This is a genomic window from Nonomuraea guangzhouensis, from assembly GCF_019396345.1.
GTDB lineage: Bacteria > Actinomycetota > Actinomycetes > Streptosporangiales > Streptosporangiaceae > Nonomuraea > Nonomuraea guangzhouensis.
This window is the reverse complement of record NZ_JAHKRM010000048.1, coordinates 1-83,631: the sequence shown is the minus strand read 5'-3', so window position 1 is coordinate 83,631 and position 83,631 is coordinate 1. Positions and strand designations below refer to the sequence as shown.

The 83,631-nt window shown below is 70.4% G+C and carries 76 protein-coding genes and 1 pseudogene; 18 read left to right on the top strand and 59 right to left on the bottom strand.

All coding sequences use genetic code 11. The features are described 5' to 3' along the window. Positions 1–1,581: 1,581 nt before the first annotated feature. Positions 1,582–2,025 carry a MarR family winged helix-turn-helix transcriptional regulator gene (locus KME78_RS57485; protein WP_219538545.1) on the bottom strand — a complete coding sequence of 148 codons (444 nt, stop codon included), beginning with the start codon at positions 2,023–2,025 and terminating at the stop codon, positions 1,582–1,584. A gap of 91 nt (positions 2,026–2,116) precedes the next feature. Between KME78_RS57485 and KME78_RS57480 the strand changes: the two genes are divergently transcribed. Continuing rightward, positions 2,117–2,500: a PPOX class F420-dependent oxidoreductase gene (locus tag KME78_RS57480; RefSeq protein ID WP_308127542.1), complete on the top strand. Its 384-nt coding sequence runs from the start codon at positions 2,117–2,119 to the stop codon at positions 2,498–2,500. Positions 2,501–2,988: 488 nt separating this feature from the next. On the opposite strand, the gene KME78_RS57475 is transcribed toward KME78_RS57480, so the two are convergent. Further along, positions 2,989–3,576, bottom strand: a complete 588-nt coding sequence (locus tag KME78_RS57475) for an HAD family hydrolase (RefSeq protein WP_219538542.1) — start codon at positions 3,574–3,576, stop codon at positions 2,989–2,991. A 31-nt stretch (positions 3,577–3,607) separates the two neighbouring features. On the opposite strand from KME78_RS57475, the gene KME78_RS57470 reads away from it, so the two are divergent. Then, a complete protein-coding gene (locus KME78_RS57470; protein WP_308127541.1) occupies positions 3,608–5,050 on the top strand; it encodes a glycosyltransferase family 39 protein in 1,443 nt (480 codons plus the stop codon). A 50-nt stretch (positions 5,051–5,100) separates the two neighbouring features. On the opposite strand, the gene tyrS is transcribed toward KME78_RS57470, so the two are convergent. Next, positions 5,101–6,366, bottom strand: a complete 1,266-nt coding sequence (tyrS, locus tag KME78_RS57465) for a tyrosine--tRNA ligase (protein ID WP_219538540.1) — start codon at positions 6,364–6,366, stop codon at positions 5,101–5,103. An 84-nt stretch (positions 6,367–6,450) separates the two neighbouring features. Between tyrS and KME78_RS57460 the strand changes: the two genes are divergently transcribed. Continuing rightward, positions 6,451–6,852, top strand: coding sequence for a PH domain-containing protein (locus tag KME78_RS57460; protein WP_219538538.1), 402 nt, complete (start codon positions 6,451–6,453; stop codon positions 6,850–6,852). On the opposite strand, the gene KME78_RS57455 is transcribed toward KME78_RS57460, so the two are convergent. From KME78_RS57455 to argC, 9 genes are read right to left on the bottom strand one after another with little or no spacing between them, the layout of a single operon-like run. Continuing rightward, positions 6,792–7,712, bottom strand: a complete 921-nt coding sequence (locus KME78_RS57455) for a DNA-3-methyladenine glycosylase (RefSeq protein ID WP_219538536.1) — start codon at positions 7,710–7,712, stop codon at positions 6,792–6,794. The two genes, KME78_RS57460 and KME78_RS57455, sit on opposite strands and share 61 nt — an antisense overlap. Before the next feature lie 8 nt (positions 7,713–7,720). Next, positions 7,721–9,142 (bottom strand): argininosuccinate lyase, encoded by a 1,422-nt coding sequence (gene argH / locus KME78_RS57450; RefSeq protein WP_219538534.1) that lies wholly within the window; start codon positions 9,140–9,142, stop codon positions 7,721–7,723. Between the two features lie 32 nt (positions 9,143–9,174). Then, positions 9,175–10,374: an argininosuccinate synthase gene (locus KME78_RS57445; RefSeq protein WP_219538532.1), complete on the bottom strand. Its 1,200-nt coding sequence runs from the start codon at positions 10,372–10,374 to the stop codon at positions 9,175–9,177. Between the two features lie 28 nt (positions 10,375–10,402). Beyond that, positions 10,403–10,909 (bottom strand): arginine repressor, encoded by a 507-nt coding sequence (locus KME78_RS57440; protein ID WP_219538530.1) that lies wholly within the window; start codon positions 10,907–10,909, stop codon positions 10,403–10,405. Next, positions 10,906–11,880 (bottom strand): ornithine carbamoyltransferase, encoded by a 975-nt coding sequence (gene argF / locus KME78_RS57435; protein WP_219538529.1) that lies wholly within the window; start codon positions 11,878–11,880, stop codon positions 10,906–10,908. The genes KME78_RS57440 and argF overlap by 4 nt, the downstream gene beginning before the upstream one ends. After that, complete coding sequence (locus KME78_RS57430; RefSeq protein ID WP_219538527.1) at positions 11,877–13,043, bottom strand: acetylornithine transaminase; 1,167 nt, start codon at positions 13,041–13,043, stop codon at positions 11,877–11,879. Before KME78_RS57430 ends, argF begins: the two co-directional genes overlap by 4 nt. Next, positions 13,043–13,915 (bottom strand): acetylglutamate kinase, encoded by an 873-nt coding sequence (gene argB, locus KME78_RS57425; protein WP_219538526.1) that lies wholly within the window; start codon positions 13,913–13,915, stop codon positions 13,043–13,045. Before argB ends, KME78_RS57430 begins: the two co-directional genes overlap by 1 nt. After that, the gene (gene argJ, locus KME78_RS57420) at positions 13,912–15,063 is read right to left on the bottom strand and encodes a bifunctional glutamate N-acetyltransferase/amino-acid acetyltransferase ArgJ (protein ID WP_219538525.1); all 1,152 of its coding nucleotides are present in this window, start codon (positions 15,061–15,063) and stop codon (positions 13,912–13,914) included. The genes argB and argJ overlap by 4 nt, the downstream gene beginning before the upstream one ends. Positions 15,064–15,121: 58 nt before the next feature. Further along, positions 15,122–16,144, bottom strand: a complete 1,023-nt coding sequence (argC, locus tag KME78_RS57415) for an N-acetyl-gamma-glutamyl-phosphate reductase (protein ID WP_219538524.1) — start codon at positions 16,142–16,144, stop codon at positions 15,122–15,124. A 217-nt stretch (positions 16,145–16,361) separates the two neighbouring features. Between argC and KME78_RS57410 the strand changes: the two genes are divergently transcribed. Beyond that, the gene (locus KME78_RS57410) at positions 16,362–18,023 is read left to right on the top strand and encodes a class I adenylate-forming enzyme family protein (protein WP_219538522.1); all 1,662 of its coding nucleotides are present in this window, start codon (positions 16,362–16,364) and stop codon (positions 18,021–18,023) included. On the opposite strand, the gene KME78_RS57405 is transcribed toward KME78_RS57410, so the two are convergent. From KME78_RS57405 to KME78_RS57380, 6 genes are read right to left on the bottom strand one after another with little or no spacing between them, the layout of a single operon-like run. Next, entirely contained in the window at positions 18,020–19,492 is a 1,473-nt protein-coding gene (locus KME78_RS57405; protein WP_219538521.1) for a hydrogenase large subunit, read from the bottom strand. The two genes, KME78_RS57410 and KME78_RS57405, sit on opposite strands and share 4 nt — an antisense overlap. After that, entirely contained in the window at positions 19,489–20,973 is a 1,485-nt protein-coding gene (locus KME78_RS57400) for a proton-conducting transporter transmembrane domain-containing protein (protein ID WP_219538519.1), read from the bottom strand. Before KME78_RS57400 ends, KME78_RS57405 begins: the two co-directional genes overlap by 4 nt. Further along, positions 20,973–21,632: a hypothetical protein gene (locus KME78_RS57395; protein ID WP_219538517.1), complete on the bottom strand. Its 660-nt coding sequence runs from the start codon at positions 21,630–21,632 to the stop codon at positions 20,973–20,975. The genes KME78_RS57400 and KME78_RS57395 overlap by 1 nt, the downstream gene beginning before the upstream one ends. Positions 21,633–21,637: 5 nt before the next feature. Further along, entirely contained in the window at positions 21,638–22,564 is a 927-nt protein-coding gene (locus tag KME78_RS57390; RefSeq protein WP_219538561.1) for a respiratory chain complex I subunit 1 family protein, read from the bottom strand. 5 nt (positions 22,565–22,569) lie between these two features. Then, positions 22,570–24,552 (bottom strand): proton-conducting transporter transmembrane domain-containing protein, encoded by a 1,983-nt coding sequence (locus KME78_RS57385; protein ID WP_219538516.1) that lies wholly within the window; start codon positions 24,550–24,552, stop codon positions 22,570–22,572. Next, a complete protein-coding gene (locus KME78_RS57380) occupies positions 24,549–24,971 on the bottom strand; it encodes an NADH-quinone oxidoreductase subunit B family protein (protein WP_246654780.1) in 423 nt (140 codons plus the stop codon). Before KME78_RS57380 ends, KME78_RS57385 begins: the two co-directional genes overlap by 4 nt. A gap of 239 nt (positions 24,972–25,210) precedes the next feature. On the opposite strand from KME78_RS57380, the gene KME78_RS57375 reads away from it, so the two are divergent. From KME78_RS57375 to KME78_RS57360, 4 genes are all read left to right on the top strand, one after another. Next, positions 25,211–26,653, top strand: a complete 1,443-nt coding sequence (locus KME78_RS57375; protein ID WP_308127540.1) for an MFS transporter — start codon at positions 25,211–25,213, stop codon at positions 26,651–26,653. A gap of 168 nt (positions 26,654–26,821) precedes the next feature. Continuing rightward, on the top strand, positions 26,822–27,220 hold the full coding sequence (locus KME78_RS57370) for a hypothetical protein (RefSeq protein ID WP_219538514.1): 399 nt from the start codon (positions 26,822–26,824) through the stop codon (positions 27,218–27,220). Between the two features lie 44 nt (positions 27,221–27,264). Continuing rightward, on the top strand, positions 27,265–27,624 hold the full coding sequence (locus KME78_RS57365) for a nuclear transport factor 2 family protein (RefSeq protein ID WP_219538513.1): 360 nt from the start codon (positions 27,265–27,267) through the stop codon (positions 27,622–27,624). Positions 27,625–27,734: 110 nt separating this feature from the next. Continuing rightward, positions 27,735–29,027, top strand: a complete 1,293-nt coding sequence (locus KME78_RS57360; protein ID WP_308127539.1) for an MFS transporter — start codon at positions 27,735–27,737, stop codon at positions 29,025–29,027. A 49-nt stretch (positions 29,028–29,076) separates the two neighbouring features. Here KME78_RS57360 and KME78_RS57355 read toward each other — a convergent pair whose 3' ends face one another. The 8 genes from KME78_RS57355 to infC all read right to left on the bottom strand — a co-directional run bounded on the left by KME78_RS57355 (position 29,077) and on the right by infC (position 36,625). Beyond that, positions 29,077–29,310, bottom strand: coding sequence for a hypothetical protein (locus KME78_RS57355; protein WP_219538511.1), 234 nt, complete (start codon positions 29,308–29,310; stop codon positions 29,077–29,079). Between the two features lie 72 nt (positions 29,311–29,382). Then, positions 29,383–31,938: a phenylalanine--tRNA ligase subunit beta gene (locus KME78_RS57350; protein ID WP_219538510.1), complete on the bottom strand. Its 2,556-nt coding sequence runs from the start codon at positions 31,936–31,938 to the stop codon at positions 29,383–29,385. After that, positions 31,938–32,978, bottom strand: coding sequence for a phenylalanine--tRNA ligase subunit alpha (gene pheS, locus KME78_RS57345; protein WP_246654791.1), 1,041 nt, complete (start codon positions 32,976–32,978; stop codon positions 31,938–31,940). The genes KME78_RS57350 and pheS overlap by 1 nt, the downstream gene beginning before the upstream one ends. Before the next feature lie 144 nt (positions 32,979–33,122). Next, positions 33,123–34,211 (bottom strand): sensor histidine kinase, encoded by a 1,089-nt coding sequence (locus tag KME78_RS57340; RefSeq protein ID WP_308127538.1) that lies wholly within the window; start codon positions 34,209–34,211, stop codon positions 33,123–33,125. A 50-nt stretch (positions 34,212–34,261) separates the two neighbouring features. Next, positions 34,262–35,065 (bottom strand): TrmH family RNA methyltransferase, encoded by an 804-nt coding sequence (locus tag KME78_RS57335; RefSeq protein ID WP_219538507.1) that lies wholly within the window; start codon positions 35,063–35,065, stop codon positions 34,262–34,264. 112 nt (positions 35,066–35,177) lie between these two features. After that, complete coding sequence (gene rplT, locus KME78_RS57330) at positions 35,178–35,561, bottom strand: 50S ribosomal protein L20 (RefSeq protein WP_219538506.1); 384 nt, start codon at positions 35,559–35,561, stop codon at positions 35,178–35,180. 23 nt (positions 35,562–35,584) lie between these two features. Beyond that, the gene (gene rpmI / locus KME78_RS57325; RefSeq protein WP_219538505.1) at positions 35,585–35,779 is read right to left on the bottom strand and encodes a 50S ribosomal protein L35; all 195 of its coding nucleotides are present in this window, start codon (positions 35,777–35,779) and stop codon (positions 35,585–35,587) included. Between the two features lie 126 nt (positions 35,780–35,905). Next, on the bottom strand, positions 35,906–36,625 hold the full coding sequence (gene infC / locus KME78_RS57320; RefSeq protein ID WP_219538503.1) for a translation initiation factor IF-3: 720 nt from the start codon (positions 36,623–36,625) through the stop codon (positions 35,906–35,908). 204 nt (positions 36,626–36,829) lie between these two features. Between infC and KME78_RS57315 the strand changes: the two genes are divergently transcribed. Together KME78_RS57315 and KME78_RS57310 are read left to right on the top strand one after the other, a co-directional pair. Beyond that, complete coding sequence (locus KME78_RS57315; protein WP_219538501.1) at positions 36,830–37,111, top strand: type II toxin-antitoxin system Phd/YefM family antitoxin; 282 nt, start codon at positions 36,830–36,832, stop codon at positions 37,109–37,111. A gap of 211 nt (positions 37,112–37,322) precedes the next feature. Then, entirely contained in the window at positions 37,323–37,514 is a 192-nt protein-coding gene (locus KME78_RS57310) for a PIN domain-containing protein (RefSeq protein WP_219538499.1), read from the top strand. On the opposite strand, the gene KME78_RS57305 is transcribed toward KME78_RS57310, so the two are convergent. The 9 genes from KME78_RS57305 to KME78_RS57265 all read right to left on the bottom strand — a co-directional run bounded on the left by KME78_RS57305 (position 37,486) and on the right by KME78_RS57265 (position 47,731). Continuing rightward, positions 37,486–38,343, bottom strand: a complete 858-nt coding sequence (locus tag KME78_RS57305) for a shikimate dehydrogenase (RefSeq protein ID WP_219538497.1) — start codon at positions 38,341–38,343, stop codon at positions 37,486–37,488. The two genes, KME78_RS57310 and KME78_RS57305, sit on opposite strands and share 29 nt — an antisense overlap. A 209-nt stretch (positions 38,344–38,552) precedes the next feature. After that, complete coding sequence (gene mltG, locus KME78_RS57300; RefSeq protein ID WP_219538495.1) at positions 38,553–39,707, bottom strand: endolytic transglycosylase MltG; 1,155 nt, start codon at positions 39,705–39,707, stop codon at positions 38,553–38,555. A gap of 226 nt (positions 39,708–39,933) precedes the next feature. Further along, on the bottom strand, positions 39,934–41,709 hold the full coding sequence (mltG, locus tag KME78_RS57295) for an endolytic transglycosylase MltG (RefSeq protein ID WP_246654779.1): 1,776 nt from the start codon (positions 41,707–41,709) through the stop codon (positions 39,934–39,936). 46 nt (positions 41,710–41,755) lie between these two features. Further along, positions 41,756–42,238, bottom strand: coding sequence for a Holliday junction resolvase RuvX (ruvX, locus tag KME78_RS57290; RefSeq protein WP_219538493.1), 483 nt, complete (start codon positions 42,236–42,238; stop codon positions 41,756–41,758). Between the two features lies 1 nt (position 42,239). Next, positions 42,240–44,912 carry an alanine--tRNA ligase gene (gene alaS / locus KME78_RS57285; protein WP_219538491.1) on the bottom strand — a complete coding sequence of 891 codons (2,673 nt, stop codon included), beginning with the start codon at positions 44,910–44,912 and terminating at the stop codon, positions 42,240–42,242. Positions 44,913–44,929: 17 nt separating this feature from the next. Continuing rightward, a complete protein-coding gene (locus tag KME78_RS57280) occupies positions 44,930–45,160 on the bottom strand; it encodes a hypothetical protein (protein ID WP_219538489.1) in 231 nt (76 codons plus the stop codon). Then, on the bottom strand, positions 45,157–45,531 hold the full coding sequence (locus KME78_RS57275) for a DUF948 domain-containing protein (protein ID WP_219538487.1): 375 nt from the start codon (positions 45,529–45,531) through the stop codon (positions 45,157–45,159). Before KME78_RS57275 ends, KME78_RS57280 begins: the two co-directional genes overlap by 4 nt. Positions 45,532–45,897: 366 nt before the next feature. After that, positions 45,898–47,199, bottom strand: coding sequence for a replication-associated recombination protein A (locus KME78_RS57270; RefSeq protein WP_219538486.1), 1,302 nt, complete (start codon positions 47,197–47,199; stop codon positions 45,898–45,900). Positions 47,200–47,251: 52 nt separating this feature from the next. Continuing rightward, positions 47,252–47,731 (bottom strand): DUF2231 domain-containing protein, encoded by a 480-nt coding sequence (locus tag KME78_RS57265; protein WP_219538484.1) that lies wholly within the window; start codon positions 47,729–47,731, stop codon positions 47,252–47,254. Between the two features lie 166 nt (positions 47,732–47,897). Here KME78_RS57265 and KME78_RS57260 point away from each other — a divergent pair, with 166 nt between their 5' ends. Further along, entirely contained in the window at positions 47,898–48,791 is an 894-nt protein-coding gene (locus KME78_RS57260) for a peptidylprolyl isomerase (protein WP_219538482.1), read from the top strand. Positions 48,792–48,847: 56 nt separating this feature from the next. Here KME78_RS57260 and aspS read toward each other — a convergent pair whose 3' ends face one another. Genes aspS through KME78_RS57245 form a run of 3 tightly spaced genes read right to left on the bottom strand, consistent with a single transcriptional unit; the run spans position 48,848 to position 52,531 of the window. After that, entirely contained in the window at positions 48,848–50,584 is a 1,737-nt protein-coding gene (gene aspS / locus KME78_RS57255; protein WP_219538480.1) for an aspartate--tRNA ligase, read from the bottom strand. Beyond that, positions 50,581–51,840, bottom strand: coding sequence for a histidine--tRNA ligase (hisS, locus tag KME78_RS57250; protein WP_219538478.1), 1,260 nt, complete (start codon positions 51,838–51,840; stop codon positions 50,581–50,583). Before hisS ends, aspS begins: the two co-directional genes overlap by 4 nt. A gap of 10 nt (positions 51,841–51,850) precedes the next feature. Further along, positions 51,851–52,531 (bottom strand): MBL fold metallo-hydrolase, encoded by a 681-nt coding sequence (locus KME78_RS57245; RefSeq protein WP_219538477.1) that lies wholly within the window; start codon positions 52,529–52,531, stop codon positions 51,851–51,853. 139 nt (positions 52,532–52,670) lie between these two features. Here KME78_RS57245 and KME78_RS57240 point away from each other — a divergent pair, with 139 nt between their 5' ends. The 3 genes from KME78_RS57240 (at position 52,671) to KME78_RS65640 (ending at position 56,044) form a co-directional block, all read left to right on the top strand. Continuing rightward, a complete protein-coding gene (locus KME78_RS57240) occupies positions 52,671–53,555 on the top strand; it encodes a peptidylprolyl isomerase (RefSeq protein ID WP_308127537.1) in 885 nt (294 codons plus the stop codon). 60 nt (positions 53,556–53,615) lie between these two features. Next, positions 53,616–54,845, top strand: a complete 1,230-nt coding sequence (locus tag KME78_RS57235) for a DUF349 domain-containing protein (RefSeq protein WP_219538475.1) — start codon at positions 53,616–53,618, stop codon at positions 54,843–54,845. Positions 54,846–54,940: 95 nt separating this feature from the next. Beyond that, complete coding sequence (locus tag KME78_RS65640; RefSeq protein WP_246654777.1) at positions 54,941–56,044, top strand: cupin domain-containing protein; 1,104 nt, start codon at positions 54,941–54,943, stop codon at positions 56,042–56,044. On the opposite strand, the gene KME78_RS57225 is transcribed toward KME78_RS65640, so the two are convergent. The 14 genes from KME78_RS57225 to KME78_RS57160 form a co-directional block, all read right to left on the bottom strand. Continuing rightward, positions 56,025–58,217 carry a RelA/SpoT family protein gene (locus KME78_RS57225; protein ID WP_219538474.1) on the bottom strand — a complete coding sequence of 731 codons (2,193 nt, stop codon included), beginning with the start codon at positions 58,215–58,217 and terminating at the stop codon, positions 56,025–56,027. The two genes, KME78_RS65640 and KME78_RS57225, sit on opposite strands and share 20 nt — an antisense overlap. Before the next feature lie 175 nt (positions 58,218–58,392). Continuing rightward, on the bottom strand, positions 58,393–58,911 hold the full coding sequence (locus KME78_RS57220) for an adenine phosphoribosyltransferase (RefSeq protein WP_219538473.1): 519 nt from the start codon (positions 58,909–58,911) through the stop codon (positions 58,393–58,395). Positions 58,912–59,127: 216 nt separating this feature from the next. Further along, positions 59,128–60,120: a protein translocase subunit SecF gene (gene secF, locus KME78_RS57215; protein ID WP_219538472.1), complete on the bottom strand. Its 993-nt coding sequence runs from the start codon at positions 60,118–60,120 to the stop codon at positions 59,128–59,130. Position 60,121: 1 nt separating this feature from the next. Then, positions 60,122–61,936 (bottom strand): protein translocase subunit SecD, encoded by a 1,815-nt coding sequence (secD, locus tag KME78_RS57210; protein WP_308127536.1) that lies wholly within the window; start codon positions 61,934–61,936, stop codon positions 60,122–60,124. Between the two features lie 42 nt (positions 61,937–61,978). Continuing rightward, positions 61,979–62,410 carry a preprotein translocase subunit YajC gene (gene yajC / locus KME78_RS57205; protein ID WP_246654776.1) on the bottom strand — a complete coding sequence of 144 codons (432 nt, stop codon included), beginning with the start codon at positions 62,408–62,410 and terminating at the stop codon, positions 61,979–61,981. 218 nt (positions 62,411–62,628) lie between these two features. Continuing rightward, complete coding sequence (gene ruvB / locus KME78_RS57200; RefSeq protein ID WP_219538469.1) at positions 62,629–63,660, bottom strand: Holliday junction branch migration DNA helicase RuvB; 1,032 nt, start codon at positions 63,658–63,660, stop codon at positions 62,629–62,631. A gap of 37 nt (positions 63,661–63,697) precedes the next feature. After that, positions 63,698–64,303, bottom strand: coding sequence for a Holliday junction branch migration protein RuvA (gene ruvA, locus KME78_RS57195; protein ID WP_219538467.1), 606 nt, complete (start codon positions 64,301–64,303; stop codon positions 63,698–63,700). Continuing rightward, positions 64,300–64,902 carry a crossover junction endodeoxyribonuclease RuvC gene (ruvC, locus tag KME78_RS57190; RefSeq protein WP_308127535.1) on the bottom strand — a complete coding sequence of 201 codons (603 nt, stop codon included), beginning with the start codon at positions 64,900–64,902 and terminating at the stop codon, positions 64,300–64,302. Before ruvC ends, ruvA begins: the two co-directional genes overlap by 4 nt. Before the next feature lie 148 nt (positions 64,903–65,050). Further along, positions 65,051–66,208, bottom strand: a complete 1,158-nt coding sequence (locus KME78_RS57185) for a GNAT family N-acetyltransferase (RefSeq protein WP_308127534.1) — start codon at positions 66,206–66,208, stop codon at positions 65,051–65,053. Positions 66,209–66,219: 11 nt separating this feature from the next. Further along, on the bottom strand, positions 66,220–67,860 hold the full coding sequence (locus KME78_RS57180) for a hypothetical protein (protein WP_219538466.1): 1,641 nt from the start codon (positions 67,858–67,860) through the stop codon (positions 66,220–66,222). 41 nt (positions 67,861–67,901) lie between these two features. Next, a complete protein-coding gene (locus KME78_RS57175) occupies positions 67,902–68,654 on the bottom strand; it encodes a YebC/PmpR family DNA-binding transcriptional regulator (protein WP_219538464.1) in 753 nt (250 codons plus the stop codon). 3 nt (positions 68,655–68,657) lie between these two features. Beyond that, entirely contained in the window at positions 68,658–69,236 is a 579-nt protein-coding gene (gene pdxT / locus KME78_RS57170; RefSeq protein WP_219538462.1) for a pyridoxal 5'-phosphate synthase glutaminase subunit PdxT, read from the bottom strand. Positions 69,237–69,313: 77 nt separating this feature from the next. Continuing rightward, a complete protein-coding gene (locus KME78_RS57165) occupies positions 69,314–69,577 on the bottom strand; it encodes a hypothetical protein (protein WP_219538460.1) in 264 nt (87 codons plus the stop codon). Further along, a complete protein-coding gene (locus KME78_RS57160; RefSeq protein ID WP_308127533.1) occupies positions 69,574–70,842 on the bottom strand; it encodes an RNA-guided endonuclease InsQ/TnpB family protein in 1,269 nt (422 codons plus the stop codon). The genes KME78_RS57165 and KME78_RS57160 overlap by 4 nt, the downstream gene beginning before the upstream one ends. Positions 70,843–70,865: 23 nt before the next feature. Between KME78_RS57160 and tnpA the strand changes: the two genes are divergently transcribed. Then, positions 70,866–71,294: an IS200/IS605 family transposase gene (tnpA, locus tag KME78_RS57155; protein ID WP_219538458.1), complete on the top strand. Its 429-nt coding sequence runs from the start codon at positions 70,866–70,868 to the stop codon at positions 71,292–71,294. A gap of 209 nt (positions 71,295–71,503) precedes the next feature. On the opposite strand, the gene KME78_RS57150 is transcribed toward tnpA, so the two are convergent. The 7 genes from KME78_RS57150 to pgsA form a co-directional block, all read right to left on the bottom strand. After that, positions 71,504–73,186, bottom strand: coding sequence for an alkaline phosphatase D family protein (locus KME78_RS57150; protein WP_219538457.1), 1,683 nt, complete (start codon positions 73,184–73,186; stop codon positions 71,504–71,506). Between the two features lie 554 nt (positions 73,187–73,740). Beyond that, the gene (gene pdxS / locus KME78_RS57145) at positions 73,741–74,661 is read right to left on the bottom strand and encodes a pyridoxal 5'-phosphate synthase lyase subunit PdxS (protein ID WP_308127532.1); all 921 of its coding nucleotides are present in this window, start codon (positions 74,659–74,661) and stop codon (positions 73,741–73,743) included. A 108-nt stretch (positions 74,662–74,769) separates the two neighbouring features. Next, on the bottom strand, positions 74,770–75,777 hold the full coding sequence (locus tag KME78_RS57140; RefSeq protein WP_219538455.1) for a DUF3048 domain-containing protein: 1,008 nt from the start codon (positions 75,775–75,777) through the stop codon (positions 74,770–74,772). A gap of 77 nt (positions 75,778–75,854) precedes the next feature. Continuing rightward, positions 75,855–76,397, bottom strand: coding sequence for a LemA family protein (locus KME78_RS57135; RefSeq protein ID WP_308127531.1), 543 nt, complete (start codon positions 76,395–76,397; stop codon positions 75,855–75,857). Next, positions 76,394–77,524, bottom strand: coding sequence for a glycosyltransferase family 4 protein (locus KME78_RS57130; RefSeq protein ID WP_219538453.1), 1,131 nt, complete (start codon positions 77,522–77,524; stop codon positions 76,394–76,396). The genes KME78_RS57135 and KME78_RS57130 overlap by 4 nt, the downstream gene beginning before the upstream one ends. Next, the gene (locus KME78_RS57125; protein WP_219538451.1) at positions 77,521–78,429 is read right to left on the bottom strand and encodes a phosphatidylinositol mannoside acyltransferase; all 909 of its coding nucleotides are present in this window, start codon (positions 78,427–78,429) and stop codon (positions 77,521–77,523) included. Before KME78_RS57125 ends, KME78_RS57130 begins: the two co-directional genes overlap by 4 nt. Next, positions 78,426–79,037 carry a phosphatidylinositol phosphate synthase gene (gene pgsA / locus KME78_RS57120; protein WP_219538450.1) on the bottom strand — a complete coding sequence of 204 codons (612 nt, stop codon included), beginning with the start codon at positions 79,035–79,037 and terminating at the stop codon, positions 78,426–78,428. The genes KME78_RS57125 and pgsA overlap by 4 nt, the downstream gene beginning before the upstream one ends. Before the next feature lie 166 nt (positions 79,038–79,203). On the opposite strand from pgsA, the gene KME78_RS57115 reads away from it, so the two are divergent. The 3 genes and pseudogenes from KME78_RS57115 to KME78_RS57105 form a co-directional block, all read left to right on the top strand. Next, positions 79,204–81,342 (top strand): elongation factor G-like protein EF-G2, encoded by a 2,139-nt coding sequence (locus KME78_RS57115; RefSeq protein ID WP_219538449.1) that lies wholly within the window; start codon positions 79,204–79,206, stop codon positions 81,340–81,342. Positions 81,343–81,470: 128 nt separating this feature from the next. Then, complete coding sequence (locus KME78_RS57110; protein WP_219538448.1) at positions 81,471–83,072, top strand: glycoside hydrolase family 10-like protein; 1,602 nt, start codon at positions 81,471–81,473, stop codon at positions 83,070–83,072. Between the two features lie 95 nt (positions 83,073–83,167). Then, positions 83,168–83,631, top strand: a pseudogene (locus KME78_RS57105) (hypothetical protein); the annotation flags it as partial.

Sequence of the window (83,631 nt, the reverse complement as noted above, 5' to 3'; positions counted from 1 at the left end):
AAGGGAAAGAAATCCCAACCATATAAAGGAATCCGTCATCCACACCCGAAAGCATGGACATGACGGGGTTGTGCATCATGCACTGGCTTTTAACACACTGTTGAGTTCTCAAGAAACGGACGCGTACATCCTCGCTCAGGTCCATTCAGACCCTCACTTGGAGGCGTACTGTTCGCCTCTCCATTCTATCAGATTTGCTCACTTCGTGTCAAATCGTAGATTTGTTTGAAGTCGATCAAATCTGGGTAGAATGGTGCGCCCCGTCTCCGGGGCAACCCTCGTAACTTACCGTGCCATCCTGGGCTTGTCGAATCAACCGATTTTCCGGTGATCTGAGCGCGCCCGAGACGACTCGTACCAAAGTGCGCGTTGAAGCGACCTGGCCGAGTGGCTCGTTATCTCAAGGGGCTTGCCCTGGGGCCCGTCCGCCTGATCGGCGTCCGGCTCACTCCCGGGGCGAAGTGAAAGATTAGGTCGCCGTTGGCCCTACGTCAAATCGGGGTTCACCGCGCCTCTGCAGGTTCCTGGGCTGTCTCGGGTCAATGTCGCACGCCACCTGCGGAAACGTAGGACGAGAGCCAGTTGACCGGGACCGCAAAGCATCGAGGGCGTGGATGAGAGGGACCCCACGGGGCATGCCTCGGCTCAGAGGCCACCGGGCATCCGGACCGAAGCAACGCCTCCGGCCTGGCGACTCTGAGGGGGCGACTCCGCACCCAAGCCGAGCAACCCCTCGGGGTGGGCGCCTCTGGGTCCCAAGCCGGTGAGAGCCGGAGCGCTGAGTGGATGTACTGCGGCGTGCCAGCCGAGGAGGTGGGCAGCCGAATGCGGGCGTTCGGGAGTTGGACGTGGAGGCCAGGTAGCGGGTGCTGGAGGCCCCGTTTATGTCGGGCGCGGGGCCAGGCAGCCGGGTGGTAGAGGCTCCGGCATGTCAGGCGTGAAGACCAGCCTGGCAGCCGGGTTTTGTGGCACTACCGGAACCCGGACGTGAAGGTCGGACGCCGAGTGCGGATGCACGGGGGATGCCCGACGCGAGCTGGGCCGAGCAACCAGGCGTGGGAAACAGAGACCTGGTCCCTGCGTCGGCGACAGTGATGGACTGGTTTGGTGCGCGCTGGCCAGGGCACGGGCTGGCGAGGTAGCGATCGAGGAGAGGCGTGGGTGCAGCGGACCGGCGTGGGTGCGCGCTGGCCGATTGGTCGGCTGGCGAGGTAGCGGCTGAGGACTGGCGCGAGCGTAGCGGGCTGCCTGTGGGCTCAGGGACAAGGCCGGCGCGGGCGTAGCGCGCGCTGGCCGACTGGCAAGGCAGCGGCTCAAGGCTGGCGCGAGCGTAGCCGGGCTGGCCAGGGGCAGGACTGGTCGAAGGCAGGCCTGGCCCGATGACGGACGCCGGGTGTACGGGGGCCGAGCGCCAGGGCATCTGGCGAGGGCCATCTGGCCGAGCACAAGGACATCAGTTGAGGGCCAGGCACACAGGGTCCGGCAGGCGCCAAGGCATCCGTCGGGATCAAGTTGTCGGGGTCTGGCCAGGACGCCATGCCACCAGGCGCGACGACCAAGCCCGGCGGGTGAGCACGGCTTTCACAGTTGCGTGGATGCCCGTTCGATCGCCGCGCCGCACCGGCTGAGGAGGGAGCGCAGGGTGTCCCGTTCCTCAGTGGTGAGTTCGTCCGCGATCGCCTGCTCTATCCGTACCGCCCGCTCGTCCGCCGCTTCCAGTGCGATGCGGCCGGCGTCCGTGAGCTGGGTTTCCAGGACGTTGCGGTGCCATGGGTGTGGCGTACGCTTCACCAGCCCGCGCACGTCGAGGTTCTTCAGCACCACCGTCATCGCCTGTGGGGTCACCAGGCAGGCTCGGGCGAGGGCGGCGGCTGAGATGCCGGGGTTGGCGGCCAACACGTAGAGCGTCGCGTACTGCGGAACCGTCAGCCCGGCGGGCCTGACCGCGATCTGCTTGGCGGCGATCAGTTCCTGTTCGGCCCGCTTGATGTCGAGGCCGAGGCGTTCCTCCGCGGGCATTCCCATGCAAGAGATGGTACAAGCAAACCAACATTGACTGTTATAAAAGCTTTGATAGTGTGCCGGAGCCGTACCAACAGGAATGAGGAGACGGAAAGTGATCCCTGAGAGCCACCTGGACCTGCTGACCCGGCCGCTGTTCGCGCACCTGGCCACCATCGGGCCTGGCGGGAAGCCACACGTGAACCCCGTCTGGACGGTGTGGGACGGCGAGTACCTGCGCTTCACGACCACCACAAACCGCCAGAAGTACCTAAATGTCGTGGAAAATGGTGACCTGGCGGTCTCCATCAACGATCCCGACAAGCCGTACCGATACCTGGAGATCCGCGCCGTGGTGGAGCGGATCGACCCGGACCCGTCGGGTGACTTCTTCGATGTGCTCGCCACCCGCTACGGACTGTCGTACGACCGGCCGGTAGGAGACGCGGAGCGGCGGGTGGTCATCGTCGCCCGGCCGACACGTACGACCAGCCAGTGAAGCCCTGAGGTGACCCGCCACGGGCCCGGGTGGCTCTCTGAGTGCGGTGCTCATCCGAGCTCACCGGCGACCTGGCGGCACCTCGGCTGCTGGTCCGTGACCGGATCGCTCTGCCCGGCGCTCTGACGCGGACCGACCGGTCCTCCTGCGCCGCCGCTGGACTCCAGTTGGCCACCCAACCGTTGTGCGCGTGTAGCGGTCAGCTCGTACGACCGCACGCGACCGCCCTGGGTCGAGCGGTAGGCCCACCTGCGCGGGCGTGCCTGTCGATGCCGGCGGGGTGTCCGTCCATCCCGGCCCGGCGAGGGCGACCGAGTGGCTGCCGTCCACCGCCCGAGGACGGCGAAGGAGCAGCTGTTGATCTCCGCGTGGTGGGTGTGCTGGGTGAGGTACTGAGCGAGCAGCTCACCCAGCTGCGCAGGCAGCGGGCGAGCACTGTCACCAGGTGCACGCCGAGATCTCGGACCAGTGGCAGGGCACCTGGGTCCTCAGAGCGTGAGCGCGCGTACCTGGGCCGGAGAGGTGAACAGCTCCGCCGCCATCCCGGCCTCCCTCGCCGCGACCACATTGACCTCGTTGTCGTCGAAGAACAGCACCTCCCCCGGCTCCACTCCCAGCCGCTGCGCGCAGATCTCGTAAGCGCGCCGGTCCGGCTTCGCGACCCCGATCTGGCACGAGTACGTCAGCGACGCGAACCGCCCCAGCCAGTCACCATGCCGTGCCTCCCACACCGGCACCAGGTCGGGCACGATGTTCGACAGCAGCCCCAGCGTCCGTCCCCGGTCGGCCAGTTCGTGCACCACGGCGACCATCTCGGCGTCCACGTGGCACCAGCTCTCCAGGTCGGCCGCCATCAGCGCGCTCACGTCGGCGAACCGTGTGTCCAGCCGTCCGGCGACCGCGGCCCAGTACGCCTTGGCGTCCTGGCCGGCGTCATACTCGGGCCGGCACGCCCAGTACGCCTCCCAGAACCTCTCCCCCGGGACCCCGGAGAGGTCGACGAGGCCCTGCTTGGCCTCACGCGTCTGAACACGGGCGATGACCCCGTACAGGTCGAAAACGATCACTTCAGGCATGAATCCGAGCCTATGCGCGTATCCTGCCCCGGTGACCACCGCCTCCACCCTCGCCCCTCCAGTCCGGCCGGCCCTACGTCAGCGCAGGTCAAGCCCGTGGTGGATGGCCGGAATCGCCGGAATCGTGGCGTTCACCGGCTCGGGCTCCGCCTCGCTGAACGGTGACGAGCTGGCCACGATCAGCGCCGCGTCCCGGTCGTTGCCGGGGCTGTGGGAGCTGGCCCGGCACATCGATGGTCATTTCCTGCCGTACTACCTGTTCATGCAGCTCTGGGTGAACGGCGGGACGGGGGAGCTGTGGCTGCGGCTGCCGTCGGCGCTGGCGATCGGGGTCGCCGCGTGGTTCCTGGTGGACCTGGGGCGGCGGCTGCACGGCACGTGGGCGGGGGTGACGGCCGGCGCGCTGTTCGCGGCTCTGCCGTCGGTGTCGTACTACGGTGCTTTCGCCCGCTCGTACGCGCCCGCGGCCGCCGCGGTGGTCTTCTCGTTCTGGGCTCTCCACCGTGCCACCCGCGCGCAGGAGACGGAACGCGCTCCCTGGGTGCTCTATGGGGCGGCGGTGGGGCTGGTGTGCTGCACGCATCTGTTCGCGGTGCTCGTGCTGCCCGCCCAGTTGGTCGCCGCCGTCGCGCTGCTGCCCCGCCGTACCGTGCTTCTGAGGTGGTTGCCGGCGATCGCCGCCGGGTGCCTGCCCGCGCTCGTTCTCGGTCTGATCGGGTACGGCGAGCGGCACGCGATCAGCTGGATCCCGCAGCGGGGGGCGGAGGTGCTGCTGAAGTTCCCGAAGATGGTGGCGGGGGGCACCGAGGTGGGGGTGCTGCTGTTCGTGGTGGCGCTGGCCGGGGTGGTGCTGCTCCGCAACCGGGCGTGGGCGGGGACGCTGCTGGGCTGGCTGGTGCTGCCGCCCCTCCTCCTGCTGACCGTGTCGCACCTGGTGACACCGGTCTATGTGGATCGGTACCTGTTCGTCGCCGCGCCCGCTCTGGCGCTGCTGGCGGGGATCGCGGTGGCGAGTGTTCCGCGGGCGACGGTGGTGGCCTGCTGCGGACTGGTGGTGGTCACCGTGGTGGTGGGCTTTCCGCAGCGTGTGGAGATTCGGGAGGCCAACGGGCGGTTCGAGGACTTTCCGTGGGCGGTGCGGAAGGTGGACGCCCAGTCGCAGGACGCGATCGTGTTCGGGCAGAGCTCGGTGCGGGCGGGGTTCGACTACTACGACGACGGGGCCATGCCGGCCGACGTGCTGCGGCTGGGGCCCGACCCGGAGGCGGACGGGTTCGGCTTTCCGGAGCGCGATGACGTCGCCGCCGCGCTGGCCGATTGGGAGCGGGTCTGGGTCGTGTGGCGCGGCGTCAAGTCCGCGGGGCAGAAGCTGCCACGGGTGAAGGCGGTTCAGGAGGCGGGGTACGAGCAGGCCGGGTCCTGGCACTCGGCGGATACGCCCGGCCTCACTGTCGCCCTGTTCACCCGCAAGTAAGCGGGCCTTCCCCCTCCGGGAAAGGCCCGCTGCACTCGGGGTAAGACGGGTCAGCCGACCTCGACGCCGCCGACCGACTTCTTGCCGCGCCGCAGCACCATGAACCGCCCGTGGAGCAGGTCCGATGCCTCCGGTACGTACGACTCGTCAGTGATCTTGACGTTGTTCAGGTAGGCGCCACCCTCCTTGACCGCCCGCCTGGCCGCCGACTTCGACTCCACCAGGCCGCTGTCCGCCAGCAGGTCCACGAACGGCGCCCCGAGAGCCGGAACCGTCGCCTTCGGCACCTCGGCCAGCGCCGCCGCAAGCGTCGCCCCGGGCAACTCCTCGAGGGACCCCTGGCCGAACAGCGCCTTGGACGCCGCCACGACCGCCGCGAGCTCGTCCGCGCCGTGCACGAGCGTGGTCAGGTCCTCCGCCAGCGTCCGCTGCGCCTCGCGGGCGAACGGGCGATCGGCGACCGCCTTCTCCAGCGCCTCGATCTCCTCGCGCTCGCGGAAGGTGAACACCTTCAGGAAGCGCACCACGTCGCGGTCGTCGGCGTTGAGGAAGTACTGGTAGAAGGCGTAGGGAGAGGTCAGTGCCCCGTCGAGCCAGATCGACCCGCCCGCGGTCTTGCCGAACTTGGTGCCGTCGGCCTTGGTGATCAGCTTGCCAGTGAGGGCGTGCACGTGGCCGCCCTCGACGCGCCTGATCAGGTCGACGCCGGCCGTGATGTTGCCCCACTGGTCGCTGCCGCCGATCTGGAGCGTGCAGCCGTGGCGCCGGTAGAGCTCCAGGTAGTCGTTGGCCTGCAGGATCTGGTAGCTGAACTCGGTGTAGCTGAGCCCGTCACCGCCGAGCCGGGCCGCTACCGACTCGCGGGCGAGCATCCGGTTGACGGGGAAATGCTTGCCGATGTCGCGCATGAAGTCGATGGCCGACATCTCGGCGGTCCAGTCGAGGTTGCTGACCAGTTCGGCCGAAACGGGGCCCTCGTCGAAGGTCAGGAACTTCTCCACCTGCACCCGGATCCGGGAGACCCACTCCTCGACGACCTCGGTGGTGTTGAGGACGCGTTCGGTGCTGCGCCCGCTGGGGTCGCCGATCAGGCCGGTGGCGCCGCCGACCAGGCCGATCGGCTTGTGGCCGGCCCGCTGGAAGCGGGTCAGGATCAGCAGCGTGGCCAGGTTGCCCATGTGCAGGGACGGCGCGGTCGGGTCGAAGCCCGCATAGACCGTGATCGGACCCTTCGACAGCGCCCCGCGCAGGGCGTCGATGTCGGTGGTCTGCGCGAGGACGTCGCGCCATTCGAGCTCATCGAGAATGTCGGTCACGGTGCTGGCTTTCCAGGAGACGTCGAGTGGTTACAGAGTGCCGGATCGCGCCGGATGTTCGCCACTTGGATACTCTCTGTCGCCATGTGGAAGGTCCGTCGCGAGCTGGCTGTTTTCAAGATCCTAGGGGCTGTGGCGTGTGCCGGACTCGCCCTGTTCTGGTACTTCCAGGATGACGTGCGGGGGGTGATCCTGGCCATTCCGGCGGCCGTGCTGGTGGGTGCCATGGGGCTGCGTGACGTGCTGGTCCCGGTACGGCTGGCGGCCGACGAGAGCGGCATCACCGTGGTGCACGGCTTCGCGGGCCGGCGGCACGTGCCGTGGGAGGCGATCGAGGACATCAAGGTGGACGTGCGCAGGAGATATGGGTTGCGCAGTGAGATGCTGGAGATCGACACCGGTGACTACCTGCACATCTTCAGCGCTCACGAGCTGGGGACCTCCCCGACCGAGGTGGCCGCGGCGTTGCGGCGGCGCGGGGTGTGAAGCCGGTACGGCGAGACGGTCGGGTCGTCGTCGATCCAGAACCGCCAGGGAGTGTCCTTGGCGGTCGAGATCCCGGTACGCGGCCCCGACCTGATCGCGTCCGCCTCGGGCGGCCACCCTTCGAGCACGGCCGCGGTCCCCTTGGGGAGACCCGTGAGCCAGGCCGCGTGTTCCGGCGGTCCGGTAAGCGCGTGGCCGGGGTGACCCTCGGGCCCAGTCGCGTGGTCGAGCCGGTCGCTGTGCGGGGCTGGGCTCGGGCCGGGGAAGCGGGGCAGCCCGACCGGCGAGCCTTCCCAGACAGCGTCGAGCCCGTTGTGCTCGCGCGCCAGCCCGAGCGCGACCGCCAGCCGGGCGGGCCCGCGAGCGAGGTCGCGGTCCGCGATCGGCTTACGCCGAGGAGCACCCAAGCCTCCGCCACCCGGCCCGGCGCCGTCCGAACCGCCTCCGTCCGGGCCACCGCCGCCCGAGCCACCGCCCGAGCCACCGCCCGAGCCACCGCCCGAGCGGCGCCACCGGGCCAGGTCGGCCCGTGCCACCACCTCACCGGCCCGCAGCAGCACCGCCGACCCGAAGTCCTCGGGCAGGCAGACCAGGTTCGCGCAGAAGTGCATGCCATAGGTGAAGTACACGTACAGGTGGCCGGGTGGCCCGAACATGACCGCGTTCCTGGCGGTCCGTCCCCGGTAGGTGTGGGCCGCCGGATCCTCGCCGGGCCCGCCGTACGCCTCGACCTCGGTGAGCCGGACCGCGACCGGACCGTGCACGAGCACGCGCCCGAGCAGGTCGGGCGCGACCTCGTGCGACGGCCGGTCGAAGAAGCGCCGCGGCAGTGGCGCCGAGCACAGGATCCCGGAGGACATGCCGGAGTCTAGGCGCCCGCGGCCCACGCCGCCTGGGCGTCGACCGCTTCGCGCAGCGCGACGAGCTGGTCGCGGACCCGGTCGGGCGCGGTGCCGCCGTGGGACTTGCGGGCGGCGAGGGCGCCGGGCACGCTCAGCACGTCGCGGACGTCGGGCGTCAGATGCGGTGACACCTTGGCCATCTCGTCGTCGGTCAGCTCGCCCAGGTCCTTGTCGTGGACCTGGCACCAGACCACCAGGTGGCCGACCGCCTCGTGCGCGTCGCGGAACGGCACGCCGCGGCGGACGAGCAGCTCGGCGAGGTCGGTGGCGAGCGCGAAGCCTTCGGGAGCCGACGCCTCCATGCGCGCGGTGTTGACCCGCATGGTGGCGACCAGGCCGGCCATCGCGGGCAGGACGAGCAGCAGCGTGTCGACCGAGTCGAACACCGGCTCCTTGTCCTCCTGCAGGTCGCGGTTGTAGGTGAGTGGCAGGCCCTTGAGCGTCGTGAGCATCGCCATGAGGTTGCCGATGAGCCGCCCCGACTTGCCGCGCGCGAGCTCGGCGACGTCGGGGTTCTTCTTCTGCGGCATGATCGACGAGCCGGTGGAGTAGGCGTCGTCCATCTCGATCCAGCGGAACTCCTGCGAGGCCCAGAGCACGATCTCCTCGCCGAGCCGCGACAGGTGCACGCCGATCAGGGCCGCGTCGAACAGGAACTCCGCCGCGAAGTCACGGTCGGCCACCGCGTCCATGGAGTTGGGCGCCGCGGAGGAGAAGCCCAGCTCGGCGGCCACGGCCTGCGGGTCGAGCGGCAGCGACGAGCCCGCGAGCGCGCCGGCGCCGAGCGGCGAGACGCCCGCCCGCCGGTCCCAGTCGGTGAGCCGGTCGATGTCGCGGGCGAAGGCGTGCACGTGCGCGAGCAACTGGTGACCGAACGAGACCGGCTGCGCGTGCTGCAGATGGGTCATGCCGGGCGCCGCCGTGTCGGCGTGCTGCTCGGCCTGGGCCATCAGCGCCGTCTCCAGCTCGACCAGCCGGGAGACGATCGTGCGGGCATGATCACGAAGGTAGAGGCGCAGGTCGGTGGCGATCTGGTCGTTGCGGCTCCGGCCGGCGCGCAGCTTGCCGCCGAGCGAGCCGAGCCGCTCCAGCAGGCCGCGTTCGAGCGCGGTGTGCACGTCCTCGTCGGCGACCGTCGGCCGGAACTCGCCCGCCTTGCAGGCGTGCTCCAGGTCGTCGATCGCGCCGATCATCCGATCGAGCTCGTCGTCGCTCAGCAACCCCGCCTTGTGCAGCACCCGGGCGTGCGCCCTGGACGCCGCCAGGTCGTACGGCACGAGCCGCCAGTCGAAGTGCACGCTCACCGACAGCCGGGTCAGCGCGTCAGCGGGACCGCCTTCGAAGCGCCCGCCCCACAGCCGCATCGGCTTGCCATCACTCACCGTCATCTCCTTATCGTCCCCCGCGACCATAGTGCACATCAGCCCTGCTTCGCGTCTCGCGCGGCGGCGATCTTGGAGGGCAGGCTGAAGAGCTGGACGAAGCCCTTGGCCAGCGACTGGTCGAAAGTGTCGCCGGTGTCGTAGGTGGCCAGCGAGAAGTCGTACAGCGACTGCTCCGAGCGGCGGCCGGTGACGGTCGCCTTGCCGCCGTGCAGGGTCATCCGGATGTCGCCGCTGACGTGCCTCTGGGCCTCGGCGATGAGCGCGTCCAGGGCGGTCTTGAGCGGCGAGAACCACAGGCCGTCGTAGACGAGCTCGCTCCACCGCTGGTCGACGCCGCGCTTGAAGCGGGCCAGGTCACGTTCGACGGTGACGTTCTCCAGCTCCATGTGCGCGGTGATCAGCGCGATCGCGCCGGGCGCCTCGTACACCTCGCGTGACTTGATGCCGACGAGCCGGTCCTCGACCATGTCGATCCGGCCGACGCCCTGCGCGCCGGCGCGGGTGTTCAGCTCGTCGATCACCTGGTACGGCGTCAGCGACCGCCCGTCGAGCTTGACCGGGACGCCCTGCTCGAAGGTGATGACGACCTCGTCGGCGTCGCGGGCGACGGCCGGGTCGGCGGTGTAGGCGTAGACGTTCTCGGTGGGGCCGTTCCAGATGTCCTCCAGGAAGCCGGTCTCGACGGCCCTGCCCCACAGGTTCTGGTCGATGGAGAACGGGTTCTTCTTGGAGGTCTCGATCGGCAGGCCCTTCTGCTCGGCGAACTCGATCGCCTTGTCGCGGGTCCAGGCGAAGTCGCGGGCCGGGGCGACGACCTTCAGGTCGGGCGCGAGCGCGGCCAGGCCGGCCTCGAACCGTACCTGGTCGTTGCCCTTGCCGGTGCAGCCGTGGGAGACGATCGTGCCGCCGAACTGCTTGGCCGCGGTCACCAGGTGCTTGACGATGAGCGGCCGCGACAGCGACGACAGGAGCGGATAGCGGTCCATGTAGAGGGCGTTGGCCTGCAGCGCGGGCACGCAGAAGTCGGCCGCGAACTCCTCCTTGGCGTCCACCACGACGGATTCGACCGCGCCGCAGTCCATCGCCCTCTTCTGGATCACCTCCATGTCCTCGCCGCCTTGTCCCAGGTCCACGGCGACGGCGATGACCTCGGCGTCCATCTTCTCGGCCAGGAACGGAATGGCCACGGAGGTGTCGAGACCTCCGGAGAACGCGAGTACCACTCTCTGTGTCATGTGTTTCTCCAACTTCTTCAGGAACGGGCTAAGCGCGTCGGGCCGCGACTCTCAGCAGCGCCTCGGCCACGTGGTGCCCGCCCTGGGGATCGCGGCTGATGACGAGGATCGTGTCGTCTCCCGCGACCGTGCCGAGGATGGACTCCCAGTCGGCGTGGTCGATGGCGGAGGCCATGAACTGGGCGGCGCCCGGCGGGGTTCTGACGATGACCAGGTTGGCCGAGGCCTCGGCGGAGACCAGCAGTTCCTCGGCGATCCGGTGCAGCCGGGCGGCCGGGGACTCTCCGGTGCCCAGCCTGGCCACCCGGATCCGGCCGCCGCCCTCGCCGGGCAGCGCGTACACCAGCGAGCCGTCCTCGGCGCGCAGCTTGAGCGCGCCGAGTTCGTCCAGATCGCGGGAGAGCGTGGCCTGGGTGACCTCCACGCCGCTCTCGGCGAGCAGTTTGGCCAGGTCCGGCTGGGAGCGTACGGCCTGCCGCTGCAGCAGCTCGGTGATCTTCGCCTGCCGCGCGACCTTGGTCATCGGGATCGTCATGGGTTGCTCACCAGCCAGTGGAGCAGCGCCTTCTGGGCGTGCAGCCGGTTCTCCGCCTGGTCCCACACCGCGCTGCGCGGGTCGTCGAGCACGGCGGCGGTGATCTCGTAGCCGCGGTAGGCGGGCAGGCAGTGCAGCACGATCGCGTCGTGCGCGGCGTGCTCCATGAGCTCGGAGTTGACCTGGTACGGCATGAGCGCGTGGACCCGCTCGTCCTTGCCGTCCTGGCCCATCGACACCCAGGTGTCGGTGGCGACGACGTGGGCGCCCTGGGTGGCGGCGGCCGGGTCGGTCAGCGAGATCACCGAGCCGCCGGTCGTCGCGGCGATGGCGGCGGCGCGGTCGAGGATGACGGCGTCCGGCTGGTAGCCGACCGGGGCGCCGATCCGTACGTGCATGCCGGCCGTGGCGCCGCCCAGCAGGTAGGAGTGGGCCATGTTGTTGGCGCCGTCGCCCAGGTAGGTGAGCGTCAGCCCGGCCGTCCGGCCGAACCGCTCGCGGACGGTCAGCAGGTCGGCGAGGATCTGGCAGGGGTGGAACTCGTCGGTCAGCGCGTTGACCACCGGCACCGTGGTGCCCGCCGCCATGGCCTCGATGCGCTCCTGGCCGCCGGTGCGCCAGACGATCGCGGCGACCTGCCGTTCGAGCACCCGGGCGGTGTCCTCGATCGGCTCGCCCCGGCCCATCTGGGAGCTGCCGCCGTCGATGACCAGCGGGATCCCGCCCAGCTCGCCGATCCCGACGGCGAAGGAGACGCGGGTCCTGGTGGAGGGCTTGTCGAACAGGACGGCGACGGTCCGCGGCCCGTCGAACGGGCGGTAGCCGAAGCGGTCCTTCTTCATCGCGGCGGCCAGGTCGAGCACGTCGGCCTGCTCGGCGGGCGAGAGATCGTCGTCGCGCAGGAAGTGCCTGATGGGCGCCGAGTCCGCGCCGGGTCTGATGAGCGCCGAGTCCGCGCCGTGGGTGGTCATTTCGCCGCCTCGTCGAGAATGCCGGGGAACGCGGCGACGAACGCGTCGACCTGTTCGGCCGTCACGACCAGCGGCGGCGCGATCCGTACGGCGTCCGGCTGCAGCGCGTTGACCAGGAAGCCCGCGTCGGCCGCCGCCTGCTGCACCTTGCCGGAGACCGGCTCGGCCAGCACGGCGGCCAGCCATAGGCCGCGCCCGCGCACGCCTTTCAGCAGCGGGTGGCCGACCGCTTCGAGGCCGGTCCGCAGCCGGGCGCCGATCGTCTTCACGTGGTCGAGGTCGAGGTTGTCGAGCACGGCCAGCGCCGCGGCGCACGAGACCGGGTTGCCGCCGAACGTGGAGCCGTGGTCGCCCTTGTCGAACAGCCGGCCCGCGTCGCCGAAGCCGATGCACGCCCCGATCGGCAGGCCGCCGCCCAGGCCCTTGGCCAGGGTGAGGATGTCGGGGATGACGCCGTCGGCCTGGTGGGCGAACCAGTGGCCGGAGCGGCCGATCGCGGACTGGATCTCGTCGGCGACCAGCAGCGCGCCGGTGGAGTCGCAGATCTCGCGGGCCGCCGCGAAGTAGCCGTCCGGGGGCGGGACCACGCCCGCCTCGCCCTGGGTGGGCTCCAGGAAGACCGCGATGCAGTCGCCGGTCACGGCCTCCTTGAGGGCGGCGGCGTCACCGTAGGGGACGAACTGGACCTCGACCGGGAACGGTCCGAACTGGTCGCGGATCGACCTCTTGCCTGTCAGCGAGAGCGCGCCGATCGTCCGGCCGTGGAAGCCGTTCTCGGCGGCGACGAAGTAGGTGCGGCCGTCGCGCCGGCCGTACTTGAGCGCCAGCTTGTAGGCGGCCTCGTTGGCCTCGGTGCCGGAGTTGGCGAAGAAGACGCGGCCGGGGGCGTTCAGCAGGTCGAGGAGCTTCTCGGCGAGCAGCACCTCGGGCTCGTGCAGGAACAGGTTGCTCGTGTGCGCGATCGTCGCGACCTGCTTGGAGACCGCCTCGACCAGGGCCGGGTGGGCGTGGCCGAGCGAGGTGGTCGCGATGCCGCCGATGAAGTCGAGGTATTCGTTGCCGTCCACGTCCCACACGCGGGTGCCCTCGCCTCGTGCCAGGGCGATCGGCGGGACGCCGTAGTTCGGCATGAAGGCTTGCTCGAACCGGTCACGAAGGTTCATCAGGGCATCACCATGGTTCCGATTCCTTGGTCGGTGAAGATCTCGAGCAGCAGCGAGTGCGACACCCGGCCGTCGAGGATGTGAGCTTGGGGCACGCCGCCCTGGACCGCCGTCAGGCAGGCCTCCATCTTCGGCTTCATGCCGCTCGACAGGGAGGGCAGCATGGCCTCCAGCGCGGCGCCGTCGAGTTTGTCGATCACGTCGGTGTCGTCGGGCCAGCCCGCGTACAGGCCCTCGACGTCGGTGAGGACGATGAGCTTCTCGGCCTGGAGGGCGACGGCCAGCGCGGCGGCGGCGGTGTCGGCGTTGACGTTGTAGATCTCCCCGTCCTCGCCACGGGCGACGCTGGAGACGACGGGGACGCGGCCGTTGTCGATCATGGCCTGGACGGCGCCGGGGTCGACCTTGACGATCTCGCCCACCTGGCCGATGTCGACGGGCTCGCCGTCGACGAGCGCGTGCTTGCGCTCGGCGGTGAACAGGTGGGCGTCCTCGCCCGACATGCCGACCGCGAGCGGGCCGTGCCTGTTGATCAGGCCGACGACGTCGCGGTTGACCTGGCCGGTCAGCACCATCCTGACCACCTGCATGGCCTCGGGCGTGGTGACCCGCAGCCCCGCCGTGAACGTCGACTCGATGCCCATCAGGTCGAGCTGCTTGCTGATCTGCGGGCCGCCGCCGTGCACCACGACCGGCCGCAGGCCGGCGTAGTGCAGGAAGCCGATGTCCTCGGCGAAGCCCTCCATGAGCGACTGCTCGATCATGGCGTTGCCGCCGTACTTGATGACGACGATGGCGCCGTGGAAGCGGGCCAGCCAGGGCAGGGCCTCGATGAGCGTGTCGGCCTTGGTGTGGGCGGTGATGCTTCTCATGAGGAGTACGCCGAGTTCTCGTGGACGTAGTCCGCGGTCAGGTCGGTGGTGTGGACGGTGGCCGAGTAGGTGCCGGCCGACAGGTCGATGGTGATCGTCACGTCGCGGGGGCGCATGTCGACCTTGGTCCGGTCGTCGCCGACCGCGCCGCCGCGGCAGATCCAGATGCCGTTGATGGCCACGTTCAGCCGGTCGGGCTCGAACACGGCGTCGGTGGTGCCGACGGCGGCCAGCACGCGGCCCCAGTTGGGGTCCTCGCCGTGGACGGCGCACTTGAGCAGGTTGGAGCGGGAGACGGCACGGCCGACCTTGACCGCGTCGTCCTCCGACACGGCGCCGACCACCTCGATGGCGATGGCCTTGGACGCGCCTTCGGCGTCGACCAGCAGCTGCCTGGCCAGGTCGGCGCAGACCTCGGTGACCTTCTGCTGGAACTCCGCCAGGTCCGGCTTGATGCCGGAGGCGCCGCTGGCCAGCAGCAGGACGGTGTCGTTGGTGGACATGCAGCCGTCGGCGTCGAGCCGGTCGAAGGTCTTGGAGGTGGCCTCGCGCAGCACGGCGTCGAGCTCTTCGGCGGTCAGGTCGGCGTCGGTGGTGATCACGCTGAGCATGGTGGCCAGGGCGGGGGCGAGCATGCCCGCGCCCTTGGCCATGCCGCCCACCATGTAGCCGCCGCCGCGCTTGAAGGAGATCTTGGAGACGGTGTCGGTGGTGCGGATGGCGTCGGCCGCGGCCAGACCGCCGTCGCGCGACAGCTGCGCGGCGGCGCCTTCCACGCCGGCCAGCAGGGCCTCCATGGGCAGCCGCTCGCCGATCAGGCCGGTCGAGCAGATCGCGATTTCGCCCGCCGAGTCCTGGAGCACCTCGGCCGCCTTCTCGGCGGTGGCGTGGGTGTCCTGGAAGCCCTCGGGGCCGGTGCAGGCGTTGGCGCCGCCCGAGTTGAGGACGACCGCCCGGACCCGCCCGCCCCGCAGGACCTGCTGCGACCACAGGACGGGGGCGGCCTTGACGCGGTTGGCGGTGAAGACCCCGGCCGCGGCGTAATTCGGCCCGTCGTTGACGACGAGGGCCAGGTCGCGCGCGGCGCCGGACTTGATGCCGGCCGCGACACCCGCGGCTCTGAACCCGAGGGGGGCGGTCACGCTCATGCGGCTTCCTCCGTGAGTGCCGGATAGACATGCATATCGAGTCGTACGTTGCGCTCTCTCACGGAGCAACTCCTGTCAGGGGGAGGCCGAGCTCTTCCGGCAGGCCGAGTGCGAGGTTCACGCTCTGGATCGCGCCCCCGGCCGTGCCCTTGGTGAGGTTGTCGATGGCGATGACGGCGACCAGGCGGCCGGCGCGCTCGTCGAGCGTCACCTGCAGGGCGGCGGTGTTGGCGCCGTAGGTCATCGCGGTGGCCGGCCAGGTGCCCTCGGGCAGCAGGGTGACGAACGGCTCCTTGGCCAGCGCGCTCTCGTACGCGTCTCGCACGGCGGCCTTGGTCAGCCCTGGCGCGGCGGGGGCGGAGCAGGTGGCCAGGATGCCGCGGCTCATCGGCGCCAGCGTGGGGGTGAACGACACGCGGACCGGGGTGCCCGCGACGGTGCCGAGGGCCTGCTCCATCTCCGGGGTGTGCCGGTGGACGCCGCCCACGCCGTACGCGCTGACCGAGCCGATGACCTCGCTGCCGAGCAGGTTGGGCTTGAGCGCCTTGCCCGCGCCGCTGGTGCCGCTGGCGGCGACGACGACCACGTCGGGCTCGGCCAGGCCGGCCGCGAAGGCGGGCAGCAGGGCGAGGATGACGGAGGTCGGGTAGCAGCCGGGCACCGCGATCCGCTTGGCGCTCTTGAGCACCTCGCGCTGGCCGGGCAACTCGGGCAGGCCGTAGGGCCAGGTGCCGGCGTGCTCGCCGCCGTAGAACTCCTGCCAGGCGGCCGGGTCGGTGAGCCGGTGGTCGGCGCCGCAGTCGACGACGACCGTGTCCTCGGGCAACTGGGCGGCGACGGCCGCGGAGTGACCGTGCGGCAGGGCCAGGAAGACCACGTCGTGCCCGGCGAGCGCTTCGGGGGTGGTGGCCTCGATGATCCGGTCGGCGAGCTGCGGGAGGTGTGGCTGGTGGGCGCCGAGCGCGCTGCCCGCGCTGGAGGCCGCGGTGAGCGTGCCGATCTCGAACTCCGGGTGCCCCAGCAGCAGGCGGAGCAGCTCACCGCCCGCGTAGCCGCTGGCTCCCGCGATCGCCGCTCTCATCCCGTACCCCCTGCATAGTTATGCATCTCAACTCATGCTCTTACTGTCACGATGATGCCCTGCAGAGGATGAACACGCAACCTGGGCGCGCCATTGCGCTCACATAGCGAGACGGTTAATGGCCTGTTTCGCCCGGATTTCGCGCTCTAGCGCGACGTACCTACCGGTCGGTACTGTGATTTATCCGGGATTGCCGTCCACTGTGGGAGTGCTTCGCATGACTCTTTCTCATGCCCAGGTCCAAGCCCAGCTCACTGGTCCTGGCCAGCTTTTCGAGATGGAGGAGATCGGCGACAGCGGAGTACGGACCTGGAAGCATGCTCCTGGCCACTTCCGGGCCCTGCTGGAGATGAGCAGGTTCCACGGTGAGAAGGAGTTCCTCGTCTACGAGGACGAGCACATCACGTTCGAAGAGCACTTCCGGCGGGCGGCGACGCTGGCGAACCGGCTCGTGACCGAGTACGGCGTGGTCAAGGGTGACCGGGTCGTCGTGGCCATGCGCAACTACCCGGAGTGGGTGGTGGCCTTCTCCGCCGCGCTGGCCGCCGGGGCGATCGCCGTACCGCTCAACGCCTGGTGGACCGAGCCCGAGCTGGCGTACGGCGTGCTCGACTGTGACGCCAAGGTGCTGATCGCGGACAGCGAGCGGGCCGTCAGGCTCGCGGCCACCGGCGTGCCGATGATCGTGGCCAGGGGCGAGGCGCCCGAGGGCGCGCGCTCGTTCGAGGACGTGCTGGGCGAGGTCGGCGCGGACGTGACGCTGCCCGACGTCGAGCTCTCCCCCGAGGATCCGGCCACGATCTTCTACACCTCCGGCACCACCGGGCATCCCAAGGGGGCGCTGGGCAGCCACCGCAACCTGGGCCAGTCGCCGATGACCGTCGCCTACGGGCTGATGCGGGCGGTCGCGCTGGCCGGCAAGGACGCCGCCGCGGCGGCGGGCGCGCGCCGGGTGACGCTGCTGACCGTGCCGCTGTTCCACGTCACCGGCTGCTTCTCCGCGCTGACCACCACCATGTTCGCGGGCGGCGGGCTGGTCCTGATGTACAAGTGGGACCCCGAGCAGGCGCTGCGGCTCATCGAACGCGAGCGGGTCACCACGATGATCGGCGTGCCGACCAACGCGTGGCAGCTGATGTCCCATCCCGACTTCGGCAAGTACGACCTGTCGTCACTGACCACGCTCGGCTACGGCGGGGCACCGGCTCCGCCGAAGCTGCTGGAGCGCATCGGCGAGAACCTGCCCGACCGCGCCGCCTCGAACGGCTACGGCATGACGGAGACGACCGGCCTGGCGGTGGGCAACGGCGGCCCCGACTACCAGGCCAGGCCCGACAGCATCGGCCTGCCCACCGCCGTGGTCGACGTCCGGGTGGTCGCCCCGACGGGTGAGGAGCTGCCGCGCGGCGAGGTGGGCGAGCTGTGCGTACGCGGCCCGAACGTCATCATGCGCTACTGGAACAAGCCGGAGCCCACGGCACAGACCTTCGTCGACGGCTGGCTGCACACCGGAGACCTCGCCAAGATCGACGAGGACGGCTTCGTCTACATCGTGGACCGGGCGAAGGACATGGTCATCAGGGCCGGCGAGAACGTCTACTGCGCCGAGGTGGAGGCGGCCATGTTCGAGCACCCGGCGATCGACGACGCGGCGGTGATCGGCATCCCCCACGACGAGCTGGGCGAGGAGGTGGGCGCGGTGGTCCGGCTCAAGCCGGGCACCTCGACCACCGCCGAGGAACTCCAGTCCTTCCTGGTGGAGCGCATCGCCAAGTTCAAGATCCCGGCGCACGTCTGGTTCAGGGAAGCGGAGCTGCCGCGCAACCCGGGCGGCAAGATCCTCAAGACCCACCTGCGCCGCGAGGTGCTGGGCGGCTAGAGATCGTTGCCCGCGTAGGACAGGTTGAAGCTCTTGTTGACCAGCGGGAAGTCGGGCACGATCGCGCCGCCCAGCGCGACCGGCAACGCGGGCCAGTTGAAGAACGACGGGTCGGCGATCTTCACTCTGGCCAGCCTGCCGTCCCCGTCCAGCTCGACGCGGTGGACGATGGTGCCGCGCCAGCCCTCGACGATGCCCACGCCCGAGCCGCGCCGCCCGTCCGGCAGGCTCCAGTCACCCGAGGCGTTCGCCAGCCGGTCGATCAGCGCGATCGAGGCGGCGATCTCGTCGGCCCTGACCTGGAAGCGGGCCAGCACGTCTCCGCCCGTCCGGGTCGCCACCGGGAACGGCCCCAGGTCGATGAACGGGTGGTCGCGGCGGGCGTCGATGTCGAGCCCGCTGGCCCTGGCCACGTAACCGAGCGTGCCGAGGTCCGTGGCGGCCCGCTCGGTGAGCACGGCGGTGCCGGTGAACCGGTCCGACACCACGCCGTGACCGAGCGCGAGCCCGGCGATCTCGGCCACCTCGGCGCCGAGCGCCGCCAGCCTGGCCGGGTCGGGCATGGCCCGCAGCTGCGCGCCGCCGAGGCGTGTCGCGCCGCGCAGCAGGCGGTGGCCGGTGACCTCGGCGTTGATGCGCAGCAGGTGTTCGCGGACGGTGCCGCAGTGGGCCTGCAACACGCTGTGGGCGACGTCGTTGCAGAGCGCGCCCAGGTCGGTGACGTGGTTGTAGAGGCGTTCGAGCTCCAGCAGCACGGCTCTGGCGCGCTGCGACTCGGGGTCGACGGCCGTGCCGGTGGCCTCCTCGACGGCCAGGCAGTAGGCCAGGGCGTGGCCGACCGACGTGTCGCCGCTGACCCGCTCGGCCAGCGCCAGCCCGTCTTCCGGACGGCGGCCCTCGAAGAGCTGTTCGAGGCCCTTGTGCACGAACCACAGGCGGGCCTTGAGCTTGAGTATCGTCTCGCCGACCACCGAGAAGCGGAAGTGGCCCGGCTCGATGCAGCCGGCGTGCACGGGGCCGACCGGGATCTCGTAGACGCCGTCGCCCTCCACGTCGCCGAACGGGTAGGGGCCCTCCGGGTCGCCGAACGACGGTGGCCGGCCCGCGTCAGGGAGCATCGGGTACCAGCCCCGGGGCCAGTGGTGGTGCCTGACCAGGCGCTGGGGCAGGGGGTGGCCTTCGGGGGTGATGCCGTACAGGTCGCGGATCTCCCGCTCGAAGCGCCCGGCGGGGAAGGAGAGCGCGGCCAGGCTGGGGACGGCGGGCTCGGTCAGGTGTACGTGCAGCTCGGCCCGCCGCGCCGGGCGGGCGGCGGTGAACAGGTAGACGAGGCGGAAGCCGGTGTCCTCGGCGTGCGCGGCGACGAGCGCGACGCGGTGCCCCAGGGCGAACAGGTCGGCGGCGCACGCGACGAGCTCGCCGGGCCCGATGTCGGCGACCGTCGGCTCCCCTCCGACGACGGCGGTCATCGCGCGCCTCCCACGGGGCCGGCCGCCGGTCCGATGGCGGCGATGGTGGCGGCGGACTCCAGCAGCGGCCGGAGCGGCCCCAGCGTCACGCCGAGCGCCGCGCACGCGACGAGCCCCGCGACCAGCGGCACTCCCGCTCCCCGCAGGCGGATCCCCAGCCCGCCCTCCGCGCCCGGTGGCGCGTCGCCGAGCAGCATGCGGCCGGCCGTCCCGCCCACGCCCGCGACGATCACCAGCATGAGCACCAGCGCGGGCGCCATCGCCCACCCGAGCCCGGCCGTGAAGCCCGCCCGTACGATGCCGAGCTCGCTGGCGAACAGGCTGAACGGCGGCAACCCCAGCAGCGCCAGCAGCCCGAGTCCGAAGATCGTGGCCAGTCCGGGTGCCTGCCCGCCCAGCCCGCGCACCTCGTCGATCCGGCTGCTCCCGGCCGCCTGCTGGATCCGCCCGGACCCGATGAACAGCACCGACTTGCCCAGCCCGTGCCCCAGGATGTGCAGCAGCACGGCCGCCAGTGCCAGGCCGTTGCCGATGGCCGCGCCGAGCGCGATCAGCCCCATGTGCTCGATGCTCGAATAGGCCAGCATCCGCTTGACGTCACGCTGCCCGATCAGCAGCGCCGCCGCCACGGCCAGCGACGCCAGCGCCACCACGATCAGCAGCAACCGGCAGAACCCCGGCCCGAGCGCCCCGTCGGAGATCACCTTGACCCGCAGGATCGCGTAGAACGCCACCGACAGCAGCACCCCGGACATCAGCGCCGACACCGGCGCGGGCGCCTGGCTGTGCGCGTCGGGCAGCCAGGCGTGCAGCGGCGCCAGCCCCGCCTTGGCGCCGAAGCCGAGCACGAGCAGCACCACCGCGATCCGCGTCACCCCCGGGTCGAGCCGCCCGGCGTGCCCGGCCAGCGACACCCAGTCGAGCCCCTCGCGCGTGGACAGCCCGGCGTGCACGGCGGCGTAGTGCACGATCACCAGGCCGAGCAGCGCGAGCGCGATGCCGACCGAGCAGATCACCACGTACTTCCAGGCCGCCTCGGTGGCCTTCCTGGTACGGCGGTGCCCGACCAGGAACGCGGTCAGGATCGTGGTCGCCTCCACCGCCACCCAGAGCATCCCGAGGCTGGCGGCGAGCACGGCCGTCGCCATCGCCGCCACGAAGCACTGGGTGAAGATCCCGTAGCGGCGGGCGGCCGCCGGCCCCGCGTGCCCGGCGCTCGCCTCGGCCCGCAGATAGCCGGGGCTGGCCAGCATCGCGAGCAGCGCCACGACACCGATCACGATCAGCATGTACGCGCTGAGCGCGTCCACCCGCAGCAGCCCCCACAGCCCGCTCTCGTCACCGGCCCGCGCGAGCAGGACAGCGGCGGCGAGCAGCCCGCCCGCGGACAGGGCGCCGAGCCACGCCGTCACGCGGTTCCAGCCGAACAGGGCGTACAGGCAGGCGGCCGCGAGCGGCAGCGCCACCGGGACGATCATCATCAGTCGTGCAGCTCCCGTAGCTCGTCGAGGTCGGTGCCGCCGAACGCGGCCCGCATCCGGGTGGTCAGAACCTGCAGCGCCAGTACGGCGAGCAGCACGTCGAGGGAGACGCCCAGCTCCACCACCAGCGGCACCCCGGTGGTGGTGAGGAACGCGGCGGCGGTGATGGCGTTGTCCATCAGCAGGAACCCGACCACCTGTGACAGCGCCCGCCTCCTGGTGACCAGCACGAAGAAGCCCACCAGCAGCACGGTCAGCGCGATCGGCACGGCCTGGGTGGCGGGGGTGGGCGCCAGGCGTACCAGGGGCTGGGAGACCGCGTACGCGATCATCGTCAGGACGGCCGTGACCAGCAGCGACGCGGCGACGCTGACGTGCGGCCGGGCCTCGCGACCCTCCTCGCCGGCTGCCAGCGCGCGCCGCATCAGGTAGGGCAGGAGCACCGCGCGCAGCAGCCCCACGCCGAGGCCGAGCACGGTCAGCTCCACGTCGGCCTCGTGCAGCCCTCTGACCGTGATCAGCGCGCCCAGGGCCACTCCCTGCAGCCCGAACAGCCAGATGATCGCGGCCAGGTCGCGCCGCCACAGCACCAGCACCCCGGTCAGCAGGAAGGCGCCGCAGGCCAGGTCGAGCGCCTGCACGTACAGGGGATCAGTCATCTCACTCACGCCAGGAAGAAGGAGGCGGCGACCGCCAGCAGGGCCATCAGGAACGAGCCGGCCAGCAGTTCGGGGATGCGGAACAGGCGCAGCTTGGCCATGAACACCTCGCCGGCCGCCAGCGCGCCGCCCAGCAGCGCCACCTTCGCGGCGAACGCCACCACGGCGACCAGCAGCGCGACCGGCCCGGCGGTCGCGGTGGCGATGCCGAACGGCGCGAACAGCCCGGCGAACAGCCCCAGCATGACCGTCAGCCGCATCGCCGAGGCCCACTCGATGAGCGCCAGGTCGGGACCCGCGTACTCCAGGATCATCGCCTCGTGGATCATCGTCAGCTCCAGGTGGGTCGAGGGGTTGTCCACCGGGATCCGGCCCGACTCGGCGATGGTGACCACCGCGAGCGCGACGGCGGCGAGCAGGCTGACCGGGGAGATGAGCGACAGCGGGCTGCTCGCGGTGGCGGTGACGATCGCGCCGAGGTCGGTGGTGCCGACCCGGATCGACAGCGCGAAAACGGCCAGCAGGATCGTCGGCTCGACCAGGGCGAGCACGGTCATCTCACGGCTGGCGCCCATCCCGCCGAACGCGGTGCCCGTGTCGAGCCCGCCCAGCGCCAGCGCCACCGAGCCGAGCGCGAGCAGCGCGGCGACCGCGAACAGGTCGGCGACGCCGTCGAGCGGCGAGTCGGCGGTGACCAGCGGCACCGCCGCGGCGACCACCAGCGTGGTCCCGGCCAGCAGCGGCGGCGCGGCCCTGAACGGCCAGCCCGTGCCGTGCGGAGCGATGGCCTCCTTGCGCACCAGCTTGCGCAGGTCGCGCCACGGCTGCCGTACCCCGGCGCCCGCGCGGCCCTCCAGGCGGGCCCTGACCTGGCGCATCAGGCCGACGAGCAGGGGCGCTCCGGCGGCCACCACGAGCAGTTGCAGCACCATGGCGATCACGAGATCACCGCCAGCACGATCAGCACGCCGGTCAGCGCGTAGAAGCCGTAGGCCAGGTAGCGGTGGACGCTGCCGTCGGCGAGCCGCCGCGCGGCCGTGCCGAGCCGGACCGCGGCGGCCAGCACCGGCTCGTACAGGCGGCGTTCGACCCGGTCGGGCACCCTGGCCCGGAATCGGACCCGCCGCACCAGGTACGCCGACTCCTCGACGGCCGTCACGTCGATGGCGCGCTCCGGTTGGAGGGCGTCGACGAAGACCCGTTGCAGGGGTTCGGCGAAGGAGGTGGCGGTGTATTCCATGCGGGCCGACACCGGGCCGGCGCCGCAGTCCCACAGGCGGGCCGCCCGCCGTACGGGCCGGGTGGCCACCGCGCGGACCAGCGCCGGCACCGCCGCCATGACCCCGGCCAGCGCCAGCGCGATGAGGATCGGCGAGATCGAGCCGGTGATCGCGGTGAGCCGGAGCGTCACCTCGCCCGTGACTGGCCGGCCGGCGGGGATCACCTCCGTGACGGCGTCGATGAGCGCGGGGAGCACCAGCGTGGGGTTGAGCGCGAGGAACAGGCAAGCCGTCGCGGCCAGTGCCATCCCGCAGATCGCCGTACGCGGGCTCTCCGCCGCCTGTTCGGCGCCCGGACCGCGCGGGCGGGCCAGGAAGCCGACGCCGAACGCCTTCACGAACGTGGCCACAGCCAGTCCCGCCGTGAGTGCGATGGCGCCCACCGCCAGCGGCATCGTGACCGCGCCCGCCACGCCCGAGGCGGGCAGCGCGTGGATGAGGCTCTGCAGCAGCAGCCATTCGCTGACGAAGCCGTTGCCGGGCGGCAGCGCCGACGCGCACAGGGCGCCGATGGCGAACAGGGCGGTGGTGTAGGGCATGCGGGCGCGCAGGCCGCCGAGCGCGTCCAGGTCCCTGGTGCCCGTGGCCCGCTGGACCGAGCCGGCCGCCTGGAACAGCAGCGTCTTGAAGGCGGCGTGGTTGACCACGTGCAGCAGGGCCGCGGTGAGGGCGAGGGCGGCCAGCGGGCCGGCGCCGTCGGCCGCGAAGAAGCCGGCCGCGCCGACGCCGATGAGCACCAGGCCCATGTTCTCGGTCGAGCAGTAGCCGAGCAGCCGTTTCAGGTCGGTGGCCATGGCCGCGTGGAGCACGCCGTACAGGGCCGACAGGGCGCCGAGTGCCAGGACGATCCACCACCACCAGACGGGGCCGCCGCGCAGCAGGTCGAGCCCGACCCTGACGACGCCGTAGACGCCCATGTTGACCATGGCGCCACTCATCAGCGGCGACACGTGGCCGGGGGCGGCCGGGTAGGCCCTGGGCAGCCACACGTGCAGCGGCACGATGCCGGCCTTGGCGGCGAACCCGGCCAGGGTGGTCAGGAAGATCACGTTCCTGGCGGCAGGCGACAGCTCGGCGGCGCGTAGCTGGTCGAAGCCGTCGCCCATGGTTCCGGCGGCCAGATAGCACAGGCCGCACAGGATCGTCACCAGGCCGAGGTGGGTCATGACGGCGTACCAGAGCGCGGCCTTCCTGACCGACGGCCTCGTGCGGTGCTCGGCCAGCACGAGCAGGAGCGAGGTCATCGCCATCAGCTCCCAGCCGAGCAGGAACGCGCCCACCCCGTCGGCCGCGGGCACCAGCAGCAGGGCGGCCACGAACAGCGGCACGACCGCCCGCGTGGCCCTGGCCGGGGCGGAGCCGATGCCGTGGATCGCCGCGCACACCGTCACCCCGCCCGTGACGGCGGTGAACAGGCCGCCGAGCGGGTCGAGCGCCAGCCGTACGCCGCCCAGGGGCAGCAGGTCGGGCAGCCAGGCCGACCAGCCGTGGCCGAGCATCGCCCGCACCCCCGCCACGGCCGCCACCGCCCCGGCCGCCGCGGTGATCAGCCCCGCCGCACGTACCCCTGCCTTTGTGGGCAGCAGGGCGAGGAGGGCGGCGGCCAGGCAGAGGCCCAGGGCGCACGCGTAGAGGGTCATCGACCGGTCATCCCGCGGAGCGCCTCGATGATCGCCTCGGGTGGCGGCGGGCAGCCGGGTACCTCGACGTCGACCGGCACCACGTCGCCGACCGCGCCCGCCACGCCGTACGCGCCCGCGAACACCCCGCAGTCACGCGCGCAGTCACCCAGCGCGATCACCCGGCGCGGCTGCGGCACCGCCTCGTAGGTGCGGCGCAGCGCCATCTCCATGTTGCGCGTCACCGGCCCCGTGACCAGCAACGCGTCGGCGTGCCGCGGCGAGGCGACCAGCCGGGCGCCATAGCGCTCCGCGTCGTACACCGGTCCGAACACCGAGGCGATCTCCACCTCGCATCCGTTGCACGAGCCCGCGTCCACGTGACGGATCTGCACGGAACCCGCCAGCTCGGGCGTTCCTCGACTTGTGGAACGTTCCATCGGCGGCTCGGCCATCCGCCCTGTTTTCAGAATTTTTCGCCACAAACCCACAGCGACCCCCCATCGCTCCGACCTGGGAAAACACCATCCCCTTGCCGGGCTGACCACTATGCCGCGCTCGCGGGCGACTCGGAGCCTTCATCTCCAAAGATCTTGAATCCATCTATGGAATAAATCATTCCGTTCCCGTAAGCTAAATTCAGAACAGAGCGATCCGTTCCGAAATCTGGAGGGCTTCCGTGACCGCAATACTTGAGGCGCCGACCGCCGAGACGACCGTCGGCAGGCACCGCTGGCTCGGCCTGTCCGCCATCCTCGGCGCGACGCTGATGAACCTGCTCGACTCCACCGTGGTGAGCGTCGGCGGCCCGGCCATCCAGGCGGACCTGGGCGGCGGCTACGCCGCGCTCCAGTGGATCGCCGCCGGCTACACACTGGCGCTGGCGGTGGGGCTGCTGACCGGCGGACGGCTCGGCGACATGTTCGGGCGCAGGCGCATGCTGCTCCTCGGTACGGCCGGCTTCGTCCTCACCTCGCTGGCCTGCGCGCTGTCGCCCACACCCGAGGTGCTGATCGTGGCCCGGGTGCTGCAGGGCCTGACCGGAGCCGTCATGATCCCGCAGGGCTTCGGCTTGATCCGCGATCTGTTCCCACCCGCGGAGCTGGGCAAGGCGTTCGGCGCGTTCGGCCCGGTCATCGGTCTGGCCACCATCCTCGGGCCGGTCGTCGCCGGGCTGCTGGTCGACGCGGACGTGCTGGGCACCGGCTGGCGCATGATCTTCCTGATCAACCTGCCGCTCGGCGCCTACGCACTGGCCGTCGGCTCGAGGGTGCTGCCGGCCGTACCGGCTTCGGCCCGCTCGACCCGGCTCGACCTGGGTGGGAGCGTGCTGGCGGGGGCGGGGATGCTGCTGCTGATCTACCCGCTGGTCCAGGGCCGTGAGCTGGGCTGGCCGGGCTGGTCGCTGGTGATGATGGCCGCCTCGGTGCCGGTGCTCGGCGCGTTCGGGCTGCACCAGCTGCGCCGCAAGCGGGCCGGGGCCACCACGCTGGTCGAGCCGGGCATCTTCCGCCGCCGCTCCTACACCTCCGGCATCGCCTTCGTGATCGTCTTCTTCGGCGCGGTCTGCGGCTTCGGGCTGGCGATCGGGATGTTCCTGCAGCTCGGGCTGGGCCACACGGCGCTGCACGCCAGCCTGACGATGGCGACCTGGGCCGTCGGCGCCTTCCTCGGCACCGCGTTCGCCGGGGCCAGGATGGCCGTGCTGGGCCGCCGGATCCTGCATCTGGGCCTGGCCGTCATGGCGGCCGGCATCGCGGCCCTCTACGTGGTCCTGCGGCTCGGCGGCACCGGCGACTGGGAGCTGGCGCTCCCGCTGCTGGCGTACGGGGTGGGCATGGGCATGATCTTCGTGCCGCTGTTCGGCATCATCATGGGCGAGGTCGAGGACCACGAGGTCGGCTCGGCGTCCGGGGCGCTGGAGAGCATCCAGCAGCTCGGCGCCTCACTCGGCATCGCCGTCCTGGGCACGGTGTTCTTCGGCCGGCTCGGCTCCCACCTGCCGGGCACCGCCAAGCTCGACGCGGCGCAGGCCGCCGCCTCGGTGACGCTGATCACGCTCGGCCTGACCGCCGTCGCCTTCGCGATCGGCTTCCTGCTCCCGGAGAAGGCGCGCGGCTGAGACCCTTTCCAGGCGTCCCCGGCAGGCCCCGGGGACGCTTTTTTCGTTCCCGCGCCCCAGGTCGAGCCGGAGATAAGCGCCCGCATTACCTCTGGCGTAATCGCGGCGCCCCCGCCCCGGCTGACATGTTTCTCATGTCCGAACGAACCCCTCGAAGGGAGCGCCGAAATGACCGCCCTCACCATGACCGACCAGGCCAGATTCCTGCGCGTGGTGCTGGCTCTCGACGCCGTCGTCACCGGTGTCAACGGGCTCGTCTACCTCGCCGCCGCCGGTCCCGCGAGCGACCTGCTCGGCCCGGACGCGGGGCTGCTCAGGGAGATCGGCGTCTTCCTTCTCGTGTACGGCGCGGCGGTCGGCCTGCTGGCGAGCCGCCGCGCGATCAGCCCGGTGGCGACCAAGGCCGTGATCGCGCTCAACGCCGTCTGGACCCTGGGCAGCGTGCTCGCCGTGGTCACCGGGGTGGCGGAGTTCACCACGATCGGCGCGGTATGGGCGATCGCCCAGGCCATCGTGGTCGGCGTCTTCGCCGAGTTGCAGATCATGGGCCTCCGCCGGCTCCGCTAGCCCCCTGTTTTAAGTCGAAAAATCATCTGAAAGGTAGAAAAATCATGAGCAACGAGCTGGTCGACCGCTACATCGCCGCCTGGAACGAGACCGACGCCGACGCCCGCGCCAAGGCCGTGGCCGAGCTGTGGACCGAGGACGCCACGTACACCGACCCGCTGGCCGAGGTGGCCGGTCACGCCGGGCTCGCCGCGCTGATCGAGGGCGCGCAGGGCATGTTCCCCGGCTTCGTGTTCAGCCCCGGCGAGGTGTACGACGCCCACCACGACATCGCCAGGTTCAGCTGGCACCTGGGCCCGGCGGGCGAGGAGCCGGTGGTGGTCGGGTTCGACGTGGTGCAGCTGGCCGCGGACGGCAGGATCGCCCGGGTCCTGGGCTTCCTGGACAAGGTGCCCGCCGCCTGAAGACGCGGATGTTTCCCTGGGGCCTCCGGAGTTCTCTCCGGGGGCCCCAGCCGCGTGCCGGAAGAAAATCGATTGCCCGCGCCGAGGGCTTTAGCACAGAATCACCTCTTGTGGCCGATCGACTAAAGCGCCTGCTCAGCGGGCTGGTGCCCGATCTGGGTCCGCTGCGCGACTCGCGGGACTATCGGCTGCTCATGGCCTCGGGTGTCATCACGATGTTCGGCACGTTCATCACCGTGGTGGCCGTGCCGTACCAGATGAAGGAGCTCACCGGCTCCTACGTGGCGGTCGGCCTGGTGAGCCTGGCCGAGTTCGTGCCGATGGTGGTGTGCGGTCTGTGGGGCGGCGCCATCGCCGACGCGCTCGACCGGCGCATGGTCATCCTGCTCAGCGAGCTGGGGCTGATGGTGACCTCGGGCCTGCTCATGGTCAACTCGCTCCTCCCCCACCCGCAGACCTGGGTCCTCTACGTGGTCGGCGCGCTGGCCATGGGCATCGCGTGCCTGCAACGGCCCAGCCTGGAGGCGCTGATCCCCCAGGTGGTCAGGCACGACCAGCTCGGCGCGGCCGCGGTGCTGGCGAGCCTGCGCTGGAACCTCGGCGCGATCGTCGCCCCGGCTCTCGGTGGGCTGCTGGTGACGGCGTTCGGCACGGCCGTGGCCTATGGCGTCGACACGGTGAGCTTCGTGCTGTCCCTGGCGCTGCTCTGGCGGATCAGGGCCGTGCCACCCGCCGAGGACGCCGCGCCCGCGTCGCTGAGCTCGCTGGTCGAGGGCGTGCGCTACGCGGCCGGGCGCAGCGATCTGATCGGCACCTACCTGGTCGACATCGCCGCGATGCTGTTCGCGATGTCGACGGCGCTGTTCCCGTTCCTGGCCGACCAGCTGGGCGCGCCGCAGGCACTCGGGCTGCTCTATTCGGCGGGTGCGGTGGGCTCCCTGGTGGCCTCGCTCACCGGCGGCTGGACGGCGCGGGTCCACCGGCAGGGCCTGGGCGTGATCATCGCGGCGGGGCTGTGGGGTGCCGCGATGGCGCTGGCGGCGGTGATCCCGAACGTCTGGGCGATCTTCTTCTGCCTGGCGCTGGCCGGGGCGGCCGACATGATCAGCGGTATCTTCCGCTCGACGATGTGGAACCAGACGATCCCGAACGAGCTGCGGGGCAGGCTGGCCGGCATCGAGCTGCTGTCCTACGCCAGCGGTCCGATGCTCGGCAACGCGCGCGCCGGGCTGATGGCGCAGCTGGGTGGCGCCCGGTTCTCCCTGGGGGCGGGCGGCGTGCTGTGCGTCGCGGCGGTGGCGGGCCTGGCCGCGGCGCTGCCGAAGTTCCGCCGGTACGACTCACGCACCGACGAGCACGCGCTGGCCGAGAAGGCCCGCCGAGCCGCCCAGCTCCCCGCCTGACGCCATCAGCGGCGGCCGCGCCTCCGCGCGAGCGCGCCTTGGACGCGGGTCAGCCCGGCTCGCGCCAGCCGTCGTGGTCCTCCACGAGCGCGTCGACCTCCGGCAGGCGGTCCTCCTCGAGCCCTTCCAGGACGACCAGCCACTGCGCGTCCTCGGCGTCGTCCTCGCCGGCGAGCGTCTCCCGTACGACCTGGGGTATCTCCAGCGCGGGGAACCGCTCGCCCAGCGCCTCCGCGACCTCCTCGGCGTCGTCGCGCTCGGCGAACACCAGCAGATGCCTCATCTCCGGCCTTTCACGGACGAGGCCCGGCACGGCGCACCGTACCGGGCCTCGGACCAACGATCGGGCGCCGCCTCAGGCGCTGCGGAGCTGGGCGCCGACGCGGTCGGCGGCCATGGCCACGGCGGCGTCGCGAGCCGCCGTCGTCTCCTCCACCGTCAGCGTGCGGTCGGCCGCGCGGAAGCGCAGTGTGTACGCGAGCGACTTGTGCCCCTCCCCCACCTGCTCCCCGGCGTAGACGTCGAACAGCCGGATCGACTCCAGCAGCTCCCCCGCCCCGTCACGCAGCGCCGCCTCCACGTCGGCGACCGGCGTGAAGTCGGGCACGATCAGCGCCACGTCCTGGGTCGCGACCGGGTAGGACGAGACGGCCGGCGCCTCGGCCGGGCCCGGCATGGCCGACTCCAGCCTGGACAGCTCCAGCTCCATCGCCGAGGTGCGCGGCGGCAGCCCGTAGGCCTCGGCGACGCGCGGGTGCAGCTCACCGGCGTGGCCGACGAGCGTGTCACCGACGTAGAGGGCGGCGCACCTGCCGGGGTGCCATGGTTCGTGCTGGTCGGCGATGACCGACAGCTCGACGCCCGCCTCGGCCGCCACCAGCCGGGCCGCCCGCACGGCGTCGGCCCAGCATTCCTGGCGCCCGCGACCCCACCAGCCGGACCGCTCGAACTCGCCGGCCAGCACGACCGCGACCCGGTGCGGCTGGTCGGGCAGGGCCGCGGCGACCGAGGCCAGCTCGTCGCCGCTCGGCCTGTCGTCGACCCGCAGCACCGGCGCGGCGGCCGGCGCTCCCTCGCGGGGCCGGAAGACGAGCCCCGACTCGAACAGCGCCACGTCGGAGAAGCCGCGCCCGGCGTTGCGTACCAGGGTCTTGAGCAGCCCGGGCAGCAGCGTCGTGCGCATCAGCGGCTCGTCCTCGGCCAGCGGGTTGGCCAGCCGCAGGGCGCGGCGGCGCGCGTCGTCGGCGGGCAGCTGCAGGGCGTCGAAGTCGCCCTCGCTGATGAACGGGTAGGCCAGCACCTCGACGTAGCCGGCGGCGGCCAGCGTCCTGCCGACCCGCCTGCGCAGCCGCTGCCCCTCGGTCAGCCCGGCTCCGGCCGGGGCCTTGGGCAGGAGGGAGGGCAGGCGCTCGTAGCCTTCGAGGCGGATGACCTCTTCGGCCAGGTCGTTGGGGTCGGTGAGGTCGGGCCGCCAGGACGGCGGGGTGACCGTGATCATGTCGTCGCCGGTGACGGCCAGCTTGGCCGCCAGCTCGCCGCCGGTCACGACCCCGGTCGGGTCGACGCCGCCCACGCGGACGGCCGGGTCGTCGCCGTCGGTCACGACGCAGCCGACCTGCTCCAGCCGGCGTACGACGGTCTCCTTGGAGTAGGGCACACCGGCCACGTCGCCCGGATGGCTCGCCGGGATCGCGATGCGGGCCGGGGCGACGTCGATCTCGGCGTGCGTGAGGCCCGGTCGCACGGTGGCGCCGCCCAGCTCGGCCAGCAGCCGCACCGCCCGCCACGAGGCGACCAGCGGCAGCTCGCGGTCGACGCCGCGCTCGAACCGCTTGGACGCCTCGGAGACGAGGTTGTGCCTGCGGGACTCGCGGGAGATGCCGGTCGCCGAGAAGTGCGCGGCCTCGATGACGATGTCCGTCGACTCGCCGGAGATCTCGGTCTCCAGCCCGCCCATCGTGCCCGCCATCGAGATCGGGCCCGACTGGTCGGTGATCAGGATGTCGTCGGGGTCGAGCTTGCGGGTGACGTGGTCGAGCGTCTCGAGCGTCTCGCCCTGACCGGCCCTGCGTACGACGATCTCGCCGGTGAGCTTGGCCCGGTCGAAGGCGTGCAGCGGCTGGCCGAGCTCCAGCATCAGGTAGTTGGTGATGTCGACGGCCAGCGACACCGGCCGCATCCCAGCCCGCGTGAGCCGTACGCGCATCCAGAGCGGGCTCTGGGCGGCGGGGTCGAAGCCGGTGACCTCGCGCAGCACGAACCGGTCGCAGGCGTCCGGGTCGCCGATCGAGGCGGGCCACGCCGGCTCGTCGGCGGCGGGCAGCTCGACGTCGGCCGGGTCACGGAAGACGACCTCGAACGCGGTCGCCGCCTCGCGCGCCACGCCCCTGATCGACAGCGCGTAGCCGATGTCGGGGGTGATCTCCAGCTCGATCACGTCGTCGCGGAGCCCGAGCAGCTCGACCACGTCGGCGCCGATCGGCGTGCCGGCGGGCAGCACCATGATGCCGCCGTGGTCGTCGCCGAGGCCGAGCTCGCGCTCGGAGCAGATCATGCCCTCGGACAGCCGCCCGTACGTCTTGCGCGCGCCCACCTCGAAGCCGCCGGGCAGCACGCCGCCCGGCAGGACGACCGGCACGCGGTCACCGGCGGCGAAGTTGGTGGCGCCGCAGACGATCTCGCGCGGCATCGCCTCCCCCACCTCGACCTTGCAGTGCCTGATCGGCTTCTTGAAACCGGTCAGCTCCTCGATCTCGAGCACCTCGCCGACCACGACGTTCTTCACGTCGTGACCGTGCGAGCTGATCGACTCGAGCTTGAGCCCTGCCGCGGTGAGCTTGTCGGCCACCTCTTGCGCGGTGACCGCCGGGAGATCGGCGTACTCCCGCAGCCAGGAGAGCGGGACCTTCATCAGATCTCCATTCCGAACGGAAGCGTGAAGCGCACGTCTCCCTCGACCATGTCGCGCATGTCCTCAGCGTTGTGGCGGAACATCAGCGTACGTTCGATGCCCATGCCGAAGGCGAAGCCCGAATACGTGGACGGGTCGACGCCGCAGGCGATCAGCACGCGCGGGTTGACCATGCCGCAGCCGCCCCACTCGATCCAGCCCTCGGACTTGCAGGTGCGGCACGGCGGGTTGCCGGGGATCGCCGAGGCGCCGCGGCAGACGAAGCACTTGAGGTCCATCTCGGCCGACGGCTCGGTGAACGGGAAGTAGTTGGGCCGGAACCTGGTGGAGATGCCCTCGCCGAACATGACCTCGGCGAACCGGTCGAGCGTGCCCTTGAGGTGGGCCATCGTCAGCCCCTCGTCGATCGCCAGGCCCTCGACCTGGTGGAAGACGGGGGTGTGGGTGGCGTCGAGCTCGTCGGTGCGGAACACCTTGCCCGGCGAGATGACGTAGCACGGCGCGCCCCGCTGCAGCAGCGCGCGGATCTGCACCGGCGAGGTCTGGGTGCGCAGCACCATGCCCGACTCGGTGGACTCGACGAAGAACGTGTCGTGGTCGGAGCGGGCCGGGTGGTCCGTGGCGATGTTGAGGGCGTCGAAGTTGAACCACTCGCCTTCGAGCTCGGGGCCCTCGGCCACCTCGTAGCCCATCGCCACGAAGGTGTCGGCGATGCGCTCCTGCATGGTGGTCAGCGGGTGGCGGGCGCCGAGCGGCTGGCGGTCCCACGGCAGGGTGACGTCGACGGCCTCCTCGACGAGGACCCGGGCGTCGCGCTCGGCCTCCAGCTCGGCCTGCCGGGCGGCGAGCGCCTCGTTGATCGCCTTGCGGGCGCCGCCGACGCGCTTGCCGGCCTCGGCACGGGCCTTGGGCGGCAGGGCGCCGATCTCGCGGTTGGCCAGCGCGATGGGCGAACGGTCACCGGCGTGGGCCAGCCGCGCCTGCTTGAGTGCGTCGAGGTCGCCGGCCGTCTTGATCGCCGCCAGGGCGTCGGCCTCCATGCGGGACACCTCGTCGGCATGCAACGGTGTCACCTCGACGGGGTCGTAGTCAGACAAGAGTGAGCTCCGTATCCAGGGCTTGAGCTTGACAGAGTCTAGTGGGATCCGCCCACCGGGCCGACTCGCGCCCGTTACCCGCAGGGGCTACACAGTGGCGAAGTCAGGGGTGCCGGTGGGCACGGTAAATCGGAACTCCGCCCCACCCTCGGGCGCGCGCTGCACGATGATCGTGCCGCCATGCGCCTCGACCAGGCCCTTCACGATGAACAGGCCGAGCCCGGTGCCGCCGCGCCGGCGGCTGTTGCCGCGCCAGAACTGCCGGAAGACGCGCGGAGCCAGCTCGGGCGTGATGCCCTCGCCCTCGTCGCGCACCGACACGGCAACTCCCCATCCGACGGACTCGATCTCTATGGTGACGGTGCCGCGTCCGTGGCGCACCGCGTTTTCCATCAGGTTACCGAGGATCTGGTCGATCTTGTCCTGGTCGAGCCACATCTCGGGGAGATCGTCACCGGCGACGAGGCGGAAGCGGTCCTCGGTCTCGCCCGCCGCGACGCGACCGGCGATGATGCGCCGCGCTCTGGCGGGCACGTCGACGACCTGGCGGTGCAGCTCCAGCCGGCCCGACTCGATGCGGGAGACGTCGAGCAACTCCGTGATCAGCCTGGTCACCCGGTCGGCGTCGTTGTTGACGGTCTCGAGCATGACGCGCTTCTGCTCGTCGGTGAAGCGGGTCCACTTGGCCAGCAGGGTCGCGGTGAACCCCTTGACGCTGGTCAGCGGCGAGCGCAGCTCGTGGGCGACCGTGGAGACCAGGTCGGCGCGGCTGCGCTCCAGCCGGGCGCGGGCGCCGCCGTCACGCAGGGTGATCGTCACCCGCTCGACGTCGCCGCACCGCTCGGGCTCGCGGGACAGCCGGGCCGCGACGTAGAGCTCCTGCCCGCCGGGCAGGTGCAGCGGCCGCTCCGGCACCCTGCTGCGGGTGCGCAGGCCGCCCTCGGGGTCGAGGGCCTTCCACCACTCGCGGCCGTCGTGGTCGCGGAAGGGGAACACCTCGTTCATGTCCTTGCCGACCGCGCGTTCGGCGGCGACGCCAGTGAGCCGCGCGGCGGCCCGGTTGACGGCCAGCACGCGGCCGAATCTGTCGGACACGATGAGGCCGTCCGGAAGATCGTCAATGGCTATCGTGCACGCGGAGGCGACCACTCGACCATCGGTGTCTGCGCCGTGCACGAACTCGCCTCCTCCGCCTACAAGGCCGACAATAGCGGGTTTCCAGCCGCCTAGGACACTCGCTGAGCCCTGGCGGAGGAGTAAAGGCATACCGCGGCCGCGGTGGCCAGGTTGAGGCTTTCGGCCTGTCCGTAGATGGGCACCCTGACCACATCGTCGGCTTCGGCGAGAACCTCCTCGGGCAGACCCCACGCCTCGTTTCCGAAGATCCACGCGGTGGGGCCCGACAGGTCGACGTCGTCGAGCGTGTGCTTGCCCGCGCCGTCGGCCGCCAGCACGCGCAGTCCGCGCTCTCTGAGTTGACGCACGGCGGCGGCCACCGGTGTACCGATGGTGACGGGCAGGTGGAACAGGCTGCCCGCGCTGGCGCGTACGCACTTGCCGTTGTACGGGTCGACGGAGGCGTCGGTGAAGATCACGGAGTCGGCGCCCGCGGCGTCGGCGGCGCGCATGACGGTGCCCGCGTTGCCGGGGTCGCGCACGTGCGCGAGCACCGCGACCAGGCGCGGCTCGCCGGACAGGGCGTCGTCGAGCGGCACGTGCACCAGCCGGCACACGGCCAGCAGGCCCTGCGGGGTCACGGTCTGGGAGAGCTCCGACATCACCTCGCCGCTGGCCCGGTGGATCGGTATGCCCTTGAGCGTCGCGTCGGTGATCAGCTCGGGGTGGCGGAGCTCGGCCTCGGCGGTGGCGAACAGCTCCAGCGTCACCCCGTCGAGCTTGAGCGCCTCGCGCACGGCCTGCGGCCCCTCGGCCAGGAACTTGCGGTCCTGCTCCCGGTAGGCGCGCTTGGCGAGCCTCCTGGCGGCCTTCACGCGCGGCGACTTCACGTTGGTCAGCTCGGATCCCGCCATGCTCTCCCCTGATGGTCTGTACGGCCGGGCGTACCGGCTGGGAACACAGCAAAGGGCCCACCGTCAGGTGGGCCCTCGACTGGAGCCTCGCCGGGCTCGGTCCTCAATCGCCTCAGCTCGCGGCCGGGGCGTTCACGTTCGCCGGCAGCGCCTTCTTGGCGGCCTCGACGAGCGTGGCGAAGGTCTGGCTGTCGTTGACCGCGAGATCGGCGAGGATCTTGCGGTCGACCTCGATGTTGGCCAGTCGCAGACCCTGGATCAGGCGGTTGTACGTCATGCCGTTCTGACGGGCGGCGGCGTTGATCCGCTGGATCCACAGACGGCGGAAGGCACCCTTACGGTCCTTCCGGTCACGATAGGCGTACGTCATCGAGTGGAGCATCTGCTCCTTGGCCTTGCGGTAAAGACGTGACCGCTGGCCACGGTAACCGGAAGCCCGTTCGAGGACGACCTTACGCTTCTTCTTGGCGTTGAGCGCCCGCTTCACGCGTGCCATGTTCTCTCTCCCCGGGGGTCGCGCTACTTGGCGAGCAGCTTCTTGATCTTCTTGGAATCAGCGTCGGACAGGACGACTTCATTCTTGAGACGGCGCGTCAGCGTAGACGACTTCCACTCGTTGTAGTGCGCGCGATTGGCACGGCGACGCACGAGCTTGCCGCTGCCGGTCAGCCGGAACCGCTTCTTCGCACCGCTGTGCGTCTTCATCTTCGGCATTCGCCGTCTCTCCTCAATTCGTCCGTGCCGGTGGCCGGGCCGGTGCTGGCCGACCCGGTCGCGGCGTCTTCGTCTGGTGGGGGTGGCTGTTCGGGGTGTGCTGTTAAGGCTAACCCGAACCGCGGGTCACGCTTCCTGTACGGAGGCTTCCTGACCGGAAGACTCCTCCGCGGAAGGCTCCTCGCCACCACGCTGGGCCTTGGCTGCGGCCTTTTCCGCCTTCGCCTCGGCCTTCTTCTTGTGCGGACCGATCACCATGATCATGTTACGGCCGTCCTGCTTGGCGTGGGACTCGACGAATCCCAGCTCCTGGACGTCGTCCGCGAGCCGCTGCAGCAACCGGAAACCGAGCTCCGGCCGGGACTGCTCGCGACCACGGAACATGATCGTGACTTTGACCTTGTCTCCTGCCTTGAGGAACCGCACCACGTGACCCTTCTTGGTCTCGTAGTCGTGCGGGTCGATCTTCGGCCGGAGCTTGATCTCCTTGATGATCGTGTGCGCCTGATTCTTGCGCGCCTCGCGCGCCTTCATCGCGGACTCGTACTTGAATTTGCCGTAGTCCATGAGCTTGCACACGGGCGGTCGAGCCGTGGCCGCGACCTCGACCAGGTCGAGGTCGGCCTCCTGAGCGAGCTTGAGGGCATCGTGAATGGAGACGATGCCTACCTGCTCGCCGTTCGGGCCCACGAGGCGCACCTCGGGAACTCGGATACGCTCGTTGATGCGGGGCTCAGTGCTGATGGGGCCTCCTAGGTTTGCGATCCCGTACGTGCTCGGTGCCGAGGAACTCCGCGCAAACGCGAAAAGCCCCGCACGTCGCGCATGCGGGGCCACTGAGCTCATTGGCATCGTGGCCGTAAGCTCCCCGGAGTAAGTCCGGCGTGATCCTTGACCCGGCCACCTCTCGGTGACACAGGTGGGAGGGAGACCTCCGCTTGCGCGTCCAGCAAGGCATGCCGGACCGATCAGAGAGCTACGTTACCACAACCGCGAGAGTTCCTCGAATCATCCCCGCTGGCCAGAGTCTCTGCGCCAAAGTGCTGGGGCATGACCGTAGAACAGCTCGCAGAGACCAGATGGCAGCTAGGGGAGGCCAAACAGCGCTTCAGCGAGGTCATCCGCCGGGCCCATGACGAGGGACCGCAGATCGTCACCAGGTACGGGCAGGATGTGGCGGTGATCCTTGGCATCGAGAAATACCGCCGGCTCAAGGGCGAGCAGCCCGACTTCAAGGAATTCCTTCTCTCGGGCCCCGACCTGAGCGCGCTCGATCTCACCCGCGACAAGAGCAGCGCGATGCGGGGTACCGACTTCGAGGGCATCGAGTGAGCTACGTTCTCGACACCAACGTCGTGTCGGAAATGACCAAGCATGCCAGAGACGACAGCGTGCAGGGGTGGCTCGACACCATCACCGGGCCCAGCCTCTATGTGAGAGTCATGGTGTTCGGCGAGATCCGCAAAGGTGTCGAGCTGCTGTGTCGCCGCGACCCACTCCAGGCAGGTGGTTACGAATCCTGGCTAATCGGTTCAGGACTCGGGTGCTGCCCGTCACCGCCGCCGTGGCCGAGGAATGGGGGCGGATGCACGCCGTGCGGCCGCTCCCGATCGTCGATGGCCTCATCGCCGCCACCGCCCGCGCGCATGACTGGACCCTCGTCACCCGCAACGTGAAGGACTTCGTGGGCCTCGACGTCCAGTTGATCAACCCGTTCGAGTGGCCGCCCGTCTGAGGATCTCCGCCTCACCGGCCGCGCGCATGGCCTCCACCGGCACATCCGTCCGGCCCGTCATCAGCTCCACCTGCCGCACCGCCTGGTGCAGCAGCATCGCGAACCCCCCGACCACGGTGCCGCCCGCGGTCTGGACGGCCGCCGCCGCGCTGGTCGGCCAGGGCGAGTAGACCACGTCGAAGAGCGCGGGAACCCGCGCCAGCCGCGCCGCGAAGGCGTCGGCCGCGCCGCCCGGCAGCGTGGACACCACCAGGTCCACCCGCGTCGAGACGTCGAGCTTGTCGAACGTCTCCACCGCCAGCGCCATCCCGAGCCGCTCGGCCACCCCTGCCGTCTCCCCCGCCCTGGCGGGATCGCGGACCAGCAGGGTCGCGGAGTACAGCCCCAGACCGCGCAGCGCCGCCAGCGCCGAAGCGGCGGTGGCGCCGCCGCCCAGCACGGTCGCCGACCTCGGCGCCGGCACCCCCGCCTCGGCCAGCGCCCGCTCGATCCCGTAGACGTCGGTGTTGTCCCCATGGCTCGCGCCGTCGCGGAACACCACGGTATTGGCGCCGCCCACCTCCACGGCCAGCTCGGAGACGCTGTCAAGCAGCGGCAGCACGGCCCGCTTGAGCGGCATGGTCAGCGACAACCCCGCCCAGGCCCCCTCGTCCTCCGGCACCTCACCGCGTAGCGGTCTGAGCGTCCGCAGCAGGCCGGGCAGCCGGGCCTCGTCGCACTCCAGAGCCTCGTAACTCCACCCGTCGAGCCCCATCGCCCGATAGGCCGCCCGATGCAGGTAGGGCGACAGCGAATGCCCGATCGGCGCCCCCAGCACCCCTGCCCGCACGTGCTTCTCCTCTCAGAGCCCTTACTGACTTCTCTGTTGTACGGCATGCCCAGGCAGTCTGTTGTACGGCATGCCCCGGCCGGCCCCAGTCGCCGTACGGGGCTCAGGGCCTCCAGGGAGACGGCCGCTGAGCCCGCACAGGGCCGGGCACCGTTACGGGACGGTGAGACCGGTGGCGTGGCCGGCTTCCGCCGGCTCAGCCCGAGGCGTCAGCCGCCGTTCTGACGGTATTCGTTGAGCAATACCTGGAATTCCGCGTCCGTGACGGCGAACTTGGTGATCTTGCTCTTCGGGTCGGTGGCGACGAAGTAGAGCCAGTCGCCCTTCGTCGGGTTGAGCGCCGCCTCGATCGCGTGGTCGCCCGGGTTGGAGATGGGGCCGGGCGGGAGGCCCGGGTATTTGTAGGTGTTGTACTTGGAGGTGCTCTGCAGCTGCGCGTGCGTCGCGGCCGTGCCGCGCTTGCCCAGCCCGTAGAACACCGTGCTGTCCATCTTCAGCGGCATCTCCGGCTCGTGGGCGAGCCGGTTGTAGATGACGCGGGCGATCTTCGGCATGTCCTCGTAGCGGCCGGCCTCGGCCTGGACGATGCTGGCGATCGTGATGATCTCGGCGGGGGTGCGCCGCAGGGCCTTGGCACCGCCCACGAGGTCGGTCTTGTCCGCCGTCTGGTTGAACCGTTCGACCATCAGCGACAGCATCTCGGCCGGCGTGGTCTTCGGCTGGAACTCGTACGTGGCGGGGAAGACGTAGCCCTCGAGCTTGCCCTTGGCGTACGGGGGCAGCTCCATGTCGCCGGTGTCCTTGGTGGCGGCGACGAACTCCTTCAGCGGCTTGCCGGTCTTCTGGGAGAGCCGGGCGAGGACGTCGGTGAGGCGGAGCCCCTCCTCCAACGTGATCTTGACGAGCAGCTTGTTGACCGAGTCGAGCATCGTCACCGCGTTGGCGGCGGACATGCCCTTGCGCAGGGTGTATTGGCCCGGCTGGAGCGCGCCGCTCTTGTTGGCGTTGGCGATCGCGTTGGTGAACGCCCTGGCGCTGGCGACGACCCCCTGCCGCTCCAGCTCCGCCGCCACGTCGGAGGCGGACTGGCCATCCTTGATCTCGATGGTCACTTCGCCCTTGCCCTGACCGGTGAAGTCGTCGGGCACCAGAGCGCCGCTGATCCACTGGTAGCCGAAGTAGCCGCCGCCGCCGAGGATGCCCGCCAGGACGATGAAGGCGAGCAGCGGCGCGATGAAGCCGCCCCGGTTTCGGCGCCTGCGGCGCCTGCGGCTGCCGCCCTTGCCGTTACCTCGGGCGCGGCGCCGGGAGGAACCTTCGTCGTCCTCGGCGCCGAGCAGGAAATCCATGTCGAGATCGTTCATAGGTGCGCAGGCCAATCTCCCGGTACGTCCGGCCCGGCGTCAAGCGGAACTGCCGAACCGTTGGGGGTCACCGAGCGGGGGGACCGCCGGGCGTGCACCCACGACCGGCGGATATCACTCTGGGTAGCCATGCTAGAGGACGGGAAGAGCGCGCGGCCCCCTGCTCGGGGGTTCCGCACGGGGATTTCGAAGATCCCCGGCGAGACGAGACGGGTCCCGGCAAGCATCATTTCGTCCTGAGGTTACGGTTCAGCTCTTCCCGGTATCTCACGAACTCGCTCTCTTTGTTGGTGAATTTGGTGATTCTATGCGCCGGATCCGTGGTGACAAACCAGTGCCAATCACCCTTCGCCGGGTGCAGGGTCGCTATCAGCGCCTTCTCCCCGGGATTGGCAATGGGGCCTGGCGGCAGTCCGGTGTGGGCGTAGGTGTTGTACGGTGAGCGGACCTTGGTGTCGCTCTCGGTGACTTTCAGGGTCCGCTTGCCCTGGGCGTACAGGACGGTGCTGTCGATCTGGAGCGGCGTGCCGCGCTGGAGCCGGTTGTAGATCACCCTGGAGATCTTCGGATAGTCCTCGTCCCTGCCGCCCTCGGCCTGGACCATGCTGGCCACCGTGACGACCTCCAGCGGGGTCAGATGCACCCGCGCCGCCTTCTCCACCAGCTTCACCTTCCGCGCCGCCGCGCGAAACCGCTCCACCATCGCGGCCAGCAGGTCGACGGCCTTGTCGCCGGGCTCGACCTCGTACGTGGCGGGAAACAGGAACCCTTCGAGGCCCCGGGCGTACTTGGGCAGCCCGACGAGAGCCGTGTCGACCGCCCGCAGCTGCTTGAGTGGCAGCCCGGACTGGGCGGCCACCCGGACGAGTGTCTCGCCCGCCCGCATGCCCTCGGGCACGGTGACGCGCCTGATCACCCGGGAGGCGGGCGTGAGCAGCAGATCGAGCGCGGCGCCCGCGGCCATGCCCTTGCGCAGCCGGTAGTGTCCCGGGTGCAGGCGTCCCGCCACGGCGCGCTCCTTGGTCACGTTCACGAACGACCGCGCGCTGGCCACCACCCCCGCGTCGGCCAGCACGGCGCCGACGTCCCCCGCGTTGGCGCCCGGCGGGATCCGCACGGTCACGGTCCCGCTGCCGGTGCCCTCGAAGTCGTCGGGGGCCAGGTACGGCTTGAGCACCCCGTACGCCCCGGCGCCGATGGCGACCATCGACGCCGTCACGACGAGGCCCAGCAGCGCCGCCTTACGCAGGGCCGCCCGCTTCCCCCGCCGCCCGGCCCCACGCTCGCTCCCGCCTGTGGCCTCACTCCTGGACGAGCCGCCCTTGGTCTCAGCGCCGTCGTCGGCGGCTTTCCGGGCCGCGCTCCCGCCCTTGGCCACGTCATCGGCATCTCCCCTGGACGTACTCCCGCCCTTGGCCTCACCGCCGGGCCCGCCCTCGGCCTCGCTACCGCCCTTGGCCTCGCCGCTGGGCCCGTCGCCGGCCTCGTCCGTGGGTACGGCAGAGCGTTGCTGGCCGAGCTGGGCCGGATCTGCGCCGAACGCGTCCTCGGACGCACCCCCGCCCTTAGCCTCGCCGCCCGCCCCCACCTCGGCCGCGCTACCGTCCGTTGCCGACGCGTAATCGCCTGCCACAGCAGATGTGAGGTCACCGCCGCTGAGTGATTCGCCCGGATCCGTACCGGAGACGCCGCCATCAGACGCGCCACCGCCGGATGTGCCGCCATCAGGACGCATGCCTCCGCCGGACATGCCGCCGTCAGCAAGCGCGCCACCGCCGGACACACCGCTGTCAGAAGACAGGTCCCCGTCGGACGGGGCAGTCGGGCCGAGGTCGTCCGCGTGGCACTCCCGGCCGTCCGTTGCCGGGTCAGCCGTCCCGTGCGCGTGCTCCCCCAGAGATCCGTCCGGCACCACGTCCGGTGGCGAAACACCATCCGGCACCACAACATCGTCCGGATCCCGGTCGAACGGGATCAGGTCGTCGTCCGGTGGGTGGCTCATGCGGCCACCCCCGGCCGATCCGCGCCGTCCCCGATGGGCAGCCCGGTCATGAGGCGGGTCCGTCGGCCGCCGTGGAAGGCGGATCGACGGGCCTGCCGGGTGGTCTGTCCGTGGCTCTCTCGACGTCGAGCGCATCCTGCAGCAGCACGACCGCCGCAGCCTGGTCGACGACCGCGCGCTGCTTCTTGGCCCGCACGCCGCTGGCCCGGAGCCCCTGCTGCGCGGCGACCGTGGTCAGCCGCTCGTCGAAGAGGCGGACGGGGGTGGGCGCCAGGCGTGCGGCCAGCGCGGCAGCGAACTCCCGGGCCAGCGCGGCGGCCGGCCCTTCGCGGCCCGACAGCGAGGTGGGCAGCCCGACCACGACCTCGATCGCCGAGTGTTCGTCGGCGATCGCGGCGATGCGGGCGAGGTCGCCCTGGCCTCGCCGGACGGTCTCCACCGGGGTGGCCAGCAGGCCCGAAGGGTCGCTGCGGGCCACGCCGATGCGTACGGACCCGACGTCCACGCCGATCCGTGAACCGAACCGCATATCAGCCGAGCTGCTCCGCGATGGCCTGCTCGACCAGTCGCAGCGCGTCGCCGATCGCCTCCGGTCGTGTGCCGCCGCCTTGCGCGACATCGTCCTTGCCGCCACCGCCACCCCCAAGTGCCTTGGCGGCGACGCCGACCAGTCGTCCGGCCTTGAGCCCGCGCTCGCGTCCCGCCTCGTTGACCGCGGCAACCACCACGGGCCGGTCGGAGGGGACACCCGCGATCACGATGACCGCCGGTCGGTCAGCTGGGAATCTGCCACGCACATCAAGTGCGAGCTTACGCAGATCGTCCGCGCCAGTGCCGTCAGGCGCGCGGTGCGTCACCACGGAGACTCCGTGCAGGTCACCGGCTTGGGCCGCCAGCTCGCCCGCGATCTGGAGCACCTGCGCGGACCGGAGCCGCTCCAGCTCCTTCTCGGCGGTGCGCAGGCGGGTGACGATGCCCTCGACGCGCTCGGGCAGCTCCTCGCGGCGGGCCTTGAGCTGCTCGGTGAGCTGCGCGACCAGGACGCTCTCGCGGGCCAGGAAGCGGAACGCGTCGATGCCGACGAGCGCCTCGACACGGCGCACACCGGCGCCGACCGACTGCTCACCGAGCACCTTGACCAGGCCGAGCTGGCCGGAGCTGTGGACGTGGGTGCCGCCGCAGAGCTCGCGCGAGTAGTCGCCGATCTCCACGACGCGGACCTCGTCGCCGTACTTCTCGCCGAACATCGCCAGCGCGCCCATCGCCCGGGCCTCCGACTGGGAGGTGTAGAAGGCGTTGACCTTGAGGTCGTTGATGAGCACCGCGTTGACCTCGTCCTCGACGTCGCGCAGCACGCTCGGCGGCACCGCGCCCGCCGCGGTGAAGTCGAAGCGGAAGCGGCCGGGCGAGTTTTCCGAGCCGGCCTGCGCCGCGGTCTCGCCCAGCGCGTTCTTGAAGCCGCGGTGGACGAGGTGGGTGGCGCTGTGGCTGCGCGAGATCGCGCGGCGCCGCTCGAGGTCGATCTCCGCCTGGGCGTCGTCGCCGACCTTGAGCTCGCCCTTGCGGATCTTGCCGCGGTGGATGACGAGGCCCGCGAGCGGCGTCTGCACGTCGTGGATCTCGACCTCGGCGCCGCCGGTGCGGATCACGCCCTGGTCGGCGAGCTGGCCGCCGCCCTCGGCGTAGAAGGGGGTGCGGCCGAGCACGACCTCCACGTCGGTGCCCGCGCCCGCCGCGGGGACCGGGACGCCGTCGACCAGGATGCCGACGATGCCGGTGTCGGCCTCGGTCTGGTCGTAGCCGAGGAACTCGACCCGGCCCGCCTTCTCCAGCAGCTGCCCGAAGACGGAGATGTCGGCGTTGCCGGTCTTCTTCGCCGCCGCGTCGGCCTTGGCGCGGTCGCGCTGCTCCTTCATCAGGCGGCGGAAACCCTCCTCGTCGACCTGGAGTCCGTGCTCGGAGGCCATTTCGAGGGTGAGGTCGATCGGGAAGCCGTAGGTGTCGTGCAGCTGGAACGCCTGGTCGCCGGAGAGCGTGGTGCCGGACTTGCGCTTGGTCTCCTCGACCGCGACGTCGAAGATGGCGGTGCCGGTGCGGAGCGTGCCGAGGAAGGACGCCTCCTCGGCGTCGATGACCCCGTGGATCTGCGGCGCGTCGGCCTTGAGCTGCGGATATTGCTCGCTCATGACCTCGATCGCGACGGCGGTCAGCTCGTGCATGTAGCGCTCGTCGCCGGAGCCGAGCAGGCGCAGGTTACGGACCGAGCGGCGCAGGATGCGGCGCAGCACGTAGCCGCGGCCCTCGTTGCCGGGCATGACGCCGTCGGCGACGAGCATGGTGCCGGTGCGCACGTGGTCGGCGATCACCCGGAGGCTGACGTCGGAGCGGTGGTCGCGGCCGTAGCGGGTCTTGGTGAGCTCGGCCGCCTTGTCGAGGATCTTGTAGGTGGTGTCGATCTCGTAGATGTTGTCGACGCCCTGCAGGATCGCCGCCATGCGCTCCAGGCCCATGCCGGTGTCGATGTTCTTGGCGGGCAGGCCGCCGATGATGTCGAAGTCGACCTTGCTGCGGACCTCGCCGAGCTGGTCCTGCATGAAGACGAGGTTCCAGACTTCGAGGTAGCGGTTCTCGTCGGCGATGGGGCCGCCCTCGCGACCGTATTCGGGGCCGCGGTCGTAGTAGATCTCCGAGCACGGGCCGCCGGGGCCGGGCACGCCCATGTGCCAGTAGTTGTCTTCGAGGCCGCGGCGCTGGATGCGGTCGAGGGGCAGGCCGACCTTGTTGTGCCAGATGTCGAGCGCCTCGTCGTCGTCGAGGTAGACGGTCGCCCAGAGGCGGTCGGGCGGGAAGCCGAAGCCGCCCTCGGACTCCGGCTTGGTCAGCAGCTCCCAGGCGAACGGGATCACGTCGGCCTTGAAGTAGTCGCCGATGGAGAAGTTGCCGAGCATCTGGAAGAACGTCGCGTGCCGGGTGGTCTTGCCGACCTCGTCGATGTCGGGGGTGCGCACGCATTTCTGCGCGGTGGCCAGCCGGACCGCCGGAGGCTTGCGCTGCCCCAGGAAGTACGGCTTGAACGGCGCCATACCCGCGTTGACCAGGAGAAGCGTCGGGTCCTCAGCGATCAGGCTGGCCGAGGGCACTACCTTGTGCCCACGCTCCTCGAAGAAGCGCAGGAAGCGGCGGGCGATCTCTGCCGACTCCATGGGGGCCATCCTTTGCGTTAGTGGTTGCTGTCCGGGTTGTCGAGCCCGAACCGGGCCCGCAACTCCTTTTCGCGCTCCGCGGCCTCGCCGAACGCGTCAGAAGTAAAGTCTCTCACCCGTCCGAGCATGCTCGCGGCGCCACCGACCGTCCGGCGGGCCACGTGGTTGGGGTGGAGCGCCTGCAGCCTGCGCATCACCCAGAGGGTCAGCAGCGCGCCGAGCGACAGGTAGAACAACCGTCTGATCATGGCCGCCGCCCCGCCTTACGCGGCCTGCGGACCTCGATGGCCCTGCGCACACCGTAGCCGATGGCCGAGACCTTGATCAGCGGTCCGGTGAACACGGTCTGGGTGACGGCGCTGAGCTTGGCGGCGTGGGAGCTCACCTGCTTGACGTCCTTGGTGATGGCCTCGACGGCCACCAGCTGCCTGTTGGTCTCGTTGACCGTCAGGCTCATGTCGTCGAGCAGCGGCGCCAAGCGGGCGCTCAGGTCGGCCACCGCCCTGCCGGTCTCGGTGATCAGCCTGGTGAGCTTGACCAGCACCATGACGAGCACGCAGACCAGGACGATCCAGCCGGTGGCGGCGATCAGCCCGGCGACCTCTCCAGCGGTAAGCATCCGCTCATCTCCCTCGTACGCTGGGCCGGAACGGCAAGAACCCTATCGCGTTCGAGGGCCCAGGCTACTGGGGACACCGAGCTCGATCAGGCCGCCACGTCGGTGGGCAACGTTTCCCCGTTCAACCGCATGGCCCCGCGACCAGCCGTTCCGGCATGGCCATGGCCGCCGTGGGCGCCTCGGTCACGCCGACGAGCGCGGGCAGCGCCCCTGCTCGGCGACGAACCACGCCACCGGCCAAGAAGACGCCGTATCGGCGGCCGACCCCGTGCGGGGTCAGAGGCCGTCTCCCTGGAGGCCCTCAACCCCGGTCGGCGTCTGGCGTCCACCAGGCCGTGCCGTAACAAAAAAGAGAGCAGTTGACCTTCAAGACCCTCGCAAAAAGTCACGTATACGCGCCCACCGCTCGGCAAGAACCCCCTCGCCGCCGTGCTTGGTCGGCTCGTAATAGCGCTTACCACGCACCTGCTCCGGCGCGTAATCCTGGCGGACCAGCCCATGCTCGAAGTCGTGCGGGTACTTGTAGCCGTCGCCGTGGCCCAGCTTGGCGGCGCCCGGGTAGTGGGCGTCGCGCAGGTGGCCGGGCACCTGCCCGATCAGGCCGCGGCGCACGTCGCCGATCGCCGCCCCGATGGCCTTCACGACGGCGTTGGACTTGGGCGCCAGCGCGCAGTGGATGACCGCGTGGGCCAGGTTGATCTGGCCCTCCGGCAGGCCGATCAGCTGCACCGCCTGGGCTGCGGCGACCGCGGTCTGCAGGCAGGTCGGGTCGGCCATGCCGACGTCCTCCGAGGCGAAGATGACGATGCGGCGGGCGATGAACCGCGGGTCCTCGCCCGCCTCGATCATCCGGGCCAGGTAGTGGAGCGCGGCGTCGGCGTCGGAGCCGCGCATCGACTTGATGAACGCGCTGATGACGTCGTAGTGCTGGTCGCCCTGCCGGTCGTAGCGGACGGCCGCCTTGTCGACGGCCTTCTCCACAACCTCGACCGTGATGTCGTCGGCCAGCAGCGCGGCGGCTTCGAGGTAGGTCAGGGAGCGCCGGGCGTCGCCGCCCGCCAGCCGTACGAGATGCTCCAGGGCCTCGGGGGCGACGGTGGCGCGGCCGCCGAGACCGCGCTCGTCGGACACCGCGCGCTCCAGGACCACGCGGACGTCGTCGTCGCTCAGGGACTCGAGCGTGAGCAGCAGCGAGCGCGACAGCAGCGGTGAGATGACGGAGAAGAACGGGTTTTCGGTGGTCGCGCCGATGAAGGTGACCCATCGGTTCTCGACGGCGGGCAGCAGGGCGTCCTGCTGGGCCTTGTTGAAGCGGTGGACCTCGTCGACGAAGAGCACGGTCTGCCGGCCGGTCATGCCCAGCTCGCGCTTGGCGCCGTCGATGGCGGCGCGTACGTCCTTGACCCCGGCCGAGACGGCGGAGACCTCGACGAAGCGCCGCTTGGTGACGTTGGAGACGACGTAGGCCAGTGTGGTCTTGCCGGTGCCCGGCGGCCCCCACAGGAAGAGCGACATGGGCGCCTCGCTCTCGACGAGCCTGCGCAGCGGGGTGCCCTGGCCCAGCAGGTGGCGCTGGCCGATCACCTCGTCGAGCGTGCGCGGGCGCATCCGGACCGCGAGGGGCTGCGGCGTGGCGTCCTCGGCCGCCGAATCGAACAGGCTCTCCACAACGTGAGATTACATGCTGGACCGGGTACGGCGGTCCACTGGAGGAAGCGGCCTACGCCCCCCAGACGGCTCTGGCGCCCGAGTCACCGGCTTGGAAGACGAAGTAGCCGACCGCCACGGCGAGCAGCACCGTCACGCCGGACAGCACGAGCGTGACCGGACGGCCGAACCGGTCGCCGAGCGAGCCACGACTCGGGCTGGTGGCGTAGACGAGCAGCAGCGCGGCGACCCCGAGCCCGAAGGCCGACAGCAGCAGCGGGTTGGCGAAGCTCTCATGGGTGGAGATCCGCTGGCCCAGGGTGCCGTCGGCACTGGTGAAGCTGGCCTCCTTGAGGCTCTCGCCGCTCTCCTTGGCCGCGAAGACGGCCGCGGGCGCCCCCACGGAGAGCAGGACCACAGCCCACGCCAGCATCGGCCGCCAGCGGCTCAGCACCGCGTACGCCACGGAGGCGCAGGCGAGGAGGGGGGTCAGCACCACCGCGAAGTGGATGATCAGCGGATGGGCGGGCAAGCCGAAGATCTCGTTGAACATGTCAGCGCTCCTAGTTCTCATTTCAACTACGAATAGCGACACGATATGGTTCGCCATCTATCCCGTCACTCTGAGTGGTTTCCGCCTCTTACGTCCGGCACATCGAAGGGCCGGTAGCATTCGCGGAGTTGTTTGGTCATGTACAGGCAAAGTGGAGGGCATACCGGTGAGCGGCGAAGACCGCCAGAGCCAGCTGGCTCGGGAGCACAAGGAGCGGCAGGAACAGCGCGCGGCCGCGGACGCCGCCAAGGCGCGGCGGAACATCTTCATCGGGGCGGGCCTGGCGGTCGTCGTGGTGGCGGGCGGCATCTATGCCGCGACCACGCTGGTCGGCAAGGGCGACTCGGCCAAGAATGTCTCGGCCGAGAGCAGTCCGTCGGCCTCGACCAGCGCCGCTCCCTCGCCGACTCCGACGCTGTCCTCGCTGCCGAAGAAGGCCGGCAAGGTGACCTGCACGTACAAGCGGGACACCTCTGGCGTGCCGATGAAGTACGTGGGCATGCCCGGCAGCAAGCCGAACATGAAGCTGAAGACGATGACCATCCTCACCAACCACGGCAAGATCGTCATCGACGTCGACCCGGCCGCGACGCCGTGTTCGGTCAACTCGATGGCCTTCCTGGCCCAGAAGAACTTTTACAACAACACCAAGTGCCACCGCCTGGTGACGCCGGAGACGGCGGGGCTGTTCCTGCTGCAGTGCGGCGACCCCAAGGCCAAGGCCGACGGCAAGAACCCGACCGACGGCCAGGGCACGGCGGGCTACGTCTTCGGGGACGAGGCCCCTGGCGCGGTTCCCTACACCCGCGGCGTGGTGTTCCTCACCCAGCCGGAGGAGGCGGCCGGCCAGAACAGCAGCCAGTTCGCCATCTCGCTGTCGGATGAGAACACGCAGATCGCGGGCCAGTACTCGGTGCTCGGCATGGTCCGCTCGGGCCTGGAGATCATCGAGAAGGTCGCCAAGGACGGCGTCATCGCCAACGACCAGGACATCGTCGGCGACGGCGGCTCGACCGCCCCGAAGAACCCGATCATCATCGAGAAGGTCACGGTCAGCTAGCCGTAAACGACAGGGCGCCCCGTCTCTCCAGGAGAGGCGGGGCGCCCTGTTCCGTGTCAGCCCTCGGTCTTGGGCTTGGCGTCGACGCCCGCCTCCTTGCGCTGCTCGCCCGTGATCGGCGTCGGCGCGCCGGTGAGCGGGTCGAACCCGGAGGCGGTCTTCGGGAAGGCGATCACGTCGCGGATCGACTCGCCGTCGGCCAGCAGCATGCAGATGCGGTCCCAGCCGTAGGCGATGCCTCCGTGCGGGGGCGGGCCGTACTTGAACGCCTCCAGCAGGAAGCCGAACTTGTTCTCGGCCTCCTCCTTGGAGATGCCGAGCACGTCGAAGACGCGCTGCTGCATCTCCGCCCGGTGGATACGGATGGAGCCGCCGCCGATCTCCATGCCGTTGCAGACCATGTCGTAGGCGTAGGCCAGGGCCTCGCCCGGGTGGTCCTGGAAGTTGTCGGCCCATTCGGGCTTGGGGCCGGTGAACGGGTGGTGCACGGCCGTCCAGCCGCCTTCGCCGTCCTCCTCGAACATGGGCGCGTCGACGACCCACAGGAACGACCACAGCGACTCGTCGATCAGGCCGCAGCGGCGGCCGATCTCCAGCCGGGCCGCGCCGAGCAGGTCGCGCGCCGCGTTGCGCGCGCCGGCCGCGAAGAAGACCGCGTCGCCCGGCTGGGCGCCGACCTTCGCCGCGAGTCCGGAAATTTCCTCTTCTGAGAGGTTCTTCGCCACCGGGCCGCCGAGCGTGCCGTCCTCCTGGACCAGCACGTACGCCAGACCCTTGGCGCCACGCGAGCGCGCCCACTCCTGCCAGCCGTCGAGCTCCTTGCGGGTCTGCGAGGCGCCGCCCGGCATGACCACCGCGCCCACGTAGTCGGCCTGGAACACGCGGAAGGAGGTGCCGGCGAAGTAGCCGGTCATCTCGACGAGCTCCTGGCCGAAGCGCAGGTCGGGCTTGTCGGAGCCGTAGCGCGACATCGCGTCGGCGTAGGTCATGCGGGGCAGCGGCGTCGGGATCTCGTAGCCGAGCGTCTCGCGCCACACGCGGCCGATGAGCTTCTCGCCGACCTCGATGACGTCTTCCTGGTCGACGAACGACATCTCGACGTCGATCTGGGTGAACTCCGGCTGCCGGTCGGCCCGCAGGTCCTCGTCGCGGTAGCACTTGGCGAGCTGGTAGTAGCGCTCCAGCCCGCCCACCTGGAGCAGCTGCTTGAACAGCTGCGGCGACTGCGGCAGGGCGTACCAGTTGCCCGGCTGGAGCCGGACCGGCACCAGGAAGTCACGCGCGCCCTCGGGCGTGGACCTGGTCAGCGTCGGCGTCTCGACGTAGACGAAGCCGAGCTCGTGCATGACCTCGTTGGCCAGGTAGGTGGCCTTCGAGCGGACCCGCAGGGCGTGGGCCACCTGCGGGCGGCGGATGTCGAGATAGCGGTATTTGAGGCGGGCCTCCTCCGAGACGGCCGTGCCGCCCTCGATCGGGAAGGGCAGCGGCGCGGACTCGCTGAGCACCTCGACCCGCTCGGCGACGACCTCGATCGCGCCGGTGGGCAGCTCGGGGTTCTCGTTGCCCTCCGGCCTGACCCGGACCTGGCCCACGACCAGCACGCAGTATTCGGCGCGCAGGTCGTGCGCGTGGTCCTCCTCGCGGAAGACCACCTGCGCCGAGCCGGACGCGTCGCGCAGGTCGATGAAGACCACACCGCCGTGATCACGGCGCCGGGCCACCCATCCTGCGAGCGTCACCTGCTGCCCGGCGTGCTCCTCGCGGAGCGACCCGGCGGTATGCGTGCGCATCACTGCACTTTCCCCTTCAAGACATCGACGACCTGGGCCAACGGCACCTCGGTCTGCTCAGCGGTGGTCAGGTCTTTCAGTTGTACGGCCTGCGCGGCCAGGTCACGCTCGCCCAGGATCAGCGCGAACCGGGCACCCGAGCGGTCGGCGCCCTTCATCGCGCCCTTGAGCCCCTTGCCGCCGTAGGCCAGGTCGGCGCTGACGCCCGCCTGGCGCAGCTCGGTCACGAGCAGGAACATCCGGCGGCGGGCTTCGTCACCCAGCGGGACACCGTACACCTGGACGCGTCCCGGTGCGGTGTCGCCGATCAGTCCCTCGGCCTCCATGGCCAGGACCGTGCGGTCGACGCCGAGCGCCCAGCCGACGCTGGGCAGCGGCGGCCCGCCGAGCATCTCGCTGAGCCCGTCGTAGCGCCCGCCGCCGCCGACCGCGGACTGCGAGCCGAGCCCGTCGTGGACGAACTCGAACGTGGTGCGCGTGTAGTAGTCGAGCCCGCGCACCAGCCGCGGATCATCCTCGTAGGCGACGCCCGCGGCGCTCAGCAGCGCCCCGACCTCCTTGTGGTAGGACGCGCACGCGGTACACAGGTGGTCGATCACCAGGGGCGCGCCGGTCAGCTGCGCCTGCACCTCGGGCCGCTTGTCGTCGAGCACCCGCAGCGGGTTGATCTCGATCCGGGCCCTGGTGTCCGCGTCGAGGTCGAGCCCGCGCAGGAACTCCTGCAGCGCCGCCCGGTAGGTGGGCCGGCAGGTCTTGTCGCCCAGCGAGTTGATCAGCAGCCGGACGCCCTTCAGGCCGAGCGAGGCGAAGCCCTGGGCGCCCAGCACGACGAGCTCGGCATCCAGCGCGGGGTCCTCGGAGCCGAGCGCCTCGGCGCCGACCTGCCAGAAGTGACGGTAACGGCCCTTCTGGGCGCGTTCGTAGCGGAACTGGCTGCCGGAGTACCACAACTTGACCGGAAGTTGGCCGTTGTGCAGGCCGTGCTGCAGGACCGCGCGCACGACCGACGCGGTGCCCTCGGGCCGCAGCGTCAGGGAGCGGCCTGCTTTGTCGGGAAAGGTGTACATCTCTTTGGACACGATGTCGGTCGACTCGCCGACGCCCCTGGCGAACAGCTGCGTGTCCTCGAACACCGGCGTCTCGATGTAGCCGTAGCCGGCCAGGCGTGCCGGGCCGACGAGGGCCTCGCGGACCGCGAGGACCTGCTCGGAGCGGGGCGGCAGCCAGTCGAAGGTGCCCTTTGGCGCTTGGAAACTCATGAGATCCCTGTTAGATGCCTCGTGTGGGACCGGCGTGCGGCGCGGCTTCCTTCAGATATGGATTGGTGGCGCGCTCGCGGCCGATCGTGGTCTGTGGTCCGTGGCCCGGCAGGACGACCGTATCGTCAGGCAGCGGCAGGCACTTGTCGGCCAGGCTGCGCAGGATCGTCGGGTAGTCGCCGCCCGGCAGGTCGGAGCGGCCGATGGAGCCGGCGAACAGCAGGTCACCCGAGAGCATCACCTCGTCGTCGGGCAACCGGAAGCTCACCGACCCCCTGGTATGGCCGGGGGTGTGGTCGACCACGATCTCCAGCCCGGCCAGCGGCAGCACGGCCCCGTCGGACAGCTCGCGCACGTCGTCGGGCTCGCTCAGCGTGATGCCGCCGAACATCGAGGAGCTCGTCGGCGACCAGCCCGCGGCCGGGTCGCTCAGCAGGTGCCGGTCGTCGGGGTGGATCCAGGCGGGCACGTCGCGCGCGCCGCAGACCGGGGCCACCGACCAGACGTGGTCGAGGTGACCGTGGGTGAGCAGCACCGCCACCGGCTTGAGCCGATGCTCTCTCAGCAGCTCGTCGACTCCGTCGACCGCGTCCTGACCTGGATCGACGATCACGCACTCCTCGCCCGCTGCGGGCGCGACGACGTAACAATTGGTCTGGAAGGCCCCTGCGGGGAAGCCTGCGATGAGCATCTGCCTCAGCTGATCTCGTCAAAAAAGCCAATGGGAATGTAACCGAAGGGTACCGGTGCGGGTCGCCGGGCTGCGAATCATTACCCGTTGGCCGATACGATTCGCCCACCTCAGTTGATTGACTATGGGAGGCAAAGCGGTGGCCACGGGGAAGGACCGGCAGAAACAGCTGGCACGCGAGCACCACGAGCGGCAGATGGCGCGCCGGCTCGAACGCGAGCAGCGGGCCAAGCGCATGGCGATCATCGGCTCCACCGTGGGCGTGATCGTCGTGGTGGGGGGCATCGTGGCCGCGGTCGCGTTGCTGGGTGGCGGCGACTCCAAGACCGACGCGGCCGCGACGGCGCAGCCCTCGGACACGGCGGTGCCCTCGGCCTCGGCCTCGGCGACGCCCGCCGCGGGCCCCAAGCCGTACGACGCCAAGACCGGGACGTGCGACTACGTCGCCGACAAGAGCGGGGGCGTGGTCAAGGACGTCGGGCTCCCGCCGAAGAAGGTGAAGCTCAAGCCGGCGACCAGGACGATGACGCTCGACACGAACCTGGGCGACATCGTGGTGCAGCTCGACAACGCCAAGGCGCCCTGCACGGTCAACTCTCTGGCCTTCCTGGCGGAGAAGAAGTTCTACGACGGCAGCAAGTGCCACCGGCTGGGCAGTGCGCAGTTCCCGATGCTGCAGTGCGGAGACCCGCAGGCCAAGGCCGACGGCAAGGGCGAGTCCGACGGCGCGGGCGGCCCCGGCTACGTCATGGGCGAGGAGAATCTCACGGGCGCCACCTACAAGCGCGGCGTGATGGCGATGGCCAAGACACAGGCGCCGGGCACCACCGGAAGCCAATTTTTCCTGGTCTTCGGCGACCTCCAGCTCACCCCGGATTACACGCCAGTGGGTACGATCACCAAGGGTCTCGACATCCTCGACAAGGTGAACAAAGCGGGCGTCATCACTCCCGGACAGGATGGCACCGGGGCACCTAAGGAAACCGTCGTAATCAAAGACGTGACATTCTCTGGCAAGAGCTGACGTAATACAAACTAGGGACAGCAGTCCCGAAGGGTCTGATGGATAGTGCGGGAGGACACGGTGAGCACCGACCCGTGGGGCCGGGTAGACGACGACGGCACCGTCTACGTGCGTACGGCTGAGGGAGAGCGAGCCGTCGGTTCCTGGCAGGCCGGTGAACCCGACGAGGCACTGGCCTACTTCCATCGCAAGTACGACGAGCTGGCCGGCCAGATCACGCTGCTCGAGCAGCGGGTCAAGGGCACCGACCTGGCTCCGGCGCAGGCCGAGGCCAGCATCGTCAAACTCCGCGAGGCGGTCGCCGAGGCCCACGCCATCGGCGACCTCGCCGCCCTGACGGCCCGTCTCGACGGACTGACGGAGGTGGTCGCGCAGCGGCGCGAGGAGGTCAAGGCCGCGCGCGAACACGCGCGCGCCGAGGCCAAGACGGTCAAGGAGCGCATCGTCGCCGAGGCCGAGCGCATCGCCGACGAGACCACCCACTGGAAGTCGGGTGGCGAGCGGCTGCGCCAGCTGGTCGAGGAGTGGAAGGCGGCCGACCGCATCGACCGGGTCACCGAGGCGGCGCTGTGGAAGCGGCTGTCGGCCGCCCGCACCGCCTTCGCCAAACGGCGCAAGCAGTACTTCGCGGGGCTCGACGAGCAGCGTGAGGGCGTACGCGCCGAGAAGGAGCGCATCGTCGCCGAGGCGGAGGCGATCGCCGACTCGACCGACTGGGCCACGACGGCGGCCGTCTACCGCGACCTGATGCAGCGCTGGAAGAGCGCGGGCCGGGCGTCGCGGGAGGCCGAGGACGAGCTGTGGGCGCGGTTCAAGGGCGCCCAGGACCTGTTCTTCCAGGCCCGCTCGGCGGTGTTCGCCGAGCGGGACGCGTCCCTGGCGGCCAACGCCGAGATCAAGGAAGTGCTGCTGACGGAGGCCGAGAAGATCCTTCCGGTCACCGACGTACGCACGGCCAGAGCGGCGCTGCGCCACATCCTGGAGCGCTGGGAGGCGGCCGGTCCGGTGCCGCGCGAGCAGCGCGACCGGCTCGAAGGCGGCCTGCGCAAGGTGGACGACGCCGTGCGCAAGGCCGAGGACGCCGAGTGGAAGCGGTCCAACCCCGAGGCCAGGGCCCGCGCCCAGAGCACGGTCGACCAGCTGCGCACCTCGATCGAGCAGCTGGAGAAGCGTCTGGCCAAGGCCCAGGCCGCCGGACGCGCCAAGGACGTGAAGGAGGCCGAGGAGGCCATTACGGCGCGCCGTTCGTGGCTGGAGGAGGCGGAGCGGACGCTGGCCGAGTTCAGCTGAGGTTCGCGCCAGTCCGCGGGCGAAGGGGGTCGCCTGCGTGCCCGGCTTCCAGGGTGCCGGGCCCATGAGGGCGCGGGAGCTTTAGGGTGGCAGGCATGGATCCCGTGCCCGCCGCGCGCGCCCTGGTCGCCGAGCTGTTCCCGGACGCGCTCTATGCCTTCCTGGGCGGCAGTGCGCTGACCGGCCGCCGTACGAGCCGGTCCGATCTCGACGTGGTCGTGGTGCTGGACGGCTTGGGCGTGCCCTATCGCGAGTCGTTGCGGTGGCGTGAGTGGCCGGTCGACCTGATGGCGCACAACGAGCTGAGCCTGATCGCCTACGCCGACCGCGATCTGGCCGGCCGCCTGCCCACCCTGCCGCGCGTGTGCGCGGAGGGGGTGGTCCTCACCGACCGGGCGGGGCGGGCCGCCGAGGTCCAGGCGGTCATGCGCGAACGCCTCTCCGCCGGTCCCGGCCCCGCCACGCCGCAGATGCTGGACCGGGCCCGCTACGTCCTGTCGGACCTGCTCGACGACCTGGCGGGCGCGACGGACCCGGGCGAGCAGGCGTTCGTCCGCTGGCAGATCGTCCAGGAGTCGGCCCGGCTGGCGCTGACGGTCGCGGGCCGCTGGCACGGCTCGGGCAAGTGGCTGCTGCGCGAGCTGCGCTCCTACGACGCGGCGCTCGCCGACGAGCTGCTCGCCGCCCACGACGATCCCGTACACCTGGCCGCGACGGCCACGAGCGTGCTGGAGCGGGCCGGAGGGCGCCTGTGGGAGGGCTACCGGGCGGACGGGGACCCGTTCCACCAACGGCTGCGTCATCTCACCTCAGGCGATCTGACGTCCGAGACGGCCCAGAGCTCCGGCATGCACCGCCTGGCGGCTGTGAGCGGGCGTACGGCCGGGTCCGGCAAGTTGTGGATGGGCCAGACCCACGTCGCCCCCTCGACGCGCTCGGCGGATCACCATCACGGGGCGTCGGAGACGGCCATCTACGTGGTCAGCGGCACGCCGTCGTTCGTGTTCCTGGACCCCGGCAGCGCACGCGAGACCCGGTTGGACACCAAGCCGGGTGACTACATCTTCGTCCCGCCCTATGTGCCGCACCGCGAGGAGAACCCCGACCCCGATCAGGAGGCCGTGGTGGTCATCGCCCGCAGCACCCAGGACGCGATCGTGGTCAACCTGCCCGATCTGGCTACGTACTGGCGCCGCTGACCCGGTAGACGTCGAAGACGCCCTGAATGCTGCGGACGGCTTTGAGCACATGACCGAGATGCTTGGGATCGCCCATCTCGAAGGTGAACTTGCTGACCGCCACCCGGTCTCGTGAGGTGGTCACCGAGGCGCTGAGGATGTTGACGTGCTGGTCGGACAGGGTCCTGGTGACGTCGGACAGCAGGCGGGGCCGGTCGAGGGCCTCGACCTGGATGGCCACCAGGAAGACCGAGTCGTCGCCCGGCGACCAGCTCACCTCCACCAGGCGGTCGGGCTGCGTCTTGAGCTGCATGATGTTGGTGCAGTCCGCGCGGTGCACGGACACCCCGTGGCCCCGGGTGACGAAGCCGACGATCTCGTCGCCGGGCACCGGGGTGCAGCACTTCGACAGACGTACCCAGACGTCGCTGTCGCCCGCGACGACCACGCCCGCGCCGCCACCGCCCCGAGGACGGCCGCGCAGGCGCGTCGGCAGCGAGGTCTCGGCGATGTCCTCCTCGGCGCTGTCGACGCCGCCGATGGAGGCCACGAGCTTCTGCACGACCGTCTGGGCGGCGACGTGCCCCTCCCCCACGGCCGCGTAGAGCGCCGACACGTCGGGATAACGCAGGTCGCGGGCCAGCGCCAGCAGCGACTCACCGGACATCAGGCGTTGCAGCGGCAGCCCCTGCTTGCGCATGGCCCGGCCGATGGCCTCCTTGCCCGCCTCGATCGCGGTCTCGCGGCGCTCCTTGGAGAACCACTGGCGGATCTTGTTGCGGGCGCGGCCGGACTTGACGAACTTGAGCCAGTCGCGCGACGGGCCGGCGTCGGGCGACTTCGAGGTGAAGATCTCGACCGTGTCGCCGTTGCCCAGCCGCGACTCCAGCGGCACCAGCCGGCCGTTGACGCGGGCGCCGATGCAGCGGTGGCCGACCTCGGTGTGGACCGCGTAGGCGAAGTCGACCGGGGTGGCCCCCTCCGGCAGCGCCACCACCTGGCCGCGCGGGGTGAAGACGTAGACCTCGGAGACCGACAGGTCGAAGCGGAGCGACTCCAGGAACTCGCCCGGGTCGGAGGTCTCCTTCTGCCAGTCGAGAAGCTGGCGCAGCCAGGCCATGTCGCTGCCCGGCTTGACCTTGCCGGCCGGGCCCGGGGCGCCGACCTCCTCTTTGTACTTCCAGTGGGCGGCCACGCCGTATTCGGCCCGGTGGTGCATGCCTTGCGTGCGGATCTGCAGCTCGACGGGCTTGCCCTCAGGACCGATCACCGTGGTGTGCAGCGACTGGTACATGTTGAACTTGGGCATCGCGATGTAGTCCTTGAACCGGCCGGGGACCGGGTTCCAGCGCGCGTGGATCGTTCCGAGGGCCGCGTAGCAGTCGCGCACGCTGTCGACGAGGACTCTGATGCCCACCAGGTCGTAGATGTCGTCGAAGGCGACGTCCCTGGCGATCATCTTCTGGTAGACCGAGTAGTAGTGCTTGGGCCGGCCCTTGACCACCGCGCGGATCTTCGCCTCGCGCAGGTCGCCGGAGACCTTCTCGATGACCTCCTGCAGGAACAGGTCCCGGCGCGGGGCCCGCTCCGACACCATGCGCGCGATCTCGTCGTAGCGCTTGGGGTAGAGCATGGCGAAGGCCAGGTCTTCGAGCTCCCACTTGATGGTGTTCATGCCCAGGCGGTGGGCCAGCGGGGCGAAGATCTCCAGGGTCTCGCGGGACTTCTGGTGGCGCTTGTGCTCGGGCAGGTAGCGCATCGTGCGCATGTTGTGCAGCCGGTCGGCCAGCTTGATGATCAGCACCCGGATGTCGCGCGACATCGCCACGACCATCTTGCGCACGGTCTCGGCCTGCGCGGCGTCGCCGAACTTGACCTTGTCGAGCTTGGTGACGCCGTCGACCAGGGAGGCGATCGTGTCACCGAAGTCGCCGCGCAGCTCGTCGAGGCTGTAGGCGGTGTCCTCGACGGTGTCGTGCAGCAGGGCCGCGCACAGCGTCTCGTCGTCGGTGCCGAGCTCGGCCAGGATCGTCGCGACGGCCAGCGGATGGGTGATGTACGGGTCGCCGCTCTTCCGCTTCTGGTCGCGGTGATGGTAGGCGGCCACGTCGTAGGCATGCTCGATCAGGCGGAGGTCCGCCTTGGGATGCGTGGCACGGACCGTCCTGAACAGCGGCTCCAGCACCGGATTCATGGCCCCACCCCCAAACCGCCGTCGACGCACCGCTGGAGCGCCGGGCGCCGTCTCGGCATTCCCTGCGTCAGTTGCGTCGGGCACGACCACATCGCGGGGCACACAGACTCCTTACCTTCGAGTCCAGGCCCCCCAGTGTATCCAGGTGAGAAACCTGGCCTGTCTCGGGGCGGGCTCAGACGATCACAAGGGAGCGCAAATCCACTCCCGCAAGACGCTCGCGTCCTTTGAGAAAGGCCAGCTCCATCAGCACGGCGACGCCGACGACCTCGGCTCCGGCCCTGCGTACCAGCTCCACGGTCGCCTCCGCCGTGCCGCCGGTGGCGAGCACGTCGTCGACGATGAGCACCCTGTCGCCTTCGGTGAAGGCGTCGCGGTGCACCTCGATGGTCGCGGAGCCGTACTCCAGATCGTAGGACTCCTCAAGGGTTTCGGAGGGCAGTTTGCCCTTCTTTCTGATGGGCACGAATCCAGCCCCCGCCCGGTAGGCCACCGGAGCGGCCAGAATGAAGCCCCTGGCCTCGATTCCGACGATCTTGTCCACATCGTACGCGCCGGCCAGTTCGTCGACCACGGCCGTGAAGACCGCCGGGTCGGCCAGCAGCGGGGTGATGTCCTTGAACATGACTCCCGGCTGGGGATAGTCGGGCACATCCCTGATGCGGTCGCAGATCAACGAGCTCAGATCGCTCATGACGGCACTCCTTCGGTTGACCGCCGGGCGGTCGCTGATTCCCACGACTGACGGCCTCCATGATGGCCCATCCCGGGCACCACCGGCGCCGGGTGGGGTCTTAGTGGCATTCACCCGGTTATGTCCGCCTCTGTGAGGGCCCTCAGGGCCTCTACAGAGCGACGCCCCCTCCCTGGTGGGCGGGGGCGTCGTTCGTGCGCGTACGGGCCGTGTGGGCTAGCCCTTGGCCGTCGCCGCCTTCTTGCCGCCCTTGGCGACCTTGGGGCCGGTGGAGGCGAGCCGCTTGGCGATGGCCTGGTACTTCGGCTCCCGCTCCTTCAGCGTCACCAGCAGCGGCGTGGCCACGCACAGCGAGGAGTAGGTGCCGACGATCATGCCGACGAACAGCGCCAGCGACAGGTCCTTCAGCGTGCCCGCGCCGAGCAGCGTGGTGCCGATGAACAGGATCGCCGCCACCGGCAGGATCGCGACCAGCGAGGTGTTGAGGGATCGGATCAGCGTGTGGTTGAGGGCGTTGTTGGCCGCCATCGAGTAGGTCTGCTTCGACGCGCTGCCCAGCTTGGCCGTGACTTCCTTGATCATGTCGAACACCACGACCGCGTCGTAGAGCGAGTAACCGAGGATGGTCAGGAAGCCGAGCAGCGTCGCGGGCGTGACCTCGAAGCCCGACCAGGCGTAGACGCCCGCCGTGATGACGAGGTCGTGGATGAGCGCGACGATCGCGGCCAGCGCCATCTTCGGCTCGAACGCCATCGACAGGTACAGGATGATCGCCAGCATGAAGACGCCCAGGCCCATCCACGCCTTCTGCGACACCTCGCCGCCCCAGGACGCGCCGATCGACTGGATGTCGACGTCCTTGACCGCGACGCCGTAGTCCTTCGAGATGGCGTTCTGGACCTTGGTCACCTCACCCTCGTCGAGGGTCTCGGTGGTGACCCGCCAGCGGTCACCGGCCGTCTGCACGATCGGCTGGTGCACGCCCTCCTCGAGGAAGGTGTCGCGGACCTGCACCACGGAGCTGCTCTGCGGCGCCTTGAAGGAGAAGACCGACCCGCCCTTGAACTCCACGCCGAGGTTGAGCCCGTTGATGAGCAGCCCGGCGAGGGACACGATCAGCAGGAAGCCGGAAAGGCTGTACCAGAGCTTCCAGCGGCCGACGAAGTCAACGTCGATCTCGCCGCGGTAGAGGCGACGCCCCAGTCCCATGTCAGGCCTCCTGCGGGGTGGTCGTACGGCCGGTGGTGTGGCCAGGGTCTTCCCTCATGCGCTCGGCGTCGAGGCCGGACAGCGGGTGCCCCTTGGCGAAGAACTTGAGCTTGGCCAGCACCGCGATGAACGGCTTCGTGAACAGGAACACCACCACGATGTCGATCAGCGTGGTCAGGCCCATCGCGAACGCGAACCCGGCCACACCGCCCACGGCGAGCACGTACAGCACGACCGCGGCGATGAACATGACGGCGTCGGCGATCAGGATCGTGCGCCGCGCACGGACCCAGGCCACCTCGACGGCCGCGCGTAGCGTCCGCCGCCCTTCCTTCATCTCATCACGTATGCGTTCGAAGTACACGATGAAGGAGTCGGCGGTGATGCCGATCGAGACCACCAGGCCGATGATGTGCGGCAGCGACAGCCGGAACCCGGCGTTGTGACCGAGCACGACCACGGTCGTGTAGGTGAGGATCGTGGCGACCACGAGGCTGAGCACGGCGACGATGCCGAGGCCGCGGTAGTACAGCAAGCAGTAGAGGACCACGAGGGCCAGACCGAAGGCGCCGGAGATCAGACCGCCCATGAGCTGGTCCTGGCCGAGCGTCGAGGACACGGTGTCGATCGAGCTGCGGGTGAACTTCAGCGGCAGCGCGCCGTACTTGAGCTGGTCGGCCAGCTCGGTGGCGCTCTGCTGGGTGAAGCCGCCGGTGATCTCGGCGCGGCCGCCCGGGATCGGGCCGATGATGTTGGGCGCGGTGATCACGACGCCGTCGAGGACGACGGCGACCTGGTTGCGCGGCGCCTGCGAGTTGAAGGCGGTGGAGGTCAGCTTGCTCCACGCGCTCGCGCCCTGGCTCTTGAAGTCGAGCTGGACGAGCCACTGGGTGGTGCCCTGCTGGACACCGGCGCTGGCCGTGCTGATGTCGGTGCCGACGACCTTGGCCACGTCGAGCACGTACTTGAGGCTGCCGTCGGACTCACAGGCGGCGAACTGCTTGGCCGGGTCGTCCTGGACGCCCTGGCCGCGGTTCTTCGGGTCGCTGCAGTCGAGCTTGTTGAACTGCGCGAGCACGTCCTTGTCGATGCCCTGGGTGTTGATCGTCGCGCTGGGGTCCTGCGTGGGCTGGCCGCTCGACGTCGGGGTGGGCGTCGGGGTGGCCTTGCCGTCCTTGGACTCCTTGGTCTCCTTGGCCTTCGGCGTCTCCTTGGCCTTCGGCGTGGCAGCCGCCGACGGGGTGGCCGACGGCGCGACCAGCGCGGACGACAGAGCCTTGCCCGTGGGCGACGTGCTGGGCTTCGGGGCCCCCGCCGACTGGGACGTGGACGGCTTGGCCGACTGCGTGGGCGCGGAGGACGGGGCCGTGGAGGCCGTGGAGGACGGCGAGGTGCCCGGCTTGGGCGCCTCGGTGGCGAGCTCCTGCGGAGCCTGCGTGGCCGCCATGGCGAGCACCTGGCGGAAGCGGAGCTCCGCTGTGGTGCCGACCAGCTTGATGACCTCCTCCTGACCCGCGCCCGGAACGGAGATGATGATGTTGTCGCCTGACTTGGCGACCTCCGCGTCGGAGATGCCGGTGCCGTTGACCCGGTCGCGGATGATGTTCACCGCGCGGTCAAGGATCTCCTCGGGCGGAGCGGCACCGTTCTGGGTCACCGGTGAGAGAGTCACCGTCGTGCCGCCGGCGAGGTCGAGCCCCAGCTTCGGCGTGAACGCCTTCTGCAGGAACATCGTCCCGCCCAGGGCGATGATGAGCGCCAGCAGCACCAGGAGCGTTCGCCCCGGTCGGCTGTGGCGGCTGGTCGGTCGGGCCACTGGTCGTCAGTCTTTCGGGTAGGGGTTTGAGGCAGAGCCTAGTCAGGACTGCTTGGAGCTGGAGCCCTTGCCGCCGTCGCGCTCCACGGTCGGCTCGGTCTCGTCGCGGGGGGTGTCGTCCTTGTCGTCGACCTTGGCCTCGTGGGTGGCCGTGTCGTCACCGGCGGCGTCCACCACGGGCTCGTCATCGAGGGGCTCGTCAGCCGGGGCGTCGCCGGGGGTGACGACGCGCCCGATGGCGGCCTTCACCCATCGGGTCTCGATCCCGGGAGCGACCTCAAGAACCACATCCTCATTCTCTACTGCGACCACGGTGGCGAACAGGCCAGTCGTCGTCATGACCCGAGCACCCGGCGCCAGTGAGTTCTGCATGGCGGTCGCCTCTTGCTGGCGCTTGCGCTGGGGGCGGATCAGCAAGAAGTAGAACACCACCACCAGAAGGATCAGCGGCAGGATGCTTCCGAGTTGTCCCATGTCCATAAGGAGCGACCTTCCATTGTCGTACAAGAAGTTGACACCGGCCTCGCGCCGGAAATTCCGTGCGTAACGTCGGGGCCGCGCCGCTCAGCCCGTCAGCCTACACAGCCAGCCAAGCCACGGAGTGTAGGCCGTTGTTGCGAAACGCGGCAACGAGGCAGCGTTTCGGCGCGCGGGGAAGTTCCCATATTGAAACGGTTGCAACCGTTCTGTGATCAGTCGAAAAGCGTCGCTCCGAAGGCGTCGGGCGGCGGTGTCATCCCGAGATGGTGCCAGGCCGCGGCGGTGGCGACCCGGCCGCGCGGGGTCCTGGCCAGCAGTCCTTGGCGTACGAGGAAGGGTTCGGCCACCACTTCGACGGTCTCCGGCTCCTCGCCGACGGCCACGGCGAGCGTGGACAGGCCGACGGGGCCGCCGCCGAACTTGCGCAGCAGCACCCCGAGCACCGCCCGGTCGAGCCGATCGAGCCCTTCGGCGTCGACTTCGTACAGATTGAGGGCAGCGGAGGCGATGTCACGGTCGATGACGCCGTCCGCGCGGACGTCGGCGAAGTCGCGGACCCGGCGCAGCAGGCGGTTGGCGATGCGGGGCGTGCCACGCGAGCGCCGGGCGATCTCGTGCGCGCCCTCGCCGGGCAGCGTCACGTCGAGCAGCCTGGCCGAGCGGTAGAGGACCCGCTCCAGCTCCTCGACCTCGTAGAAGTCCATGTGCGCGGTGAAGCCGAACCGGTCGCGCAGCGGCGCGGGCAGCAGCCCGGCCCTGGTGGTGGCGCCGACCAGGGTGAACGGCGCGATCTCGAGCGGGATCGCGGTGGCTCCCGGGCCCTTGCCGACGATGATGTCGACCCGGAAGTCCTCCATCGCGAGATAGAGCATCTCCTCGGCGGGGCGGGCCATCCGATGGATCTCGTCGATGAACAGCACCTCGCCCTCGGCCAGCGTCGACAGGATGGCCGCTAGGTCACCGGCCCGCTCCAGGGCCGGCCCTGACGTGATGCGGAGCGGAGCGCTCAACTCGGCTGCGATGATCATAGCCAGTGTCGTCTTGCCCAGACCCGGCGAACCGTTCATCAGCACGTGATCCGGCGGCCGATTGCGCCGCATGGCGCTCTCCAGCACCAGCGACAGCTGCTCCCGCACCCGCGCCTGGCCGATGAACTCGCTCAGCCGCTTGGGCCGCAGCGCCGCCTCGATCTGCACCTCGTCGCCCTCGGCGTCGGGTGACACGAGATCACGCTCGAGGCTCACGCCGCCACCTCCCACCGCGATGACCGGGCCGGCCCGCTCATCGCGCGCTGCTCAGCGAGCGCAGGGCGGACTTCAGCAGGACGGCGATCTGCGGGTCGTCACCGGCCTCCGGCTCGATGACGGCGATGGCCTCGTCGGCGTCCTTGCTGGAGTAGCCCAGCCCCACCAGCCCCGAGTGGACCTGATCGCGCCAGGCCGCCACCCGCCGGCCGCCGTTGAGTGCCGCGTCGACCACCTCGTCGGGGGTGCCGAGCCGGTCCTTGAGCTCCAGGACGATGCGCTGGGCGCCCTTCTGGCCGATGCCCGGCACCTGGGTGAGCGCCTTGAGGTCGGCGGCGGCGACGGCCACGCGCAGCGCGTTGGGCGAGTGGACGGCGAGCATGGCCAGTGCCAGCTTGGGGCCGACGCCGCTGGCCGTCTGGAGCAGCTCGAAGACGGTGCGCTCGTCGGCGGTGGCGAAGCCGAAGAGGGTGAGCGACTCCTCGCGCACCACCAGCGACGTGGCCAGCCGCGCCTCCTCGCCGACCCTGAGCGTGGCCAGGGTGGCGGGTGTGCAGTGGGTGAGGATGCCGACCCCGCCGACCTCGATCACCGCACCGTAGGGGGCGATCGCCGTCACCTGCCCGGCCACCGACGCGATCACAGCGCCACGTCCTTCCGTGTCGTACGGGCCGATGCGGCGCGGCCCTGCGTCTTGGCCTTGGCCACGGCCTCGGCCAGGCGGTCCTGGGTCTTCGCCTTGGCCATGGCCTCGGCCAGGCGGTGCTGGGCCCCGCCGCGCCACACGTGGCAGATGGCCAGGGCGAGCGCGTCGGCGGCGTCGGCGGGCTTGGGCATCTCGCTGAGCCGCAGCAGGCGGGTCACCATGGTGCCGATCTGCTTCTTGTCGGCGGTGCCGCTGCCGGTGATCGCGGCCTTGACCTCGGACGGGGTGTGGAGCGCGACGGGCAGGCCGCGCCTGGCCGCGCACAGGACCGCGATGCCCGCCGCCTGGGCGGTGCCCATGACGGTGCGGACGTTGTGCTGGCTGAACACCCGCTCGACCGCCACCGCGTCGGGGCGCACGTCGTCGAGCCACTGCTCGATGCCGGCCTCGATGCCGACCAGCCGGGCGCCCAGCTCCTCGTCGGCGCCGGTGCGCACCACCCCGACGGCCACCAGGGACAGCGGCGCCCCCGGCCGCCCTTCGACCGCGCCCAGGCCGCACCGGGTCAGCCCCGGATCGACGCCCATCACCCGCACCGGCCTGCCTCCCCGCGCCGCCGAACATCTGTTCGGCACGAGACTCTACCCCGGCTGACGTGCCCGCGCATCGGGAAACGCCCTGCCGGACCGCCGAACGAGGGCGGACCGGCGGACGGGGTCCGGCCGGTGGACGGGGGCGGGCCCGTCAGAAGTAGTCCAGCATGTACGGCTTGGCGGCGAAGGCGGCGTCGAGCAGCTCGTCGTACCGCTCATGCCCGGACATGAGGCCACTGCGCCGCAGCGTGGCCGCCGGGATCCCGGCGTACAGCGCGGAGAAGCCGTTGATCGACAGCACCGGCCCGGACGCCGCCGAGTCCCCGAGCGGGGTGGCGGCCCCGGCGCCGCCGGAGAACTCCAGCCGCCAGCGCCCCGTGTTGCCCGGCCGCAGCCGGTCGGCCACCTCGACGACCGCGTCACCGGCGACGACGGCCGGATATCCCCTGCGCTCCACGGCCGCCGCCACATCGAGCACCCGGGACATCCACCGCACCAGCTCGACCTGCTCCGTCGACCGCTCGCGCAGCAGCCACAGCACCGGGTCGTCGGGCGCGACACTGGCGGTGACGTGCTCGGCCATCGACGAGGCGGAGCCCACCAGCGACCACAGCGCCCTGGAGGTCTCCTCGGAGCCGGCGACGAGGTTGTCGACCTCGATGTCCTGGCCTTGCCAGCGGTAGATGACGTAGCCGTCCTGCGCCAGGTAGAGGAAGTCGTTCTCCGACTCGAGCAGGCGGCCCCAGGTGCGCTCGTCGCACGAAACGGGGCCGGAGGCGCGCGCGGCGCCGTGTGCCTGCCGCAGCACGGAGACCAGCTCCGCCGCGTCGCCGGGGCCCATCCTGCGCAGCTTGACCTCGCCGGACGGCGGGATCGTGCGCAGCGACTCGGCCCGGAGCCTGACGCGGTGCCGCGCTCCCGCGTGCTCGTAGCCGGCCGAGCGGTACAGGGGCGTGGTCGCCGGGTAGAGCGCGGACACGGCGTCGCCGAGGGCGACGGCCCGCTCCACGGTGGCCCGCATGAGCCGGCCGCCGATGCCCTTGCCGCGGTCCTCCGGGTTGACGGTGACGGCCGCGACGCCGGCCATGGGCTGCGGCTTGCCGTGCCACCACTGGGTGAACGGGCGCAGCCGCGCGGCCGCGACGAGCCTGGGGCCGTCGAAGACGCCCACATAGCGGCCCTCGGTCAGCGCGGGCAGCGTCCCCTGGCGCCAGCGTTCCCGATCGGCGGCCGGGATCGGGCCGAAGGCGCGCATGCGAAGGTCGAGAACGGCGTCGAGGTCGTCGGAGGTCACATCACGGATGTCCACGGACCCCCAATTTACGCAGGGGGCGCATCCTCCCGCGAACCGCCCACGGTGATGGCGAGCCGGTCGAGGTAGAGCAGCTGCGCGGCCACGAGGCCGATCAGGGCGACGGCGACCACGGCCAGCGGCGTGGCCAGGCCGATGTCGGGCCACGTCGCGCCGTAGCTGGAGGCTGTCGTCCGGGTGAGCAGCGTGACCGGCGCGGTGGCCAGGCCGGGATCCTGGGCGACCAGCAGGGGCCACAGGAGGTCATGGCCGTTCACCAGCGTGACGGCCAGGGCGAGGATGCCGGCCATCGGCAGTGAGGGCAGCACCACGCCGCTCAGGAAGTCCTTGTCGGTGCGCGCGGCCAGCCCCTTGCACAGCAGCGTCAGGATCAGCAGGGCGGGCACGCTGACCAGGATCGGCTGGATGAGGGCGACGAAGGAGTCGATCAGGCCCATGCTGCGGATGAGGCGCCAGTCGGCGACGCTCAGCGGGCCGATCCCGACGAACAGCCAGGGGGCGAAGGCGAGCAGCAGCCATTCACTCCTGCGGCCCAGGGGTCGCAGGCCGCCGATGCCGAGCGCCCCCAGGTAGGCGACACCCACCGAGACCAGCGCGCCGATGAGGGCGGGCGCCCAGGTGTTGACGACGGTACGCAGCCCGGACGGCGCCGCGGATCCCGCCTGGACGGGGGCGAACAGCGCCGAAAGCCACGGCCAGGTCAGAACGAGCCCGACGGCCGCGAAGACGACCAGCGCCACCACGCCGACGATCACCTTCGAACCGGAGCCGGGCCGGGTCGCATCGGGGTTCCGCACGCTCTCGCGAGGCACGATCGTGATGCGCATGCCGCTCGCCGCCGCCACGCAGACCGCGGCGATCCCCAGGACGCCCAGGATCACCCCGATGACGGTCGCCACCGTGGCGCCCAGCCCGATCCTGACCACCATGAACGTGTAGGTGTACTGGACGAGGCTCAGCGTCTGCGTGGACCCGTTGGGCCCGCCGTGCGTCATGGCCAGCCCGATCGAGAACGTCTGCAGCCCGGCGGCGACCATCGCCAGCGCGACGAGCGCCCCCACGGCGAGCATGGCCGTGGAGACGGTGCCGCCGCGCAGCGCGGGCAGGAACACCATCGTCGCCAGCGCGCAGACCACGCCGAAGGTGGCGGCGGCGGTGACGAGCTGGAGCGTCACCGGCGCCGTGGCGGGATCGCGCAACCCTTCGGCCAGCGTGGCCAGGCCGGACGCGTCCGGCCTCAGCCCGCCCATCCAGGAGATCGCCACGGCCACCGGGGAGAACGTCACCAGGGCGAGGGACAGCACGATCCGCCCGGCCCGCCTGGGCAGACCGCCCGACCGGTCCAGCGCCAGCGCGAGCAGCGGCCCCACCACCACGGCCACCAGCAGCGGCATGACCGCCAAGGAGAGCGTGAAGACCAGTGCCTTCCAGAACGCACCCTCGCCCAGCACCTGGCCGAAGTTGGCGAACCCCACGAAGCTGCTCGGGCCGGTGATCCCGACCGACTGGAGGCTGAGCAGGATCGTCTGGACGGTGGGCAGGACCAAGGAGATCAGCGTGCCCAGCAGCGCCGGCAGAACAAGCAGCCAGCCCAGGGCCGGAGACGCGAAGCCGGCAGAGGTCTCGGTAGGGGTACGGGGGGAGGTCACGACGCCCGACCCTACAGCGGACTCCGTTCAGGCGTGAACGCTCACGCCTCCAGCTTCTCCATGATCTCGTCGGAGACGTCGAAGTTGGCGAAGACGTTCTGCACGTCGTCGCTGTCCTCGAGCGCGTCGATGAGGCGGAAGACCTTCTTGGCGCCGTCCTCGTCGAGCTGCACGCTCATCGTGGGCAGGAAGCTCGACTCGGCGGAGTCGTAGTCGATGCCCGCCTCCTGGAGCGCCTTGCGCACCGGCACCAGGTCGCCGGCCTCGGACACGACCTCGAAGGAGTCGCCCAGGTCGTTGACCTCCTCGGCGCCCGCCTCCAGCACGGCCGCCAGCACGTCGTCCTCGTCGAGCCCTTCCTTGGGCACGAGCACGACGCCCTTGCGGTTGAACATGTAGGACACCGAGTTGGGGTCGGCCAGCGAGCCGCCGTTACGGGTGAGCGCGACGCGCACCTCGGAGGCCGCGCGGTTGCGGTTGTCGGTGAGGCACTCGATGAGCACCGCGACGCCGCCGGGCGCGTAGCCCTCGTACATGATGGTCTGCCAGTCGGCGCCGCCCGCCTCCAGGCCGCCTCCGCGCTTGCGGGCCCGCTCGATGTTGTCGTTGGGCACGGAGTTCTTCTTGGCCTTGAAGATGGCGTCGAAGAGCGTCGGGTTGGCGTCCGGATCGGGGCCGCCGGTCCTGGCCGCCACCTCGATGTTCTTGATGAGCTTCGCGAACAGCTTGCCGCGCTTGGCGTCGAGCGCGGCCTTCTTGTGCTTCGTCGTCGCCCATTTGGAGTGGCCGGACATTACCTAGAGCTCCCTCAGCATGTCTACGAAGTAACGGTGCACGCGCGTGTCACCCGTCAGCTCAGGGTGAAACGAGGTCGCGAGCAGCGGTCCTTGTCGGACCGCGACGATCCTATCCCCAGGCTCGGCGATGCCCAGCACTTCGACGTCCGCGCCGACCGATTCGACCCAGGGGGCCCGGATGAAGATGGCGTGCACCGGCTCGCCGGCGAAGTCGAGATCGGCCTCGAAGGAGTCGACCTGGCGACCGAACGCGTTGCGCCTGACGACCATGTCGATGCCGCCGATGGTCTGCTGACCGTCGACGCCGTCCTCGATCCGGTCGGCCAGCATGATCATGCCGGCGCAGGAGCCGTACGCGGGCATGCCCTCCTTGATCCGCATCCGCAGCGGGTCGAGCAGGTCGAAGGTGTCGGCCAGCTTCCACATCGTGGTCGATTCGCCACCGGGGATGACCAGGCCGTCGACCGCGTCCAGCTCGGCGGGCCGGCGTACGGCGATGGCCGACGCGCCGGCCTCCTGGAGCATGCGCACATGCTCGCGCACGCTTCCCTGGAGAGCGAGTACACCGATCGTGGGCACGGTGAATCCTTCCGTCCGGATGCGGGTTTCGGACAATTCAACACCAGGACCGCCTCGGATCTTCCTACGGGGCGCGATCAGCCGACCGTGGCGGCCTCCTGGACCGCGATGTCGTCCACGCGGGCCAGGGCGCTGAGGTGGTGGCGCCGGGCGTACAGGATGGCCATGCCGATCAGGCAGCAGAGGGCGCCGACCGCGTACGGCACCGGGGCGCCGAGCTCCTCGCCCAGCTTGGTGGCGATGAACGGAGTGAAGGCGAGGATCGTGAAGAAGGCGAAGTTTTGAACTCCTCCCCGGTCTGAAGTGAAGGCCGGAGATTCTCCCGTCTGCGTCGCGGTCAAGCGGCGTGCGGGGGTTGACGCTTCGCTGACCGGGCAGTCCCGAGGTCTCCACGTCCTGACACCGCAGTTCCTGCGGCGTTGTGAATGTTGATCGCGGCGTTGGTGTCGGCGTGGCCGGTCCACCCGCACGCGAGGTTGACGCAGGAGAAGCGGGTGCCGTCGCGGGAGGCCGCGTCGCGGTGCCCGCACCGGTGGCAGGTCTGCGAGGTGCCTGGGGCGGGGACCTTCATTACCAGCCCGCCGCGATCATGGGTTTTGTACTCGAGCAGGGTGACTGTTCGGCCCCATGCCTCGCTGGTGATGGCGCGGTTGAGCCCTGCCTTCTGTCTCACGTTCCGGCCGGGTTGTTCGATCGTGCCCTTGGCCGAGCGGACCATGTTCACAATCGTCAGATCCTCCACCACGAGCACGCTGAAGGTATCGGCGAGTTCGGTGGTGGTCTGGTGCTGCCAGTTGACCGCTCGGCGCTTGGCTGTCGCGCGGAGCCTGGCCATCTGGTCGTAGGTGCGCATCAGCCGATGCGAGGTCCGCTGTCCGGGGGTACGGGCTGCGCGCTGGCGGGCGGATTTCTTCTCCAGGCGGCGCAGATGTTCACGCTCACCACGCGTGAGCCAGGGGCCGTGCTCACGCGTGGTCCCGTCCGACAACGCCAATGCGACGGTGATCCCCCGGTCGATCCCCACGCTCGGACCGGGATGGGCGGCCATCACCGCGGCGGCCATGGTCTCGGTCCGGAACACGATCTGCCAGCCGAAGGCGTCCTTGACCAGCCGGGCTCCGGTGATCCGCCCGGCCGGGCCGCCCTGGGTGACGCCGGGCAGGTCTTTGGTCCACCGAAACCGCACCCGCCCGACCTTGGGCAGATTGACCGCACCCCACCGCCGGTTGACCCGCTTGATCTGCAGGTCGCGGGCCTGAGGCACATCGACGGCAGGCCGGGACCGGAACCGGGCTTTGAACGTCGGGCGTCCGGCGGGGTGATCAGGGTTGAAGAAGTTCACCCACGCCTGCCGATAGGTCTTCAACACCGCCTGAGCCGCCTGGGCGGGCAGCTGGCCCATCCAGTCGATCTCCCGGCGAGCCGCCCGGATCGCCTCGTCGCACTCCTTCAACCCCGCCAGCCGGCCCTGCCGGAAAGTGACGTACTCGTGCAGCAGGTTCCACAGCGCGCGGGCGGCGTGCGCCTGCCCGTCCAACACCGCCACCTGGGCCGCGCTCAACTCCAGACGAGCCACCTGCGCCCGCGCCTGCTTCACCTTCTCCACACCGTGATCGTATCGTTTGGTTTATGTCACCGAGATGGAAACCGAACCCCGAAGTGCGCACGGGACGGCACGTCGTCCACACCCTCCACGCCCATTTGGTGTTCATCACCAAATATCGGCACGGCGCCCTCACCGACCCAATGCTCATCCGATGCGAACAGATCATGCGGGACGTCTGCGCCGACTTCGAGGCCGAACTACACGCGTTCAACGGCGAAGACGACCACGTCCACCTGCTAATCCACTATCCACCCAAAGTCGCCCTGTCCAAGCTGGTCAACTCACTCAAGGGAGTCTCGGCTCGGATACTGCGCAAAGAGTTCAATGCCCACGTCCGCACGCACACCTCGGGTGACCATTTCTGGTCCGGCTCCTACTTCGCCACATCCGTCGGCGAAGCCCCACTGACCGCGCTCAAGCAGTACATCGAGCAGCAGAAACAACCGACCTGATCGACGCAGACACTGGTCCACCCGGCGGCGAATCAACAGACCTTGCTCCGCCACGCGGGATAGCCCGCTTCACCCTCCCGGTCCGAAGGCCGGAGCCCTACGGGGTAGGACTGCGCGGTGAAGGCCGTGATGGACAGGCCGCCGTGGGCCAGGGCTTGGATGGCGCGCTGAGCGCGGCGGCGCCCTCACGGACGCCGCCTTTCCGGGGGTTACGGGCGTTCGGTCTCCAGGCGGACGGTCTCGTCCACCGTGACGCGCCGTGCGAGCACGGACGGGTCGAGCGGGCGCAGGTACGTCTGCTTCACGCCGGGCACGCGGTCCTCGACCACGAACGTCGCCCTGGTGTACGCCTCCGCGCCGGGCTCGCGCAGGTGCGGCACCACCTTGAAGTCCGCGGTGATCGCGTCACGCTCGATCTTCGTCAGCACGTAGCCGCGCTGGTTGTTGTAGAACTTCAGGTGCGGGTTGATGGCCAGGAACGGGTGCGTGGCCGGGTCGGAGTCGGCGCCGTCGCCGCCGGTGGAGATCGAGGTGGCCACCAGTTCGGAGCCCACCGTCGGGCCGGTCGGGTCGTCGTAGTTCAGCTTGAGGTCGCTGGCCCAGTGCGCGTGCACGTCGCCGGTCAGCACGACCGGGTTGCGTACCTTGGCGTCGATCCAGCCCTGCGTGATCCGCTGGCGCGAGGCGACGTAGCCGTCCCAGGCGTCCATGCTGGTGACCTTGGCCGGGCCGGCGTTGTTGTCACGCTGGGCGAAGAACACCTGCTGGCCGATGATGTCCCACTGGGCCCGTGACTTGTGGAAGCCGTCGACCAGCCATTCCTCCTGGGCGGCCCCGGTGATCGACCTGCTCGGGTCGACGGCGGCCGGGCAGTCCTTGTAGCCGTCGCCGCAGCCCTGGTCGTCGCGGTACTGGCGGGTGTCGAGCATGTGGAAGCTGGCCATCCTGCCCCAGCGCACCCGCCGGTAGAGCTGCATGTCGATGCCGCGCGGGATGGAGGTGCGGCGCAGCGGCATGTTCTCGTAGTAGGCCCGGAAGGCGGCCTCGCGGCGCTGCAGGAAGGTCGGCTGGTCCTCGGCGTGCTCCGGGATCTCGTCGGCCCAGTTGTTGTCCACCTCGTGGTCGTCGAAGACGACCAGCCAGGGGGCGGCGGCGTGGGCGGCCTGCAGGTCGGGGTCGGCCTTGTACTGGGCGTGGCGCTGGCGGTAGTTGGCCAGGGTGACCGTCTCGGGGCCCTCGTGGTTCCGGACGTTGCCACCGGGGATGTTGTAGGTGTTCTTGGTGTATTCGTACTGGTAGTCGCCCAGGTGCAGGATCAGGTCCGGGTGCTCCTCGGCCAGCCTGCGGTACGAGGTGAAGTAACCGTGCTCGTACTGGGCGCAGGAGACGAACGCCATCGACAGGGCGCCGCCGTACGACAGGGGGTGCGGGGCGGTCTTGGCCCGGCCGACGGGCGAGATGTACGGGCCGACGCGGAAGCGGTACCAGTACTCGCGGTCGGAGCTGAGATGATCGGCCTCGACGTGGATGGCGTGCCCCCATTCGTGAGCGGCCACGGCCACGCCGCTACGGACCACCCGGCGGCACCTCTCGTCGGAGTAGATCTGCCACAGCACGGGGAACGGCCGCTGCGGCATACCGCCGAAACCGTCCTCGGCCAGCGGCTGCTGGGCCAGGCGGGTCCAGAGCACGAAGCCCTCGTGGTCCGGGTCGCCGCTGGCGACGCCGAGCGTGAACGGGTCGGTCGTCAGGCCGCGCGAGGCCAGGCTCTGGGCGGTCTCGGCGGCGGGGTCCTTGACGGGGTCGGCGTTCGCGGAGGTGGCCGGGATGGCCGCGGCGGCGCCCGCGGTTAACCCGGCGACGAGGAAGTGACGGCGGTTGAGCTTGGACAAGGGGGGCTCCTGGGGAGGTTGGCGAGGGGACGTCTCGTAACCTGACGGAGGATCATGACGCCCCGGTGAACACCACCTAACACGAAAAAGACGACATCCTTCACGGATATCGCCCCATTCGGAACTTTCCGCCGTCCCGGCGGCGCCCCCCGGCGTCCTAGATCATCTCACCCCACGCCCCTGCGGCCTGCGACGACGCGCCGGGACAGGTGCGCGTCGCCGCAGAGGACGCACCCGGCGTGGCCGCGTCGCCCACGCGAAGACAGGGCGGGCGACGCGGCGAGAGAAACGGGCGCGCCTCACGCCACGGGCGGACGCCGCCCGCCTGCGGCACGCAAGAGCGCCGGGGCGCATCGCACGCGCCGGCGCAGCGCACACCTGGGTGCCCGCCTGCGGCACGAAGCCCGAAGGGGTGCGTCGCGCGACGGCGCACGGCAAACGCGGGTGCCCGACCTGCGGCATGAGACCCGTAGGTCGTACCCGACCGCGCACGACAGACGCGCCCCCCGTCAGAGGGGCGCGTCGTCGCTCATGCCAAGAGCCGGAAGGCCCTGCTACCAGCCGCGCTCGGCGAGGCGGTGCGGCTGCGGGATGTCGTCGACGTTGATGCCGACCATCGCCTCGCCCAGCCCGCGCGAGACCTTGGCGATGACGTCCGGGTCGTCATAGAACGTCGTGGCCTTGACGATGGCCGCCGCGCGCTTGGCTGGGTCGCCCGACTTGAAGATGCCGGAGCCGACGAACACGCCCTCGGCGCCGAGCTGCATCATCATCGCCGCGTCGGCCGGGGTGGCGATGCCGCCCGCGGTGAACAGCACGACGGGCAGCTTGCCGCCGCGGGCCACCTCGGCGACCAGCTCGTACGGCGCCTGCAGCTCCTTGGCGGCGACGTACAGCTCGTCCTCGGGCAGCGAGGTGAGCCGCTTGATCTCGCCGCGGATCGTCCGCATGTGGGTGACCGCGTTGGACACGTCGCCGGTGCCGGCCTCGCCCTTGGAGCGGATCATGGCCGCGCCCTCGGTGATGCGGCGCAGGGCCTCACCCAGGTTCGTCGCGCCGCACACGAAGGGCACGGTGAACTGCCACTTGTCGATGTGGTTGGCGTAGTCGGCCGGGGTCAGGACCTCGGACTCGTCGACGTAGTCGACGCCCAGGGCCTGCAGCACGCGGGCCTCGGTGAAGTGGCCGATGCGGGCCTTGGCCATGACCGGGATCGACACCGCGGCGATGATGCCGTCGATCATGTCGGGGTCGCTCATCCGGGAAACGCCGCCCTGCGCGCGGATGTCGGCGGGCACGCGCTCCAGGGCCATCACGGCGACGGCGCCGGCGTCTTCGGCGATCTTCGCCTGCTCGGGGGTGACGACGTCCATGATGACGCCGCCCTTGAGCATCTCGGCCATGCCGCGCTTGACGCGCGCAGTTCCGGTGACGGGGGTGTTTTCGGGCGTGCTGGACACGACGGTCTTCCTCACAAAGGCGAACGGTAAGTTATCAAGCCCATGGTAGGTCCTGAAGACCTCTCTCCTGACACACCACGATGTCAGGATTTATCAAGGCTCTTGTACATCTAGGTGCGGTTTTCAGGGGATGACGGGCTTGCGGCTGGCGAGCGCGACCCAGACCTGGCCGGGCGCGAAGTTCATCGGCTCGCCACTCTCCGTGGTGAACGTCGTACCGCTCTCCTCGGATTTCCGCTCCCACTTCGCCTTGTACGCCTTGCCGTCGCGCAGCACCACCGCCGTGCCCGTGCCGACGCTGCGCACCAGGGGCGTGTAGCTCTGGTTCTTGTCGTGGAACTGGGAGCGCTCGGTCTTGGTGTACTGGACGACGATCGTGGGCGCGCCGAGCTGGCCGCCCTCCGCCGCCATGTCCTTCTTGCCGTCCTGCCAGATCAGCCACTTCTTGTCCGCCTCGGACCAGCCGAAGGTGAAGCGCGCCGCGGGCCACTTGACGGTGTACGACTTCTTGTCCACGCCGCCGTCGGCCGGGGCGTCGCCGAAGGTGAAGCCGATGTCCTTGGCCTTGTCGGCGCCCGGCGCCCGCGACAGCAGCTTCTTGGTGGTGGCGAACAGGTTGTACGGGGCGAAGCGGCCCGGCTGGCGGAAGAAGGCGCCCGGGTTGCGGGTGTCGCCGACGTCGTACAGCGAGGCCTTGGCCATGAACGGCAGCATCAGCGACTGTACGCCCGAGTAGGCGAAGGCCGGCTTGCCGAACTGCGGCACGATGTGCAGGTCGGAGATGCGGGCGCTGCGCACGGGCCCCACCTTGGCCGGCAGCTTCGAGGAGAAGACGGCCATCAAACGGGTCAGACCAGCCTCGACCTGCTCGATGTAGACGATGTCCGCGCTCTTGAGCCCGAGCTGGGGCTTGCCGGCCGCGGTGTTCTCGATCTTCACGGCGAGCACCGGCTTGGCGCTCCCCTCCATCGGCAGTCCGGTGAAGGGATGGGTCTTGCCCGCCTCTTCCGTGGGCTCCTCGGTCGGGGAAGCCGTGGCCGCCTGGGGCGCCTTGCCCGCGGCGGGCTCGTCCGACGAGCAGGCCGCGACCGGCAGCAGGACAGCCGCCCCGGCCAGCGTCACGGTAATCATCCGAGGTAGCCGCACCTGTGTACTCCTCCGCATGGGCCAAGAAACGGAAGAAGCCTACCGGCGGTCTCCAAATTAGGTCATTCAGTTGCCATAGTCGCGGGCGGATTGTCATCAATCTCGAAGAATTGCGGGTATTCGGTGTGCCCGGCCAGGCGAAGGACTCTCGCGAGCCAGCGCCGCTGGGCCGTACGGGTGACTCCCACGGCGCTGTTGTAGAAGCGGCGCGAGTAGACGACCTTGGCCACGGCCGCGCCGAGCTCTTCGAGCAGGGCCTGGCCGCCGGGCGACTCCGACAGCTTCTCGGTGAAGCGCTCCTGGTCGACGACGGCGCGCAGCGTGCCCGACAGGTCGCTCTCGGCGTGCTCGCGATCCTCGGGCCCGGCCATCCTGGCCTCGTGCGCCGCCGCGGCCAGCACCAGCGAGGTCGCCGGGTCGAGCAGCCGGGAGCCGGCCAGCTCCAGCACGACGGCCCTGCGCCGCATGAGCGCGGCGTCGAGCGCTTCGTGGGCCAGCTCCAGCCGGATGTGCATCCGGTCGAGGCGGCCCGCCCGCCACGAGATGTAGACGGCCGTGAGCACCACGACGAGGCCCGCGATCAGCACGATCATGGTCGGGGTCACAGATCTTCCTCCACGCCGCCCGCACCGCCGGACGTCACCGTCTCGTAGACCCGGACCACGTCACGGGCGACCGTCGACCAGTCGTACTTGCCGACCGCGACCAGCGCCTCCTCGGCCAGCTTGGCGCGGCGCTCCGGGGCGTCGAGCAGCGCGGCCGCCTCGCGGGCCAGCGAGGCCGGGTCGCCGTTGGTGAACAGCGCGCCCGCCTGGCCCTCGCCCAGCACCCGGCGGAAGGCGGGGATGTCGCTGGCCAGCACGGTCGCGCCAGAGGCCATGGCCTCCGCCAGCACGATGCCGAAGCTCTCACCCCGGGTGTTGGGCGCGCAGAACACGTCGACCGAGTGGTAGGCGCGGATCTTGTCGGCCTCGCTCACCTGGCCGAGCACGGTGACCCGGTCGTGCAGCGCCTTGGGCACCCGATCGTAGACGTCCTTGGCGTCGCCCGGACCGGCGATGAGCAGCTTGAGCCCCGGGCGTTCGGCCGCCAGCGGCTTGAAGGCGTCCAGCAGGATCGGCAGGCCCTTGCGCTCCTCGTCCATCCGGCCGAGGAAGCCGAGCGTGGCGCCGTCGGGCCCCCACCCGTCGAGCGGCTCCGCGTGCGCGTAGCGGCTGACGGTGACGCCGTTGGGGATCAGCACGGTGTCGCCGCCGAACTGCTCGACCAGGCTCTTGCGGGCCGCGTCGGAGACCGCGATGCGGCCGCTGAGCTTCTCCAGCGCGCTGCGCAGCAGCGGCTCGGCCACCGCGATGGCCCGCGAACGCGTCCAGGAGGCGTGGAAGGTGGCCACGATCGGCCCCTTGGCCGCCCAGCAGGCCAGCACGCCCAGGCTCGGCACCAGCGGCTCATGGATGTGCAGCACGTCGAAGCCGCCGTCACGCACCCAGCGCCGCACCCGGGCCGCCGAGATGAAGCCGAACGACATCCTGGCCACCGACCCGTTGTACGGCACCGGGATGGCCCGGCCGGCACCCGTCACGTACGGCGGGAGCTCCTCGTCGTCGGCGGCCGGCGCGATGACGGAGACGTCGTGCTCCTGCGCGATCAGTGCCTGCGCCAGGTCGTCGATGTGCTGTTTGACCCCGCCGGGCATGTCCCAGGAGTAGGGACAGACGATGCCGACCTTCATCTGGCCAGGTCCTCCAGCCAGAGCCGCTGCAGCATGTGCCAGTCCTCCGGGTGCTCGGAGATGCCCTTCTCGAAGACGTCCGTCAGGCGCTGCGCCACGATCGCGACCTTCTCCTGCCTGGTGCCCTCCTCGGGCACGGGGATCTCCTCGTGGATGTCGATCCCCCAGTCGTCACCGTGGAAGTAGACAGTGGCGGGCAGCAGCGCCGCCCCGGTCTGCACGGCCAGCAGCGGCGGCCCCGCGGGCACCTTGGTGGCCGAGCCGAAGAAGCGCACCTCGATGCCGCTCTTGGTCAGGTCGCGCTCGGCCGGCAGGCAGACGACGCCGCCCCGCCGTACGCGCGTGGCCAGGGTGCCGAAATTGTGGCCGTCGCCGCCCGTGAGCGGCAGCACCTCCATGCCCAGCCCCTCGCGGAAGGCGACATAGCGGCGGAACAGCGACTCGGGCTTGAGCCGCTCCGCGACGGTGGCGAACGGATGGCCCACGCCCACCAGCCACGCGCCGGCCTGGTCCCAGTTGCCCATGTGCGGCAGCGCCAGCACCACCCCGCGCCCGGCGGCCACCGTGTCGTGGATGTGCTCGGCGCCGGTCACGTGCGTGCGGCGGACGATGTCCTCGCGGCGCATCGACGGCAGCCGGAACACCTCGTGGAAGTAGCGGAAGTAGGAGCGCATGCCCGCCCTGCTCAGCTCGCGCAGCTCGCGGCTGTCGGGGTCGAGCCCGGTCACCCTGGCCAGATTGGACTCCAGGCGGCGTACGGACCGGCCGCGCCTGCGCCACACCCGGTCGGCCAGGAGACTGAAGGCCCCGGCGGTCGCGCGCTGGGGCAGCAGCGGGACCAATTTCCAGCCGGCCGCGAACCCCGCGGCGACGACGCGATCGGTGACGGACGTCTTCTGGCTCATCGCTCCCCAGCCTGCCTCGTCTGCCCGTGAACGTGGACCACCCGCTGCACCACCGTGATCGCGCCGGCGATCGCCAGCAGCCACATCCCGGCGGGGAGGACGTACGGCACGCCGAGCCCGGCGAAGAAGGTGGCCACCAGCGCGACGACCAGGCGCTCCGGCCGCTCGGCCAGCCCCACGTCACAGGTGAGCCCGAGCCCCTCCGCCCTGGCCTTGGCGTAGGACACCAGGGCCCCGGCGACCAGGCCGGCCAGCGTCACCGCGGCCATCAGCGTGTCGTGCTTCGAGATGAAGTAAAGAATCAGCCCGCAGAAGATGGCGGCGTCGGCCACCCGGTCGAGGGTGGAGTCGAGGAACGCGCCCCAGGTGCTGCCCCCCTTGCCGCCGAGCCGGGCCACCAGGCCGTCGAGCAGATCGAACAGCACGAACACCGTGATCAGCAGGGCACCCCACGACAACTGGCCCAGAGGCAGGAAGAGCAGGGCGCAGACGACGGTGCCGATCGTGCCGATCGCCGTGACGACGTTCGGGCCGATCCCGCGGGCGGCCAGTGCCCTGCCCAGCGGGGTGAGTATCCGGGTCATGGCCGGGCGCAGGAGTTTCAGCATCGCCGTCTGATCGTAGGCCATTAACGAGCCGACGACTTTCTTTGCCCCATCCCCCTTGTGATATTCGCCACAGGGGTATTTGGTGAACACACCGCGTCCATGCGGTTTCTGTCCCCTCGCTCGGGCGCGGCGTTGGCAACCTCAACCGACGACGCGGGAGGCGAATGTGGCAGAGAAGAACCCTGGCCAAGCCATGGGAGCCGCGGGCAGGGCACCAGCGGCCGACAGGGCGGATGCGATACGCAATGTCGTGCTGGTCGGCCACTCAGGAGCGGGTAAGACAACCCTCGTCGAGCAGCTGCTGGCCGCGACCGGCACGATCCAGCGGGCCGGCCGGGTGGAGGACGGCAACACGGTCAGCGACTTCGACGAGGTGGAGGTGCGGCAGCAGCGCTCGGTGAACCTGTCGGTCGCGCCGCTGGTGCACAACAGCATCAAGATCAATCTTCTGGACACCCCCGGTTACGCCGACTTCGTGGGCGACCTGCGCGCCGGGCTGCGCGCGGCTGACGCCGCCCTCTTCGTCGTGTCGGCCTCGGAGGGCATCGACGGGCTCACCCAGATGCTGTGGGAGGAGTGCAGCCAGGTCGGCATGCCCAGAGCCGTCGTGATCACCAAGATCGACCACCAGCGGGCCGACTTCGACGAGGTCCTCGCCACCTGCCAGGACATCTTCGGCGACGGCGTGGCCCCCCTCTACCTGCCGGTGATCACCAACGGGCACGTGAACGGCCTGATCGGGCTGCTGTCGCAGAAGTTCTACAACTACGCCACGGGCACGCGCACCGAGAAGGACCCGGGCACCGAGTACCAGGCGCAGATCGAGGAGCACCGCGGTGTCCTGATCGAGGGCATCATCCAGGAGAGCGAAGACGAGTCGCTCATGGAGCGCTACCTCGAAGGCGAGCCGATCGACACCAAGGTCCTCATCGAGGACCTCGAGAAGGCCGTCGCGCGGGGCAGCTTCTTCCCCGTGCTCTGCAGCGGCATCGGCGTGGGCGCCCAAGAGGTGCTCGAACTCATGACGCAGGGCTTCCCCTCCCCGCTCGAACACCCGATGCCGGAGATCACCTCCCTGGACGGCAAACCCGTCAAGGGCATCGCCTGCGACCCCGACGGCCCGCTGGTCGCCGAGGTCGTCAAGACCACCAGCGACCCGTACGTGGGCCGCATCAGCCTGGTGCGCATCTTCTCCGGCTCCCTGCGCCCTGACATGACCGTGCACGTGTCCGGGCACGGCCTGGCCGAGCGCGGGCACGAGGACCACGACGTCGACGAGCGCATCGGGACCCTCACCTGCCCGCTGGGCAAGCAGCAGCGCAGCGCCGCCAAGGGCGTGGCGGGCGACATCATCGCCGTGGCCAAGCTCTCCCGGGCCGAGACGGGCGACACGCTGTCGGAGGTGGACAAGCCCCTGCTCATGACGGCGTGGGAGACGCCCGAGCCGCTGCTCCCCGTCGCCATCCAGGCCAGGTCCAAGGCCGACGAGGACAAGCTGTCGCAGGCGCTGGGCCGCCTGGTGGCCGAGGATCCGACGCTCCGGCTGGAGAACAACGCCGAGACCCGGCAGCTCGTCCTGTGGTGCATGGGCGAGGCCCACACCGACGTGCTGCTCGACCGGCTGTCCAAGCGGCACGGCGTCGAGGTCGAGCGCGTCGACCTGCGGGTGCCGCTGCGTGAGACGTTCGGCGGCAGGTGCCAGGCGATGGGCCGCAACGTCAAGCAGACGGGCGGTCACGGCCAGTTCGCGATCTGCCATCTGGAAGTCGAGCCCCTGCCCTCCGGCGGGGGTTTCGAGTTCGTGGACAAGATCGTCGGCGGTGTGGTGCCCAGGCAGTTCATCCCGTCGGTGGAGAAGGGCGTACGGGCCCAGATGGAGCGGGGCGTGGTCGCCGGCTACCCGATGGTGGACGTGCGCGTCACGCTGTACGACGGCAAGGCGCACTCGGTCGACTCCTCCGACATGGCCTTCCAGATCGCCGGGCAGCTGGCGCTCAAGGAGGCCGCGTCAAAGGTGCCGACGCTGCTGCTGGAGCCGGTCGACGAGCTGTCGGTGCTGGTGGCCGACGACTACGTGGGCTCGGTGATGTCGGATCTGTCGTCGCGGCGCGGCCGGGTGCTCGGCACCGAGCCGGTGGGCACGGGACGTACCCTGGTCAAGGCGGAGGTGCCCGAGCTGGAGATCACCCGCTACGCGATCGACCTGCGGTCCATGTCGCACGGCACCGGCACCTTCCAGCGCGCGTTCCTGCGCTATGAGCCGCTGCCGACGCACGTGGCCGACAAGGTCGCCACCGGGGACTGACGGCCGATCCGGGCCGGGAGGAGCGCCGTCCCTCCCGGCCCAGCCGTCACTTTCAGCACAAGAACATCACGAATAGATTTCTTTTTTTTGACCAAAGCACGTCAGAGGCAATGCCAAACTGAAGCATCATGCGAACCGGACGCCCTCTCATCGCTGCTGCCGCCCTCGCCACCGTCACAGCCGGCGCCGCCTACCTCTTCGGCCCGGGAGCCCAACAGACGCCCGCGGCGACCGCCTCGGCCTCGACCGGCTCGTCCGGCACGAAGACGGCGGGCACGAAGACGGCGGGCACCGCGCGGGCGAAGACCTCCTGCACCGCCGACGCCCGCTACCCCAAGCGCCAGCTGCGCGGCGTCTGGATCGCCACGGTCAAGAACATCGACTGGCCCTCGCGCACCGGCCTTCCCGTGGCCAAGCAGCAGGCCGAGTACGTCAGGCTGCTCGACGCGGCCGTCAAGCGCCGCTTCAACGCGGTCTTCGTCCAGGTGCGGCCGGCCTCCGACGCGCTCTACCGGTCCTCGATCGAGCCGTGGACGCAGTATCTGACCGGCACACCCGGCAAGGACCCGGGCTGGGACCCGCTGCCGTTCCTCATCGACGAGGCCCACAAGCGCGGCCTGGAGTTCCACGCCTGGTTCAACCCCTACCGCGCCGCCTATGACGCCGACACGGCCAAGCTGCCCGCCGGCCACCCGGCCCGCCAGCACCCTGGCTGGACCGTCAAGTACGACGGCCGTCTCTACTTCAACCCCGGCCTGCCGCAGGTCCGCGAGCACGTCACCAAGGTCGTCACCGATGTGGTGAAGCGTTACGACGTCGATGGGGTGCACTTCGACGACTACTTCTACCCGTATCCGGGCGAGGGCGGCGTGTTCAACGACGCGGCCGCCTTTACAAAGTATGGTGACGGCGCGAAGCTGGCCGACTGGCGGCGCGGCAACGTCGACAAGCTGATCGCCCAGGTCGACGCGGCCGTGCACGCGACCAAGAAGTACGTCAAGTTCGGGGTGAGCCCGTTCGGCATCTGGCGCAACAAGTCGGACGATCCGACGGGCTCCAGCACCTCCGGCATGTCGGCCTATGACTCGATTTATGCGGATGCGCGGCATTGGATCAAGTCGGGCACGGTCGACTACATCATGCCGCAGCTCTACTGGTCGCGCGGCTTCCGGCTGGCCGACTACCGGGCCCTGGTGCCCTGGTGGAACAACGAGGTCAAGGGCACCGGCGTCGACCTCTACATCGGCCAGGCCCTCTACCGGGTGGGCACCACGGACGACAAGGCCTGGACCAAGCCGGGCGAGCTGGCCGCCCATCTGACGCTCAACCGCGATTACAAGCAGGTCGACGGCGATGTCTTCTTCAGCGCCGCCCAGCTGCTCAGCAACCCGCTGAGCGCCATCGACCGCCTGGCCAAGGACCACTACACCCGCCCGGCTCTGCTGCCGCTCATCAAGGACCGCGGCGGCGTCGCCCCGGCCAAGCCCGCCGCGGCCAAGGCGGCCGGCGCCGTCATCTCGTGGAACGCGAGCCAGGGCGCCCGCTCGTACGCGGTCTACCAGGTCCCGAAGTCGGGCCAGGACTGCCGGTCCACCGACGCCCGCAATCTCGTGGCCGTCGTCACATCACCCACATTCACCACGAAGACCCCGGGCACCTACCTGGTGACCTCCCTCGACCGCCTCCAGAACGAGAGCGAGCCCGCCAAGGTGACGGTCGCCCCGGTCTGACAGGCTGGTGCCGAACGGTCTCGCCACCCACGGCGAGGTGAGACGATGCTGCGGACGGTAGCCGTAGATCGTAGGGGGACATTCCCGTGAGGCGCGTGCTGGTCGTGTTGGCGACTCTCCTGCTGGTAGGGGGGTTCGCCCAGGCGGGGCAGGCCGAGGACGGTGGCGGGCGGGTGGCGCTCGTCGGCGTTCCGGGGCTCCACTGGAACGACATCACTCCGAACGACACGCCCAACCTGTGGCGGCTCGCCGGTGCCAGCGCGATCGGGTCGCTGTCCGTACGCACGGTCGGCGGCCTGACCTGCCCCTACGACGGGTGGCTCACCGTGTCGGCGGGCACCAGGTCGGCCGCCGGCTACAGCTGCGGCGTGCCCCCGACGCCGGAGGCGCGCGGCGACGGCGCCGTCATCCCCGACTACCGCTACCTCATCGACGTGGCGGGCCAGCGCAACGCGGGCACGCTCGGCGAGGCCCTCAAGGCCGCGGGCAAGTGCTCGGTCGCGGTCGGCCCCGGCGCCGCGCTGGCGCTGGCCGACCGCGCCGACATGGTCTCCAGCCT

Coding starts and splice junctions, on each gene's coding strand:
- KME78_RS57485 (WP_219538545.1), bottom strand. CDS start 2,025: ATGGGAATGCCCGCGGAGGAACGCCTCGGCCTCGACATCAAGCGGGCC.
- KME78_RS57175 (WP_219538464.1), bottom strand. CDS start 68,654: ATGTCCGGCCACTCCAAATGGGCGACGACGAAGCACAAGAAGGCCGCG.
- argH (WP_219538534.1), bottom strand. CDS start 9,142: ATGACGGTGAGTGATGGCAAGCCGATGCGGCTGTGGGGCGGGCGCTTC.
- KME78_RS57455 (WP_219538536.1), bottom strand. CDS start 7,712: ATGTCCTCCGGGATCCTGTGCTCGGCGCCACTGCCGCGGCGCTTCTTC.
- KME78_RS57380 (WP_246654780.1), bottom strand. CDS start 24,971: ATGGAACGTTCCACAAGTCGAGGAACGCCCGAGCTGGCGGGTTCCGTG.
- KME78_RS57475 (WP_219538542.1), bottom strand. CDS start 3,576: ATGCCTGAAGTGATCGTTTTCGACCTGTACGGGGTCATCGCCCGTGTT.
- KME78_RS57395 (WP_219538517.1), bottom strand. CDS start 21,632: ATGACTGATCCCCTGTACGTGCAGGCGCTCGACCTGGCCTGCGGCGCC.
- KME78_RS57410 (WP_219538522.1), top strand. CDS start 16,362: ATGACTCTTTCTCATGCCCAGGTCCAAGCCCAGCTCACTGGTCCTGGC.
- KME78_RS57365 (WP_219538513.1), top strand. CDS start 27,265: ATGAGCAACGAGCTGGTCGACCGCTACATCGCCGCCTGGAACGAGACC.
- KME78_RS57350 (WP_219538510.1), bottom strand. CDS start 31,938: ATGAAGGTCCCGCTCTCCTGGCTGCGGGAGTACGCCGATCTCCCGGCG.
- KME78_RS57405 (WP_219538521.1), bottom strand. CDS start 19,492: ATGACCGCCGTCGTCGGAGGGGAGCCGACGGTCGCCGACATCGGGCCC.
- rpmI (WP_219538505.1), bottom strand. CDS start 35,779: ATGCCGAAGATGAAGACGCACAGCGGTGCGAAGAAGCGGTTCCGGCTG.
- KME78_RS57385 (WP_219538516.1), bottom strand. CDS start 24,552: ATGACCCTCTACGCGTGCGCCCTGGGCCTCTGCCTGGCCGCCGCCCTC.
- KME78_RS57225 (WP_219538474.1), bottom strand. CDS start 58,217: ATGAATCCGGTGCTGGAGCCGCTGTTCAGGACGGTCCGTGCCACGCAT.
- KME78_RS57400 (WP_219538519.1), bottom strand. CDS start 20,973: ATGATGATCGTCCCGGTGGCGCTGCCGCTCGCGGCCGCCTGCCTGTAC.
- KME78_RS57440 (WP_219538530.1), bottom strand. CDS start 10,909: ATGACGATCCCGATGACCAAGGTCGCGCGGCAGGCGAAGATCACCGAG.
- KME78_RS57280 (WP_219538489.1), bottom strand. CDS start 45,160: ATGATCAGACGGTTGTTCTACCTGTCGCTCGGCGCGCTGCTGACCCTC.
- KME78_RS57140 (WP_219538455.1), bottom strand. CDS start 75,777: ATGATTACCGTGACGCTGGCCGGGGCGGCTGTCCTGCTGCCGGTCGCG.
- pgsA (WP_219538450.1), bottom strand. CDS start 79,037: ATGCTGAAACTCCTGCGCCCGGCCATGACCCGGATACTCACCCCGCTG.
- KME78_RS57335 (WP_219538507.1), bottom strand. CDS start 35,065: ATGGCGGGATCCGAGCTGACCAACGTGAAGTCGCCGCGCGTGAAGGCC.
- hisS (WP_219538478.1), bottom strand. CDS start 51,840: ATGAGTTTCCAAGCGCCAAAGGGCACCTTCGACTGGCTGCCGCCCCGC.
- rplT (WP_219538506.1), bottom strand. CDS start 35,561: ATGGCACGCGTGAAGCGGGCGCTCAACGCCAAGAAGAAGCGTAAGGTC.
- KME78_RS57220 (WP_219538473.1), bottom strand. CDS start 58,911: ATGAGCGATCTGAGCTCGTTGATCTGCGACCGCATCAGGGATGTGCCC.
- KME78_RS57370 (WP_219538514.1), top strand. CDS start 26,822: ATGACCGCCCTCACCATGACCGACCAGGCCAGATTCCTGCGCGTGGTG.
- argC (WP_219538524.1), bottom strand. CDS start 16,144: ATGAGAGCGGCGATCGCGGGAGCCAGCGGCTACGCGGGCGGTGAGCTG.
- KME78_RS57265 (WP_219538484.1), bottom strand. CDS start 47,731: ATGTTCAACGAGATCTTCGGCTTGCCCGCCCATCCGCTGATCATCCAC.
- argJ (WP_219538525.1), bottom strand. CDS start 15,063: ATGAGCGTGACCGCCCCCCTCGGGTTCAGAGCCGCGGGTGTCGCGGCC.
- ruvX (WP_219538493.1), bottom strand. CDS start 42,238: ATGCGGTTCGGTTCACGGATCGGCGTGGACGTCGGGTCCGTACGCATC.
- KME78_RS57430 (WP_219538527.1), bottom strand. CDS start 13,043: ATGAACCTTCGTGACCGGTTCGAGCAAGCCTTCATGCCGAACTACGGC.
- mltG (WP_246654779.1), bottom strand. CDS start 41,709: ATGAGCCACCCACCGGACGACGACCTGATCCCGTTCGACCGGGATCCG.
- KME78_RS57275 (WP_219538487.1), bottom strand. CDS start 45,531: ATGCTTACCGCTGGAGAGGTCGCCGGGCTGATCGCCGCCACCGGCTGG.
- KME78_RS57110 (WP_219538448.1), top strand. CDS start 81,471: ATGCGAACCGGACGCCCTCTCATCGCTGCTGCCGCCCTCGCCACCGTC.
- pheS (WP_246654791.1), bottom strand. CDS start 32,978: ATGGAGGCCGACGCCCTGGCGGCGATCAAGACGGCCGGCGACCTCGAC.
- KME78_RS57390 (WP_219538561.1), bottom strand. CDS start 22,564: ATGGTGCTGCAACTGCTCGTGGTGGCCGCCGGAGCGCCCCTGCTCGTC.
- argB (WP_219538526.1), bottom strand. CDS start 13,915: ATGAGAAGCATCACCGCCCACACCAAGGCCGACACGCTCATCGAGGCC.
- KME78_RS57445 (WP_219538532.1), bottom strand. CDS start 10,374: ATGACACAGAGAGTGGTACTCGCGTTCTCCGGAGGTCTCGACACCTCC.
- argF (WP_219538529.1), bottom strand. CDS start 11,880: ATGACCACCCACGGCGCGGACTCGGCGCTCATCAGACCCGGCGCGGAC.
- mltG (WP_219538495.1), bottom strand. CDS start 39,707: ATGAACGATCTCGACATGGATTTCCTGCTCGGCGCCGAGGACGACGAA.
- yajC (WP_246654776.1), bottom strand. CDS start 62,410: ATGGGACAACTCGGAAGCATCCTGCCGCTGATCCTTCTGGTGGTGGTG.
- KME78_RS65640 (WP_246654777.1), top strand. CDS start 54,941: ATGGATCCCGTGCCCGCCGCGCGCGCCCTGGTCGCCGAGCTGTTCCCG.
- infC (WP_219538503.1), bottom strand. CDS start 36,625: ATGAGCTCAGTGGCCCCGCATGCGCGACGTGCGGGGCTTTTCGCGTTT.
- tnpA (WP_219538458.1), top strand. CDS start 70,866: ATGTCACCGAGATGGAAACCGAACCCCGAAGTGCGCACGGGACGGCAC.
- KME78_RS57125 (WP_219538451.1), bottom strand. CDS start 78,429: ATGAGCCAGAAGACGTCCGTCACCGATCGCGTCGTCGCCGCGGGGTTC.
- KME78_RS57130 (WP_219538453.1), bottom strand. CDS start 77,524: ATGAAGGTCGGCATCGTCTGTCCCTACTCCTGGGACATGCCCGGCGGG.
- KME78_RS57315 (WP_219538501.1), top strand. CDS start 36,830: ATGACCGTAGAACAGCTCGCAGAGACCAGATGGCAGCTAGGGGAGGCC.
- secF (WP_219538472.1), bottom strand. CDS start 60,120: ATGGGACTGGGGCGTCGCCTCTACCGCGGCGAGATCGACGTTGACTTC.
- KME78_RS57245 (WP_219538477.1), bottom strand. CDS start 52,531: ATGCTCATCGCAGGCTTCCCCGCAGGGGCCTTCCAGACCAATTGTTAC.
- KME78_RS57460 (WP_219538538.1), top strand. CDS start 6,451: ATGTGGAAGGTCCGTCGCGAGCTGGCTGTTTTCAAGATCCTAGGGGCT.
- KME78_RS57355 (WP_219538511.1), bottom strand. CDS start 29,310: ATGAGGCATCTGCTGGTGTTCGCCGAGCGCGACGACGCCGAGGAGGTC.
- alaS (WP_219538491.1), bottom strand. CDS start 44,912: ATGGAGTCGGCAGAGATCGCCCGCCGCTTCCTGCGCTTCTTCGAGGAG.